This window comes from Methylobacterium fujisawaense (assembly GCF_014138435.1).
GTDB lineage: Bacteria > Pseudomonadota > Alphaproteobacteria > Rhizobiales > Beijerinckiaceae > Methylobacterium > Methylobacterium fujisawaense.
Genome location: NZ_JACJIM010000002.1, coordinates 676,945 through 792,287, shown reverse-complemented (window position 1 = coordinate 792,287; position 115,343 = coordinate 676,945). Strand labels below are relative to the sequence as shown.

Here is a 115,343-nt window from a genome sequence, read left to right as displayed (position 1 = left end):
CCCGCAACGGCGGCCGGATCCTGACGGTGCCGTACCCGCAGGAACTCAACGACATCCCCGCCATCGTCGCCCGCAAGGAGACGGGTCGCCAGTTCGCGGACGCCATCGTCGACGCCTTCGACGAGATGTTGGAGCAGTCCCGGCGTGCGCCCCTCGTCATGGGCATCGCGCTCCACCCCTACATCGTCGGACGACCGCACCGGCTGCGGCCCCTGCGGCGGGCGCTCCAGCACATCGCCGACCACCGCGGCGACATCTGGCTCACCACCGCCGGGGCGATCGCCGACCACATCGTCGCGCAGGAGGCCGGGCCGCGCTGACGCGGTCCCAGTCCGGACCGGAGGGCCTCAGAGCACCTGCGAAAGGAACCGGCGCGTGCGCTCGTCCTGGGCGGAGGCGAAGAAGGTCGCGGGCGGGCCGTGCTCGACGATGACGCCGCGGTCGGTGAAGTAGATGTGGTCGGCGACGTCGCGGGCGAAGTTCATCTCGTGCGTGACGAGCATGCAGGTCATGCCCTCCTCGGCGAGTTCCCGGATCGTCACCAGCACCTCTTTGACCGTCTCCGGATCGAGGGCGGCGGTGACCTCGTCGAACAGCATCACGTCCGGCCGCATCGCCAGCGAGCGGGCGATGGCCACGCGCTGCTGCTGGCCGCCGGACAGCTCGCCGGGATAGGCGTTCTCCTTGCCGGCCAGCCGGACCTTGGCGAGGAGCGCCCGCGCCCGCGCCTCGACCTCGCGCTTCTCCTGACCAAGGACGTGGATGGGAGCCATCATCACGTTCTGCAGCGCGGTCTTGTGCGGGAACAGGTTGTATTGCTGGAACACCATGCCGACCTTGCGGCGCAGCGCCAGCTTGTCGAGCCGCGGATCGGTGACGTCGATCCCCTCGACCTCGATCGAGCCCGCGGTGACCGGCACCAGCGCGTTGATGCAGCGGATCAGCGTCGACTTGCCCGAGCCCGAGGGGCCGATGATGCAGACGACCTCGCCCTTGCGGACGTCGAAGCTGATCCCCTTCAGCACCTCGAACGTCCCGAAGGACTTGTGCACGTCGGCGATGCGGACGATCGGCTGATCGGGCGTCCAATTCGGGGACGGGGTTTCGGCCAGGGGCGCGCGCGTCATGGTTTCAACGGGTCTCGAAGCGGCGTTCCAGGGCGGCGGTGAACCGGTCGATCGGGTAGCAGTAGAGGAAGAAGCAGAGCAGGGCGAAGCCGTAGAGCGGGGCGAACAGCTCGGGGCGGCCGCCCTCGGCGGCGTGCACCTGTGCGGTCAGCGTCAGCATCTCGGTGACGCCGACGATCGACGCCTGCACCGTCGCCATCGCGATCAGCGAATAGACGTTCATCCAGGGCGGCAGCATCCGCTTTGCGCACTGGGGCAGGATGATGCGCCACATCGTCTGCCGCCGGGTGAAGGCCAGGGATTCGGCGGCCTCCCACTGGGTGTTCGGCACCGAGCGCACCGCGCCGCGGACGATCTCGGCGACGTTGGCCATGACCGGCAGGCTGAAGCCGAAGGTCGCCTTCACCCAGTCGGGCAGCGGCACGCGGAGGCCGAACACCGTGATCTGGAACGGCACGAGGAACATCACGAAGAACAGCAGCACCAGCCAGGGCACGTTGCGGAACACCTGCGTGGCGCACCACGCGAGGCGGGGCAGGATCCGCCCCTCCGCCAGCATGGCCAGCCCGAGCCCGATGCCCGCCACCGTGCCGATCGCCATCGCCATCAGCGAGATCGCCACGTTAAAGGCGAAGCCCGTGAGCAGGAGCGGCGCCCACTTGATCACGACCTCCAGCGGCGACAGCGCGGCGGCCCCGCCCTGCGCCCAGGCCGGGACGGCGACGACGGCGAGCCCGGCGAGCAGCCGGAGATGGGCCGGGCGCAGGCGCGACGCTGCGCGGTCCTTTGGGAGCGCGAACGGCAGGAGGACCGGCAGGTCCCCCGGTCGCCGGCCCTGCGAATCTGGGGCGCTCATCGGCCGTATCCCGGGATGCGCAGGGCGCGCTCCCAGCGGTGCATGATCCAGACGAGCACGCCGACGAGGACCGCGTAGGTCGCCAGCAGCACCAGCATCATCTCCAGGACGTTCTGCGACTCGGACCAGATCTGCTTGACCGCGTACAGGGTCTCCGGGACCGCGATGGCGTAGGCCAACGTGGTGGTCTTCAGGAGGTTGATGAGGTTGTTGTTCAGGGCCGGCAGGCACACGCGCAGGGCCAGCGGCAGGACGACGTACCGGTAGGCCTTGAAGCGGGTATAGCCCAGGGCCTCGGCGGCCTCGACCGTGGTCCGGGGCACGGCCTCGATGCCGGAGCGGAAGATCTCAACGTTGAACGCGCCCGCGAACAGCGACAGCGAGATGATCGCCCACTGGACGTTGTTGAGGATCGGCGCGCGCAGGCCGTCGGCCGAGCGGATGTCCGGGAGCAGCGTCCCGAGGCCGAAGTAGAAGAAGAAGATCTGCACGAGCGGCGGCGTGTTGCGGAACACCACCACGAAGCCGTTGACCAGCGCCCGCAGGACGCGCGACGGCCCGCTCTGCAGGAGCGCCCCGACGGCGCCGATGACGAGGCTCGCCAGGATGGTGCTGATCCCGAGGATTAGCGTCATCCGCAGGCCGGCCACGTACCGGTCCCAGTCGTAGGGATCGTAGAAGATTGTGAAGTTGAAGCCCGTGGTCTCGTAGAGCTGCTGGAACCACGCCTGGATCGTGGCGATCATCGCGGGTGAACGCCCGGCTTCGTCGTGCAGGCGCGCATCAGTTGGTCGCGTTCTTGTACTTCTCGTACATCGCCTTCGAGTAAGCGGTCGGCTCGATGCCCCACTTCTTCTCCTCGTTGACGATGAAGCCGGTCTTCATCCAGTCCTTGGTGGCGTCCTCGACCGCGGCCTGGAGCGTGGTGTTGCCCTGCGCCACCGCCATCATCCACGGGGCGTCGAGGATGCCCTTGAGCGGCAGCGCGTAGTTAGCCTTCCAGTCGTCGTCGAGCAGCTTACCCTGCAGCATGCTCTGGTCGTAAACGTAGCCGATGCAGTTGCCCTGCTTGAGCGCGAAGAGCGGCTTCTCGGATCCGTCGAAGGCGACGATCTCCGCCCCGTAGGTCCGCGCGACGTCCTTGTTGTACCAAGCCCCCGAGGTGGCGCAGACCGGCTTACCCTTGAGCTGCGCCCAGTCGGTGATGCCGGACGACTTGGGCAGCAGGACGTTGACGAAGTCGGAATAGTAGTTCGGGTCGATCGCCTGGACGACGCGGCGGCGCTCCGGCTTGTCCGAGAGGGTGGCGATCAGCAGATCGACCTTGCCCTGCTGCAGGAACTCGATCCGGTTGGCCGAGACGACCGGCACGAGTTCGAGCTTCACGCCCAGGCGCTTGGCGAGGTCGGCGGCAAGGTCGGGCTCGAGGCCGATAATCGTCCCACTCGGGTCGCGGAAGCCGAACGGCTTGTAATCCGCCTTCACGCCGACGATCAGCGTCCCGCGCTTCTTGATCGCGTCGACGCCGTCGGCGGCCGTGGCCCGGCCGGGCAGCGCGACGGCCGAGAACGCCGCGAGCGCGGCCAGCGCACCGGTCGTCAGAAGGGTGCGGATCGTGAGGCGCATCGGATCTTTCCTGCTCGGGTCAACCGATCTTGGCATGGTTTCTAGCAATCCACGAGCCATTAGCCGGCGCATCAACTGAAACGTGCCAAGGCGAAGGGCGTGAGATCGACTGTGCCGCCGGTCCCGGCCAGTTCTGCCGCGACGGCCTCGCCGATGCCGGCCGAGTGCTTGAAGCCGTGCCCCGAACAGGCGGAGACCACCGTGACCCGGTCCATCGCGGGATGCCGGTCGATGATGAAGCCGCGGTCGGGGGTCACCGTGTAGACGCAGGCCGCGGCCTGGACGACCTCCGGGGTCGCGCCGGCCAGACGGTTCGCGACGCGCAGCCGGTACATCTCGGCGGATTCGGACAAGTCGACGCGGCGCTCCACCCCGTCTGCACTGGTAGTGGTGTCGTACTGCTCCGTTGCGACTTTGATGGACCCGTCGAGCGGCGGGAAGCCGTAGAGGTATTCGGTGTCGCCCGTCCCGTACATCCAGATGAAGACCGGCGAATGCGGCCCGTAGGCGGTCTCGTCCGCCAGCGCGTACCAGTGCAGGAGCTGACGGCGGACGGTCAGGAGCCGGTCGAATGGGCTCCCGAGCAGCGGGGCCGTCCAGGCGCCCGCAGCCACGACGGCGCGGTCGGCCAGGATGGTCCCCTCCGCGGTGTCGATACGGACGCCGTTCCCGTCCTGCTGCAGCCCGACCACCGCGCAGTTCGTGCGGATCTCGGCCCCCGCGGCCCCCGCGCGGCCGAGCTGCGCCGCGAGGCAGCGCTCCGGGAACACGTAGCCACCGCCCGGCTCGTAATAAGCCTTCTCGTCGCCCGCGAGGTTGAGGAATTGCGGGAATCGGCGCGCCACCGCCGCACCGTCGAGCACCTCGTGGGCGATGCCGGCCCCCTGTGCCGCGCTGATCGAGCGTCCGACGAAATCCGGCTTCCCGTGATGGGACGAAGTGCCGTGGCCGGGTGCCATGACGAGGGCGCCGCAGGCGTTCAGCAGGGTCTCGCCGGTCTCGGCCTCCAGCTCGCGCCAGATGCGGTGCGAGGCGGTGACGAAGGGAACGTAGTCGGCGCCCTCACCGACCGCCTGCCGGGTGATCCGCGTCTCGCCGTGGCTGGACCCGAGCGCGTGGGGCGGCGCGAAGCGGTCGAGCCCGATGACCGCGGCGCCCCGCTTCGCCAGCTGGTAGAGCGCGGCGCTGCCCATCGCGCCGAGTCCCAGAACGGCGACGTCGTAGCGGCGGCTCACGGCCGGCACTCCTGGAGGCTGCCGGGACGGGACGCCGCCGCAGCGCGGAACGGGGGCAAGTCGGCAGGTCGAGGCATCCGGAGGCGGTCTCGCGCGGCACGGGAAGACGACACACAGGATGATGGATGCCAAGCATCGCGTTTGACCAGGACGGACGGTTTCTTGCACGGCTGAGCCGTGTGAGGCCGGAGAGCGCTGGCGGAATGGCTGCAGAGACCGCGGATTCACCGCAGGAGATCGGCTTCATCCTCGTGCCCGGCTTCGCGCTGATGTCCTTCGCCTCGGGCTGCGAGCCGTTCCGCGCGGCCAACGATCTCGCCGGGCGGCCGCTCTACCGGCTGCGCTACTTCGGCGAGGCGGAGGGCCGGGTCGCCGCCTCGTCGGGCGCGGAGGTCCCCACCGAGGCGCTGCCGCGCCAGCGCGGCCATCTCCACACCCTCTTCGTCTGCGCGGGCGGCGAGCCGACCGGGTGGGACAGGCCCGAGATCCACGCGACCCTGCGGCGGATGGCTCGGCTCGGCGTGCGCATCGGCGGCATCTCGGGCGGTCCCTACCTGATGGCCGCGGCGGGCCTGCTGGCCGATCGCGCGTTCACGCTGCACTGGGAATATGCCGGCGCCACGGTCGAGACCTTCCCGGACGCGCGCCTGAACCGGGCACGCTACGTCGCCGACGGCGATCGCCTGACCTGCGGCGGCGGCGTCGCGCCCCTGGAGATGGCCCACGCCCTGATCGCCGAGCGCATGGGTGAGGCCTTCGCCCGCCGCGTCTCCGACTGGTTCCTCCACACCGCCATCGGCGCCGCCGACGACCCGCAGCGGGCCTCCGCGGTCGAGCGCTATGGAATTCACCATCCGGCCCTGCTGACGGTGCTGGAGACGATGGAGAAAACGGTGGAGGCGCCGCTCGGCCGCCTCGCCATGGCGCGCCTCGCGTCCATCAGCCCACGCCACCTCGACCGGCTGTTCCTCGAGAAGCTCGGGTTGAGCTTCTCGGCCCAGTACAGGGCCATCCGCCTCGCCCATGGACGGCGTCTGCTGCGCCAGAGCCCGCTCCGGATCGGTGAGATCGCGACCGCCTGCGGCTTCGCGAGCGCGGCCCATTTCGCCCGCTGCTACCGGTCCCAGTTCGGCTGCAGCCCGTCCGCGGAGCGAGCGTGACGACCGTTCGGGCAATCCGAGCGGTCAGTCCCGCGCGTCCGGGAGAGCCTTCGGCTCGGCGGGATCCCCCCGGCGCAGCGCGACGCCGCTGGTGCCCTGGGCCAGCATCGCCCGCAGCAGCGCCTCCATCTGCCCGGCGGCCGCCTCGACCGAAAGGCCGCCCTCCCGGATGTTCGAGATGCAGTTGCGCCGGGAATCGGGCAGCCCCGGCTCCGGGCCGAACGTCACGTAGCAGCCGAGGCTGTCCGAGGCCGACAGGCCCGGCCGCTCCCCGATCAGCACCACGACGCAGCGCGCCCCCAGCCGCGCCCCGATGGGATCGCCGATCGCCACCCGCCCCTGGCTCGCGACGACCACCGGGGCGAGGCTCCAGCCCGCCCGGCGCACCCGCGCCGCGAGCGCCGCGGCGGCGGGGACCGCGTTCAGCGCGACCGCCGTCGCCGAGAGCCCGTCCGCGATCACGATGGCGACGTCGAAGCCCGGCCCGTGACCGTCGAGCACCGTGGCGGATTCCGGAGCGAGGCTGCGGCCCCGGTCTGGCCGGCGCAGGTACTCCGTCCGGTCGGACACGGTGGAGCGGACCTCCACCGATTCCAGGCCCTGGGCCCGCAGCGCTGCGCGGATCGCGGCCGCGTCGAGGGGCGTCCAGACCGCCTCGCGGGCGCGGGCATGGTCGAGGCCGAAGGCGAGCGCCGCGCCGGTGGGAAGGCCGGCGCCGTGCGCGCCCAGGGCGATGCGGGCCTGGGTCAGCCCGCGCAGATCGCGCAGCGTCGGGGTGCCCGCGTGGGCCGGCTTGGCCGGCTCGGTCGGGTCGCTCACGCGGCCCTCCCAGGCAGGAGCCGGGTGGCCGCGGCGAGGGCCGGGGGCAACTCACCCGTGGCGCTGGTGAGCCGGCCCTGCGCGTCCGTGATGCGCACGTCGCGCAGCCACGCCTCGAATTCCGGGGCTGGCGGACGGCCCAGGGTCTCGCGGGCGAAGACCGCGTCGTGGTGGGACAGCGACTGGTAGTTCAGCATCACGTCGTCCGCCCCCGGCACGGTGATGACGAAGTTGACGCCGGCCGCGCAGAGCAGGGTCAGGAGCGCGTCCATGTCCTCGCCGTCGGCATCGGCATGGTTGGTGTAGCAGACGTCCACGCCCATCGGCAGGCCGAGCAGCTTGCCGCAGAAGTGGTCCTCTAGCCCGGCCCGGATGATCTGCTTGCCGTTGTACAGGTATTCGGGGCCGATGAAGCCCACGACCGTGTTGACGAGGAGCGGGTCGAACTCGCGCGCCACCGCGTAGGCGCGCGCCTCCATGGTCTGCTGGTCGACGCCCCAATGGGCGTCGGCCGAAAGGGCCGAGCCCTGCCCGGTCTCGAAATACATGACCTGGCCGCCCGCCGGGCAGCGGCCCAGCGCCCGCGCCGCCTCCGAGGCCTCGCGCAGGACGGCGAGGTCGACGCCGAAGCCGGCATTGGCCTTCTGCGAGCCCGCCACCGACTGGAACACGAGATCGACGGGCGCGCCTTTCGCCATGGCCTCGATCGCCACGGTGACGTGGCCGAGGCAGCAATGCTGGGTCGGCACGTCGAGGCGCAGCCGCAGGGTCTCCAGAAGCTCGACGATGCGGATGTAGTCCGGCAGGGAATCGGTGGCCGGGTTCACCCCGATGACCGCGTCGCCCGAGCCCATCAGCAGGCCGTCGAGGGCCGAGATCAGGATGCCCTCGGACGAATCGGTCGGATGGTTCGGCTGGTTGCGGGTGGCGAGGCGTCCGGGCAGGCCGATCGTGGAGCGGAAGCGCGTCACCACCGGCCGCTTGGCGGCCACCGCGACGAGATCCTGCAGCCGGCAGATCTTGGAGACCGCCGCGACCATCTCGGGGGTGAGGCCGGGCGAGAGGGTGGCGAGCGCCCGCGCGTCGGCGGCGGGGGAGAGCAGCCACTCGCGGAAGGCGCCGACCGTGAGGGACGAGACCGGCGCGAAGGCCGCCGCGTCGTGCCGGCGGGCGATCAGGTCGGAGACCTCGTCCTCCTCCGAGGGGATCAGCTCCTCGGCCAGGAAGGTCTTCAGCGGCAGGTCCGCCAGCGCGATCTGCGCGGCCAGGCGCTCGACCGGCCCGTCGGCGCAGAGGCCGGCGAGCTGGTCGCCGGACCGCTCCGGCGTCGCCTTGGCGAGCAGGCGGCGCAGGTCGGGGAAGGTGAAGCGTGTGCCTTCGATCGTCGTCGCGTAGGCCATGGCGGGCGCTCCCGGCGCGCTGTCGGACGTCAGGGAACCCGATCCTGCAGGATGTCGAGGCCGCCGGGGAGCGGGAACGGCACCGCCATCGGCGAAACTGACGCGTTCCGTCCGGGATCGCGCGCGGCGGATGCCCGCCCTCAGGCCGGGAGCACGACCACCTTCGTCTTGACGGGCGTCTGCGCGTAGAGATGGATCATGTCCTGGCTGAGCAGGCCGACGCAGCCGCTGGTGATGCCCGTGCCGATCGATTCGGCGTCGCTGCTGGCGTAGATCGTGTAGAGCGTATAGGCGCCGTTCTGGTAGAGGTGGAGCGTGCGGGCGCCGAGCGGGTTGTCGAGTCCGCCGGGCATGCCGCGGGCGTATTTCGCCGCCTCGGGCTGTCGCCGGATCATCTCCTTGGGCGGGGTCCAGGTCGCCCATTCGGACTTGCGACCGACATACGCGTTGCCGTTCCACAGGAAGCCCTGACGGCCGACATTGGCGCCGTAGCGCGTGGCAGCGCCGTCGCCCTCGATGCGGTAGACGTAATAGTTGGCGGGATCGACGACGATCGTGCCGGGCGCTTCCGACGAGGCGTACTGGACGGTCCGCCGATAGTATTTCGGGTTGACCTTGCTGATGTCGACCGCCGGGATCGGGAATTTCTCGTTCGGCATCGGCCCGTAGGTCTTCGCCGCCTCGGCCATGAGCAGGGTGTCGGTCGTCCCGCACCCGCCGAGCGAGAGGGCGCCGATTCCGAGAGCCGAGCCGGCCAGGAACGACCGGCGGCTGAGAAGCCCCGCGTCGGGTCCGGGGCGCCCGCGCTCGTCGAGCCCGCCGGCCATGCGATCGTCCGTCATCATCGCCCTGGACTTCCCTGTCCTGCAGCCCGGCGCGACCGCGCAACGTGCCTCCGTCGCGCGAAAGGCCAAGCTTGAGAGTGCCGCGTGCCAGCGCGCCTGGCAAGCTTGTCTCTACAGAGCCGAGAGCAGGCGAATTGCGTCGCAAGTGTGGTCGATATCCGCGATCTCCAGACTTCGTCGCCGAACATCCGATGCGCATGGGCCGGCCGCGCGTGTCCTTCGGGACGGTGTCCCGATCCCGCCTGCCGACGCGCGGTAGGCCGGTCCCGTCGCCGGTTCAGGCGTCCGGATGTCGCCCGCGGGCGTTCGAAAGCCTCAGAACTGCACGCCGCGGGTCAGGCTTCCATCCACAACGAGATTGGTGCCGGTGATGAAGCTCGCGGCAGGGCTCGCCAGGAAGACGGCCGCGCGGGCCACCTCCTCCGGACGCGCCATCCGGCCGGTCGGGTTCAGCCGGAGCGCCTCGGCGAACAGCGCCGGGTTGCCGGTCTCGATCTGGTGCCAGACGCCGCCCGCGAAATAGGTGTTGCCGGGCGAGACCGAGTTGGCGCGGATGTTTCGGGGCGCGAGCTGGAAAGCGAGGCCCTGCGCATAGTGGATCAGCGCCGCCTTGAAGGCGCCGTAGGGTCCGGCCGCGAAGTCGATCTCGCGCCCGGAGACGCTGGAGATGACGACGATCGCGCCGGCCTCGGAGCGTTCGAGGAACGGCATCGCCGCCTCGACCGCCGTGACGGTGCCCATCATGTCGACCGTGAAGCCGCTGCGCCACGCCGCCTCGTCGCTTCCGACGGCCAGCGCGCTCACGTTCGGCACCACGATGTCGAGGCCGCCGAGCTCCCCTGCGGCCTCGGCGACCCAGCCGCGCAGGGCGGCGGGATCGGCGACGTCGAGGGCGCGCCCGGTCGCCGCCACGCCCTTGGCGCGCAGGGCGTCGACCTTGGCGGCGACCTCCGCGGCGTTGCGGGCGCAGAGGGCGACCGCCGCCCCCTCGTCGGCAAGCAGGTCGACGATCGCCGCGCCGATGCCCTTGGTGCCGCCGGTCACCAGCGCCCGGCGGCCTCTGAGCCCGAGATCCATGCCATCCTCCTCCGTCGCCGATCAGGCGTGGGCGATCGCCTTCGTGATCGAGGCGCCGAGCGTGTACTTCGGATCGACCATGTTGCCGAGCCGCACGCGCCCGCACTGCGTGAGCAGCATGTAGGCATCGATCTCGTCGAAGCCGAAATCGGCCGCGAGCCAGCGGACCAGCTCCCGGTAGGCGATGCGCGCGGCGTCCTCCATCGGCCGGGCCGAGCCGATCGTCATGTAGAAGTCGGCGGTCTCCAGCCGCGGCCAGCGGAAGGTCCAGCCCTTGATCAGGTCGATCTGCACCGTCGTGTGGGTCGGGTGCTCCACCGCGACGCCGCAGAGCTCGCCGTCGCCCTGCGCGGCGTGGCAGTCGCCCAGATAGAGCAGCGCGCCCTTGGCATTCACCGGCAGGTAGATCACCGCGCCGACGCCGACGTCGGGCAGGTCCATGTTGCCGCCGTAATAGTCCGGCTGCAGCGAGGAGATCGCCTCGATCTCCGGCGAGGTGCCGATCGTGCCGATGAACGGCTGGTAGGGCAGCGTGATCCGGTCGTTCCAGCGCACGCCGTTCTCGGCCGTCACCTCGAGCTTGCGCACCCGCTCGGGCAGGGACGGGTTGAGGAGCGCGGTGTCGCCGGTGGCGACGAGGCCGCCGAATTCCGGCATGATCAGCGTCGTGCCGCAGGGCTGCGGGCCGCGCGGCCGGATCGAGCGGATCGCCACCGCGAGGCAGTCGCCCTTCTCGGCGCCGTTGACGTAGATCGGTCCGTTCTGCGGGTTGAGATAGGGGAAGTTCAGGATCTGCGTCGGGCTGTCGGTCTCGTGGCGGATCTTGCCCTCGAAGGCGTCGTGGGTCTCGACGGTGACCACGGCGCCCGGATCGACGGTGAGGACCGGCTCGGCGAAGGGCCCGTAGACGTAGTGGTAGCGGCCCTGCTCGGCCTCCGTGATCGTGTGCTCCTGGCCGGACTTGCCGCCGGCGACACCCTTGCGGGCCATGATGGACTGATCGAGCCACTGCATGGTCGTCTCTCCCTTGGTTGACGGATTGAGGTGTCAGACGGCGAGGTGGCGCCGGACGAGGTCGCGGTCGTCGAGGTCCCGGGCCGTCAGCTCCGCGACGATCCGGCCCTTGTCCATGACGTAGCTGCGCTGGGCCATGGCGCGGATCAGGTCGAGGTTCTGCTCCACGAACACGATCGTGACCCCGGTACGGCGGTTGAGATCGACCAGGGTGCGGCCGATCTGCTGCACCACCGAGGGCTGGATGCCCTCGGACGGCTCGTCGAGGAGGATCAGGGCGGGTCCGCCGACGAGGACGCGGCCGATGGCGAGCTGCTGCTGCTGGCCGCCGGAGAGGGTTCCGGCCCGCTGCCCGCGCCGCTCCCGCAGGATCGGGAACGGCCCGAAGGCGCGCTCGTAATCCGGCCGCTCGCCCTTCGGCAGCAGGGACGCGCCGACCGTCAGGTTGTCGGCGACGCTCATGCGCGGGAAGACGTCGCGGCCCTGGGGCACGTAACCGATGCCGAGGCGGGCGCGCCGGTGGGCGGCGAGGCCCTCGACCGCGGCGCCCCGGAAGGCGATGCCGCCCCCGGAGGCGGGCAGCAGCCCGACGAGGCTGCGCATCAGCGTCGACTTGCCGACGCCGTTGCGGCCGATCACCGCCACGATCTCACCGGGCCGGACCGCGAGGTCGACCCCCTGCAGCACGGGCTTGCCGCCGTAGCCGGCCCGCAGGCCGGTGGTCGCGAGAAGCGGCTCAGGCATCGGCGACACTCCGCAGGGGCGGCGCATCCGTCTCGCCGAGGTAGATCGCCGCCACCCGCTCGTCCGCGATGATCGCGTCGGTGGTGCCCTGGGCGAAGATGCGCCCGACATGGAGCACGGTCACCCGCTGGGCGATCTGCCGGACGAAGGCCATGTCGTGCTCGATGGCCAGCACCGCGACGCCGTCGCGGTTGAGGGCCTGTACCATCGCGCCGGTGGCGAAGGTCTCGTCCGGCGACATCCCGGCGGTGGGTTCGTCGAGGAGGAGCAGGCGCGGCTTGAGGCTGATCGCCATGCCGATCTCCAGCCACTGCTTCTGCCCGTGGCTGAGATTGCCGGCCCGCTCGGAGGCCGCCGCGCTGAGGTTGAGGAAGGCGAGCAGCCGGCGGATCTCGGCGCCGAGCGAGGCCCCCTCGAGATGATGCTGGAGCGCAATCTCCAGGTTGTGGGCGACCGACAGGCTCGGGAAGATGCCCGGCACCTGGAACTTGACGCTCATGCCCCGGCGGATCCGCGCGAAGGGCTTGAGCGCGGTGATGTCCTCGCCGGCGTAGAGGATCTGCCCCCGCTCCGGCGTGTATTCGCCCAGCAGCAGGCGGAAGAAGGTGCTCTTGCCGGCGCCGTTCGGCCCGATCAGGCAGTGGATCTCCCCCGCCGCGAGGGCGAAGTTCACGTCGTTGGTGACGTGGAGGCCGCCGAAATGCTTGCTGAGAGCGCGGGTCTCGAGGAGCGGAGTCATCGGCCGGCCTCCCGGCGGCGCAGGCGGCCGAGCCCGCGCATGGCTGCCACCACCAGGCCGTCGGGCGCCGCCAGCACCACCACGACGAGGAGCAGGCCCATCACCACGAGGGCGTACTGGCTGCCGTAGATCGTCAGCGCCTGGAAGCCGCCGAGGACCACGAGCGTGCCGAGCAGCGTGGCCGTCAGGTCGCCGCGGCCGCCGACCGCGACCCAGATCACCGGCAGCGCGGCGGCGGTGAGGCCCATGCTGGAGGGCGTGATGTACTGGCCCCAGGCGGTGTAGAGGGTGCCGCTCAGCCCCGCGAGGGCCGAGCCGATCACGAAGGCGGCGAGCTGGTAGCGCCGAACGTCGTAGCCCAGCATCTCGGCCCGTTCCGGGTTCTCGCGGATCGCCACCAGAACGTTGCCGAACCGGGCGTTCACCAGGATGCGCAGCGCGAGGTAGACGACGATCAGCAGACCCAGGAGGCCGTAATAGAGGGCGACGTCGGGAAACAGCACGATTTCGCCGTCGAACCACGGCACGGTCAGGGGCGGCATGCCGCTCATGCCGTTGTAGCCATTGAGGCGCGCCGCCCCGATCTTCCATTCCGGGCCGGCGGTCTGCGCCATGAAGCGCTCCAGGGCGAGCGTCACCGACAGGGTGATGATGCCGAGAAACACGCCGCCGATCCGGCCGAAGAACAGGAAATAGCCGAGGAGGGCCGCCATGACGGCCGAGAGGGCCACCGCCAGCACCAGGGCCGCCAGGGTGAAACCGTAGGCGGCGCCGACATTGAGGGTGAGCACCCCGTAGGCGTAGCCGGAGAGGCCGAAGAAGGCGGTCTGGCCGAAGCTCAGCGCGCCGCCATAGCCCCAGATCAGGCACAGGCCGAGCGCCATGAACACCCAGCAGAAGAAGTAGGCGGTGTTGCCGACCGTGTAGCCGTCCGCGAACCACGGATAGGCGATGGCGGCGGCGATCACGATCGCGAACGCGGTCCAGAAGGCCGGCCCGCGTCCCAGGGTCTGCGGGCCTTCGAGGCGCCGGAGCAGGGTCATCGCCAGACTCATCACCATGGCCTCACGCCCGCTCGCGCAGGATCAGGCCCGAAATGCCCCGCGGCAGCACCCGGATCACCAGGATCACCGCGACGAGGAGCCCGATCTGCCCGAAGAGCTGGCCCTGCCACGTGGTGAGCAGTGCCCGCACCGTGCCGAGTACGAGCGCCGCCGGCGCCGTGCCGAGGAAGATGTCGGCGCCGCCGACCACCACGGTGACGAAGGCCTCCATGATGAAGGTCGTGCCCATGGTCGGCACGATGGTCATGGTCGGCGCGTAGAGCCCGCCCGCGAGGCCCGCCAGCGCCGCGCCGAGGCCGAAGGTCAGGGCGTAGACGGTGCGCGTGTCGACGCCGAGGGCCTCGGCCATGTGCGGCACCTGGATGGTGGCCCGCGCCAGGGTGCCGAAGCGGGTGGCGTTGAAGGCGAGGTAGAGCCCGGCCAGCACCGCAACGGCGGCGACCATCAGGACCACGCGATAGGTCGAGTAGGAGTAGCCGCCGACCGCGAAGCTGCCGAGCGGCGTGCCGATCCCCGGCATGCTGGAGCCCAGCAGGATCAGCGTGCCCTGCGTCGCCGCGAGGCTGATGCCCCAGGTTGCCACGATCGTGTCCAGGGGCCGGCCGTAGAGGTGGCGGATGACGAGGCGCTCCATCACCATGCCGACGGCGCCGGCCGCGAGCGCCCCCGCGAGGATGCCGAGGGGCAGGGGCAGCCCGGCCCGCGTCGTCGCCGCGGTCACGTAGGCCCCGCACATGATGAGTTCGCCGTGCGCGAGATTGATGACGCCCATCATGCCGAACACCACCGCGAGGCCGCAGGCGGAGAGCACCAGGAACGAGAACGCGTCGCCGATCTGGTAGAGGAACGTGAAGGCGTGGGTCAGCAGATCCATCCAGGAGGCCCGATCATGACGGAGGGGGCCGGGGCGCACGGGCCCCGGCGGTATCGTGCGCCTCAGGGCTTGGGCGGGTTGCTCGGCGTGTACTGCGCCATCGGGTCCTTCTGCGTCAGGTCGCAGCCGGCCTTCCCGAGCCAGTAGGGCTGGATGTTGTCCCAGGTCTTCGGGAACGAGATCGCGTGCTTCTCGTCGACCTTGGCGAGGGAGATCGTGTGGGAGGCGTGCTGGCTCTTGGGGTCGATGCAGACCTTGCCCTCCGGCGCGTCCACGCAGACGTCGCCGGCCGCGATGACCTTGCGCAGGTCGGCCCGCTTGGTCGAGCCGTTCGCCCGCTCTACCATCTGCTTGTAGAGGTAGACCGCGAGGTAGGAGTTCTCGGCCTCCTGGTTGACGTAGGGCTCGTTCGGGAACTTCGCCTTCCACTTGGCGAGGAAGGCCTTGCTCGACGGGCTGTCGACCTCTTCGATGTAGTTCGTGGTCACGTACATGTTGGCGAGGCTCGGGGGCTGGAAGCGCTTGTGCTCGTAGCCCTGGCCGATATTGACCGAGGACCCCATCGGGATCTTCAGGTTCGCGGCCGCCGCCTGCTCGTAATAGGAGGCCTGCGCGGTGCCGACGAGCAGCGTCATCAGGATGTCGGGCTTGGCCTTCTGGATGTTCTGGATCGTCTGCGAGAACTGCGACACGCCGAGGGGGATGAATTCCTCCCCGACCATCTCGCCGCCGTTCTCCTTGACGATGTTGCGCACCCACTCGGCCGAGATCTGACCGAAATTGTAGTCGGCCGCGATCGTGTAGACCCGCTTGCCGAACTTCTCCATCATCCACGGGATCAGCGTCGAGAATTGCTGCTCCGGCACCGCGCCCGTGATGACCATGTGGCCGTCGCAGACGCCGCCCTCGTACTGGTTGTTGTAGAAGGCGAAGCCGTCGAGCTGGTCGACGATCGGCCTGTAGGCTTCGCGGGACGCGCTGGAGAAGCCCGCGAAGACGGCGTTGACCTTGTCGCGCTGGAGCACGCGGCGCATGAATTCCTGATAGCGCGTGTTGTCCGACTGCGTGTCGTAGATCACGAGTTCCAGCTTGCGCCCGGCGATGCCGCCGGCGGCGTTGATCTCGTCCGCGGCGAGTTGGATTCCGTGGACCTTGCCGATCGTGGCGAGGGCGAAGTCGCCGGACTGGTCCTCGAGGACGCCGAGCTTGATTGGGTCGGCGGCGCGGGCCGCGGGGGCGGCCAAAGGTGTGCTCAGGAGCAGGGCGGCCGCGAGGGCGGACAGGCGGGATCCGCGGGGCGTTCTCGGCATCAGGGCATCCTCGTCTTCGGGGGGGCGAAAGAACTTCAGGATCGGGCCAGTCGCGGCGCCACGGTGGGCGCCACGGGAGACGGCCGGGCGCGGATCAGCGTTTCGCAGTACGCTTCGAGGGGTTGGCGGGCGCGCATCGCTTCGCGGCGCAGGGCCTCGTAGGCCGCGTCGTCGTCGAGGCCGTGCTCCTGCATCAGCCGCAGGATCGCCTTGACGACGTGGCGCCGGCCGCGCCGCCGCTCCTCATGGCGGGCCAGCCGTTCCTCGAGCACGCGCCGCCGGTTGTGCTCGTTCACCGCGAGGAACAGAGCGGCGTAGACCGAGGCACCGTGGATCGGCTTGCGCAGCAGCCCGGTGGCGCCGAGCTGGAGCAGCCCCTTGAGCCGGCTGGGCGCCTCGGCGCCGACGAGCCCGACCACGGGCACCGGTGGCAGATCGGAGACGGCGCTCGCCGCGATGCCCGGCAGCGGCAGGTCGCCGTCCACGATGACGATGTGGCGCTCGGGGTCGAGGCTCTCGAAATCGAGCCAGGGCGCTTCGCCGGCCGGGACGACCGAGGCGACCGTGAGCCCCAGCTTCAACAGGGTGCCGGCGAGAACGTCGGTGGCGGTGCCCGGCGGCGCGATCAGCAGAGCCTGCGCGCCACTGAAGTTCTGGATCAGGCGGGGATTCGTCATGGCACCACCCGCAGGCGCGGACGCCGGCTCACCGGCACGACGCGCGGGTCGCTGCGCACGAGATAGGGATCCGGCGCCACCGGCTCGTCCGCCTGCGCCACGATGCTGAAGCGGGCCGCCGCCGTCGACAGGCCGATCCGGGGCGTCAGACAGGCATGGAGCGTGGTCTCGTCGAGACGGACCGGCCCCTGCGGCGCGTCGAACGCGTCCATGCAGGCGGTCCTGCGCACCGTCGCGGCGTCCTCCGTCCCGGCCCGCGCCAGCGCCCGCGCCAGGAGATGGACCGCGATGTAGGAGGATTCGGTATCGGCCGACGCGGTCGGCCCATCCGGAAAGCGCGCCGCATAGGCGGCCGTGAAGGCCCGGTTTCGGGGAGAGTCGATCGACGTGAAGTAGACGCTCGACGACAGGTGACCGTCGACCGCCTCCGGCCCGATCGCCTCCAATTCCGGCTCGGCAAGGCTGCAGCTCGCCACCGGCAATGTCCGCGGCTGGTCGATGCCGCGCGCGCGGCAGGCGTTCCGGAAATCGCGGAAGAAGCGATACGCCGACGTCCCGATCAGGGTGTTGAAGACGAAGTCCGGCTTCGCGTCCAGAATCGCCTCGATCACCTGCCCGAGGGCGGTCTCGCCCACTGCGAGATAGCGTTCACCCGTGACCTGGCCGCCCGCGATCGCCAGCGTCTCGCGCAGGATCCGGTTGTTCTCCCATGCCCAGATGTAGTTGGACCCGACGCAGAAGGCGGTACGGCCGCCCCGGGCGAGCAGGTATCGGACCAGGGGGACGATGTGCTGATTCGGTGCGGCGCCGGTGTAGATCACATTCGCCGACGTCTCGAACCCTTCGTAATGCGATGGATACCAGAGCAATCCATCCCGTTTCTCGAAGATCGGGATGATCTCCTTGCGGCTCGACGAGGTGTAGCAACCGACGACGTGGCGGATGCCCGCGCCGAGGAGCTGTTCGGCGCCGGCCACGTACCCGGCGAGGGCGCCTTGCGGGTCGCAGATCACCGGCTCGAGGGTGATGTCGCCCTGCGCGTTCACCTCCTCGACCGCCAGCCGTGCGCCGTTCAGCATGGCCCGCCCCACGAGGCCGTAGGGACCGTCCGTGGAGAACAGGATGCCGATGCTGTGATGGCTGAGGCCCATGCAATCCTTCAGAACGCAAAAAGCCCGCCAGTGCGTGAGCACTGCGGGCGGCATCGCCGGGAAAGGTCGAGACATTGTGGCGCGAAACTGGGCAGCTTTGCCCCGCGCCTGAAAACTAGGCTCTTCGGTTATGAAGCCCGTGTCAAGGCCCGCGCGGTCCTTTCGGAGGTTGCGTCCCGCCCCTCTCTGCGCGGCCTTCGACGCGGCTCTTCAGCCCTGCCACCCGTTCCTTCCGGCGCGGGACCACGTCAGCTTCCGCGATAGGTCGCGTAGCTCCACGGCGTGACGAGCAAGGGGACGTGATAGCGCCCGTCCGGGTCGCAGACCCCGAATCGGACGGGGATGACATCGAGAAAGGGTGGCGATCCGTCCAGGCCCGTCCGGGCGAAATACGCGCCGACGTGGAAGAGCAATTCGTAGGTGCCGGCCGACAGGGTCGCCTCGTCCAGCAGGGGACCGTCGGTCCGCCCGTCGGCATTGGTGACAGCCGAGGCGATAGGCTCCGCCGTCCCGTCGGCGGCGAGGCGGCGCAGTTCGATGACCACGCCGGCAGCCGGCCTGCCCGAGGTGGTGTCCAGCACGTGCGTCGAGAGATGGCCCATGGCGAGAATCCTATCGACGACCCGTCCGCGGGCCCGGCGGAGGCGAAGGCGGGTGAGACGAGCACGCGGATCCCGCAGGTGCAACCCGAAAAGAGGACGTCATCTCTCCAATCGCTCCTCACGTCCCCGAACCTTCGCGCGCGGCATCGGCGCGCCGGCACGGATCCGAGGACTGGTCGCGATCCCGGCTCTCGTGCGAGGCCGGCGACAGGCGCCGATGATTATTCCGATTTATGGAATGATGTGCTGCGCAGAACGCGCATTCCGCCGAAGCCGCGACGGCAGCATTCTACCGTCGCGGCGCGGGGCAATCCCGGGCCCCGACGGAGAACCGCCACCATGAAGCTCTACCATCATCCCCTCTCGGGCCATGCGCACCGGGCTCGCCTGTTCCTGTCCCTGGTCGGCGCGCCGCATGAGCTGGTCGAGGTCGACCTGAAGGCGGGCGAGCACAGGACGCCGGCCTTTCGCGCGATGAACCCGTTCGGTCAGGTACCGGTGCTGGACGACGACGGCGTGATCGTCTCCGATTCCAACGCCATCCTGGTCTACGTCGCGAAACGGCTCGGCCGGTCGGATTGGCTGCCCGAGGATCCGCAGGGTGCGGCGGCGGTCCAGCGCTGGCTGTCGGTCGCGGCGGGTGAACTCGCCTACGGACCGGCCGCGGCCCGGCTGATCACGGTCTTCGGCGCCACGTTCAATCCGGAGGAGGTGATCGCCCGGGCGCACACGCTTCTGGCGCGGCTCGAGGCGCATCTCGACGGGCGGGACTGGCTCGCGGCCGAGCGGCCGACCATCGCGGATGTGGCACTCTACAGCTACCTGGCCCGGGCCCCGGAGGGCAACGTGGATCTGTCGAGCTATGCGAACGTCGAGGCGTTCCTGCGCCGGGTCGAAAGCCTGCCGGGCTTCGTCCCTCTCGCGAAGACACCCGCCGGCCTCACGGCCGCGGGGTGACCGGCAGGCCTGGATGCAACCGCATCCGGGAGCGGAATCGAGCGGAGGGCGCCATGATGGATGACGGTCAGACCTTTGCGAAGCTGCCGACATGGCATGTCGGCGAAAAGTCCATTCAGGAGACGGTCGGCGCCGCCGAACGGATGGAAATGATCGGACAGAGGGTGGTGCGGGACTTCATGCCCGATCAGCACCGCGCCTTCTATGCGCAGATTCCCTTCGTCGTTCTCGGCAGCGTCGACCGGCGCGGCGATGCCTGGGCCACGCTTCTCGCCGGCGGCCCGGGCTTCATCACCTCACCGACACCGACGGCCCTCGACATCGCCGTGCGGCCCGACCCGGGCGATCCCGCGGCTGAGGGTACGGGGGAGGGCGACGCGATCGGTCTCCTCGGGATCGAGCTGCACAGCCGTCGACGGAACCGCGTCAACGGGATCGTCCGGTCCACGGCCGGCGGGATCCTGCACTTCGACGTCGATCAGAGCTTCGGAAACTGTCCGCAGTACATCCAGCTCCGCGACATGACCGTCCTCGGGGATCTTCGCGCGCCCGTCGCGGCCCCGGTCGAGGAGCGCGCGGATCTCGACGAGGCGGCGCGGTCCCTGATCGCGGCGGCCGACACGTTCTTCGTGGCGTCGTATGCCGACCGCGAGGGCCGGCGCCAGGTCGACGTCTCGCATCGCGGCGGCAAGGCGGGCTTCGTCCGTGTCGCTGCGGACGGTACGCTCACGATCCCCGACTTCGCCGGAAACCTGTTCTTCGCCACCCTCGGCAACATCCACCTCAACGGCAGGGCAGGGCTGGTCTTCACCGATTTCGCGACGGGTGATCTTCTCCACCTGACCGGCGACGCCGCCGTGATCCTGGATTCGCCCGAGCTCGCCGCCTTCCAGGGCGCCGAGCGTCTCTGGAGCTTCCGGCCGCGCCGGGTCATCCGTCGGCGGGGCGCCCTCCCGCTGCGGTGGTCGTTCCAGGCGGATGGATGGTCGCCGAACGCGCTGATGACCGGCGACTGGGTGGAGGCGGCCGATCGCGTCCGGGCGACCGAGCGTGCCGCGCATTGGCGGCCCTTCCGGGTGACGAAGATCACCGACGAGAGCCGCTCCATCCGGTCCTTCCATCTGGCTCCGGACGACGGAGCCGGACGGCTCCCGCACCGTGCGGGCCAGCATCTCCCGATCCGCGTGACGCTGCCCGGAGCGGACGCGCCGGTGATCCGCACCTACACGCTCTCGGTCGCGCCCTCCGACCCGACCTACCGCATCAGCGTGAAGCGCGACGGCATCGTCTCGCAGCACCTGCACGACCGCCTTCAGGTTGGGGACATCATCGAGGCGCGGGCGCCCGGCGGCGATTTCTCCCTCGAGGCCCACGCGGCGCGCCCCGCGGTGCTGCTGGCCGGCGGCGTCGGGATAACGCCGCTCCTGGCGATGCTCCGGCACGTGGTCTACGAGGGCCTGCGCACCCGCAACATCCGACCGACCACGCTCATCTACGCCGCACGTGCGCGGTCCGATCGCGCCTTCGACGCGGAATTGTCCGAGCTGGCCGCAGCGGCACAGGGCTCCGTCCGGATCGTGCGCGTCCTGAGCGACGTCTCCGATGCCCGGGCCGGCGTCGATTACGAGGCCGCGGGCCGGATCGACATGGCGCTGCTCACGCGCTTCCTGGCTTTCGCCGATTACGACTTCTACCTGTGCGGGCCGCCGACCTTCACGCAGGCGCTCTATGACGGGTTGCGCGGCTACACCGTGTCGGACGACAGGATCCACGCGGAGGCGTTCGGCCCCTCCGCGCTGGTCCGGACGGCGGGGTCGGAGGGCGCCACGCCGCCCCGCCCGCCACCCTCAACGAAACCGGTGCCCGTCGCCTTCCTCGACACCGGCAAGGAGGCGCGCTGGACCCCCGAGTCCGGTAGCCTCCTCGACCTCGCCGAAGCCCGCGGCCTCGCACCCGCCTTCAGTTGCAGGGAAGGCAGTTGCGGGACCTGCCGCACAAAGCTGCTCGCCGGCGCCGTGACCTATCGCAAGGAACCGAGCGCCGCCGTAACTGAGGACGAAGTGCTGATCTGCTCGGCCGTGCCCGCCGAAGGCACGGACCGGGTGCAGCTCGCGCTGTGACGCCCGGCACGCTTCACCCGACTCCGTTTTCCACCTTCCGGGATCGTCGGCGGCCGATCATTGTGCGCGGCGTCGATATCGGGCCCGGGTCCCGCAACCTCGCGCACCCCAGGAGTACACCATGTCCCGTCCCCCGCTGCCGTCCTTCGATGAGCAGAGCGCGATCGCGAAGGTCCGCCTCGCCGAGGATGGCTGGAACGGCCGCGACCCGGCCAAGGTCGCCCTGGCCTACACGACCGATACCCGCTGGCGGAATCGCGCCGAGTTCCTGAACGGACGCGCGGAGGTGGAGGCTTTCCTGACCCGCAAGTGGAACCGGGAGCTCGACTACCGCCTCATCAAGGAGCTCTGGGCCTTCACCGGTAACCGGATCGCCGTGCGCTACGCCTATGAGTACCACGACGACAGCGGCCACTGGTTCCGGGCCTACGGCAACGAGAACTGGGAATTCGCCGATGACGGGCTGATGCGCTACCGGCACAGCAGCATCAACGAGCTGCCCATCGCGGAAGCGGACCGCAAGTTTCACTGGCCCCTCGGACGCCGGCCGGACGATCATCCGGGCCTGAGCCATTTCGGGTTCTGATCACCGGCCCGGCGGGTGAGGGGAGCCTGGACCGGGCGTCGGCGGCGCGGTCCGTTTCGCGAAGCCCAGGAGCGAGGCCTTGGATCGTTGGCAAACCATGCGCGTCTTCGCCAAGGTCGCCGAGACGGGGAGCTTCGCGCAGACCGCCCGCCTCCTGCACATGAGCCCGCCGGCCGTCACGCGTGCTGTGGCGGCCCTCGAGGAGACCATCGGCGCCCGGCTCCTGATCCGGACGACCCGCTCCGTGAAGCTCACGGAGGCGGGCAGCCGCTACTACGAGGATTGCCGGCGGATCCTGGCCGACATCGCCGAGGCGGAGTCGGCGGCGGCCGGCTCCAATGCGACGCCCTCGGGGACGCTCGCGGTCACGGCCTCCGTGCTGTTCGGGAAGATGCACGTCCTCCCGATCGTGACCCACTACCTCGACACCTACCCGACCATGTCGGCGCGGACCCTGTTCGTCGATCGGCCCGTCAACATCGTCGAGGAAGGGATCGATGTCGCGATCCGGATCGGCCGCTTGACCGATTCCGGGTTGACGGCGGCTCGGGTCGGATCGGTCCGCCATGTCATCTGCGGCGCCCCGGCCTATTTCGCGCGGCACGGCGTGCCGACGACGCCGGCGGATCTGAAGCGGCACCGGATCGCAGTCTCCACCGGCGCCTGGGCGTCGCCGGAATGGCGGTTCGCGGGGAACGAGCGGGTGGTCGTCCATCCCACCCTTCAGAGCAACACCAACGAGGTTCCGATCGCCGCCGCCCGGTCAGGCTGGGGGCTGACGCGGGTCCTGCACTACCAGATTGGCCCGGATCTGCTCGAAGGCCGCCTCAGGATCGTGCTCGACGAGTACGAGGAGGCACCGATACCCGTCCACGTGCTGTATCCCGAAGGCCGGCGCGCACCCGCGAAGGTGCGGACCTTCGTCGACCTCGCGGTGTCGCAGCTGCGCGCCAACCGGACTTTGAACTGAACCATCGCGGCGCAGCCGCCGACCCGGCCGAGTGCGGTCGCATTGGTCGCAGCCCCGGATGAGGAAAGGGTGGTTCACTCTCAGGTTAGCTTTCTATGATCTTCCGCATCCAGTGCGGGTAGGAGGCGAGACGTGACGACATCCGAGCGCTCGACCCTGCGCAGCTGCGCTCCTGTAACGGGCCGCGCGGATCGCGATGCTAGGCGCTCAGCGTGCACGGATCGGCGGTGCGGTCTGCGCACTCCGCCGCGCCCGGCCGCGACCTGAAGGGGAAAGACGCATGGACCAGTGGACCCGTCTGGACCCGATCTACGATTCCGAGGCGGCCGCCCGAACCATTGCCGCCGCCGCCGCGGCGCGCGCGGATGCCCAGGACCATGACGGCGGCTTCCCGCAGGACGATGTTGCCGATCTCGCGCGGCTCGGGCTGCTCGCCGCCCCGGTCCCGGTGGAACAGGGCGGGGCCGGCCTGGGGACGGAGCCGGGAGCCGGCGCCCTGGCCGAGGTTCTGCGGTTGGTCGGCTACGGCAGCCTCGCCCTCGGCCGACTCTACGAGGGACACGTCAACGCCATCCAGCTCATTGCCCGGTACGGCACGCCCGACCAGCGAAGCCGCCTGTTCGCCGACGCGCGCGCCGGTCATCTGTTCGGAGTCTGGAATACGGAGCCGGCCGAGGGCGGCTTGCGGGTCGAGGCGCGCGATACCGACGGACAACTCCTCGGCGTGAAGACCTTCGCGTCGGGCGCCGGCTACGTCACCCGCGCCCTCGTGACCGCCCGGCATCCGGACCGGGCCGGCGTGGCGATGATGGTGGTGCCGCTCGAAGCCGGCACCCGGGCCGATCTCTCGGCCTGGCGCGCGCAGGGCATGCGCGCTTCGGCGACCGGCACGGTCGATTTCACCGGTCTCGCCGTCAATGCCGGCGACATCCTGGGCCAGCCCGACGATTATTTCCAGCAGCCGGCCTTCTCGGGCGGCGCGTGGCGCTTTGCTGCGGTCCAGCTTGGCGGCATCGAAGCCGTGTTCGATGCTTGGCGCGGCCACCTGAACCGGACCGGCCGGGGCGGCGACCCGCACCAATTGGCCCGCCTCGGCGAGGGAGCCATCGCGGTCGAGGGGGCGCGGCTCTGGATCGAGCGCGGCGCGCAGGTCGCATCGGACGCCGGGATGCCGCCCGCACGCGTGGTCGCCTACATCAACTTGGTCCGCCTCGCGGTCGAGCGCGCCGGCCTCGATGTCCTCCAGCTGGCCCAGCGCTCGGTCGGCTTGCAGGGATTCATGCGCGGCCATAGGCTGGAGCGGCTCGCGCGCGACCTCGCCACCTATCTGCGCCAGCCCGGACCGGATCATGCGCTCACCGCCGCGGCGTCCGAGATCCTGCAAGCCGACGCCATGGCCGGAGACCTGTGGACCGAGACCGCGGCATGACCAGGCCGATGAACCGCGAAGCCGCGCCGCAGAGTGTCTGGCTGGACACCCCGCACCGCTACGGCCGCATCAGCCGCGGCTTCCACTGGCTGATGGCCGCCCTCTTCGCGTGGCAATTCACGGGCGCGCTGCTCTACGTCGCGATCGGTGACACCGCGCTCACGCGCCTCGTCGGCGGGAGCCACTTCACCCTTGGCTTCACGCTGTTCGTGCTCGTGCTCCTGCGCGGAGCCTGGGGACTCGCGAATCTCCACCGGCGCCCGTCGCATCCGGGCGCTCCGGGGCGCGCCGCCTTGGCCGGTCATGGCCTGATCTATCTGCTGATGATCCTCGTCCCCGGCCTCGCGCTGCTGCGCCAGTACGGTTCGGGCAAGCCCTTCGCGCCCTACGGTCTCCCCCTGATGCCGGAGCGGGACACGAAGATCGCCTGGATGATGCTTCCCGCCGATCTGTTCCATTACTGGCTGGGCTTCACGCTCCTGGCGGTCGTCCTCGGCCATGCCGCGATGGCCTTCCTGCATCGCAGGTTCTGGAACGAGGCCGTCCTGACGCGCATGACGTGAACGGCGGCGCGCCGGCGCTCGAGGTCCTCAGGCCGTCGGGTCCTCCGCTGCGGCGGGTCTCCGGTCGGGCAACGGCGCGTCCAGGGTGAAGACGACGCCGCGGGGGCGGTACTCGATTTCCGCCGAGCCTCCCATCTCGGCGGCCAGCGCCCGCTCGATCAGGCGCGTGCCGAAGCCGCCGCGGGCCGGCGCCGTCACCGCAGGTCCGCCGATTTCCTCCCAACGGAACCAGAGGTGGGCTGGCCTCGCCCCATCCACCACGTCCCAGTTCAGGATCACCCGTCCCCTGTCGTTCGACAGGGCGCCGTACTTGACCGCGTTGGTCGCCAACTCGTGCAGAGCCATCGTGAAGGCGAGGGTCAGGCGCGGCGTCAGCCACACCTCCGGGCCGTTGATCAGGAACCTCTGCCCCGCGCCGCCGCGGAACGGCTGCAATGTGCCCTCCACGATCACGGTCAGCGTGGCGCCGATCCAGCTCTCGCGGGTCAGAACGTCGTGGGCGGCCGAGAGCGATTGCAGCCGTGCGTCGAGGGTCTTGTGCGCCTCCTCCACGGAGGATGCGTTGCGCAGAGTCTGGTGCGCGATGGACTGCATGGTTGCCATCGAGTTCTTCACCCGGTGGTTCAGCTCGTCGGCCAGGAGGGTGCGGTGCTCCTCCGCGCGCTTGCGCTCGGTCACGTCGATGGAGACGCCGGCCATGCTCAGCGGCTGGCCGACCGCGTCGTAGAAGGTCTGGCCGCGGATCTGCAGCCAGCGCAGCTCGCCACGCGGCGTGCGCGCCCGGTACTCGATGTCGTAGTCGCTATGCTCGCGGATCGAGGTCTGCACCGCCGCCTGCATGCGCGGGCGGTCCTCGGGATCGATCGCCGCGATCAGATCCTCGTAGCTGAACGGGTCGTCGGCCGCCCGTCCGAAATTCTCCTTGCAGGTTTCGGAGGCCACCAGGCGCATGTCGGCGAGATCGAGGGTCCAGGAGCCGAAGCGTCCGGCCTTCAGGATGAAGCGCAGCCGCTCTTCGCTGCGGGTGAGGTCGCTGGTGCGACGCTCCACCTCCAGCTCCAGCGCCAGCCGGTCGCGATGCATCCGCGCGAGCTTGTCCCGCTCCAGGGTCACGTCGAACTGCGACGCGAAGAAATAGGTCAGCTCACCGTCGCGATCGAAGACCGGCGAGATCAGGAGCCGATTCCAGAAGAGCTCACCGCTCTTCTTATGGTTCAACAGCTCGATCTCGATCGGCACCCGGCGCGCGATGGCCGCTCTGATCTTGGCGATATCGGCGCGGTTGGTCTCGGGCCCCTGCAGGAACCGACAGTTCCGCCCGATGATCTCGTCATGGGCGTAACCGGTCAGCGTGGAGAAGGCGGCATTGACGAAGACGATGGGATTGTCCGGCTGATTGGGATCGGTGATCAGCATCGGCATCCGCGTCGCCCGAACGGCGGATACGAACGGGTCGGAACTCGCGCCGATGCGCGCAAACTCCGCTTCGAAGCGGGTGCGTTCCTGCTGATCCGTCAATGCCCCGTCGCCCCTGCCACGACCTGCACATGGCGGCCTTCGACCGTGATGGCTCCTCGTATCACAGGGATTATCGCTTGTGCGCAATCATCTTAATGGCCAAGACGCCGCAGGCCGGTCGCTGCACGCGGCGACCGGCCGCCTACCCTAGGTCCTGGCTGGATGAGGCCCGAATCCTGCCGGCGGGCGCGAGCCGAGATGGTCCCGCAGGGTTCGGCCCTCGTACTCGGTGCGGAACAGGCCGCGCCGGCGAAGCTCCGGCAGGACCAGCGTGATGAAATCCTCGAGGCCGCCGGGCAGCGTCGGGGGCATGATGTTGAAGCCGTCCGCCCCGCCAGCCCGGAACCGCTCCTCCATCTCGTCCGCGATCTGGGCGGCCGTGCCGATGATCTGCGAGTGGCCGCGGGCGCCCGCGATGCGCAGGTAGAGCTGACGCAGGGTCAGACCTTCGCGACGGGCGAGATCGACCATCAGCTGCTGGCGGGACTTGATGCCGTCCGTCTCGGGCAATTCCGGGACGGGCCCGTCGGGATCGTAGCCCGACAGGTCGTGGCCGCCGATCATGCGTCCGAGCAGCGCGAGGCCGACGACGGGATCGATCAGGTCCTGCAGGGCTTCGAATTTCGCCCGCGCCTCGGCCTCGCTGCGGCCGACGACGGGAAACAGGCCCGGCATCACCTTCAGATCGTCCGGGGCGCGGCCGAACCGCGCCATCCGCTCCTTCAGGTCGCCGTAGAAGGCCACCGCCTCCTCCAGCGTCTGATTGGCCGTGAACACGATCTCGGCGGTGCGCGCTGCCAGATCCTTGCCGGGCCCGGAGGAGCCGGCCTGCACCAGCACGGGCTGTCCCTGCGGCGTGCGCGAGATGTTGAGCGGCCCGCGCACCTCGAAATGGCTGCCGCGGTGGTTCAACGGGCGGAAGCCATCCGGCTTCGAGAATTGCCCGCTGGCGCGGTCGATGATCACCGCGCCATCGTCCCAGGTGTTCCAGAGGCCGAGGACCACGTCCACGAACTCCTCCGCGCGCTCGTAGCGGTCGGCGTGGCGGGCGATCCGGTCGCCGCCGAAATTCGCCGCCTCGGCGTCGGTCGCGGAGGTGACGAGATTCCAGCCGGCCCGTCCGCCGCTGAGGTGGTCGAGGGACGCGAACCGGCGCGCGACGTTGTAGGGCTCGTTGAAGCTGGTGGAGGTGGTGGCGACGAGACCGATCCGACTCGTCACCGCCGCGAGTGCCGACAGGAGCGTCACCGGCTCGAAATGGGTGGAGCGCGCGGTGCGCTCGCTGGATCGGAGATCGAGGTCGCGGATGCCGGTGCCATCTTCGAGGAAGATGAGATCGAACTTGGCGGCTTCGGCCCGCTGCGCCCAGCCGACATAGCGCTCGAGGACCAGACCGCCGTCGGCTTCGCTGGAGGAATGGCGCCAGCCCGCAACATGGTGGCCGGTCGCGTAGAAGAATGCGCCGAGGCGCAGGGTGCCCTGTCTCATCGAACCGACCGTCATCGAGGCTGATCTGCTCCGTGCCGCGTGAGCGGGCCGGAGTCTAGCCGACCCACCCGTGCAAGCGAACCCAGCGTTGTACGCGCGACGCTCATCCCGCTTCCGCTGGGACGGTACCGGCCGGCACCGGGGCACGGCCCATGGCGCGCGTCAGCGGGACACGGACGTTTCCGGCGCATTCCCCGAGGGAAGGTCGTGCAGATCGGACGTGGCATGCCGCGCGTGCCGCGTCGCCAGGGAGCCGCGCGCCTCCTGCATCGGCATGAAGGCCGAGAAACCGACCGCGCCCGGGACGGCGTTGTAGATCGCCTCCATGCCGCCGCGCATGTGGTAGGTCTCGTGCCAGATGCCGACGCCGCGCGTGTCCCGCAGGAAATCCCGCCACCAGATCCGATGGGGCTCGGATTTCGCCCAGGCGACCATGCTGTCGATGTCGCGCCAGTACCAGCGCATGCCCAGATGCAGCGGGCGCAGGCTGAAGATGATGTTGTTCTCGTAGTGCAGCAGGCCGTCCGGGCGTTCCGCGCCGACCGTGGCGATCCGCGGTCCGAAGCCGAGGAGAGTCCTGACGCCGGCGAGCGTCCGGACTTTCATGCCGAGATAGATCACGACGAGATCCGGATAGCCCGAGAAGTCCGGGACCCGCTCGTGCCGGTTCGCGCCCATGCTCGTCCCCATGATCGCGCCTGTATCGCCGCGTGAATCGCCCGAACCCGTAAACCGATAATATTCACCGGCCTTTCTGCAAATCAATATTCGCGCATGAAGGGTCGGCACATCTCGTGATCGAGCGATGAATGACGAAGGCCGATCCCGACGCCATGTACCGGGCCCCCGGGGGGACGACGCAGCCGGCTCTGCAATCGACGATGCGGGAGGGTCGCATCCAATCCGACGTCGGTTCAGGCCGGGGCACGCCGGCTGCCGGACGTCCGCCCGGGATTCCGCGTGGCGCAGACCGGCCGCGATGAACCGGGATGCGCGACCGCCAAGCGGCTCGACACCCTTGCGCGCCGCACACGTCCCCGATCGCGCCGAACGGCCCCCGTCGTCGGACGCAGGGCGTGTCGCTGGCCTGAATGGGCGCCCAGAAGGGTCGGAGAACCGCAGTGGCATCGCCGCTCCGTTCAAGCGCAAAATATTCTCGTGTTGTCACAAAATGACGAACATTCTTGCTTTCATCCATCAAAGTAGAGAAAGCCGTTTCGTTGACTCCTTGGCCGACCGACAGGATCTTGTATTCACTGTCACGGTAAGGGCAGCGCAGGGAAGATGAAGACGCATGGGCGGTCCGGTCATGTCCCCGGGACGAACAGGGACGCCGTCCGGATCGGGTGGACGGTTCGCGCTCGAACCTCGCCGCGGTCCGAAAGACCCGTCCGGCTGATCTGCCGCCGCTGCTGACTCCCCGAACGCGGCCGCCTCGAAGGAACCGGCTCGGATCGCACCGCGAACCGGGACCTGTGCTACGGCGCCGCAGACCGAACGCCTCCCGCCGCACCCACTTCAGACGCCAGGCCCGATTCATGATCCCGAACCGCCGATCCCTCCTGGCCGCCGGCCTCGCCCTGGCGTGCCTGGGCAGCCTCTTGTCGCGCGAGGCCCGGGCCGAGGATCCGAAGGAGGTCCGCCTGGACTGGGCGACCTACAATCCGGTCGGCCTGCTCCTGAAGGAGAAGGGCTTCCTCGAGGAGGCGCTGGCGCCGCGGGGCATCAAGGTCCGCTGGGTCCAGTCGCTCGGCTCCAACAAGGCGCTCGAATTCCTGAACGCCGGCGCCATCGATTTCGGCTCGGCGGCCGGCGCCGCAGCCCTCGTGGCGCGGATCAACGGCAATCCGATCAAGGCGATCTACGCCTATTCGCGCCCGGAATGGACGGCGCTCGTCACCCGCAAGGACAGCGGCATCGCCAAGCCCGCCGATCTCAAGGGCAAGCGCGTCGCCGTCACCCGGGGCACCGATCCGCACATCTTCCTGATCCGCGCGCTCCAGAGCGCCGGCCTCACCGAGCGCGACGCCAAGCTCGTGCTGCTGCAGCATCCGGACGGCCGGACCGCCCTCGATCGCGGCGACGTCGATGCCTGGGCCGGCCTCGATCCGATGATGGCCGCCGCCGAGATCGAGAACGGCGACGTGCTGTTCTACCGGGATGCCGCCGCAAACACCTGGGGCCTGCTGGACGTCCGGGAGGAGTTCGCGACGGCCCATCCCGACCTCGTCCGGACGGTGATCGCCGCCTACGAGCGGGCCCGCGCCTACGCGCTTGCCAACCCCCAGGCCCTCGCCGCGTCCCTCGTTGCGGCCACGAAGCTGCCCGAGCCGGTGATCGCCCGTCAGCTCGAGCGGACCGACCTGTCCCAGCCGGCGATCGGCGCAGCCCAGGCCCAGTCGATCAAGGCGGCCGGAACAGCCCTGCAGCAGGCGGGCGTGATCCCGGCGGGTACCGACGTGGCCGCGGCCGTCGACGGCCTGCTCGACGCGCGCTTCAATCCCGTCGCCGGACAGTGAGCGGCAGCGTGCCGCTGCTGCGGCGGGGCGGCCGCGCGGGTTTGGGGCTTCTGTTGCCGCTCGTCGCGGCGATCGGTTGGGAGATCGCGGTGGCGACGGGCGCGGCCTCCGGACGGCTGCTCCCGCCGCCGAGCCGGATCGGCGCGACCCTCTGGGAGCTCGCGGTGTCGGGCGATCTCTGGCTTCACGTCGAGGCGACCCTCGTGCGGGTCGGCCTCGGCTTCCTGTGCGGAGCGGCGGCCGGGATCATCGCGGGTGCCCTCGTCGCGACGATCCCGCTGCTGCGCTGGCTCGTCGATCCGAGCCTGCAGGCCCTGCGCGCCGTCCCGTCTCTGGCCTGGGTGCCGCTCTTCATCCTGTGGTTCGGCATCCTGGAGACGCCGAAGGTGCTGTTGATCGCCGTGGGCGTGTTCTTCCCCGTCTATGTCGGCGTCTCGGGGGCGATCGCCTCGGTGGACCGCAAGCTGGTCGAGGTCGGGCGGATCTTCCGCCTGTCCCGCCTTGCCCTCGCCCGCCGGATCCTGTTGCCGGCCGTGCTGCCGGCGACCCTCGTCGGGCTGCGCACGGGGCTCGGTCTCGGCTTCCTGTTCGTCGTGGCGGCGGAACTGATGGGCGCCTCCGAGGGCCTCGGCTATCTGCTCGTGGACGGCCAGCAGTTCAGCAAGCCGGATCAGATCGTGGCGGCGATCATCGCCTTTGCCCTCGTGGGCAAGGCGGCCGACATGGCCCTGCTGACGCTGACACGGCCCCTGACCCGATGGCAGGATACCGTGCGGGACAGCCTGTGACCGCAGGATTGGGGCTGACGCGCGGCGCGGAACCGGGGACGGTCCCGCGCCGCGGTTCCAATCCGATCCCCATCCCGCGACCGCGCGAGAGACGCCCGTGCTGACCGTCGACGACCTCTCCAAGACCTATGCCGACGGCACGCGGGCCCTGTCGAGCATCGACCTGTCGGTCCAGCAGGGCGAGATCGTCGCGCTGATCGGCGGCTCGGGCTGCGGAAAGACGACGCTGCTCCGGCTGATCGCGGGGCTCGATCAGGCGAGCCAAGGCGCCGTGCAGGTCGACGGCGAGACGATCCGCGCGCCCCATCCGAGCGTCGGCGTCGTGTTCCAGGAGCCGCGGCTGCTGCCCTGGCTCGACGTGGCCGGCAATGTCGGCTTCGGCCTCGCCGACCTCCCGCGGTCCGAGCGCCGGGCGCGCGTGACCCATGCTCTGGAGCGGGTCGGCCTCGCCGAGCACGGTGGCCGCTGGCCCCGGGAACTGTCCGGAGGCCAGCAGCAGCGCGTGGCCATCGCCCGGGCCTTCGTGGCGCGGCCGCGGGTCCTGCTCCTCGACGAGCCGTTCTCCGCCCTCGACGCCTTCACCCGGAAGGGATTGCACGAGCAGCTCCTCGATCTCTGGGCCGAGTCGAAGCCGACGATCCTGATCGTCACGCACGATGTCGGAGAGGCCGTCACCCTGGCCGACCGGGTGGTGGTAATGCGGCCGCGGCCGGGACGCCTGGACGAGACGGTGCCGATCGGGCTCGCCCGGCCGCGCGAACCGGTGGCGGCGACCTACGAGGACGCCGTGCGCCGCGTGCTGGCCGCCCTCGATCACTCCCTGCGCCCGGCCTCGGCCAACCGGCCGGCCGCCCCCGAGACCCGCGCGAGCTGGTGGTAGGACCAGCGGCGACCTGCGGCGCGAGGCCGGATCGGCCCGCCGTCAGGACCCGATCGCGGTCAGCTCCAGATCCGCGGGATCCACGCGCCGGAACCGGGCGAAGCGGAGCGCCAGCACCGGCAGGATCAGCAGGTTCAGCACCGTCGAGGTGACGAGGCCGCCGAGGATCACGAGCGCCATCGGGCCCTCGATCTCACGGCCGGGCTCGCCGGCGCCGAGCGCCAGCGGCAGCAGGCCGAGACCCGTGACCAGGGAGGTCATCAGGATCGGCACCATCCGGTCCGCGGCGCCCTCCGCCGCCGTGGCCGCGTCCCAGGATCGCCCGTCCCGGGTTACCATCTGCTCGTAATGGGCGATCAGCATCACGCTGTTACGCAGCGAGATGCCCGACAGGGTCACGAACCCGACGATCGAGCCGAGCGACAAGACCCCGCCGGTCAGCGCCGCCGCGGCCACGCCGCCCACGAAGGCGAAGGGCAGGTTGACGAGCACCAGCAGCAAGTTCGCCGCCGAACCGGTCACGATGGCGAGGAGCACCACGATCCCGAAGCCGGCGAGCCCGGCATGGACGAGGAGGTCGCGGCGGGCGGCCGCCTGGGCCTCGGCGGCGCCCGAGAAGGTCACGTAGACCCCCTCGGGCAGCCGAACCTCGCGGGCGATCTTGCGCTTGGCCGCCGCCACGAATCCCGCCAGATCGCGGTCGGCGACGTTGGCGGTCACCGCCTGCACGCGCTGTGCTCCGAGATGCTGCACTTGGTATCGGCCGGCGCTCTCGTAGACGTCGGCGACCTGCGACAGGCGGACATAGCGCCCGCCGGGGGCCCGCAGGGGCAGGTCCCCCACCGCGCTGAGGCGATCCCGCACGCGTGCGTCGAGGATCACCAGCACGTTGAACACGGCGTTGCCGCGATAGGTCTGGCCCACCGTGTCGCCCTGGTAGGCGGTGCGCACCGCCTCCAGCACCTCCACGGGATCGAGGCCCCAATGCCGCAGATCCACCGGGCGCAGCGCCACCGTGACCTGCGGCAGCCCGGCGGGCGAGGCCTGCTGGACGTCCCGGGCACCCTTCACCTCCGAGAGTTCCTGCGCGACCGAGCGGGCCGCCGCTTCGATCCGGTCGAGATCGCTGCCGATCACGTTGACCACGACCGGTGCGGTGAAGCCCGAGACGGTCTCCTCGATGCGCTCGGTGAGGAAGGTCTTGAGCGAGAAGGCCGCCCCCGGGAAGCCGGCGATCAGCGTCCGGATACCGGCCTCGACGCGGCGCTGAGCAGCCCCGTCGAGGCCGGGCTCCAGATCGATGTGGATCTCGCTGTAATGCGGCCCGGCGGTATCCTCGGCGGCCTCGGCGCGCCCGATCTGCGCCGCCACGGCGCGCACGCCGGGGATCTCCTTCAGATCGCCGGTGATCAGGGTCCCGAGCCGCTGCGATTCCTGCAGGGAGGTGCCGGGAATGGCCACCATGTGCAGGATCATGTGTCCCTCCTTCAGGTCGGGGAGGAACACCGCTCCGAGGGTCGGCAGGATGGCGGCCCCCGCAAGGGTCACCAGCAGCGCGCCGGCCATGGCGATCCGCGGCACCCGCCCGATGCCGGCGAGCAGCCGCAGATAGGCCGCCCGGCTCCAGCGCACCACCGGCGGGTCGGGCGGAGCGGCGCCCGCATGGCGCGTCAAACGACTGCCGAGGAGCAGGATCGCGAGGGCCGGCGTGACCGTGAGCGCGACCAGAAGCGAGGCGACGACCGCCGCGATGTAGGCCAGCGCCAGCGGACCGAACAGCCGGCCGGCGACGCCGGTCAACGCGAGGATGGGCAGGAACATCAGGATCACCGCGAGCGTCGCGTAGGCGACCGACGTCCGCACCTCGAGCATCGCGGCCAGAACCACGCGGGGGATGCTGCGCCGTCCGCCCCGCGCCTCCCGCAGGCGGCGGGAGACGTTCTCGACGCCGATCACCGCGTCGTCGACCACCTCCCCGATGGCGAGGGCCAGCCCGCCCAGCGTCATGGTGTTGAGGCTCTCGCCCCAGGCTTGGAGAACGAGCGCGGCGGTGATCAGCGACAGCGGGATCGCCGCTGCACTGATCACCGCCGCCCGCCAATCCGCCAGGAAGACGAGGAGTACGATCATCACCAGCACGCCGCCCAGCGCCAGCGCCTGGATCACGTTGCCCGTGGCGACATCCACGAAGTTCGCAGGCCGGAACAGGTCCGCCCGCAGGCTCACGCCCTCGCGCTTCAGAACCGGGCGCAGCTCGTCCAGGGCCGCCTCCAGGCGGGCCGTCACGGCGCGCGTGTCGACGCCCACCTGGGCGCCGACCATCAGCAGCACGCCGGGCTTGCCGTCCACGAGGGCCGCGCTGATCGCCGGCTCCGGGGCGGCCGTGACGGTGGCCACATCCGAGAGCACGACGCTCGCCCCGCCGTCGTTGTGCAGCACGATCTGTCCGAGCGCCTCCGGCGTGAGGGACTGTCCCTCCGTCCGGAGCAGGACACGCTGGTTCGGCGTGTCGACGAAGCCCGCCCCGCGCACGCCGGTCCCCTTTCGGGCGGCCGCCAGGACGTCGTTGAGGCCGATCTGGAAGCGGATCAGGTCGTCGGAGCGGACCTGAACCTGCAGAGCGCGCACGCCGCCGCCATAGAGCGAGACCTGGGCGATGCCGGGCACCGCCTGGAGCCGCCGGCGCACGGTCCATTCCGCGATCTGGCGCAGGTCCATGGCGTCGCGGGCCTCGGCGGTCAGCCCGACGAGGAGGACGGTGAGCGTCGAAGAGGTGAGCGGGGTCATGGCGGGGGCTGCCACGCCGTCGGGCATGCGGCCGGCCAGCGCCGCCAGACGCTCGTTGACCCGCTGGCGGATCCGGTCGACGTCGCTGCCGGGCCTGAACGCCGCGGTGATCACCGACAGGCCCTGGATCGAGGTGGAGCGCAGGGTCTCCAGGCCCGGCAGGCCGCCGACTGCCACCTCGACGGGCTGCGTGACCAGCACCTCGACCTGTTCGGAATCGAGGCCCGGTGCTTCGGTCTGGATCGTCACCGTCGGCGGCGCGAACTCGGGGAAGACATCGTACCGGGCCCCCGCGAGGACGTAGAGCCCGAAGACCAGGACCGCGCAGGCCAGCGCGAGGACCACCCGCGGCAGGCGGACGGCGAAGCCCACGAGGGCGGCCTGCAAACCGCCGCGACCGGCTGCAGGGGAGGGCTCAGTCATCGTCGTCGCCCACGACGCGGATGCGGTTCTTCATCTCCTCCGAGAGGAGCGCCTGCGCCCCCCGCAGCACGATTTCGCTGCCGTCCGGCAGGTCCTCGACGACGAAGGCATCGGCCGACATCGGGGCATCCGGCCGGACCGGATGGCGCACGTAGGCGCCGTCGCCGGTGCCGCGATACACCCAGGTGCCGCCCTCTCCGTGGACGACGGCATCCTCCGGCACGAGGACGCCCTTGACCGCGCGGGACGCCGGCAGGAACGCCATCGTGCTGGTGCCGGGCAGGAGGCCGCTGTCGCTGGAGACTAGGTAGAAGAAGCTCTGCCCCTGGATCCGCGGATCGGTCCGCGTCGCGGGCGAGACCGGCCGGAGGGCAACCCGCGCGCTCTGGGGCGGCACCTCGGCGAAGGCGGCCTGCGGCGCTTCGGGAAGCGTCTCCCCGGGCGGTAAGGTGACCTGCATGAGGAAATCGGTCCGCTCGATCAGGCGCGTCACCAGCGGAGACCGCTCGATGATCGCCTTGCCGAGCACCGAACCCCATTCCTGGCGCGCCGTGGCGGCGAGCGTCCGCAACTGCGACTCCGCCACCGTCATCGACGCCTGATCGGTCAGGAGCGTGCCCTCGGCGGTTTCGATCTGCGCCACCGCCACCACGCCGGCGCCCAGGTTACGGGCCCGGCGGGCAGCACTGGCCGAGACTTCGACACGGGCGCGCGCCGTCTGGAGCGCCGCGACGGCGCCCGCATAGCTGTTGGTGAGTTCGGTGATCCGGGCGAGGTCGAGGACGCTGCCGTAGGCGGTCAGCTCCTGCCGGTGAAGAACGGCCGGCCGCGACTCGGCCACGAGCCCGATCCGCGCGCGCTCGGCTGCCGTCAGCCGCACCACCGTCCGTCCATCCTCGACGGCGGTGCGCGGCGCCGGAAGCTGTGCCGCTGCAGGTGGACCATCGCGCCAATCGGGGACGAGCGCCGTTGCCCGCGCCCGCATCTCCGCGATGATGGGGCCCGCATCCGCCCGCAGCCTTTCGCCCGGTGGCGTGACGGCGAGACCGGCCGCGGCGAGCACCATCCCTCCGATGAGCAGCATCGCCCGGCGACCACCCACGTCGCACTCCTCCCCTAACCTCGATTGCCGAATCTACCCGGTTTCGATGCCAGATACACCCGAACTTGGCCGGTTCAAACCGGTTCGCTCAATCGGGAATCAGGGTTCGCCGCGGCCGGAGGACAGGAACGAAAAAGCCCGCCTCGACACTGCGAAGCGGGCTTTCATAGAGCGGGAAAGGGTACGATTCGGATCAGCAGCCGTCGTCGGAGACCGGAGCGGTCTGCCTGTCAGCAGCGGCCTTGTTCATGGCGCCCACTGTGCCGGGCGAGGCGGGCTGCTGGCCACCAGCCAGATTCGCGGCAGCCGGGTCCGTCGACTTCGACTTCGCACCCGCATCGGTCGGGGCCTGTCGATCCGCGGTCTGCGTCGCGCCGGCGTTGTTCATGGCGCCGACCGTGCCGGGCGAGGCGGGCTGCTGGCCGCCGGCCAGATTCTTGCTCGACTTGTCGACATCGGAGCTGTTCGGGTTGGAAGCCTGCTGATCAGGGGTCTTCGATTTTGTGGTTCCAGTGCTGCACGGGGCCGCGAAAGCGGGACCGGCAGCGACGGCCAGAAGCGCAACCGCGCCCGCCAGACGTGAGACCTTCATCAAACGCTCCTCCAAGATTCAACGAACGTCCAAGTGCCTAATCGTCCCATGAGTTCCGTGCCGATTGTCTAAGATCTTCGAAACGGTCGGGTCCGATCGGGACATCTGCGCGTTTGACGTGCCCCGAGCTGATGAAAACAGACCTTCGTCGCAGGGGGGCGCGCATGGGGCGCCCCGCCGGGCCTGGGTGCGGCATCGTAACTCGGGCGGTGCCGCCGGAGCGTGATCCGGCGTCGGTTCGGCCGATCAACGGCGTCCGCCGCGCGAGCCGCCCCTACCTCGTTTGGTCGAGTTCAGCGCCCGCATCGGTCGGGCTAGCGTCGGATCGCGAGGGGCCGAGTCCGCGGCTGCGTCGGGCCGTAGAGGTCTCGCGCGTCCGAGATGGCACTGCCTCATCCGGGGACCCGAGATCGAACGATGGCGTTTCCACGCGACTTGGCCACCCTCGAAACCGGACATGCGGCGGGCGTGGCGTGGTCACCGTTCGGCCCGTCCGGCGTCGGTCCTCGCTGGAACGGCGCGGCGCGCGACGAAGGCGCGACCGATGCCATGCCGAAGCTCGGCGTCGCCGCCATCCCGTGGATCGCCCTGTTCGTCTTCGCGCCCGTGATCGGCGAGCAGATCAAGCTGCCGGGTCTCGAAAGGCTGATCTGGGCCTGTGCCGATCTCGCCGCCCTGGTGTTCCTGGTCCTGCGCCGCGACCTTGCCGCGACCCTGTTCGGAAGTCGGTTGCTGCTGCTGACTTGGCCGCTCCTGGCGATCGTGTCGGCTCTGTGGTCCCTGACACCCGGCCTCTCGGCCTATTACGGATTGCAATTGCTCGCGACCATCGTGGCCGGCATTGCGCTGCGCACCACGATGGGTCTGTCGCGCATTATCCGGATTGTCTTCCTGGGTCTTCTGTTCGCTCAGATCCTGTCGGCCATCCTCACGGTCATGGCCCCGAGCCTCACACGCGGGATGAACGGCGACTGGGCCGGCATCTATTCACATAAGAACGTTCTGGGCTCCATGGCGAGCTTGCAGATCCTGTGCGCAGCCTGCCTGTTCCTCCAGGGTTGGAACCGACTCCTCACCGCTGTGGGGTTCGGCCTCGCGCTGGCGCTTCTCGTGGCAACCCACTCGGCCACGGCGCTGGTGGCGGCGATGGTGGGACTGGCGCCCCTTGCCGCGATCTTCGCGTGGCGGCAGGGCAAGCACGTGACGGGCTTCTGCCTCGGCCTCGTCATCGCACTCGCGGGCATTGGCATTGTCGTGCTCGCCGCGCGAGGCGCAGACATCTCGGCGAGCCTGCTCTCCGACCTCGGCAAGGACAGGACGCTGACGGGCCGTACGATCCTCTGGCAGTTCGGACTCGATCAATTCTGGCGCGAGCCGCTGATCGGTGTCGGATACAGAGCTTACTGGGACAGCCCGCTCACAACGGCCGCATATCTGCATTTCGTGACCAAGCAAAAGCTTTGGTTTTTCCACAACAACTTCATCGACGCCATCGTCGCGTTCGGCATCGTCGGTCTCATCGTCTTTACGGTGACATTCCTCGATATGGGGCGCCGGGTTATCGCGCACTTCGCGCGCTCGTCCGGATATGTGGAGGCTTGGCCGATCCTGTTCATGAGCCAGCTCTGCGTCCTCATCTGCCTGGAATGCCCGCTCTTCATCAATCACGGTCTGCACCAACTCCTGTTCGCGGCGCTCTTGCCGGTCATGGGGTCAGGGAACGTCGCGGGGCGGATGATTCATGGGCGTGCGGCCTTTCGGGCTTGAGCCGTGTCTGACTGAGGCGGCGGGGCCTGGACGCGGGCACGAACTCCGTCGGCCCCCCGTCTCGTGAGCCGGCACCACACAGAGGTGAACACGATGTATTGTTTTGGAATTTCCTTGCGTCGTTTTCCGGAACGGCACGCGTACATCTCCCGTCATCTCGCCGCAGCCTGGGGGCCGGATTTCGAGGTTGCCGGGTACGAGGGCGCGGTCCCGGATCCGCGCGTTCCGCCCCCGCCTCATCTGTCGCCTGGGCAGATCGGCTGTGCGATGTCCCACATGGCCGCCTACGAACGCCTGATCGCCCGCGATCTGCCCTATGCGCTCATCGTCGAGGATGACGTCGTCCTGCCGCCGCAGATCCACGGGATCGTGGCTGGCATCGAGGCCGCCCTTCGACCGGGCGATGTCGTCTTGATGTTCAACTGGCCGAAGAACATCGGGGTTTTCAGTACCGTCGATGCCGTGCCGATCGGCAATCACCGCTTGTGCTTGCCCATGCAGATGAGCGGTCTCGGCTCCACGGCAGCCTATGTGATCACGCGGGAGGCCGCCGAGGGAATCCTGCGCGTCAATCGACCCGTCGTGGTCACGTCAGACAACTGGAACTATTTCTTCGAGAACGGCGCACTCACACGCGGTCGCGTGGTTTCACCGAATGTTGTCGCCTTGAAGCCGTTCGAGTCCACGATTTTCGTGTCCGGCTCGAAGCTCGGCGCATTCTTGAAGAGCAATGCCCTATTCAAACCCCTGCTTGCTGCGCGGCGCAGGGTCCTGACGGAAAAGATGCCCGTCAATATGACCTTCACGAACGAGATTTCACCCTTCGCGTGACATGAGCCGTACCCGAGCCCGGATCGGGTCGAAGGAAAATTCTACGCTGTCTTTACGATTTTAAGACTGGCTGCGCAGGCTGCCCGTCCGTCAAAAATATTTAAACAAATTCGTTTTATGTGCATTAATACTGGATGACCATACGTTTCAATGAGGGTCTGTCCGGGTCTGTCCGGGTCTGTCCGGGTCTGTCGCTCCACCTGTCCGCCGTGATGCGCGGCGGAAGCGTCCGCTCGACGTTCGCAGCCGGAGGCCGCCATCCGCCGCGGCGAAGACCAGCATCCTGTCCCGTCGACGGCTTGCGCAGCGGCAGCCCCCCTGATCGCCCGGTGTGGTTCGGCCGAGCGGTTTGCCGGTCACATGGCGACCCGGAAGGCCGCGCGCCCGTTGCGGATGATCGACACCAACGCTCCGACGATACAGGCCAAGATGGCTCCATCGATCACGAGAAGGGTGATGGTCCGATTCCATAACCGGTCGAGACCGAGATTTGTGGTGACGATATCGGGCCGCGCCGGGTCGGCCATCACCACGAGGTCGAAATTGGCGGCCTGCGGGCCGGAGAAGACGTAGTTCACCCGCCGTGTCGTGCTGCCCCGAGGCGTGGATAGCGTCAGTGTCGCATTGCAGATGTGGATGACGAGCTTGGCGTTGCACTTGCCATCTGCCACCCGTGCGCGCGGGACAGGCTGCGCCGTCTCGCGGACCTGCCAGTCCGAAATCAAGACAGGCGCCGTGTAGAGCGCGCTGGCTGCCAGGATGCCGCTGAACAGGACGAAGCCGAACAGCACTCCGAAGATCACGGTCCAGCTGGTGCGCTCCGATGGCAGCCGCAGGGTTTCCTCGGCCTCTGTCTTCGCAGGGGGAGTCATGGCGATCCTCAAGCAGGATGGGTTTCGAGAGGGACGGCGGGGGTCGCGATCGGCGCACGTTCGGCCAGAAGGCGGCGAGCCTGATGGGCCGCTTGATAGCGGGCGATCAGATCGGCGAAATCCTGCGGCTTCATCTTGCGCGGCAGCCCGACCGTGAGGGTCACGATGCGGCGCTTGGGGTCGAGCTTCATCGCGTGCCGGCCTGGTGCCCGCTCCGGCCAGTCGGCGCCGGGCGGCAGCAACAGCCGCATTGCGATCCCGCCGCGGCTCAGCGTCATGTCGAGATCCGCGATGGCCGCCCAGGGTATCACGCGGTCGAGGCCCGGCGCCGTCAGCCCGGTCGGACTCAGGATCAATGTGATCGGCTCCCCCCGCGCCAGCACGAAGGTGCCGGCAACGCAGAAAACAGCGGCAAGGGCCAGCATCACGACCAGAAGTACGCGGGCCTCGTAAGACGACAGGCCGGGAATGCGGACCAGCGCGAGCGGCAGCGCGGCGGCGGCGAAGAAGCCGCCACTCACCGCGAACGCGAGGCCGCGGGCACGGTGGCTGGCGCGCAGCACCCGATCCTCGGGACCGACTTCCGCGGCGGTGGCCTCCAGATGGGCGCGCGCGGCTGCCTCGCGCGCCTGGACTGCGCCAAGGAAGTCCTGCGTTGCGGCCCGGCACAGGCCGGACGGATCGGTGAAATAGGCTGCGAGCTGTTCGCGGGCGCGAGCCGGAGGCGGGGCTCTAGCCGCCGTCAGTAGGTCCGCATCGACCGCCAGGCCGAGGGCCGCGATGCGCTCGCGGGTCGGCGGATGGGTGTCGGTCGGGTGGGCCTGTCCGTCTTCGAGACGCGCTGCCGGGTCGTCGAGGCCGCGCGCCATCGCCCGGTCGAGAGCCGCCGCCACGAGATCGGAAGAAGCCGCGGCCGGCGCAGCGGCAGCGGTCTCCAGAACGTCCACGATGCCCGGACGCACGGCGCCGGAGCGGAGGAGCGCCCGGGCAGAGGCGGCGGACGAGGTCGCAGCCGCGCCGGCTGCATCGGCGGCGAATTCGCGCTTCCGGCTCCAATGGCGCACGGCAAGGTGAAAGCGCTCCATCACGAACAGGCCCAGCCGCACCGACGGTCCGAGCAGGCCGAGACCGCCGCGCTCGCGCTTCAGGAGCGCATCGAGGGAACGCCCGACGCCCGTGTAGATCGGCAGGAAGCGCTGACTGTAGTCGGTGTCGCCGCCGGCATAGTGAGCGAGTTCGTGCCCGATGATCGCCGCCGTCTCGTCCACGCGCATTAGGGCGAGATAGGGAAGCGGTACGTAGAGGATCCGGCCCTCGAGACGCGTGCCGCCCGGTTCGAGTACAGCCGGACCCGCGCTGACGAAGAAGCCCTCGGTGAGGCCGACGACCAGGGCCTCGGGCTTAAGCGCGCCCATCCGATCGGCAATCGCTTCGACGAGGCGCCAGAGACCCGGAGCTTCGGCCGGCGCGATCTGGCGCCCGAGGATCGGCAGAGGCTCGGGCTCGAAGGCAACGAGCGCTTGGCGCAGGCCGATCAGTGCGCCCCCCGCGGCGATGATCGTGCCGCCGGCCGCAGCGGCCGCGAGGCCCAGGAGCTTTGCGCCCCCGCCGGTGAAGCCGCCCTGGATGAGCAAGCCTGCCTCGAAGAGAACGATGGCGACGAAGCCTGCGGTCGCCGCGACGATCTGAGCGGCGAGCACGACGGGGAGCAGCCGCCGCACCAGCGAAAAGCCATGAACCAGCGTCTGGCGGGAGGTGCGTCCGACCTGCCCGAGCACACCGCCGACGACCAGGACGAGCAGGGAGAGCGTTGCCGCGATGCCGCCACCGAGGACCGCCACCGGCGGCAGCGTGTGGCGCCAATCCATCACCGCAGCGAGGGTGCCGGCTTCGTCGCGGGCCTCGCGCGCCTTCACCACGGCGTAGGGGCCGCCATAGAGGTGGCCGTCGTGGCGGAACTGCAGGCGGAAATCGGGGCGCCCGTCCCGGGGAGCGCGGGCCTCCAGATCCGCCACAGCCGCGGCGAGCCGGTCATGCTCGGTCGCGAATTCCCTCCAATCGTCGGTTCCGCGCTGGCCCTGCCAGAGTCCGAGCAGCAGGATTGCGAGGGGCAGCAACACGGTGGCCGCGATGAGGCTCGCGAGGATGCGCATACGCGAGCGCTCTGGCAGGGACGTTTCCTCGGCGATGGCTCGCTCCTGAAGTGTCGTCGGCACGATGGCCGTGCGCCCAGCCAATAGGCTGGCCACGCGGATGATCAGTCAACGTGGAGACCGAGATTGGACCAGATATAACCATGATGAGAGGCAATAAAGATTGGGCGCAATCGATCTGATATCCGACATGGGTTCGGGATTTCTACCCAATCCATGAATCGCGTCAATAGAATGCTGCCGGGTTCAGTCGGATCTGCCGGCGCGTCCCGCCGGTGCGTGTCGGCGAACCTGGCTGCGGGCAAGGCCGTGATGAGCGCCGTCCAATCTCGCGCGTCTCGCGCTCCGGGCTCAGCTCCGGCTGTCGCAGATCCATTCGGCGCGGTCGGCCGGCGCGGTCATCGGAGACATCGGATGCATTCCGAGCGGTCGGTCGGCCTGTCGGTCGGCCGATGTCGCGGGGCTCAGGCTGCCGGCTCGTCTGAATCCGACGGGTGGGCGGCGGCGCAGTATATTGAGAGAGATCAATGCTCAGCTGTGGTATCATGATCAAGGATGCCGCGATTGCGAGTTGCGACCCGGCGCGGCTGTTCAAGCGATCTGCGTCGCAGGGCGCTCAGGCCAGCTTCTCGCACGAGACCCGTCTTCTTCCGCCGCGAGGAGAAACCTTGATCATGGCGCCGAGCCGACACAGGCCCCCTCCGGAGTATCTGCCCGCACCCAGCCATTCCGCCGCGGCAGCGCAAGGCGACGTGTCGATCCAGCGCAGCCCAGGGTGAGGCCGGGGCGGGGACGCGCGCGGCGACCGGCGCGTCTGTCCGTGGCGGGTGCGCGCGGGGTGCACGGGTGCGGCGCATGTGCGCCTCATCCCGCAGGCCCGGTTGCAGGAATCGCGGCGCTTCGCGCCGACGGCCTGCACGTCGGTCGTCGAGCAGAAAATTCTCCTGACGCGGGACAGAGCGGCCCGGCTTCGAACGGCTCTCGGCCGGTTCGTCCGAACCGTCGATGGCACGCGTGCAGACGGGTTCGGGATATGCAATCGATGCAGTCTCGACGAATAAAATTCGGTGCCGATCAGCGCGAGAATATTTGGATCGGTTGCATATACAATAATCGGAGGGGCCCGTGACAGGCAAAATTGCATCACCTTCAGCCGATATCGATCAGGCCGTCGTGCAGTCCAAAGCCGCCCGCGTCGGTGCCGACGTCTTGGCCCTGTATCGCCAACTTGCCGCGACGCTTCGACAGAAAGGCCGGTCCGAGGCAGCCGCCATGGCCCACCTCTCTGATCCCACCGCGCGTGCGGCGCACCGGTGCGCCTTTCAGCTCTACGGTACCGCAGCCTCCGAACTCGACGATGTCATCGCGGATCTCCTCGCCAGCCTCGAACGGCCGTTCACGGAGGTCTCGACGGGTCCGATCTTGACCGTTGTGGTTGGTGACGGGACGGGCCCGTAGATCGTGAGCGCAGTGGCGCAGAAATCAGGCCGCTGGCAGAGGCTGCGGTTTGGACACGCGTCAGGTCGGCCAGGGCTTGGGCAGACGCCGCAGACAGGCCGGTCTCAAGCCGCGGGCGCAGAATGGTCTGGGTCTCGATGCTCGTCTCTGCGATCTGCGGGCGCGTTGCACTGGACAGGACATCTTGCAGACGGTGTGGTGTCTCGAGATTTTCAGCGGAAAAGTCCCACTCCCGGTGGGATCTGTTCGTGAATTATCGGCATTCGTCGGTGCGCTTTCAATCGACCTGCATTGAAGAGGCAGCGTCTCAAGCAAACGGCATCCCTGCGCACGACCGCCCCGCCTGATCGCGACCCGTCGCGCGCTGGTTGCGGGCGTGCGGGCGATCACGGTGCGACCGACTTCAATACGAAGGCGGGCGTGGGAAAGCCGGCTCGTGCCAGGGCTCTGAAGGCTCTGCAGACGGGACATGATCGGCGCCGTTGCCGCCAAGGCTTGTGCGACGCTCAAGCGCAACCCCGAGGGGCACTCTCTCGATACAGGGTCGACGGGGCCGCTTCGGTCGCCCCTCTATAGCGGCGCGTCATCGCGGATTATGCCGAACGGCGTTGTGTCCGTGCTCGGCGATCGGGCTCAGCCGCTTCGGTACGATGGCCGGCTCTTGTTGTGCCGGTCCTGTGCGCGCCCGGCATCTGACGATGTTCGATGTGCGGCCAAGTCCGTGTCGGTACGGATCATCGCCCCGGGCGGTGCCCATTCTCCGCAGGGCTCAGGCGCAGACGTCGTGGAAAAGATAGAAGCCGAGGCGGCTATTCGCCTCCTGGGCCGCTTTGGACTGGAAACTGACCGGCCCATCCGACTTGCTGCGGACCGTGTAGCCGAATGCCCAGCTCTCCGCGTCGAGGAAGCTCGGAACCGGACGGTCCTCGCGCACGGCGCAGCACAGGCCTGGCTTATGCTTGCGGCAAAACACGTTGTAGGCGTCGCGCAGTTGCTCTCGCATCGGCAGGGCCCTCCCTCAGGATTGCCCTTTTGGCGGAACACCGGCGTCCCAGTCTTTGATCCAGCGCAACGATCGAACTTTCGCCTCCCGGGCCGCCGAGAGGATCCGCCGGATCCGCGTGCTTCGGCTCATGGGCCTCCCATACGGGCTACGCTTCCCTGTCGTCCGAAGTCGCGCCCTGCTTTCGCCGGACCGAAAATCGACTGCACGCGCTCGGTCGAGCGGGCCGCGCCGATGGGCATCGAGAACTGATCCATCCCCGTCTCACAACGGTGGAATGGCCCGAATGGTGTCGCGCGTACCCCGCATGGTCAGCACAGGGCCGACTTGGCTGAGAGTGGACACAGGAATGCCGATCTCTCCGCCTCCCAACAAGCGCCGGCGGGCGACGATCGCCAGGAGCGTGGTCCCGTCCTGCCCGACCCTGACTTCGCGGACGCGCCCGACGCGCACACCCTGATCGGCATAGAGATGCCGCCCGCGCAGCGTGGGCATCAGAGACGCGGCGTTTTCCTGGATCACGGAATTTCCGCGGTCCATAAGCGGCGAGCGAAGCTCCTGGGCGGTTGCCGTGCGCGCAAGCGCGATCAGAGCCAGCAGGCATATCCGGCCGGTATGATGTCGCGACATCTGACGCGCCTTCCTGGCTACGGGCAGATAGCGTTCCGACGCAGGCCCGGTGAGGCATCCGGATCGATCCGGGCTGCCCTCCCGCCATCTCGGCGGGGGCTGACCTCAGAGTGTCCGTCCTCCCGCCGTCGAAAACGCGGTCGATCCGAATTTTTCCGCACCGCGCTCGAAGCGGCACATTGCCAAATGAAACGATTCAAGCGGAGCCGGAATATCGATCGCGACTGGCTTATGAGGCTGATGAAAGAAACTTATTATCGTGTTTCACGCGAAATTTTTTAAGTCCAGCTCCTGCGCTGTCATTTCCAAATTGCGAAACAATTTTTCTCGCGCCTTGACCTAAATCAAATCATGTCCCCGATAAATACGCTTTCCGGAATGTCAAAACCGTAATCCGACAACGGTCACCGCCGCAAGACAACGGCGGCTCCATCGGTTTTGTTGATGTACCAGACCATCGCGGTCCTGTTCGCATTCGTCTTCGCCTACAGCCTCGTGGCGGTCCCGCTGGAGCGCAGTCCACTGGCCGGCGCCGTGATCTTCGCCGCCTTCGGCTTCGCTGCAGGGCCGGCCGGGTTGCGCATCATCACGGTGAACGCCGAGGCCCATCTTCTTCAACGGTTGGCCGAGTTCACGCTGGCCCTCGTACTGTTCACGGATGCCGCCAAAGCCGACCTCGGCGTGCTGCGACGCTCATACGCGATCCCCGGACGTCTCCTGCTCATCGGATTGCCGCTTACAATCCTGTTCGGCTTCCTGGTCGGTACCATTCTATTCCCGGAATTGGGCTTCCTCGAATGCGCCCTTCTCGCGACGATCCTGGCGCCGACGGATGCGGCCTTCGGAAAGGCAGTGGTCACGAATCCGGACCTCCCGGGCCCAGTGCGCGAAGGGCTGAATGTGGAGAGCGGCCTGAATGACGGCATCTGCGTCCCGGTCCTTCTGATCTTCCTGACGCTCGCCGCGGGATCCGATCCGGGGCGGCCCCCGCTGGATCTTACGGTCCACCATTTCGGCACGGAGATCGGTGTCGGCCTCGTCGTAGGCGGCGGGTTGGCCGTTCTGGGCGTCGGGGCCCTGCGCTATGCCGGCAATCGCGGCTGGATCGGCTCGGCTTGGCGGCAACTCCCCGCGGTGGCGCTCGCGCTTACGGCGTTCGCGGCCGCGCAGGCTCTGGGCGGCAGCGGCTTCATTGCATCCTTCGTCGGCGGCCTCGTCGCCGGTGGCATGGCGCGGCACCGCGTGGTCAAGCACGAGCTGCTCTGCGCGGCCGAGGGGGCCGGCGACGTCCTGGCCCTGTCGACCTGGGTGCTCTTCGGGGCCGTCGTGATCGCGCAGGTCCCGCAGCGGCTGACCTGGGCGGTCATCGTCTACGCGGTCTTGAGCCTCACCGTGATCCGCATGCTTCCGGTCTGGCTGGCTCTGACGGGCACGGGCCTGAAGACGGACGGCAAGCTGTTCGTCGGCTGGTTCGGTCCGAGAGGGCTCGCCAGCGTGGTCTTCGCCGTCATCGTGCTCGCGGCCGATCTTCCGGGACGTCAGGTCCTGACGACGACGGTCGCGGCCACCATCATCCTCAGCATCCTCGCGCACGGCTTGACCGCGAACGCGCTCTCCGCAGCCTTCGCGCGCCGCGCCGCGCCGCGCCGCGCCGCGCCGCGCCACCGCCGCCGATCCGGCGCAAGCCGGCAAGGCTCCTTCGGCCGGTCCTGAGACGGCCCCTGAACGGAGCGTCGCGCGCCGACAGGGGCCACATGCTGTCTCGGCCGATCAAGCGGGCGACCGGTGACGCCATACACTGCGGTGCGCTTCGGAGAGCGAGGGCGCCTGATCCTTGATCTCGCTCAAGGGGGCGCTGGCGAAGCGGCGTACTGTCTCTCCCGCCAGGAGAATTCACGATGCCGACTTTGGCTCCCGCACGGCCATCGTCTGACACGCGCCGCCACGAGAAGGACGATCGGCTGATCGCGGCCGCGCAGGCGCTGCCGGAGCTTCGGGTGGCGGTCGCCCATCCCTGCGCCGTGGCCTCCCTGTTCGTCGCCGGGCAGCGGGCGGCGCGTCTGATGCCCGAGGTCTAGCCGATGACCCCGGTCCTGCTCGTCCTGAATGCGGGCTCGTCGAGCCTCAAGTTCCAAGTCTTCATCCTCGGCGATGGCGAAGAGCCGCAGCGTATCTTCCGGGGCCTGTTCGAGGGGCTCCGTGAAGCGCCCCATCTGCGGATCCGTGATCGGACCGGCACGACGGTGGCCGACGAGGACTTCGGCAGCGACGGGGCGTTCGGCCACGAGGACGCGCTCCTGCACGTGGCCGCCTGGATGCGCGCGCACAGTGGCGGCTTCGAGCTGGTCGCCGTCGGGCACCGGATCGTCCATGGCGGGATGACCTATTGCGAGCCCGTGCGCGTGACTGCGGAGGTCCTGGAGGCCCTGGAGCGCCTCGTGCCGCTGGCTCCCCTCCACCAGCCGCACAATCTCGAGCCGATCCGCATCTTCCGGCGGCGCTTCCCCGATCTGCCCCAGGTCGCCTGCTTCGACACGGCCTTCCATGCCGGTCAACCGGAGATCGCCCGGCTTTTCGCCCTGCCGCACGCGATGATGGAGGGTGGCGTGCGCCGCTACGGCTTCCACGGCCTGTCCTACGCCTACATCGCTTCGGTGCTCCCGGCGTATGATCCCGCCCTGGCGGCCGGACGCGTGGTCGTGGCCCATCTCGGCAACGGCGCCAGCCTGTGTGCGCTGAACCGCGGCGCCAGCGTCGCCACCACGATGGGCTTCTCCGCCCTCGACGGGCTGCCCATGGGGACGCGCTGCGGCAGCCTCGATGCCGGCATCGTGTTCTACATGCTCCGCGAGATGAAGCTCGGCCCGGACGAGGCGGAGCGCATGCTCTACACGCAGTCGGGCCTGCTCGGCGTGTCGGGGATCTCGAACGACATGCGCACGCTGCGCCGCGTCGCGGCGCGCGAGCCCGATGCCCGCCGAGCCATCGACCTGTTCGTCTACCGGATCGGTCGTGAACTCGGCTCCCTCGTCGCCGCACTGGGCGGCATCGACGCCCTCATCTTCACGGCCGGCATCGGCGAGAACGACGCCGCCACCCGTGCGGAGGTCCTGCGGGGTGCCGCCTGGGCGGGATTCGAACTCGACGACGCGGCCAACGCCTCCGGCGGCCCCCGCGTGACCCGAGGTCCCGGGCCGACCGCCTGGGTCATTCCGACGGACGAGGAACTGATGATCGCGCGCGCCACGCGCGCCGTGTTGTCTCGGCCCAGGAGCAGCCGGCCGCAGCCGGCGCTTTGAACAACGGGAGCTTGCCATGGACGCCGTGAGAACCAGGTCGCCGGCCGATCTCGAACTCGCCGACGAGACCTTCATGTCGGCCGCCGAACTCGGTGCCTACACGGCCAAGTTGAAGGCCGCCAAAGCCATGAAGGCGCTGAAGGCCGAGGACCAAGCGAGCCAGGCGCGGGCCGAGCTGATCAAGACTCTGTCCAAGACCATCGAGCTTACGCCCGAGAAGGTCCAGGAGATCACGCGGCCTCTCCTGCACAAGCTCCGGGTCGCGGCCGAGCAGGGCAAGAACGAGTTGCTGGTCATGCGTTTTCCGAACGCGATGTGCACCGACAGCGGGCGAGCCATCAACAATGCCGAGGCGGACTGGCCCGACACCCTGACCGGGCGGCCCCGGCAGGCATACGAGTTCTGGCGCGAGCGACTGCGCCCCCTCGGCTATGGCTTGTCGGCGATGATCGTCGACTGGCCCGACGGCATGCCGGGCGATGTTGGTTTCTTCCTGACCTGGGAAAAACTCCACGTGTGATTCAGGACGCCCCGGGATGGCGATCATGACCGAGCAGCGGACACAGACCGCCACCTCAGCGGGTGAACGACCTGCGCTCCCGGATCTCTTCGCGTTGCTGAGCGCTGGCTGAGGTCACGGCGAAGCGGGTGACCATCCTGGCCGCGCGGGTTCTCTCCGTCGAGGAGCTGAACGGCGATTAGATCGACGCGGAGATCCTACAGCTCCAGACGCAGCGGGATGCGACGCGTGACGAGGCGACGCGGGCCCGTTTCGATGTCTCGATCGCCCGGCTCGAAGAGTTCAAGGCCGCGCCCGGCTTTGAAGGGTCGATGTCCGGGCGCGCGGCCTCACCTCAGTGCAGTTCCGGAACGAAATGCCCCTTGGTGAGAGTGTCGTCGTAGGCCTTGTCCTTGAGGCGCTTCGGCAAGATCACGGCCTCGCGCTTCACTTCCTTGTAGGGGATCAGGCTCAGCAGATGGGCGATGCAGTTGAGACGGGCGCGCCGCTTCTCATCTGAGCGGACGATATGCCAGGGCGCCTCATCGATATCGGTCGCCGCCAACATCTCGTCCCGGGCGATCGAGTAGTCGTACCAGCGACTGTAGGACTCGAGGTCCATGGGACTGAGCTTCCACTGCCGGAGAGGGTCATCGATCCGGGCCAGGAAGCGGCGCTTCTGCTCCTTCCGGCCGACTTCGAGCCAGAACTTGATCAGCTGCGTTCCGCCGCCCACGATGAAGCGCTCGATCCGCGGGCACAGATCGAGGAAGCGGCGATATTCAGCGTCGCTGCAGAACCCCATGACGCGCTCGACGCCCGCGCGGTTGTACCAGCTCCGGTCGAAGATCACGATCTCGCCGGCCGCCGGGAAGTGCTCGATGTAGCGCTGAATGAACATCTGGGTCTTCTGCCGGTCGGAGGGGGCCGGCAGCGCGGCCACGCGAAACACCCGCGGGCTCACCCGCTCGGTGAGCGCCTTGATCGTGCCGCCCTTGCCGGCAGCGTCACGTCCCTCGAAGACCACGACGATGCGCGCGCCGGATCTCCGGACCCAGTCCTGCAGATGGCAGAGCTGCACCTGCAGCGCGCGGAGTTCCCGCTCGTACGCCTTGCGCTTGAGCTTGGGCTGCGCCAGCCCCTCGTCGGTGGCTTCGTCGTCGGTCTCGGGCTCCTGTGCCCGCGTCGCATCGTCCGTCACCGCCCAGCCTCCTCATCCTGCCCGGCTCGACCGCGCACGGTCACTCGGCCGGCATGTGCTCCTGCGTTCCGGCCGGCTCCGCCGCCGCGTCGTGCCGCGTCCCGTTCCCGCCCAGAAGGCCCCAGGCCCGCTCACGCAGGCTCTGGAACAGCACGTAGAGGGGCGGGATCACGAAGATCCCGATGAAGGACGCGGCGATCATTCCGCCGAACACGGGCGTCCCCACGTTGCGCCGAGCGAGTTGCGAGGCGCCGGCGGCGATGACCAGCGGAAACAGGCCGAGGATGAAGGCGAAGGAGGTCATCATCACGGGCCGGAAACGCAGCCGCGCGCCCTCGGTCGCCGCCTCGTGGAGCGGCACGCCCCGATCGCGCTGCTCCTTGGCGAACTCGACGATCAGGATGCCGTTCTTGGCTGCGAGTCCGATCAGCACCACCATGCCGATCTGCGCGTAGAGGTCGAGGGTGAGCCCGCCCCACACCATCGCCGCGTAGGCGCCCAGGATCCCGACGGTGACCGACAGCAGCACCGGGACGGGGATCGTCCAGCTCTCGTAGAGGCCGACCAGGAACAGGAATGCGAACAGGACGGCGAAGCCGAGGATGATCTCGGTCTTGCCCTCGGCCCGCTTCTCCTGGAACGCCGTGTCGGTCCACTCGCCCGCGAACCCCGCCGGCAAGGTGCGGCCCGCGACCGCCTCCATGGCGGCGAGCGCCTGGCCCGACGAGATGCCCGGCGCCGGAGAGCCCTGCACGGTGACCGCCCGCAGGTTGTTGTAGCGGATCAGCGCCGGCGGTCCGACCACGATCCGCGCTTCCGCGAGGGAGCGCAGCGGCACCATCTCGCCGTCCTTGTTGCGCACGTTGATGCGGTAGATGTCGTCGATCCGCGTGCGATCGGCGGCCTCGGCCTGGACCTGCACCTGCCACGTGCGGCCGAACAGGTTGATGTCGTTGACGTAATAGCCGCCCAGCGAGGCCTGCAGCGCCTGGAAAACGTTCTCCAGCGGCACCCCGAGGATCTGGACCTTGTTGCGGTCGATGTCGAGAAACACCGAGGGGTTCGTGGCCGAGAACGTGCTGAAGACGCGGTTGAGCTTCGGCTCGTCGTTCGCCGCCACGATCAGCCCGCGCACGACCTGGGCGAGGTCCTTCGGATCGCCGCCGCGCAGGTCCTCCAGGACGTAGGCGAAGCCGCCGCCGGTGCCGAGGCCGATGACGGGAGGCGGCGCCAGGGGCACCACGGTCCCGCCCGGGATGTCTCGGAACTGACGGCCGAGCCGGGCGATCACGGCCGCCGCCCCGTCCGCGGCGCCGGTGCGTTCCTCGAACGGCTTGAGGGTCACGACCAGGAAGGCCGCGTTGCCCTGCGAATAGTTGTCGATGAAGTTGAGGCCGATCACCGATGTCGTGTCGGCGACCACGTGCTCCTGCCGCAGGATCGCCTCGGCATGCGCCACCACCTCGGCGGTGCGTCCCACCGCGGCGCCCTCGGGCAGCTGCACCACGACGAAGAAGGCGCCTTGATCGTCCTCGGGCAGAAAGCCGGTGGGCGTCATCTTGGCCAGCTGCAGCGCGCCGTAGGCGGCCGCGCCGGCGAGTACGAGCCCGATCACCGAGAAGCGCACGATCCGCGCCACCACGGCACCGTAGCCGTCGCGCACCCGGTCGATCGCCCGCATGACGACGCCCATGATCCCGCGGCGGGGACCCTGATGCGGCCGCAGAAGCACGCCGCACAAAGCCGGCGACAGGGTCAGCGCGTTGACGGCCGAGATCAGCATCGCGACCGCGACGGCGACCGCGAATTGTCGGAAGAGCTCGCCGGAGATGCCGGGGACGAAGGCGACCGGCACGAAGACCGAGAGCAGCACCAGGGTGATGGCGATGATCGGCGCCGTGATCTCGGCCATCGCCCGCTTGGTGGCCTCCCGCGGGGAGAGATCGGGATGCTCCTCCATCACGCGCTCGACGTTCTCGACGACCACGATGGCGTCGTCGACGACGATGCCGATGGCCAGCACCAGGGCGAGGAGCGAGACGGAGTTCGCCGAGTAGCCCACCGCCTTCAGGGCGATGAAGGTCCCGATCAGGCTCACCGGCACGGCGAGCGTCGGGATGAGCGTCGCGCGCAGGCTGCCGAGGAACAGGAACACCACCACGACGACGAGCACGAAGGCTTCGATCAGGGTCTTGCGGACCTCGCGCACCGTCTCGGTGATGAAGGTGGTCGGGTCGTAGGTGACCTTCCAGGCGAGCCCCTCGGGGAAGGACTTGGCCAGCGCGCCGACCCGGGCCTGGACTTCCTTCAGGGTCGCGAGGGCGTTCGCGCCGGGGGACTGGTAGATCGCCACCACCGTGGCGGGGCTCCCGTTCAGCCGTGTCTCGCGGTCGAGATTGGCGGCGCCGAGCTCGATGCGGGCGACGTCCCCGAGCCGCAGCACGGACCCGTCCGGATTCGTGCGCAGGATGACGTTGCGGAACTGCTCCGCGGAGTTCAGGCGCCCCTGCGTCTGGATGCTGAGCTGGAGCTGCTGCTCGTCCGAAATCGGGCGTGCGCCGATCCGGCCCACGGGAGCCTGCACGTTCTGCGTGCGGATCGCTGCGATGACATCGCCCGTGGTCAGGTTGAGACCGGTGAGCTGGTCGGTCCGCACCCAGGCCCGCATCGCATAATCCTGCGGCCCCCACAGGGTCGCGTCGCCGACGCCGGGCGTGCTCTTGATGCGGTCGAGCAGGTTGATCGTCACGTAATTCGAGATGAAGAGCGGGTCCTGCATGGCTTGGGGCGAGTAGACCGCCAGCACGCCCAGCAGCGCGGAAGATTTCTTCTTGACCGTGACGCCCTGCTTGCGGACGTCCTCGGGCAACTTGGCCAAGGCGATCTGAACCCGGTTGTTGACGTTGACGGCGTTGATGTCCGGATCGGTGCCGAGTTCAAAGGACCCGGTGAGCGTGTAGCTGCCGTCGTTGCCGCTGACGCTCTTCATGTAGATCATCTTGTCGACGCCCACGACCTGAGACTCGATGGGCTGTGCGACGGTCGATTCCACCACCTCGGCGGAGGCGCCGGGATAGGTCGTCGTCACCGAGACCTGGGGCGGCACGATGTCGGGGTACTGGGCCACCGGGATGGTGAACAGCGCCAGCGCTCCGGCGATCGACGTGACGATCGCGATCACCACCGAGAGGCGCGGCCGGTCGACGAAGATCGCCGAGACCATGGCGTCAGATCCTGCCGGCCGACTGGGCGATCGGGTTCGCCTGCACGGTGATTCCGGGCCGCACCCGCTGCAGGCCGTCGACGATGACGAGCTCCCCGGCCGACAGGCCCTCGTCGATGACGGCATCCGGGCCGGTACCGGCGGAACCGAGTTTGACGCGCCGGGTCACGGCCCGCCCGTCCTCGACGACGAAGACGTAGACCCCGCCCTGGTCGGCGATGAGCGCCGCTTGCGGGACGACGATCTTCTGCTCGGGCTCCCCAATCTGAAGGGCGACCTGGACCAGCTGCCCGTCCCGCAGCACGCCCGCCGGGTTCGGCATGACGGCGCGCACCAGGACCGTGTCGGTCGTCCGGTCGACGCTGATGTTGACGAAATCGACCCGTCCCACCTGGCCGTATTCCGATCCGTCCTGGAATCGGATCCGGATGCCGACCTTGCTGCGATCGGGGCTTTTCGCGCCCTGCTGGTAGCGCAGGAACTCGCGCTGGCTCACCGGGAAGGTGACGTAGATCGGGTCCTGGCTGACGATCGTGGTCAGCACGCCGCTGTCGGGCCCGACGACGTTGCCCTTCGTCACGCTCGTTCGGCCGATCTGGCCGGCGATGGGGGCGGTGATATCCGTGTAGCCGAGGTTGATGCGGGCGGTCTGGAGATTGGCCTCGTCGCCCGTGACGGCGCCCTTCGCCTGATCGAGGGCGGCCCGTGCTTGATCGCGGGCAACGACGGTCCCCGAATTCCGGTCGAGCAGCTCCTGTGCCCTCTGCAGTTGGATGGCGGCCAGAGCCTGCGCCGCCCTGCCGCGCTCCAGGGCGCCTTCGGCTTGCCTGACGGCGGCCACGAACAGATCGCGCTCGATCCGGTACAGAGGGGCCCCTGCCTTCACCGGATCGCCCTCCTTGAACAGGACCGCCTCGAGATAGCCGGTCACGCGGGCGCGCACCTCGACGCGCCCCACCGCCTCGACCCGGCCGACGAAGTCCAGCGCCCTGTCCAAGGCCTTGCGCTGCGCCGTCACCGTTCCGACCGCCAGCGCGGCAGGGGGCTCTCCCTCGCCACGCGCCGAGGGGCCGGGACTGGTGATCAGCAGGGCAACCAGCACGAGAAGGGGGACGCGGACCATCGCAAAGCCTTGCCGCACCGTCTCACGGCTGCGGGGTGGTATTCTGGCAGCTTTCCGCGGGATCGCTTGATCGAGCAGGACGCGTCCGAGCCGAAGCTGCGGCCTCCCCCAGCGCGTTTCGGTCCGTGACCGACGCTCCCGCATGAAACGCCCCGTGCCAGGGTGGGCGTGGTCGTGCGCGCTGGCCGCGTGACGGCTGCTGCGACATCCGGCGCTTTAGCCCCGTCCGGCCTTGTCCTGATCCGGCAGGTCCAGGTGACTCCCGTCGCGAAACAAGAGCGCTTGCAACCGCCCAGGGCCGAGCACGCGGCTAAGCTCTCGAAACGTGAAATACGGGATCAGGGCGACGGTCATGATCAGGACGACGGACGCCCAGCCGAGGACGCCCCCGCCGCCGATCATCGGCACGCTATCGACCAGCGTCTTTCCCCGCCAGAGCCCGATTGCCATATCCTCAAGCGCGTAGAAACAGACCATCAGCAACGCGAAGAGGCCGGACCGAGTCAGGATCGGATAGAGCAGTGGACCGCTCCGAACGGCTGTCCGGGTGTCGAAATGCTCGGCAATCAGCATGATCTTCGCCAAGATCCACGCATTGAGGAAGGTCAGCCCATAAAATCTATAGACGATGCCGTGACGCGACAGGACGGCATGCTCGTGCAGGATCAGAATGCCAAATATGACCCATAAATAAACAAATATACCGATAAAGCTCTTTAGTTCTGCTAAAATTCTTGTTCCGATGCCTTTCAGTCGATTGCGGCGGTTGGATTTCGGATGATTTGATCCGTCGGCATCGCCTTCCGAAATGCGAGGGTGTGAAGTAATCATGGTTCGATCCAGCGACCGAGCGTCAGGCTATTGTCGGCGCCTTCGGGCGATGTGTCGTGCTTTCAAGGCGTTTCACGGTGAAGCCCGTCCGATGGCTCGCGTCTCGATCTATGCCTGACGCGGAACGGACGCGCGGCTGGATGCGACACCCGCCGGACAATTTTCGACAGGGTTCCTGTCTGGCCGCTCCGCGGTATTGGCCAAGCCCCATGTTGGATTTGACGCAGTGCGAGCCTGTTCAGGATTGCAGACATTCGCGTGGGCGGCTTGATCGGGTGAGACGTCGTGAATTCGAGGGAGCACCCGATTCATGGCGTGTCTGCTTTGCGGCTCCGATCGCGATCGTATGCCGGCCGATGTGGTTCGACCGCGCCATCCCGGCGTTCGGCAGCGCCGCTCGGCAAGGCGTTGCCGGGGTCTGACGGGTGCGTTGAACCTGTCGGAACGGCGCCGCGGACCGGTCTTGCCCCCGCAACATCCGGGCGCTGCCTGGGGGTGCCGACACCAAAACATCAAGATTGCCCCAAATCATCAAGCATCAAATTCGGCTTGTCTCTATGTAAACCTTCGTACTGATCTTGGCTTTTGCTGCAAGGCTTCGGAGGGCGTCATGATTGCTCGTCGGTTACCTGCGCTGTCGGCCTTGTCCGGAGCCATGCTTACGGCCGTAAGCTGCTTCGCCTGCTTTCCGGCATCTGCCCAACCGCTCATCGTCAGGGTCAATCCGCGTCTGGCCCAGCAAGGTGTCCTCATGTTCGGCAACGAACCCGGCACGATCCAAACGCTTTTCGACACGGGACCGCGCTATAGCGATCCGAGCGGTGTGCGCGTCGGCCGGGGCAGTCAAATTCCGGGATGGCTGGAACTCGGATCGTTCCAGAACGTCGCGATGCCCGGCCTGAACCCGGTCGGCTACTACGGCTATTACATTTCTCCCGATGATCGCGCGGTCATCGTCGACCTGGATTCGCGTCAGGTCGTACAGGTCCTCCGTCGGTGAAAAGAGGGACCTGCCTAGATCTGCGGCGCCTGGAACTTCCCTGACGGGTCAAGTCGGGCGGCGCGCCGTCGAAACTCCCGGGGATGGGGCCACCAAGCCATTTCCAGCGCGACGAGGGCGCGAGCCGGAACAGGGGCCCGACCGACGGGATCGTTCGGCCGCCCGACCTCGCCGGATGCCCGGTCTTCGAGACGGGAAGCCGCTCTCCGCCCTGGGCCAAGGGTGGCCGATAGCGATCCCGGATCGGCGCGCCGGTTCGATCGCATTGTGACGCCCGCCCGTCGCGAGGCAAAGGTCAAGCTTCGTCCGGCGACCCGAATTCGGGGGTCTCTCACAGGATCAGTGCAAGCGCTGACTGTGACGATGATAGAGATTGAACAGCAGCAAACCACATATCGCCGCTGCATTCACGAAGAGGGCCCAGCCATAGCTGCTGATATGGGGCGCCACAGGATACTCGATCGCGCCGAGGCCCAGCAGCAGGCCGAAGCCTGCCATGGCTGAAAAAATACCAGCGAATACAATCATATCCGCCTCCAAAAGTATTTTTTCCTCACGCTTCATCGTTCGAAGCGATTTCATTAAACTATTATCAGGGCGGACGAGCATACTCAAGAGGTGTTTATCCGGTTCCACGAGGCGGTGCGCGCCCAGGGCTTGCAGACATGCGAGCAGGGCCAAGCTGTCGCGACGATTTTGAAGTCTTCAATCCACCTTTTCTCGGTCTCGACCGTCGCGATCGGGGCGCGTGCGACGTTCAACCTGCGCCAATGATCGCACTGGCCGATACGAGGATCCGCCACGCGTTGGCGCGTGACGGTCACATCCCGTGCCGGGCCAGCGCAAGGAAGTCATCGGATGGGACTGGATGCGGCCGGTCCGTCCCGCAGGGCCCGACTGCCAGGCGGATCCGAATGGCCCGGCAGGTCACCGCCGGCCGGCCGCTGCCAAGCTGGTTCGGTCGACGATCTCGACGGCACCCCGTCGCAACGCGATCAGACCGGCCTCGGCCCATTGGGCCAGGATGCGGCTCACCACCTCGCGCACGCTGCCGATGTCGTCCGCGAGCTTCTGGTGGGTTACCGCGGCCACGCCCTGCGGACCGGCTTCGGACAGCAGCCGCTGGGCCAGCCGCTGTTTGAGCGGCGAGAACGCGACCTCGTCGATCAGCGTGAACAGGCCGGTCATCAGCCGCGTGTAGTCGCCGAGAACAAAGCTTCGGAAGGCTGCGCTTTCACCCATCAGGTGTTGGAAGGTGCCAACCGGAAGGGCTGCGAGTTCGGTTCTCTCCTCGGCCACGCTCTGGGCCGGGAAAGTACCGCCGGACAGGAGGCACTGCGTCGTCAGCGCACAGGTGCCGCCCGGCCCGACCTTGTAGATCAGAACCTCACGCCCGCTCTCCGACATGCGAAAGATACGCGTCCGTCCTTCGAGACACATCAGGTAGTGGGCGCACTCGCCATGGAGTTCGTAGGCCGTCGCGCCGGCCTCGAGCACCGGGAATTGCACGGTGCCCCGCGCGATCTGAAGATGCGCGGAACTGAGCGCCTGAATCGGAGGAAAGCGTGCGATCCAGCGCTCGAGCTTCTGCGCGTCCGTCATGGCTGGCGTCGTTCTCCGGCCGTGACGACGGGCTGATCGTCCGGCACGTGGTGCGTGTTTCTCCCGCCACGTCGGACTTGTGTGACCGGGGTCACCGACCGGGCGCGGCGGCTCGGGATAGCATTGCGGCACACTGAACACGATATGGATGCCAGCGTTGCGTGGCGTCTGCCGGGAGTGAACCGATGCGCCGTCTCGCCTTCAGCTTCATGATCGCTGCCCTTGCCGCCGGCCCTGCAGCGGCCGAACAGGATCTGCTGCTCGGAGCCGACATGGCCTCCCCCGCGATGACGAAGGCCGAGATGGGCCGCGCCGACATCGAGGCGATGATCAGGGCCTCGGACGGCAAGCCCCTCGACCTGCACGACAAGGCGTTGTCGGGCCTCGACCTGTCCGGGCTGAACCTCCGGGGCGCCAACCTGCGGACGGCGCGCCTGAACGGCACCAATCTCCGCGGGGCAGATCTCAGCGGGGCGAACCTCGAACAGGCGTGGTTCCTGAAAGCCGATCTCTCCGGCGCGAAACTCGCCGACGCGAGGATGTTCGGCATCACCGCCCGGGATGCCAACCTGAGCGGCGCCGATCTCAGCCGATCCACGCCGATCGGCGACTTCAAAGGCGCCAATATGAGCGGTGCGATGCTGGTTGACCTCAAGGGCGGCGCCGACATCAGGAACCAGTCCATGGGACTGATGCGGGCGGTGTTCACTTCGGTGAACCTCTCGGGGGCGAACCTCAAAGGGGCCGACCTGGGCCGGTCGCGCCTGGAATATGCCGACCTCAAGGATGCCGACCTGACCGACGTGGTGCTGATGGGCTCGGACCTGTCCGGTGCGAACCTGACCGGTGCCACGGTCGCCGGCGCGGACTTCAAGAACGTCGATGTCAGCGGCGCCAAACTGCTCGACCTCAAGGGCGAGGCCAGCGCCAAAGGCTGGGCCCAACGCGTGAATGCCGACCGCGCCGTCATCCGGGTTTCTCCGTGAAGCTCCGATCGGCGGCCGCTCCGGCCGGCTCCGTGGATCGAGACATCGGAGGCCGTTGGCCGTCCGGGCTCACGAGCCCGACGCGCCCTTACAACCCGGCCTCGGCCCCGCCCTTCAGCTTGACCGGGATGGTCAGGTAGCGGACGCCGTTTGCCTCCGCCGGGGGGAACTTGCCGGCGCGGATGTTCACCTGGATCGACGGCAGCAGCAGGCGCGGCGCCGCAAGCGTGGCGTCGCGGGCGGTTCGCATCGCGGTGAACTCCGCCTCGGTCACGCCCTCCTTCACGTGGACATTGCGTGCGCGCTGCTCGCCCACCGTGGTCTCCCAGGCGTACACGTCGCGCCCGGGCGCCTTGTAGTCGTGGCACAGATGCAAGACCGTCTCTGGTGGCAGCGCGAGGAGCTTGCGGATCGAGCGGTAGAGGGCGTGTACGTCGCCGCCGGGGAAATCCGCACGCGCGGTGCCGAAATCGGGCATGAACAGCGTGTCGCCGACGAAGACATGGTTGCCGATGCGATAGCAGATATCGGCCGGCGTGTGGCCGGGCGTGTAGAGCACCTCGACGGCGAGATTGCCGATGTGGAAGGTTTCCCCGTCGGCAAAGAGGCAATCGAAATCGCTGCCATCGGTTTTCAGGTCCGTGGCATTGAAGACCGGACGGAAGATTTTCTGCACGTCCTTGATGTGCTCGCCGATGCCGATCCGCGCGCCGGTCTTCGCCTTCACGAAGGGTGAGCCGGACAGATGATCGGCATGGGCGTGGGTCTCCAGCGTCCAGACCACCGAGAAGCCCGCCTCCTCGGCCGCCTTCAGCATCGCCGTGACGGAGCGCGTGTCGACGCTGCCGCCATTGTGGTCGTAGTCGAGCACGGGATCGATGAAGGCGGCCTGTTTGGTCTCGGGATCGGCCACGATGTAGCTCACCGTATTGGTGGGCTCATCGAAGAAGGCGCGGATGACGGGTTCGGCCATGTGATCTCTCCTGTCGGTGTCGGGCGTTCCGGGATTGACGCGTGGCGGATCTGGCTGCGGCAGATGCGGATCTCAGCGGACGTGGCGGCCGGGCTGGCGCCGGCCAGCCCGGCCCCGCGCAAGTCCCGCGCCCGCAACGCTCACGGAGCTGCGGCGAAGGCACTGCCATTGCGGTAGAGCATGAAACCGGCGACGCCGAAGATCACGGTGGCAAAGACTGTATTCAGCGCGCCCTTGTAGCCGGCGAGTCGGTTGGCAAGGCGCATGCCGAGGACGCCGCCGGCAAGGCCACCGGCTATGAACTCGCCCGCGACGGCCCAATCGACCAGGCGCGACAGGGCGTAATTCAGCGCGGTCGCGAGGCCGAAGGCGCCGACCGCGAGCAGCGAGGTGCCGACCGCTGTGATGAGCGGCATGCCGGTCGCGAAGACGAGGCCCGGCACGATCAGAAACCCGCCTCCGATCCCAAAGAATCCCGATAGCATGCCGACGGCAAAGGCGACGGCCACCACTCTTCCGCTCGGTGTCGGGCCGCAGCCGACCGGCTCGGCCGAGCCCCCCTGTCGGGTCCGGCCCTGCAGCATGTGGATGCCGACGATCACCATCAGAAGCGCAAAGAGGAACAGCAGGTGCTGTCCGTCCACGGCCTTGCCCAGGGATGACCCGACGAGGGCGCCCAGGATGCCGACGAGGGCGAAGACAAGGGCGCAGCGCCAGCGCACGTTGCCGGTCCTGGTATGCCCGATGAGCGTCAGGAACGCGTTGGCTGCGACCGCGAGCGCTCCTGTCCCGATGGCGAGGTGCGGTTGGGCAATGCCCACCACGTAAAGCAGCAGCGGCGTTGCCAGGATCGAGCCGCCGCCGCCGATCAGCCCGAGCGTAAATCCGACCCCTGCGCCGGAAAGAACAGCAGGAAGAGCACTCATCTGCAGTGTCTCTCCGATCTTCCGCTAGACCGACATCTGACGGGTGGCAGGGCAGGACGCGCCCTGAGCCGTCGTTCATTTCATATAAGAATATATCGATAGGCCTGAGCCTGAGTCTCTCCGCGCATATGACGATCAGTTGCCGCGGCTGTCAATATGTTATCTTATCGATTCAGCTCATCATATACGTATAATATATAATGATGGATGCGACGATGGAATCAAAGCGCCTGACGCCGGATCTGTCGGTCGCGGGGCAGATCTTTCATGCCGATCTCGTGCATATCGCGCAGGCCGGCTTCCGGGCCGTAATCTGCAATCGCCCGGACGGAGAGGGCGTGGATCAGCCGAATTTCGCGGAGATCGAGGCCGCTGCTCACGCCGCGGGGCTCGAGGCCCACGATCTGCCCGTCGTGTCCGGCAAGGTCTCCGACGAGAACGCGGCGGCATTCGGCGTCGCGCGCGGCGCTGCCCAAGCCTCTCTTCGCCTATTGCCGCACGGGAATGCGTTCGGCGACGCTGTGGTCGTTCGACGAGGGGGCCCGCGGCCGTCCTCTGCGGGAGATCCTGTCAACGGCGAGGGCAGCCGGCTACGACCTGTCCGGCGTTGTCGGGCGCATCGCCGCGGTCAGCCGCAGCCGGAAGGCATCGGCCGATCTGTTCCACACCGTGGTCGTCATCGGCGGTGGGGCCGGCGGCATTGCCGTGGCGGCCAGTCTCAAGGCGCGCAAGCCCGATCTCGACATCGCGCTGATCGAGCCCGCCGATGTGCACTATTACCAGCCAGGCTGGACCATGGTCGGCGGCGGAATCTTTTCGCCCGCCGTCACAGCCAGGACCATGGCCTCGCTGATTCCCACAGGCGTATGCTGGATCAAGGACGCTGTGGCTGCCTTCGAGCCGGATCGGAACACCGTGATCTTGGAGGGGCACCAAACTGTGCGCTACGATCGACTCGTCGTCGCGCCCGGTCTGACGCTCGATTGGGCCGGTGTCGCGGGGTTGACCGAAACCCTCGGGCGGAACGGCGTCACCTCCAATTACCGCTACGATCTGGCGCCCGACACCTGGGAACTCGTACAGACCCTGCGCGCCGGCCGCGCCCTGTTCACGCAGCCGCCCATGCCGATCAAATGCGCCGGCGCCCCGCAGAAGGCGATGTATCTCTCGGCCGATCACTGGCTACGCCAGGGCCGGCTCAAAGATATCGACGTCGAATTATACACGGTCAGTCCGGCGCTGTTCGGCGTCGAGGATTATGTCCCCGCATTGATGACTTATGTGAATCGTTACGATGCGCGCCTGAACTTTCGCCATACGCTGACGCGGATCGACGGCCCCGCCAAGCGCGCGTGGTTCTCCCGCCAGACCGAGACCGGCATCTGCGAGACGATCGAGACCGATTTCGACATGATCCACGTCGTGCCGCCGCAGCAGGCGCCCGATTTCATCCGTGCGTCCCCGCTCGCCGACGTGGCCGGCTGGATCGCCGTTGATCCCGCGAGCCTGCGCCACGCGCGCTTTCCCGCGATCTACGCCTTGGGCGATGCGATCGGCGCTTCCAATGCCAAGACGGCCGCCGCCGCGCGCAAACAGGCCCCGGTCGTAGCCCACAATCTCCTCGTCGAGATGGGGCATCTGCGCGGGGCCGAGGTCGCCTACGACGGCTACGGGTCGTGCCCCCTGACGGTTGAGCGCGGAAAGATTCTGCTCGCGGAATTCGGATATGGCGGAACGCTGATGCCGAGCTTCCCGGCTTGGCTGATCGACGGCACGAAGCTGAGCCGCGTGGCGTGGCTGCTCAAGGAACGGATGCTGCCCCCGCTGTACTGGAAGGCTATGCTGAAGGGCCGAGAGTGGATGGCGAAACCGCAGCGAGCCGAACGGACCGCCTGATCGGGGAGGCCGGTGCCCGCCTACGGGCTGGCGCCTCCGCCCTCAGCGGCTCACCGTGATCGGTCCCGTCGAGCGCGGGGCGGTGAACCGAAAGAGCAGCATCCCGGCGAACATCGCCGCAACGAACAGCGCGACCTCCGGCAGGCCGAGTGTCAGACCGGCCAGGGCCGGGCCGGGGCAGAAGCCGGCGAGTCCCCAGCCGATTCCGAACAGGACGGCGCCCCCGAGCAGGCGGGCATCGACGCTCCGGTTCGCCGGTATCTCGAACTGGTCCGCGAGGGCAGGCCGGGGCATCCGGGCCTTGACCGCGTAGCCGAGGGCCGAGACGCCGACGGCCCCGGCCAGGACGAAGGCGAGGCTGGGATCCCAGGCCCCCGCGACATCGAGGAAGCCCAGCACGCGTGCGGGGTCCATCATGCCCGAAAGGGCGAGCCCCGCTCCGAAGAGCAGGCCGCTTGCGAAGGCTGCGAGGAGGCGCGGGGTGTTCATCGGACCAGGCCGTGCCGAACGAGGAAGACAGTGATGATCGCGGCGGCCATGAACGTCGCGACTGCTACGAGGGAACGCGGCGAGAGCCGCGCGAGGCCGCAGACCCCGTGACCGCTGGTGCACCCCGACCCCAGACGCGTCCCGAACCCGACCAGAAGCCCGGCCCCGACAAGCATCGGCCAGGAGGCATCGATGCGGATTTGCGGCCAATGGCCCGTCGTCGCTCTGAACAGGGCAGGGCCGGCGAAGAGCCCCACGAGAAAGGCCACCCGCCAAGCCCAGTCCCGAGAGGCCGGGCCGAGCAATCCGCCGACGATGCCGCTGATCCCCGCGATGCGGCCATTGGCGAGGAGCAGCAGGGCCGCCGAGGCGCCGATCAGGGCACCACCGGCGAGGGGGGCGAGAAAGGCATTCATGGCGCGTCTCCGATCTGGCCGAACATCGCGGCCTGCCCGAGGGCCCGTTCGCGCGCGTCGGGGCTGCGCGCCGCCAGGCGCCGCTGCGGGCGGTTGACGATCAAGATATCCTCGATCGCATCGAGGAGCGCACGCGTGCGGGCCTCCGTCAGGCTGTAGAATACGACCTTGTGCGCGCGCCGTGTGGTGACGATCCCGGCGTTGCGCAATTCGCCGAGCTGCTGCGACAGGGTCGGCTGACGGATGCCGAGGCGCTGCTCGATCTCCGAAACCGAGCGCTCGCCCTCCGTCAGCAGGTAGAGGATGCGCAGCCGGTTGGGGTTTGCGACGAGCTTGAGCAACTCGGCGGCCGCGCTCGCCTTGGTCTCGTCCGTGCCGGGTGCCATCAGACGCTTTCCAACCTGTAATACCAGTCGGTCCCGCAGTCGCCGATCTCTTCGCTCGTCATCGGTGGATTCGCGAGCACCGGCTCGCCCGGTTGCCATCCCTCGGGCGTCGAGACGTCGGCCGCGTCGGAGGCCTGAAGCGCCCTCACAAGCCGCAGGATCTCGGCGACGCTGCGCCCTACCGTCAGCGGGTAGGTCACGAGGGCGCGCACGATCCCCTCCGGATCGATGACGAACGTGGTGCGCACCGTGGCGCTCGACGCCGCTCCCGCCGGCAGCATGCCATAGGCACGGGCGATGCCCATGGCCGGATCCTCGACGATCGGGAACGGCATTCGCACACCGAAACGCTGCTCGATGCTCTGTTGCCACGCCAAGTGCGACGACAGGCTGTCGACGGAGAGGGCGAGGAGGTCGCAATCCAGAGCCTGGAAAGCCTCGTGGGCCCGGGCGAAAGCCACGAACTCGCTGGTGCAGACCGGCGTGAAGTCCGCGGGATGCGAGAAGAACACCAGCCAGCGGCCCCGATAGGACGAGAGCGTGCGCGGGCCCATCGTGGTGCGGGCCCGGAAGTTCGGTGCGCCGTCCCCGATAATGGGCGGGCCGGCGGGGTGAGGCGCAGCGGTGACGCCACTGTCGATATCGATAGCCATGAAGCGACCTGAGGGAAGCGCGACTCTGACCGCTAACGGGTCGAACCGGTCAATATCGATTTTATATGGATCACTGCTCCAGACAACGCGAAATATGGATTGACGCACGGGCGATGCCGGGAGGGCCATGGCTCAGTGTCCCGCGCCGCGTCTGGGACGATTCGAGGCTTACGCGAATTTGCGCCGCGAACCGGCCTTCAGCGAAGATCGATCTCTCTCCCCCTCTGGTTGGCCATTCCGGCAGCGGGCGAACAAGCACGCCGACGCCCTGTGACCTGGACCGGCGGCCGGATCGTCCGTCTGTGGCGCCCCCTCCGGCCGCATGCGAGGGGGGATCGTCAGAGTCCCGAGGCTTGGTCTAAGAGCATCATCCGGGAGGGCGTCCGATGGCAGGCGCCTCGAACTATGCGGGGGCCCATGTTGGCCGACGACGCCACGCTGCGCCGGCTGCTTGCAGGAATCGCTCGAGGTGAGGCGGACCGGCTCGCTGAACTCTACGATGTCTCAAGCCCGAAACTTTACGGGCTGATCCTGCGTATCCAACGCGACCGCGGCTTGGCCGAGGACGTACTCCAGGACGTCTACATGCGGATCTGGCAGGCAGCGGGCAGCTATCGGCCGGAAGCCGGTCCGCCGCTGCCCTGGCTTATTACCATCGCACGGAACCGCGCCATCGATAGCGTACGCCGGAAGGCGGAGGTGCAGGGGCCGGAATTGGACAGCGGCGAGGATTGGGTGGACCTGCTGATCGATCCGCACGACGAGGCGGGCGCGTTTCAAGACCGCAATGCCCTCGTGGCATGTCTCGGCCGACTCGAACCGTCGCACCGGGATTGCGTCGTGCTGGCCTATTGTGAGGGGCGCTCGCGTGAGGAACTGGCCGCACGGTTCGATCGTCCCGTGAACACGATCAAGACCTGGCTCCACCGGGCGCTCGGCGCCTTGAAGACCTGCCTGGAGACGGTGTCGTGAGCGGTACGAGGGCGCCAGACCCCGACGATCCCGATCTGCGTGCGGCCGAGTACGTCCTCGGAACGCTCGACGCGCAGGAGCGTGCGGCCATGGAGGGCGAGGCCGCGCGCGATCCGGTCGCACGGGCACGGATCCAGGCTTGGGAACGCCGCCTCGGCCCGCTCGCGATGGTGATCCCCGTCGAGACACCGCCGCCGCATGTCCGCGCTGCACTCTTGCGGAGGCTTCCGGCGGCGGGACGCGCGGAGTTGCATCAAATCGAAGCCCTGCGCTCCCAGCTTCGGCGATGGCGAGTTGCCGCAGGCGGGGCCGGGCTGCTGGCGGCTGGCCTCGCTCTGGTCCTGACGCTCGGACCCTGGCAGAGGCCGTCGGATGGCCGCTATCTGGCCGTGGTGCAGGGCGGGGGTACGCTCCCGGCGCTGATCGTGCGCGTCGACACGCGCACCGGCGTCGCAATGGTGAGGCCCGTCAGCGCCGAGGCACCCGCGGATCGAAGCCTGGAAGTGTGGTATGTCGGTGCCCAGGGGCCGCGGCCGCTCGGCCTTGTCGGTACGGCGGCGAGCCAGATGAGGCTGCCGGCGGGGGCCGCTCCGGATGGCGTGATCGCGGTCTCGGTGGAGCCGCCCGGCGGCTCGCCCACCGGCCAGCCGACCGGTCCGGTGGTCTACACCGGCAAGCTCATCGCGGACTGACGCGATCTCGGCAGCCGCAGCGGTCAACGTTTGCGAGAAATCGGCGTCGGCAGCCAGATCAGGGCCGCCGACGCCGGACCGTCCGGGTGGATCAGGGCATCAGCACCGCATTGACGACGTGGATGACGCCGTTCGATTGCATGACGTTTGGAATGGTCACCGTGGCGGTGTTGCCCTTCACGTCGGTCACATAGACCTTCTTGCCCTGCACTTCGACGGCGAGAGGCTCACCCGCCACCGTGGTGAGCGTGCCCTGTCCGCCGCCCTTCTTGGCGAGCGCCATCAGATCCTTGGCGGTGTAGACACCCGGGACCACGTGGTAGGTCAGGATCTTCGTCAGCGTCGCCTTGTTCTGCGGCTGGACGAGGTTCTCCACCGTGCCCGGCGGCAGCTTGGCGAAGGCCGCGTTCGTGGGGGCGAACACCGTGAACGGACCCGGACCGTTCAGCGTGTCGACCAGGCCGGCGGCCTTCACGGCGGCGACCAGCGTGGTGTGATCCTTCGAGTTGACCGCGTTCTCGACGATGGTCTTCTGGGCGTACATCGGCGCGCCGCCGACCATCGGGTTCTTGGCGTAGGCTGCGCTGCTCGCTCCGAGACCGAGCGCGAGGGCCAGAGCAAGCGCCTTCATGCGGTGGCTGTTCGCTGTGGGCATCGTTTTTCCTTCCATCCGACCCCGACGCAGGGGTAGCACCCGCCCTTACGGGGGCGCCGGACGGAAAGTTTCGTAGCGGTCGCAGACCGGCGCCGGTCGGCTCGGCGGCGCTCCCCCTTAATGGGAGCATGGCCATCGTCGTGTCGGCGATGGGCCCCCGGAGCCGCCGGCCTTCACGCGGATCTCGATGTCGCCACCGCGACCCAAGCGGCGGGCACCTGCACCGCCACGGCTCATTCTTCGGACGGTCTCGCGGATCCTCCGGTGGCGCCTCCCGCGATGGCCGGGTGCGGATGAGGGGGGCGCACCCGCAGGGACGGCTACTGATCGAGCAGACCGGCGAGCTTCAGCGCCACGCCCTGCGAGCCCTGCACCTTCAGGCGGCCGGTCGAGAAGGCCATCATCGGGCTGAGCCGGCCCTCCACTAGCTTGAGCAGATTGTCGGAACTCAAGCGCATCACGGCATCGGCCTCGCCCTCTTCGGCAATCGACACGGCGACCGTGCCGCCGGTCGCATCGAGCAGGATGCCGCCGCCATCGGTGAGGTCGAACCGCACCCGGTATCCGAGCGCGCTCAAGGCCCCCGACCGTTCCTCGATCGAGTCGACCAGCAAGCCGAGATCCGCCATCCGTTCCACTCCATCAGTCGCATGAGGATTCCCCGGAGGTCCGGGGCGGTCAGAACATCGCCTCGTCGAGGGCCATCATCGCGCCCTTGCCGGACTTGATCGCCGCCAGCAGGCCGGCAACCTGGGGCAGGATGCGCTCGATGAAGAAGCGGGCGGTGGCGAGCTTGGCCTCGTAGAAGTCCCGCTCCGGCGTTCCGTCGGCCAGCGCCGCCTGCGCCACCTTGGCGGCGCGCACCCACATGAAGCCGAGCGCCACCAGGCCGAACAGCCGCAGATAATCGGTCGCGGCGGCGCCGGCCTCGTCCGGATCCTTGAGGCCCCGTTGCGCGATGTGGGCGGTGGCGAGCTGGAGCGCACCGAACGCCTTGGACACGGGCAGGGCGAGGGGCGCCAGGGCATCGTCCTCCAGCGCCGCGTCGAGGAAGGCGAGGACCGGGTGGAAGAAGCCGCGCAGCAGCCGGCCGGCATGGGCCGGGAGCTTGCGGCCGACGAGGTCGAGGGCCTGCACGCCGTTGGTGCCCTCGTAGATCATCGAGATCCGGGCATCGCGGACATACTGCTCCATGCCGTGGTCTCGGATGAAGCCGTGGCCGCCGTAGACCTGCAGGCCGATGCTGGCCGCCTCGAAGCCGAGATCGGTGAACAGCGCCTTCACCACCGGCGTCATCAGGGCCGAGAAATCCTCCGCCCGCCGCCGTTCGGCCGGATCGGGATGGCGCTCCATCACGTCGAGGCTCCGGGCGACCCAGCCGCCGAGCGCCCGGGCGCCCTCGTTGTAGGCGCGGATCGTCATCAGCATGCGCCGCACGTCCGGATGTACGATGATCGGGTCTGCGGCCAGGTCCGGCCGCTTGGCACCCGAGAGCGCGCGCCCCTGCAGGCGCTCGCGGGCATAGGCGACGGCGCCCTGGTAGGCCGCCTCGCCGGCGCCCAGCCCCTGGATTCCCACCGACAGGCGCTCGCTGTTCATCATCGTGAACATCGCGCGCATGCCCTTGTGCGGCTCGCCGACGAGCCAGCCGACGGCGTCGTCGAAGGAGAGCTGGCAGGTGGCCGAGGCCTTGATGCCCATCTTGTGCTCGAGGGCGCTGCAGGTGACGCCGTTGCGCGCCCCCGGCGTCCCGTCCGGCGCGGGCAGGAATTTCGGCACCAGGAACAGGCTTATGCCCTTCACACCCTTGGGGGCATCGGGCAGCCGCGCGAGGACGAGATGCACGATGTTCTCGGTGAGGTCGTGATCGCCCGCCGAGATGAAGATCTTCGAGCCGGTGATCCGGTAGGAGCCGTCGTCCTGCGGCACCGCGCGGGTCCGCAGCAGGCCGAGATCCGTGCCGCAATGGGCCTCGGTCAGGCACATGGTGCCCGACCACGTGCCGTCGACGATCTTGGGCAAGTAGGCCGCCTTCAGCGCCTCCGACGCATGACCGGCGATCGCCTTGTAGGCACCGTGGCTCAAGCCCGGATAGAGCCCGAAGGACAGGTTGGTCGAGCAGATCATCTCCTCGACGAGCTTGTTGATCGTCTCCGGCAGGCCCTGGCCCCCATAGGCGGGGTCGGAGCCCATCGCGGTCCAACCGCCCGCGCGGAACGCCGCGTAGGCCTCGGGAAAACCCTTCGGCGTCCGGACGACGCCGTTCTCCAGGCGGCAGCCCTCCGCGTCACCGGAGGCGTTGAGCGGCAGGAGCCGCTCGGTGCAGAACTTCGCCGCCTCCTCAAGGATGGCGTCGGCGACGTCGGGCGTGATCTCCTCCAGGCCGGGCAGCGGCTCGGAACCCGGATCGGCGTGCAGTTCGTGGAGCACGAAGCGCATGTCGCGCAGCGGGGCCTTGTAGGTCTGCATGATCGTCAGTTCCTCACCGGCCGGCCGGTCTCGAGCACGCTCTCGAACCGGTCGAGGGTTGCCTCGGTGCGGACGAGGCGCATGAAGCTGTCGCGCTCGAGTTCGAGGATGGCATCCTCATCCAGGGTATCGAGGATGTCGGCCTCTCCTCCGGACAGGACGGAGGCGAGTTCGCCCGACACCACGAGATCGTGCTTCGTGGCGATGCCGCGCCGCGCGAAGCCCTCGGCGGCCATGCGCAGGGCGAGGCCGCCCGCGGAACCCGGCAGGGTCAGAGGTACGGGCTTCGGCGGCGCATAGCCTGCGACCAGGGACAGCGCTCTGGCCTTGGCATCGGCGAGCAGCCGGTCGCGATTCATGGTGATGCCGTCATCTGGGCGCAGGAACAGGAGGTCCCGCGCCTCCTCGGCCGACTTCGCCACGGTTGCGGTCGAGACCGTCTCGAACACCCTGGCGACGGCCGGCATCGGCCCCTTCGGCAGTGTGCCGGAAGCCTGCCAGCGGCCCAGCATCTCCGTGCAGCCGCCCCAGGCCGGCACGAGGCCGACGCCGCACTCCACGAGGCCGATATAGCTCTCCGCATGGGCCTGGACGGCATCGCTGTGCAGCAGGATCTCGCAGCCGCCGCCGAGCGCCATGCCGGAGGGTGCGCTCACCACCGGAAACGGCGCGTATTTGAGCTGCCGATAGGTCTGCTGGCCGAGATGGACCAGCTTCTCGATCTCCCCCCACGCCGCGATATTGGCGGCGAACAGGGCCAGCCCGAGATTGGCGCCAACCGAGAAGTTCGTGCCCTCGTTGTAGACGACCAGCGCCTTGTAGCGGTCCTTCACGAGCTTGATCGTCTTGCCGAGCAGGACCATGACCTGCTCGTCCAGGGCGTTGCTCTGCGACGTGAACTCGAAGCACACCACGCCGTCGCCGATGTCCCACAGGGCCGCCGAGCCGTTCGTCAGGAGCGGCTCTCGGCCGAGCTTGATGTCTGCGAGCCGCAGCACGCCGTCGGGCCGGACGATGTCGCGGTAGCCGCCCCCGGGCTGGAGCACCTGCCGGCGGCCGTTCTCGACCCGGTAGAAGCTGCGGCCGTCGAGACCCGCGAGGAGCGGCGGGACCGGCCGACCGTCGCGGGCGAGGCGATCGGCCAAGTAGGCGCCGCCGATCCGGTCGATCAGCTCGAACGGTCCCCATGTCCAATTGTAGCCGAGGCGCATCGCCTCATCGATCGCCGCGACGTCGTCGCTCGCCTCGCCGACGAGCCCGGCGGCGTACGACAGGGTCGCGCCGATGACGCGCCACGCGTAGGCGCCCGCCCGGCCGGGCAGGTCGAGTACCGCGCGGGGGCCTTTCGCGTCCTTCAGCTCCGGCAGGTCCGCCTTCCGGGCGGGCCGGTAGGCGCCGCTCGCGAGATCGATGGCCTCCTTGGTCTTCTGCCCGCCCGTGCGGTTCAAGCGGTAGAATCCGCCCTTGCCCTTACGCCCGGTGAAGCCCGCGGCGATCAGCCGGCTGACGAGCGGCATCTCGCGGTAGGAGTCGTGGAAGGCGTCGTCCGGCGGCAACGCCGCGCGCAGGCTCGCGGTGGTGTGCGGGATCAGGTCGAGGCCGACGAGATCGACGAGGCCGAACACGCCGGTCTTCGGGATGCCGAAGGGGCGTCCCATGATGGCGTCGGCCTCCTCGACCGGGACGCCGAGGTCGTCGGCGGCCGCGATGGCGTTCTGGATCCACGTGATGCCCAGGCGGTTGGCGATGAAGCCCGGCCGATCCTTGCAGCGCACGACGCTCTTGCCGAGCCGGCGGTCGGCGAAGTCGGCGACCGTCTCGGCGAGGGCCGGATCGGTCTGCGGGCCGGTCACCAGTTCGAGCAGCCGCATGTAGCGCGGCGGGTTGAAGAAGTGGGTGATCAGGAAGTCGCGCCGGAAGGATTCGGGCATGCCGTCGACCAGCGCATCGAGCGGGATCGTCGAGGTGTTCGACGAGACCGCCGTGCCGGGCCGGCGCACGGCGTCGATCCGCCGATAGAGCGCCCGCTTCGCGTCGAGGCGCTCGATGACCACCTCGATGATCCAGTCGACTTCGGCGAGGCGGCCGAGATGGTCCTCGACGTTGCAGGCCTCGACGCGCTTGGCAGCCCGCGGGGTCATGAACGCCGCCGGCTCGGTCTTGAGCATCCGGGCGATGGCGGCCGCCGCAAGACCGTTCCGGTCGGTTGCGCCCTCCGGCACGATGTCCATGAGCAGGACCGGCACGCCGGCATTGGCCACATGGGCGGCGATGCCGGAGCCCATCACTCCGGCGCCGATGACGGCGACTTTGCGGATCCCGCTCATCAGACACGCTCCAGAAGGGTGGCGATGCCCTGGCCGCCGCCGATGCACTGGGTCGCCAGCGCGAAGCGGGCGCCCTCGCGGTCGAGCAGCGCCGCTGCCTTGCCGACGATGCGCGCGCCCGTCGCACCGAGCGGATGGCCGAGCGCGATCGCGCCGCCGTCGATATTGACCGTCTCCGCGCGCAGGCCGAGTTCCCGGATGCAGGCGAGCGCTTGGCTGGCGAAGGCCTCGTTCAGCTCGACGACGCCCACCGCGTCGACGGCGATGCCGGCGCGGGCCAGCGCCTTCCGGGACGCGGCCACCGGACCGATGCCCATGATCTCCGGCTCGCAGCCCGAGACGCCGATCGCGGCGATCCGGGCGAGCGGCCTCAGCCCGTGGCGGTGGGCATAGGCCTCGCTGCAGACGAGGACCGCCGAGGCACCGTCCGTCAGCGGCGACGAGGTGCCGGCCGTGACGCTGCCGTCCTGCTGGAAGGCGGGCTTGAGGGCGGCGAGCCCCTCGGCGCTGGCCTCCGGCCGGATGCAGCCGTCCGTCTCGACCGTGCCGGCCTTCGTGGCGATCGGGACGATCTCGGCGGCGAGCCGTCCGGCGGCCTGGGCCGCGGCGGCCTTGCGGTGGCTCGTCACCGCGAAGGCCTCCTGGTCGGCCCGGCTGATCTGCCAGCGGCGCGCCACGTTCTCGGCGGTGTCGCCCATGCCCATGTAGGCACCAGGGTGCGCTGCATGGAGCGCGGGGTTGGGCATCGGGTTGAAGCCCATCATCGGCACGCGGCTCATGCTCTCCACGCCCGCGCAGATGAAGGCCTCGCCGGCGCCGAGCTGGATCTGCCCGGCGGCGATGTGCACCGACTGCATCGAGGAGCCGCAGAAGCGGTTCACCGTGACGCCGCCGACGCTGAGATCGAGATCGGCCAGCATGCCGATCAGGCGGGCCACGTTGAACCCCTGCTCGCCCTCCGGGAAGGCACAGCCGACGATCAGGTCCTCGATGATGTTCGACGAGATGCCGGCCTCGGCGACGAGCCGGCGCACGACCTGCGCGGCGAGGTCGTCGGGGCGGACCCGGGCCAGGGCGCCTTTCTTGGCGAGGGTGAAGGGCGAGCGGGCGTAGCCCACGATAACCGCGTTGGTCATGCTGTCCTCTCGGAACGATCACGAAGGATCTGCGACACGGGCGGCCCGCCGACCCGGACGTGCCTGGTCCCGGCGCGCACAAGTCCGGCGCGAGTGTCCGCGCGAGAACGGGGAAGGCGATTGTGAGACGCGCGCGCCGATTCCGGCCGCGCGGCCTCGGCCCGCGGAACCGGTCGCCCTGACGACGCGGTATGCCCTAGCGGGCGCGTCGTGATTTCGCCGGCGCCTCGGATGGGGCCAGAGCCGCGAGGGCGTCCTGGGCCTGCTGCTCGATGGCGCGCAGCTCGGCCAGCGTCTCGACGAGGGCCCGCTCCTGATCGACGAGGCTGCCGATCCGGGTCTGGATCCGCTTCAGCAGGGCGCGCAGCTGTTCCTGCTGGGTCGGATCGGCGTCGTAGAGGTCGAGATATTCCTTGATCTCGCGCAGGGAGAACCCGAGCCGCTTGCCGCGCAGGATCAGGATCAGTCGCGCCCGGTCGCGATGCGTATAGACCCGCGTGTTCCCGGCCCGCTGAGGCGTCAGGAGACCCTTGTCCTCGTAGAAGCGGACCGTTCTCGCCGTCACCCCCAGGTCCTTGGCGAGCTGGGTCACGGTGTACAGCGTATCGGACACAGGTGACCTTCTCTTCGGAGAATTCACCGTATTCCCGGTGCGCGCGAGCGGTCAACGTCGTGCCGATACTCGGATGTTGATGGGCCCCGCATCGGCCCGCCGGCGCTCGTCCGCCACGCGCTCCGTCTCCGACAGCCTGCCGACCCAGGTCTTGGGCAGGGTCGTGCGGATCTCGATCGCCCATCGCCGGAAGCGTCTCCGGAGCGTCGTCGCAACGCGTCCGTCGATGGCGCGGACCCTGAGCGTGGGCTTCGCCGGCCCATTTCCTTATGCCCTGCTGGGTTCCCACCTTCCCCTCCCTTCACCGGCCTCGCTCTCTCGCGGAGCGTGCGTGATTGGCCGGGCCAGGATTGACGTATAGGTTAGCTTCTATCCCAAAGCGTCAGCCGGTCGCAAGCGGGTCAGACGATGTCGCGAGGGCCGCTGTGACACTCGGCGAAGCTTTGTATTCGCGCCGCCGCACCCGAAGCCCTGTGCCGTACAAGGCGGCCCATCGGCGTCCTCGACGCGGTCCGCCGCCCGCCATCCAGCGCCTCCGCCTCGCGGCGTGAAACCGATTTGTCACACCAGCGCCTTCCCTGCGCCGGCCGGACGCCGGAGTTCATCAGCGCACCGCTTCGCGCTTGCATTTTCTTGCCGCTTTCGGCAGCGTCCTGACCTATTGGGAAGGGGTAATGCCTGCGCGTACCGGCAGTATCGTGACAGTGGCGGCCGCGCAAAGTGTCGGTGTCGCCGATGGTTCTGGCGGCACAAAACTCAGAAAACATGACATCCGCCCGAAACCGGAAGTGGATGCGCGGTAAACCTTGGGGAGGATCGTGATGAGATTTCGGTTTCTGGTGGCCGCCGGAACGGCGTCACTCTGTGCGTCTGTCGCCACGATTGCCGAGGTTCAGGCCGGGGCGTTCGGTCTGCGGGAGCAGAGCACGCAGGCGCAGGGGCTGGCGTTTGCGGGTGCGGCCTCGGGATCGGGCGGCGTGTCGTCGATGTTCTGGAACCCCGCGACCATCACGATGAACCCGGGCTTCGTCGCGGAGCAGAACTTCACCTATATCGGCCTGTCCTCGGAGATCCGCCCGGCGCCGGGCACCAATCCGGGCTTCGCGCGGCTGGGCGGCTCGGGCGAGCTCGGTCAGGGCGCCCTCGTGCCGGCGGGCGCGACCTCGTACCAGATGAACGACCGCCTGTGGCTCGGCCTCTCGACCGGCGCGCCCTTCGGGCTCGTGACCAAGCCCAACCAGGTCTGGGCCGGGGAGGTCTACGGACGCTCGTCGCGGATCTTCTCCCTGGCGATCAACCCGGTGATCGGCTTCAAGGTCAACGAATGGTTGTCGATCGCGGCCGGGCCGAACATCGAGTATTTCCGCCTGACCCTGCGGCAGGCGCTGCCGGTCCCGGGCCTCCTGCCGACCGCCTATCCGAGCTCCTTCCTCAAGGGGGAATCCTGGGGGGTGGGCTTCACCGCGGGCGCCACGCTGACGCCCCGCGACGGGACCGTGCTGGGCATCGGCTACCGCTCCTCGGTGCACCACGACATCGACGGCTCGATCGGCGTGCCGCTGCTCGCCCTGGCCCCGCTCGCCGGCCAGGTCCGGGCGAGGCTGAACACCCCCGACAAGCTGAGCGTCGGCCTCACCCAGGCGGTCTCGCCGGTGGCGCGGGTGAACCTCGGCTTCGAGTGGGACAACTGGTCGAGGCTCGGGACCATCGGGATCGTCTCGAAGACCCTCGGCCTGCCGGTGAACACCCTGCCGCTCAACTACAAGGACGGGTTCACCTACGCGATCGGCGCCGAGTACGACGCCTCGCCGAACCTGACGCTGCGCACGGGCTTCGCCTACGAGACCTCGCCGATCGACTTCCGCAACCGTTCGGTGCGGCTGCCGGACGGGGACCGCTACATCGCCTCGGTGGGCGCCAGCTACCGCTGGAGCCGGCAGCTGACGCTGAACCTCGCCTATTCGCACTTCTTCCTGGACCGGTCGCGGATCCTGGCGGGCCTCGGCCGCGACTACAACGTCGGCAACATCGCCTTCGCGGGGGTGGTGGATTCCAGCGCCGACATCGTCTCGGTGGGCTTCCGCTACGTGTTCGGCGCGCAGCCCGCCCCCGCCCCCGCGCCCCTCGTGCGGAAATGGTGATGCGTCTGCGCGGGGCGCCCGGGCGACGCTCGCACTCGAGGACGGCCGCGATCCGCGCTTCGACCTCACGGTCGACCGGCACATCCTGAAGCGGTCAGGCGGCGACGGCGAGTCTGCCGCCTGACCGCCTTCCACGACGAGTAGATCCCCGACGACGCGGCGAACCGCGGGCTGCTCGGACCCTGGTCCTGATAGGGTCTGGTCGCGATGGGCCCAGAAGGCGGCGTCGGCCGCTAGGGCGACGGCCGAGGCGTCCTTGTGGGCGAGCTTGTCGTTGCGGGCTGCGAAGCGGCGTCGGTCCTTGCTTTGGTTGAAAGGGACCTCACGCATTCGCGGGAGCGGGGCCCACCGTGCCGGATCTTCCGCTTGTGGCCGCGCGTGCCCCGGATGACCCGCGTGATCCTGCCCTTGCGTCGGTTCGCGCACAACCAGACGGCATCGCAGCCTGAGCTGGGGGCCAAGCGCCGTGTCCGGCTTGGCGCCCCGGCCAGTGCCGCCGGGACGATTGTCACGTCCCGGCGTTGCCGGGCGTCAGCGAGCGGATGCGAGGGCAGCCGCGGAGATCGGTGAGCGTATGGGTCTCGGTGATCCGGTTACGATCGCCGCCATGCTGGCTATCCGGGGTGCCGTCCGGGACATCATCAAACGGACCCTGACGTCGCTCTTCGCCGTGCCGCAGCCCGTCGGCGTCGACAACAAGCTCGCCTTCGAGGTCCTCGCCTCTCCGCTCGCCAAGCCCGTGGCTCCGTCAGACCCGCCGAGCTTTCGGCGCCGAAGTCGCAGATTCCACGCCGGCCACGGACGCGGTCGCGGCGCTCGACCTGGTCCACGCAAAGGAGCGCATCGCGTATGACGATGCATGCTCGCCCGACGGCCCGGACGACGAGCTTTTCGCCGAGGGGGCAGATGAGACCGTGGACGCGGCGCCTCACCGCCTCGCAGAGAGCCCAATTGACGCCTCTGCGCGGTCATCGCCTGGGCCGTGACAGTCTCGAACCAAGCGGCGGCGACTTCCTTCCGAAGCCGGGCAACCTCCGCGCAAAGCGCGACGGATCCATTGATCGCGTTCCGAGGGGAGGCGTTGGCAGGTGACAGACGCCATCGCGCGAGAGGCGGCCGATGGGTCGCGCTGGGCCTACTCGAAGCCGAGATCGGCTTGAACGATGCGCCGCTCCGCAACCCTCGTCGCGTTGGTGCGCGCGTGTCAGGCGAGCACCGTTGAGGGTCGAGGCGATGGCGTCGCCGCTGCGCGCGGGGCTCTCGGTCGTTTGTGGTGTGATCCCGCCGTTCAGCTGGTGAGAGCGCGATCATTGCTCCCCATCAATCCGTGGATATACTGGTTGCAAGCGCGTGATGGAACCAGCTATGGCCGCCTACGGCAAATTCTCAATGCTGATTTGGGCGCAAATGATTTATCTCGTCCCAGTATCGGTGGCGACGGCCGATATCGGTGTGGCGGACGCCAAGGTCACTGGTGGTGAACTATGGATTATAGGATATTCAGACGAGAAAGATACGGATATTAGTCTGGATGGCCGCTTTTCACGTCAGATCGACCATCGGGGCTACTTCGAATTCCGCGTCATCTATCACCCGGCCACGTGTATCGCGACGCTGCGCACAGCGCGTCAAGAGCGCAAGATCGTGGTTGCCAATTGCGGCGAGCAAGGACCAGCCGGACCTCCGGGACCGCCGGGCGCTGCGGCCGCGACTGGACACAGCAGCAGGGTCGAACAGGGAGACAGGATGGACGGTACCAAGCCGTCCGAGCTCAGCGGATCAGGGGCATCCAGAACGGCCATTGCCGGCCCCCCCTGGCCACCAGGACCGAGCGGGCCGCCAGGGTCCGTTGGCCCACCGGGGCCCGCCGGCCCACCGGGACCCGCTGGCCCGCCGGGGCCTGCTGGCCCGCGAGGGCCTGCCGGGCCAGCAGGCCCCGCCGGCAAGGCTGGTCCACCAGGCCGACCTGCAACAGTGCGGCCCACAGTAGCCCGGACATTGCCCCTTCGTCCGGCGCCAAAGGCCGCTCCCAACCGGCAAGGCGCGAGCACCCCCAATCTTGGTGAAGAACCCGAAGCGAGTGATGGTGTGAGCCCGGAAGACAGGTACTGATCTCTGCACAATCAGGATCCGTCCGTGCCGCCACCGAAGCGGATCGTCTAGCCCTGTTCCACCGAGGCCGTCGAAACCTTCCTGCTCGGAACAAGCGGCCGAACTCTCTTCCTTACAGAACGCGCGGAGATGCCCGGCCGGCCCGAAAGGGATGACGGGCTTAGCGGCTCTATTCATCGTGCAGCCTTACCGGTTGCGCACTCCGCTTTCCGTGCCTTGCACTCAAAGCGATCCGAGAGGGCAGCCGTTCAGTAGCACCTGAGGCGGCCGGCCAAAACTGGCGCTCATTCGCGCCCGCTCGATTCATGTGGGCCCCTGCCTGTAGGAGGCAGCACTGTCTGCAGGATCAAGCCCAGCACCAGTTTTGTCGACCGACCAAACGACATCCGTCTCGGAAACGAAAATCGGTCGGCCAATTTCCTTCTCCCTGAGCCAGCGCGTAAATCCTGAAAAGCCGCTAGTATGGAAAATCATCGGCCGGCTAAGCGCGCGAAACGCTTTTATCAACGTCTCCGCTTCGGCATCGCTGACCTCCTTTTTGAGCGCTAGGCTCAGAAGCTCCATTCTGTCAGCCACCCTCTTTGGAGAGTAGCCCTTCACAGACGTGAGTTCCCGGGTGCAACTCATGGAGTACCCGGCTCGAGATGTCGGAACCGGAACATCGCCACACACGTATAGGGCACGCCTGGCAAATACCGCGATCGGCCGCTCGTCAGGCGCAGTAAAAAGCACGGCATCGGGCGGCGCTTTCTCGCGAACGACCCGAAGCCAGGATGGCATCGCCTTCGCGTCAGGCGCGATATCCAATGCATAAATGTCCAAGGGGGTCGCGTAGCGCAAATCGGGATTGGTCCAGCGAGGAAACTCGTAGACCACGCACGACAGAAACAAAACGATCAATACGCCCGCCACGACTGAGGATCTCGATCCCCTGTCCGCCCATCGGGTAATTTCAGCCGCGACCACGGGGGCCGCGAACAGCAGCGCCGTGAAGAGGAATTTATATCCGACGCCGTCGCGAACCGCGATCACGACGTAGGCCAACTGAAGTCCGAATGTCACGCCGATGAAAAATAACGTCGGCCAGGATATGATTTTCCATCGAAATATGAGAACTGAAAGTAATATCGCGTCTATTGCACAATAGATCCATCCCCACCTGATGAATTGGAGAGGAAAGTCACGAAGCTTGACAAGCCCGAAGGGCGGAACTTCCGAATCTCGTCCGAGGAAGAGCCCATAGAGAACCACTATGCCGAAGCTCGCGATCCAAAGGGCAAAAATCAGGCCGGTCTTGATTAGAGTCCGACGACCGGACGATCCCACTCCACGGACTTGTTGCAGGATTTCAAAGGCAATCAGTGCCGCGGCGACCGCCATACATGATGGTAAGAAAAGCGGATAGACCAAAGAACTCACAAAGGACGCTATGATCGCAAGTATGAGGAATGAAGACCGCTTGAAATTAAGGTAGCCCAGTACTGCAAAGACCATTAAGGCAAACGAAGACAACCCAAAAACCATCGTGTCCATATTCTGAATTTTTTCCATCATTGGCGTTATGCGTGCGTCTCCCAATGCATGGTATTCATTTTTGGCTATGCCGAGTATGATATCGGGTAGACCGACGGCGAGGAGTGCAATTGCGGTACTTGCGGCTACCTTCGTAGGGTTATGGCGCTGACCAAGGAAAAAGATCGAACACTCTACGATGATGATGAACATCGAAATAAAGTGCAAAATATTTAGCGGTAAGAAAAGTCTCGTTGGCGAAATCGCGACAAGGTTTGAAATAAGAGACAGCTGTGTCCACCCGAGCCAACCATAATTCAGCCGAAGCCCAGCCATCTCAAACTCTTCCGGCAATCGCGGCAGCAAATTGATCTGCTGTATAGCTGCGATTTGCATCATGTTGTGCCAACCGTAATCCGTTCGGAATGTTTCCTTTAGAACCGTAAAGATGATCGGGGCCGCCAAAGCGCAAGCCAGAAGCGCGGAATACCCGCAGCCACGAAAAGTAAATCTTGGGCGGAAGTAAAGAATAAGAGCGCCCGCTACGAGAGCATTTAGCGCGCTTGCTAAGTATGTAAACTGACTGAATTCTAAACCGAATGCTATTGCGACCAAGACCTCAAGAGACAAAAGTCCCGGCGACAGCACGAAAGCTGCCAAGACTCTCACTCGTATTGGAATCACGTCGGCTAGCAAGGCGACCAATAGGAATCCCGGCGCTATCACCAAGGACCCGGCGAGAAGGAGATTCACAGCCTGTGACGCAATCGCCGACATGGTGCCCATGGGAGAACTGCTGCTTATAAGGCAACGATATAATTAAAAACACGCAAGCGCAACTTGGTAGGAATGGTATAGGGAACCAAAAATCCAGTCGAAAAGCGATATACGAAACTAATGCAGCTGATGTGGTTTATGTCTTGGCTGGATATTGCTCGCTAAAATAGAAGCTATATAAGATAAAATGACGCTCGGCTGTGCGCCGTCAGAGCTCTCTCGCTTCGTAGAATTTGGCGGATGATGCCAACAAACTTGGAGGCTCGCAAACATTTCTGATAGCGAGAGAGTGAAAGCGATCGATTGGGCCTCGGATCTTCGGACGTTGAAAGCAGATCGTGCGATCACGTCATCAGGTGATCAGGAGACCGAATTACGCTCCACGAATCGATCGTGCCGGTAGGGTTCTTTGCCCTGGCGGCTTCACAAGCCGGGCGACCTCGGCCTTGTCGATCCCCCTCATGGCTTGAACGCTCCAACGTGGCGCGACGGCTCCTGGCACGTCCAAACGGATGGAGGCGTACCCCCCGGTGATTCCGATGTTTGAGGCGCCGAACTCTGGACAGGTCAGACGCGAGGGAAGCGCCTGGTCCCGTGGTGCCTGCGATGCATTCGACAGCGGACTTGCGTCTTGGGTTGGGTCCGGTCAGGGAAGATCGGGCCAGAACTAACCGATGCGGGCCATCTTGTCGGCAAATGCTACCAGACGAGCTTGGCTACGCAATCCCATATATGAGCTTCGTGGTCGCAGCCCGGTCGTAAATCGTTTAGTGCAGATAAGATCAAGATCGCGACAGAAACAATCATTAGCGTATTTTCCGCCATTTGAACAAATATCAAAATTGATGGTGCCGATAATTTCGATTTATTGTGTGCATCATGCAGATAACGACGATAATCATAAATTGAAGAACATGGTCGCGAGAAAGGAGCGTGGACTCTGTTAAATTGTGACCCACACAAAATACAAATATAGCCATAAAAAGAGCACCAGTTTTGTTGTCGAAGGCGGGATGGCTCAACAATGTCGCGATAGGCCTGACAATAAGAAAGTATAATGCGATTGCGAGGCCAGGCAAACCGATCTGCGACGCGATATCTAAGTATCCGTTATGGCCCTGAGAGGCAATTTCGAACCAGCTTCCTCCTTTCGCATAATCATAGACCGGGCTAACACCTCCGATGTACCAAAAAGAACCATATCCGGCACCAAGATGCCAGTGATCGGAAATATAAGCTATTAATACGCGCCAGATTTGTGAACGACCTGTCAATGTATCATCGCGATCCAAGGGTTCCATCAGCCATTCACCGTACCACAGCAGAATGACACCGAAACAGAAGGCGCTCGTCATTGCCGCTGCGAAGGCAAGCGGCCAATCGCGATGATTGTTGGCACGAAATGCATGCCCCGATAGCAGGGCCAATAAGGCAAGTGCGGTCGAAGTTTTGGATCCGGTCTTCACCAAAAATAGAAACGCCGCAATGATAACGATCCATCTTAGAAAGGACAGGTGCTTTTGCTCCATGAAGTAAAAACACAGCACGGTTATCGCACAGAGTGCGCCCATAAAGTTCTTCTCGGGATAAATTCCCCGCCAATCACCAATGAGAGCGACATCTCGGCCCGCCTCCGGCTGGTGTATACCGACGCTCGGGAAGAAAAGGACGGTTGCGTAGCTTGCGAAGAGCGCCAAAGTCAGAGCGATACGGATATGCGCAATGCTCTTCGCGACACCGAGCGATTGTATGGCAATAGCAACGGACAGAGCAACGATCGTCGTCAAGGCCAAGCGACGGGTCGCAATTGATGGATCTATTGCCCAAACGATACTCAGCCAACAATAAGCCAAAATTACACGAACGTTTCCCGGAAGCGCGGACAAGCCTCGAAAGTCGCGATGGATGCCCGTTCCAGCCAGTATAATTAATAAAATCAGTACATATCCAAGCTGTCGGAACGGATTTCCTTCGGTCATGGAAGCGGTCCCGCCGCTCAACCCATCCTGGGTGATTGGCGCAGTGACGACCATAATACAAAGTGCAAAAAAAGCGATTGATACGACGCTCTCATGAGCGGACGATCGCAAATTTTTCTCAACGGCACTGAGTGAAGCTGTCCTCATAGATCTGTTTTCGTCCTCTCTGAGAAAACAAATAAGTTTTAGCTCAGCGCAATCAACGAAAATCCCATTCCAAAAGCCTTGCGAGCGCCGCCTTGCTGCAGCTGCGGATAAACGAGGCGACAAAAGGCTAAGCCAAATTCACTAATTTCGACTTTATTTCGTAAGCGTCGACCTGTCTAGATCGATATAGTCGGTGGCGCACACAATCATTGTCATCATCGCCAGGACCTTTCCTGGGTCTGAAATGCGCGTTTATCCATGGCTCATTCCCGGCTGAGATTTGCAAGCGGACCTTGAAGGCGAACTAGACGAGGGTTCAATTCTCTCACGCGATGCAGAGATAGCTGAAATCCATCTTGGATCGAGCGACGCCGGCGCCGCCGGTCGACGCTTCGAACTGATCAAGCACCGGTGGAAAGGCTGGCGCCGGTTAACCCGCACTTGAGTCGCGTCTCTCTTTAAAGCCGTTTGATACCGGAACGCCTGCAAGCTTTGTTATCTACTCGACCCATCGAAAGCAGTAAGGACGCAAAAATTGCACAATTCGATCAGCGTTCTGCAATCCGATTCGGTAAGCGTATCGCCGGAGGACTACCTATACCGACGATCCGTCGTCGGCCCAATTTGTCCTAGCTAAATCTCGTTCATGAGGGCCCGAAATGGCTTCGAAGCAATGGCGAATCGCCTCCTTCAGTCTTTCAATCTGTCTGAGCGGAGGTTTGGGTGGATGTTTGAGCTTGACGGTTTTGGAATCGAGCCCCTCCATGACGACCGTGGATCCCGCACCGGTGGCCGATCTCGATGACAGTGGGGTTCTCGAAGCGCCCCGCCGACGTCAGACCGGCAATGGCGTCGACCCGATAGCCGTGCTCGCTCATCGCACCCACGATCGAATGGGTGCTGCAGCCGTCACAACGGTCGAACGCCTGCCGGCCTTTGCGGCTGCGCCCTCGACGAACGAGCCGAAGTCGGCAGGCTCGCAGCGGCGTATTCAGGCACCGCGCCGTCAGGTCAGCAACGCCGAGATTGCAAAGCGGGATCGTCAGGCGGAGGTCCTCATTCGGCAGTCTGTTCGATCCATCTGCGAAGGATGCCAGAATTGAATGTTCGGCGTTCCGGCACTGAGAGCGGGACTCAGTCGTGACATCAGAGCCGAGCGCGATTTTCAGTGAGCGTAGGCAACCTGAGAGGTGCCTAGAACGATGACACAAACGACGCAGCCCGCGCCCGGACAATGATGGATCAGAGGGCGGGTTGGGTTGTCGCCGGCTCACGGCACCATTGCGATCGAAGGCGACCCCACGTGGGGCCGAGGCCCTCTGGCCCACCAGATGCCGGTGAACTCTTCATCCTTAAGGCGCCGCTGGAATCAATCCGCCACCCGGTCTAGCATGGCGACCGACAAGTGGCTTCTGTCGAACTGGCTTGCAATCGAACAACACGATTCATCCGCGCACCAGCCAGCTTATCCAGTGACCCTGAAGGGTTTGGAGCCGGGCAATTGGGACCCATTCCCACGCCGTCCGGAGGGGCAGTATGCCTTCTGTATTGGCAATCGAGCGGGTCGGTCGAAGCGGCTTCAGCATCGTGTCACGCCGCAGGATATACCGAGTGACGGGAGCTCGATTGTTCGCCGGCGAGCGATATTTTCGTCGGCTCGGTATCGACATGGAGCGACTGATATGCGTAGTTTATCACCTGCTGAATAATAGAGTGTCCGGATTTGCGCCAAGCTCAGCCCGCACTTGAAGTTCAGAACAGCACCCACGGATCCCGATCTCGATCGGCTCGGGCTGTTGACGGTTTGATCATTGCGATTTTATGTATTGCGTCGACGCTGCTGCTCTGCGCGACCGTAATATATCTGACGATACATCGCATCTTTCCGGCTATTGCCCCGCTGCATGCATACAGATCTCTCGCTGTGTGGCATCGCTTTAGCTCGCTTGTGATTCAAGAGATTCGATCTTGGCGTTGATTGATTTGAGCGAGCGGGGCCACTGTGATTGGCCTTTTTGACTGTTACTTGCGATTGCTAGATTTCGTTATGAAGTCGATGCGAACGGTTGAAATCTGACGAAATCAGCTTTGTGCGCCCATCCGAATCACGGGCTCTGAGCCCGGTGCCGTGCGAACAGATGACAGCTTCGGTATCCGATCTGTGCTCACAAGGCCAAAATTATTCGGTGGCAATCTTGCCGTGATATGGACTGTAATCTGCGAGACGTCCGGCCGCGCGTTGACACCAGCGCGGGTCGGTGCAGTTCGCCGCGCGCTGGGAACAGTTTATATTTACCAATATCGATTGACGCACATAAGCAAGGACACAAAAGCCTCCGATATATCGCCATAGACATCGGAGAGGCGACCAAAAGCCCAAGCCTCATCTTTCGAATCTTTGCGGTAGCGACCGCCGGTCACCCGCGGCCTTTATCGAGAAAACGGTGTTCCATCTATGAAAGTTCGGCTCGGTAAAGTCGCTTCTGGGCACCTGAAGCCAGATTGCCTCGGATTTCGTCGGCGCTCCACAACTCGCTTTTAGCTTGGACCCGTTCACCGGCTCGCACTCATATTGCCGCTCACATGCCGGGGCCCGAAACCGAGACCGGTGCCCTTCGTCGCTAAGAGGGAGCGATACCATTCGACCGTATGACAGCAAGGCGCATTACCGGCCAGCCCATCTCGGAGCGCCTTTTGGACGTCCGAGACGGCGCACCCAATCGACCGATGCGCCCGAAACGCGAGTCCTTTCTCAGCCTTGGCAAAGCTGACGCGATAGTTTCGACGATCTTCACCGACACCCACATAGGAGATCGCTGGTGCAGCTTCACTCGCTAACCAGACTTGGTATGCAATTTCCGAGATCTGGCAATTTTCACGCCCTATGTTGAACACTTGGCCGGCAATGGACCGATCGGGCGCATCGAGGGTAAGCAAAAACGCTCGCGCGACGTCCTCAACGTGAATGAGCGGGCGCCATTGTGCGCCATCTCCGACGACACTGATGCAGCCGAGTTCATAAGCATCGAGCGCCATTTTATTGACAACTAAGTCGAACCGCATCCGTGGCGAAAGGCCAAAAACGGTACCATTCCGTAAGGATACAGTGGTGAAATCCGATCTGTTTCGGCTCAATACGACCTCTTCGGCTTTTGCACACGTCTCTGCATATAAGGTGAGCGGCCGAAGCGTTGAATCCTCACTCACGTCGCTGCCAATATGCTCACCATAGACGGCACAGGAACTTGCAAAGAGATAGCGTTTGACCCCAGCCCGCTCAGCGAGCATCACCGAGGCGATCCGCCCCCGCTCATTGATCGAACGCGTTAGTTCAGCATCGAGGTCTCCGGACGGGTCATTCGACAATGCGGCTAAATCAACAACGAAGTCGCAATCATCGAAAACCCCTGGCGGATAATTGCGGATGTCACACCGCAGAATCCCCATCGCGGGATGGTCTTGAAGGTTACGCAATGACTGATGCCCGAAAAAAAAAGCATCGATTGCTCGAACGCGGTAACCGACATTCAGAAGCTGTGCGACGAGAACAGAACCGATATATCCTGCGGCGCCAGTAACAGCAATTGTCTTCTGCATCGCGAAAACCTCGTTTGGAGCTACCGGATTTCGGGACGCCGAGGCGCCAATATGTGCAGCCCGTCCCGGGGAACCCAGCATCCGATCTAATCTCGGGCGCGAACAAAAATCCGTTGCATTCATTTTAGATCGCGATTCAGTAAGCATCCAGCTTGAATGCGAGGCACATCAAAACGGTTTTCACGATAATCTTGAAATCAAGCATAAGGCTGGCGTTTGATACATACCAAAGATCGAGCGCAACGCGCTTTTCCATATCGGCAGAGCAAGGCGTTGCGCCCCGTGACCCACTAATCTGTGCCCATCCGGTGATACCGGGGCGCACATTGAACCGAGCATTGTAATTGGGGATTATTTTTCCATAGTAAATGTCGTGGGAAACAGCGTGGGGACGAGGTCCCACAATCGCCATCTCACACTTGATTACGTTCAGTAGTTGTGGAAGTTCGTCGAGACTGCTGCGTCTTAGAAATCTTCCGATCCGAGTTACGCGCACATCGCTGCGACTCGCCTGTTGCACGATGGGTCCGTTTTCTTGGACATGCATCGTACGAAATTTATATATATTGAATTTGCGACCCTTCAGTCCAGTACGTTCCTGCCGGAACAAAATAGGTCCAGGACTGTCGAGCGAGACCAAAATGGCGATCAAAACGAAAAGCGGCATAAGAAGGAGGATGGCAGCTGCCGCAACAGTTATATCGATTGCGACATGCGCGCTGTGCCGAATATTGGATGTGTGGTCAGCCCCCGTTCGAGCTTCAGGACCTGAGGTCACAAGCAACCCGTGTTCAGCAGAACTCATCGCTTAAGTCTCCTCGATCTATTTCACATAATCGATTGAGTCAAAGCGGCGTATTTAAAATATCCTCCCGGATTTATTTCATTTTACCCGAAAATAAATATAAATGATGGCTTTTCGACGCGTGGTTGTATGTCGCCAATGACTAAGAGTATAATTTATTCTTCAATATTTTTCACATAGGCTTCAATTGTCCGTTTATTGTATTAAGCTCTTTTGAAGAAAACGGCTTCGCGCGAGATTGCACCATACGAACGCTGCGAGATACTATCGCCGAAGACTGCTGTTTGGCGTTTTCGCAGTTTCGGTATATATTAGGAATGACTTCGCAGCTCGACGTGTCCCCAGAACTCGCAAAAGCACTGGTGCGCGGCGCGCGCTAATAGACAGCCCACTCTAGACATCCGGGCCGCATCTCGGACTTGGTGTGCTGCCTTGATAACGAGGCCGAATTCTCTATATCGGCTATCACGCCGTCTGGCAATAGGGTTAATTTTCATACATTGCTTGCATTTACTGGCGCTAAAAATCGGGTTTAGTAGATAAATGATTGATGTTCAGATTAGGTGTGCGGCCCATGAGGGATGGTCCATAGAAACGGTCAAAGTCATGTCAATGATGGCAGGATGACCAGTGCATACGCACCATTTTCCGCTGCTGTGATAATACGAGTCTGGAGTAAATCGGCTCGCGGATGCACCATCAGATTATTATACTGTCACAAAGAATATGAAAACCGATATCGCGTGTTGAGCTCGGCGGAACCGAAGGGCCTCTTTCTTCGCAGCTTTTGCTAGAAGGTTGCCCAAATCTGACAAATGGATGGCACCGCGTCACGCCGTTCGTGTCGCTCTGCCGACGAAAGCAAAAGCGCACTTCACTGCAGGCTACGAGACGGATAAATAACGCAGCCAGAAACGTTCAATCGCTCTGTCTTTCGCGTCGAATAGCCGAACTCTGTCGCGCGAATGCTGCTCGCGATCGGCGGTGACGTTAAAACGGGTTGTCGGTTGAGGGCCCTGGGATGTTTTTCGTGAGCCGAGTGATCGGAAGATGGTAATCAAGCCGTTTGATGCCGGCTAGATGTCCTCAGATTGCCGATTTTATGAGCGGAGCGGCAATTTTTTAACCAGGGATTTGAGGCGCGTTTGATCAATCCGGTTTCCGCTCTCGATGAGGGCGGAGACTCGACTCAAAGTGCCTTTTTAGGTCCATCGAATTCGGTATTGCGTTCCGGTGATCGCCTGGATATAGGTTAACGAACTGTTAAGATGCCGTTTAGGCCCTACTCCCGAGCGCTATAGGAGGGATGTAGAGATGTCGCATTTTGGCCGGTTGTCGACATACTTCAGATGGTCAGGTGCGGTGCAGCGCTGGCTCCGTGCAGACGGGGCCGTGCGACTGAACGACAGTTGTTCCGGTTCTCGTGACGACAACACTTTTCAGCGGCAGCTGGTTCACGGTGCGCTACTCAATGAATCGAGTGGTCGAACATCCCTGATCCGTGTTGGTGGGATTCCCACCGCAGTGCTATCGCGCAAACAACTGGCACGCCGCATGGATGAGGATTGCCGTTTGGTATCTCTGGGGCATCTTGCTGAGCCCCGAATAATCGTCGCGTCAAATGGATCGGTAATTGCGAGATTTCATCTGAATAGAAACTTTCGACGACTGATTTCCAAGGCTTCAATCGTCGATGCTGACGGTGCATCGCTCGTCTTTGCGTCGCGCCTGTTCTGTCGAAGTCCCTTGCCCGAGCGGGTGGCGACGACTGATCTCATTCATGATTGCGCCGATCTAGCATCCCAGAAGTGCATACGTTTTTATTTTCTGGGCGGAAAGCCTGAGGTGGCTTTGCGTGCATCGCAAAAGTTGAAGCTGATTTTTCCGAATCTACAGGTGGTTGGGTGCCGCGACGGGTATTTCAATCGCGCCGACGAGGATGAGATCTGTTCTGAGATACTCCGCACAGGAGCGCAGGTCTTATGGCTCGGTCTAGGCAGTCCGATGCAGGAAGAGATCGCTTGTTCATGGCAGAAGAAACTGGGCGGTTTGGCCTGGATCAGAACCTGCGGCGGGCTCTTCGATCACATCGCTGAGGACGTTCCGCGAGCGCCGCGATGGATGCAAGATATCGGTCTTGAGTGGATTTACAGGATCTATCAGGAACCGAGACGATTATTGTTTCGCTATTTATGGTCTAACCCCGTCGCATTATTTTATCTTTTGACCAAAACGTCCGACGATCCGATCTATCGTGGACCAGTTGCACTAAAATGATATTATATCTCATCTCTATTCGAATATTGATTGTGGACTAATTACAGAAAACCTAATCCATGCTCAGGTGCTGGGCTAGGTGACAATCAATGAGGCGGATTGGGATGTGCGCTGCGGTATCGTTGACGGAGCCGATCCAGCGTTCCGTACCGAAAACCTCGATACGGTCGCAGTCGACCGTTTACTTCTTTGCCAACCATTCCTCATCCGGTGGTGTCGGCGAGCTGTGGAGCGATCTGGCTGCTGGATTGGCGGCTAAGGGATTTCGAACACGTCTCATCGCGCTTTGGCCGAGCGCCGACACATCGATGGCTGGCGATGAACACATCGCTTGGCACCACGTGGTCTCTGAGAAGCCACGATCAACACTCCGTCTTCTCTGTTTGATCAGAGATCTTGTGCTGCTCTTCAGGAAGGATACGCCAGATTGTGTCGTGACGGCGATGCCTGCCACAAACCTATTGGTACCCGTGGCGGCTTTGCTTTCCTACAGGCCCATTCGAGCTATCACATCACATCATACACCTGCGAATACGTTGAAATGGCCTATGAACTGGCTTGATCGATATGCATCTGTGCCGCCGAACGTCTCGGCGTCGGTCAGTGTCTCGAAGACGGTCGCGACGTCGTATCATTTGAAGCGGGGGTGGTTGCGATCAAAGCAGCGGGTCATCAGCAACGCGCTTTCTCCCGCGATCGAGCAGCATCTTTCGGAATTGTCCGGGATGAGGCAACCGCGCATCGGGGGTGATGCCCCTTTTCGCGTTATAAGCCTCGGCCGCCTCTCAGCGCAAAAGAATTACGACGTCTTGATCAAAGCGGCGTTGTACATGCCAAACGTGATTGTGAGCATCATAGGGCATGGACCTGAGGAGACGAGACTGCGGTCACTGGCTGACTGCCTCGGTGTAACGGATCGGGTAAAATTTCTCGGACTAATGGGCCGCAAAGATGCACTTCGCATGCTCGCGGCGGCCGATGTCTTCGTGCAGATGAGTCGCTTCGAAGGCCATAGCCTCGCACTCATCGAAGCGGCCAAACTTGGGTTGCCGCTTGTCGTTTCGAATATCCCAGTTCAATTGGAATTTATAACTGACGAAATCGGCCGACACTGCGGGATTTCAGTTGATATCGACGATGCGCGTAGTTTGGCCCGATCGATTGACCGATTGTATTTCGATCATGAATATTATGAGGACATGGCTTTGCGATCAAGACATATCGCAGCAGCACTTTCATTCGATAAAACCATGTCACTCTATGAGGATCTTGTGTCTTAACGTCGGTTTTCGGCCGAGGAATGGGTGACGTTCGTCCAAAAGAGTCCTTCGATACGGAACTGGCAATGAAGCTTACAATCGGGATTAAGGTTTTCAATGAGGCCGCCCGGATCGGGCGGGCGATCGAAACTGCGCTTGAGGCCGCCGCTCCGTACGGTGGTGAAATCTTGATCGCTGATAGCGGATCCACGGACGGTACGCTGGAGATTGCGTTGCGGTACGATGTAAAGATCGTCCAATTGGCGAATCCATCCGAACGCTCGTGCGGCGCTGGTGCCCAACTCGCGTATATGTTCGCCCGCGGAGAGTTCTTCTACCTTCTCGACGGTGATATGGAGATCGATCCTTCATTCCTGCCGTGCGCGATACCATTTTTGGAGACGCATCTGGATTTCGCCGGGGTCGGGGGCCGTGTCGAAGAGGCGAATGTCGAGAACCATGAATTCCGCACACGGAAAATCAATGCGGAAAGGAGATGCGCTTATTACCCTCGTCTGATCGACCGTCTCGATTGTGGGGGGCTTTATCGCGTCTCGGCGGTAAAGCAGAGCGGGTATTTCGCAGACCGAAATTTGAAATCATTTGAAGAATTTGAGCTCGCTTCGCGATTGATTGCGGATGGCTGGAAACTCACCCGGCTCGATGTTCCTGCCGTCGTGCATTATGGGCATACGTCAGAAAGCTATAAGCTCCTGCGGGCTCGATTTCTATCTGGCTACGCGAACGGCGTGGGCCAAGTTTCTCGGGCGATCCTCGCCCGGCCTCGCGGTCGGCAAGCGCTTTCTAAACTTACGCAGTTTTGGACATGCGCTGTCGTCGTGATCTGGTGGGCCGCAATCCTCGCATTGACGGTCTTGGCGGTCTCAGACTGGCATTACCTCGCATACCTGCTCGTGGCGATTGTCCTACCCGTGCTGTTTCTCATGCTGCGGCGCGGCTCAGTGCAAGCCGGGCTATATTCGTTCGTGGCGTGGAACACGGTTGCAATCGGCTTTTTTGCGGGGTTCGCCGCATCGCGCCGATCGCCGACGGAACGATTGGAGGCGGTGATCATCAGGGGTTGAATAAATGGCAAGTCACGGTTGCTGATCTTGGGGAAATTCGGGCTTGATGTCTCATTCGCTCAAGACGTGAATTTAAAACCTCGGCCTTTGTCTCGATGGCTGTGTTCAAGTAATTAAGGTCGTAGTTCGGAGATCGAGAAAAAGGGAAGGCGAGGCTGATTGTGGGCGTCCTGACCATAACTGAATCAGGGGTAGGCCAATTGTTCGCTTCGGTTCAATTCGCGATGCGGCCGAACACCGCGATGCTCTGCGGAAGAAGCGGGTGCGGATCGACCGGCGACCGACAGGTCTGGCAAATCCCCGTGTGGTGCCGGGATTGGGTCAATTGGCGGTCCGTTGCTGCACGAGGGTTCATGGTTGCAGCCAATGTTGGTTGAGTTGATGCTGGCTGAACTCGGTCTTGCGGACCCGAAGATGACCGGGCGATCTGCGGTCGCGCATTGCATGTGGAGGCTTCGTCGGCCGTTCGATCAGCGACGCTCGTCGATGATGCGCCTGTCGCTGTCCGTGTCTTTACGCGGTCTCGCCCTGTTGCTTTGGGGGCTCGTGCTGCTGCCCGTCGCTCGTGCGGAGACCTATCTCTGGCGGCCGGTGAAGATCGGCGGCGGTGGATTCATAACCGGATACTCATCCGATGCCAGCGGGTCGACGCGCGTCGTCAGAGCGGATGTGTACGGAGCTTATATCTGGAGCGACACGGCCAATCGGTGGATCCAATTGGTGACCGCCGCGTCGATGCCGTCGACGTTTCACGTTCAGAACGGACTCAACGAGGGGGTGTACGAGGTCGTCGTTGCCCCGTCCGACGCGCGCCGGATCTATCTGGCTCTGAAGGGAAGGGTCCTTACCTCGCGGGATGGAGGGCGGTCATTCGCCGCCTCATCGACAGCTCCGTTCGAGCATGGCTTCGATCCGAATAGCGAGTTCCGCAATTACGGGCCGTTCATTTCGGTCGACCCTGTGCGTCCGGACGTTGCGCTCGTCGGAACTCCGGCCGATGGTCTCTGGCGTACCGATGACGGCGGCGTGACGTGGTCACGCATCCCGACCGTGCCTCCGGCGATGGATCTACGCCCGGCGCAGGACGGCCATCAGAGCCCCGGCATCATCACGTGGTTCGAGAAACCGGGCGGCCAAGTCGCAGGGCGCGTCTGGGCGATGTCGGCCGGAAACGGCCTTTTCGCCTCGTCCGACGGCGGCCGAAGCTTTTCCCGCCTGGCATCCGACGGGCAGGGCGGGCCGTCGCTTCTCACGCAGGGCGCCTTCGCGCGCGACGGGACCTTCTTCGGTGTCGATCGCGAGACACGAATGGCTTGGCGTTATCGCGGGGGTGCATGGCAGAGCCTTACATCCAACGGAGGCCTGCCAAGCCTGCCCTTCGCAGCCGTGGCGATCGACCCGGACGATTCACGCATCCTCGTCATCGATGAAAGCGGGACGGTGTTCCGATCGAATGACGGAGGACGGTTGTGGACACGACTGGCGCATGAGTCCCGGGTCGGGTCCGGCGACCCGCCATGGCTTCGCGTCAGCAATGCGTCCTACTTCGCCATGAGCCGTATCATGTTCGATCCTGTGAAGAAGGATCGGCTCTGGGCTGGCGCAGGCATGGGCGTGTTCTACGCCGACCTCTCCGACTCTTCGCGGACAGTGACGTGGGTCAGCCAGACCCGGGGGATTGAGGAGCTCGTCGCGAACGACGTCAACCAAGCCCCAGGGCAGGCCCCCCTGTTTGCGGTCTGGGATTTCGGTATTCACGTCAAGCGGGACTTGACGGCGTACTCAACGACATATGGTCCGAAAGAGCGTGTGCTGATCGCAGCACAGCAAGTGGCGCTGACACCCGCCAATCCGCGATTCGTTGTGACGAATGCGTCCGATACCCGAACGTCCTGCTGCTCGGAAGACGGCGATGCCGTGCTAGCCGGGTACAGCTTGGATGGCGGCGACAGCTGGACCAAATTCGCCGCGCTTCCGACCCCGCCGGGGACCCGTCCCGAGGACCCCTGGCGCATGGCGTTCGGTACGATCGCGGTCTCGGCCGGCGACACCAACAACATCGTCTGGGAGCCGACCTATAACCGCGCTCCGTTCTACACGAAAGATCTCGGCCGAAGCTGGCGACGGGTGGTACTGAGCGGCGAGTCCCTTCCGTTCACGGGCTCACATCCGCACATATACCTGTCGCGGAAGACACTCACGGCGGACGGCACGCGGCCCGGCGTCTTCTATCTCGTTCACAGCGGGGAGGGGGCGAATCAGCGGCTCCAAGGGCTTTGGCGGACGGGCGACGGTGGCGAGACTTGGCGCCAAGTCTTCAAGGGTGAGATCGCGCCGAACACCGGGTACGCCGCGAAGCTCCGCGCCGTGCCAGGTCGACCGGGCGAGCTCTTCTTCACGTCGGGCATCCCGTACGCAACGGGGACGCCCCTGAGGCGCAGCCGCGACGGCGGGGAAACCTGGACCTCGATCCGCGGTATCAGCCAAGTGGATGATATCGCTTTTGGTCGACCTAATCAGGCAGGTTATCCTACAATTTTCTTATCCGGTCGGCTGAATGGCGAATATGGATTCTGGCGATCGATTGATGAAGGTGAGAATTGGACGAAGATAGGGGCTTTCCCCGTCGGCAGGTTGGATCAGGTCACTGTTCTCGGCGCCGACACCGATCATTTCGGCCGTGTCTACGTGGGTTACATGGGGTCCGGTTTCCTGGTCGGGGAACCGGCCGACTGCAAAGCGAAGCCCTACGCATTCGGAGAGGACGCAGAATGCTTTTCGCTGCGCTGAGACCCGCGATGGCGGCCTCTCCGGTCGCCGCGGGGCCCCGAAGAACGGCGCTGTGGCGACTCCGGCAGTGAGTCTTCGGCTGGGAAATTGTCATCTCGGTCGTGACCTGACCAGCCGGATATGGATCACGGCAATTCAGCAGTCGTGATTGAGGTGGCCCTGTTTAAATCGGTAGCGGAGCTTTCGGTCTGTGATGATGCGATCTGTTCTGCACGATATCACCCGCCGCATTCAGTATGGCCGGTCTCCGAGCTTGGGAGCCGGATCCGTGCTGTCAGGGCACATCGCTTCGGGGGTCGAGGCCGTTCGGCACCCGGCTTGGCCGAAACTCGGGTCTCGCGAGGTTCCCCTCATCCTCGATCTCGACGGAACGCTCCTGCGGACGGATGTCCTCTACGAGAAGGCGCTTGCGTTGGTGCGGGCCGATCCGCTGAACGTCCTGCGCATGCTCTACTGGGCCATGGGCGGCCGCGCCCACCTGAAGCGGCGCATGGCTCAGGCTGTCACGCTCGACATCGAGGCGCTGCCGGAAAACCCCGAGCTGGTCGCCTTCGCAGAGGCCGAGGCCAAGGGAGGCCGGCCGATCCACATGTCGACCGCCACCGACAATGTGACGGCCTCACAGATCGCCCGCCGCTTCCCCTTCATCAGCAGCGTCATCGCCAGCGACGGGCAGACGAATCTGAAAGGGTCCGCCAAAGCGGCTGAGCTCGCCCGCCGTTTCCCGCTCGGCTTCGACTATGCGGGCGACAGCCGCGCCGATCTGCCGGTGTGGCATGCCGCCCGGCAGGCGATCGTGGTCGGCGCCTCCCCGGGGGTGGAGCGCGCGGCCGGCAGAGCAGCCGACGTCGCCGGCGTCTTCCGGCGCCCGCCCTACGGTCGCCTGCTCCTCAAGAGCATGCGGTCCCATCAATGGGCCAAGAATGCGCTTGTTCTCGTGCCCGCAGTCCTGGCCAACCGCTTCCTCGACCCGTCCGCCCTCGGGTCGCTCGCGATCAGCTTCGTGGCGCTCTGCCTGATCGCCTCGGCGACCTACATCCTCAACGACATCTGGGACGTGGCGGACGATCGTCGGCATTGGTCGAAGAAGAACCGTCCTCTCGCCAGCGGCCAGTTTCCGATCGTCTACGGCCTCGCCGCCGTGCCGGCCGGCCTGGGAGCTGGATTCCTGCTCGGCGCGCTGGCTGGCCCGAAGGTGGTTCTCACGCTGGCAGCCTATACCGGGCTGACGCTCGCCTACTCGTTCTATCTCAAGCGGGTGGTCCTGCTCGACGCCTTGACGCTCGCCAGCCTCTTCACGATTCGGTTGGCGGTGGGCACCGCCGCTGTGGAGGCCATCGCCTCGCCGTGGCTGTTCGTGTTCTCGATGTTCCTGTTCACCTCACTGGCCTTGGCGAAGCGCCACACAGAGATCGCCCGTGCCACGGCGCGCGGCGCGGCTCAGATCAACGGACGCGGCTACGTGGCTGTGGATTTGCCCCTCGTGCTGGCCGCCGGTGTCGCCGCAGGCACGTCCGCGCTCCTGATCTTGGTGTTCTACGTGATCGACGACGCGTTCAAGCAGACCTTCTATGGCGATGTGGCATGGCTCTGGGGCTTCCCCCTGGCGCTGTCGATCATCCTGGGGCGAATCTGGGTCGCGTGCCAGCGCGGCACGCTGCAGGATGATCCGGTTGTCTTCGCGCTGACGGACCGGCTGGCGTTGACGGCCGGCAGTGCGCTCGCGATGTGCTTCGTGCTGGCTTGGGCGGGCTTTTCGGTCTGAGATGATGCGGCTCTACCTGCAGGACCTCATCCGCCTCGACCAGCGCGTCCGATTTCTGCTCGCGGGCGGCTTCGCCTCGGGCGTGAGTTGGGCATCACGTTTCCTGTTCAACACCGTAATGCCGTTCGCGCTTGCGGTCGCCACAGCGACCGCGCTCGGCATGGTGATTGGCTTCCTGATCTACCGCAGCTTCGTCTTCCCGGGCTCGTCGCGATCCCTTGCCGCGCAACTCGGGGGGTTCCTCCTGGTCAATCTGATCGGGGGACTCGTCACCGTGGCGGTGGCGATTGTTGCACGCGATGGGCTGTTGATGCCGCTCGGCCTTACAGAGATCGCGGCGCCTGCCGCGCACGCGATCGGTATCATGGCTGGTGCCGTCGCCAACTATGTTGGACACAAGTCGGTCACCTTCAGGACGGCCTGAATGCTCCTTCGAGAGCGCTGACCATACCCATGTGCTGCTTTCCCGCGCGCGGCGTCAAAATGGACTGTCGCGCATCCGCGGATCATCCCCTCGCGCCTTGCCGCGCACGTCCGTCGGCAGGAGCGGCGCGATACCCGCCGAAGCCGCGCCGGTTAGGCCGAATCGCGCCGCCTGGAGCCCTCCGTTCCGGAAGGCCGGGGATGCTGCGCCTCACCCGAGCCAGACGCCGCGATTTCGCGATCGCTGAGGTGTCGGCAACGTCGTGTCGAACGGTGGTCCGAGCGGCTTCGGCTGGTGCGGTCGTCTTGATCCTGGAACCGCGCGCTTATCCCCGGAACCGGCGGTCGATTCGTTGCCGCGCAGCCAGGTTGGATTGAGCGTCACGAGCGATCAGGAGGTCGAGCGGTCGGTTCGCTAGCAACCGATCCCGTTAAGCCGCGCCCCGCTGGCGCATGAGCCAGCATCCAGCGAGCAGAGCGGCACAATTGCCAGAGATGAAGACCGCGAGGATCGAGAAAACCAAGCCGCTGCCGATCGTGGAGATGAACGCAACGAGAGCCGCTGCGAAAGCCGAGGCGATGATAAAGACCATGTCTGGGCATCCTCGCTTGGAGCAATCGCCAGCTCACGCCGATCGCGAACTCTCCTCGTCAATCGTTACAGAAGCGTAAACAGTAATTTGCCAGCGCAGCACCTCGGTAAGGCCGACCACCGGACCCCTATCGCGACGACGCTCATGAGCGGTGAACTGGACCGCGTCGCGCCTCAGCCGATGCAACCGAGGACGGCGCCGAGCTCGGCCCCCGGTCCCAACGACGTCCCCGCCGGCACGGCGATCGGGATCTGCTGTCCGCAGCTTGGACTTGAGCAAGGCAGCAGCGATCGCGTCGCGCGAGAAACCCGATGGCATCTGCGGGGAACCGCTCAGGCAACGGGGGCCTTCATTGAGTCGGCGCGTGTTTGGGCCCTGCGCCGCGGGTGCGCCGTATGCTCAGGGGGCCGCGACCCTTGGCGACCGGACCAAAGGCGTAAAGCGGCCTCGGCCGTGTCGGCCCGCGGGAGCCTGACGCGCGTCGCGTCGACAGACATCAGAGCAGATCAGACGATCGGACGGCCGTCTCGTGGGCGGCTTGATCTGTTATACCGCGCGGTATTCCGACTGCCCGGACGGTGTATACTGATACCGAACAACCCTCCTTCAGCGAGGTCAGCTGAATGGCTGTCCCATTTTATCGACACGCCCTCCCGGCTTGCTACGCTGAACGTGTCGCGTCGGTTCTCGCGAGTCCCTTTCTCACGAGCGGTCCGCGGTGCCAGGAGGTCGAAACGACGCTGCGCCGCTTCTTCGGGGTCGGGAGCGCCAAGCTGACGTCAAGCTGGACGCAGGGCGCGGTCGCAACTTTGCTCGCCCTCGATATCGGACCGGGCGACGAGGTCATCGTTCCTGCCATGACATTCGCCGCGACAGCCAATGTCGTCCGGCAAGTTGGAGCGACACCGATTTTCGTGGACGTTGATGCGCGAACGTTGCTCATGGACCTGACCCAGGCAGGGCAGGCGGTGACCACGAGGACCAGAGCCGTCATCCCGGTTCATCTGTATGGCCAGATGGTGGATATACCGTCGCTCAGGGCCGTGATCCCCGAGTCGGTCAAAATCATCGAAGACGCGGCGCACTGCTTCGAAGGCACGCGAGACGGCCGGCGTCCGGGCCAGCTCGGCGATGCGGCGATCTTCTCGTTCTACGCGACCAAGAATGTGACCTGCGGCGAAGGCGGCGCCGTCGTCACAAACGATTTGGCTCTGGCGGATGCCTTGGCTCAGACCGTTCAACACGGCATGTCGGCGAGCGCGGCCCGGCGTTTCGAGGGGCACACCTACCGCCATTGGGACATCGCCCGCTTGGGGACGAAGGCCAACCTCCCGGATTTGCTCGCGGTCCTTCTGGAGCCGCAGATCGCTGAGATCGACCTGCAACTGCAGATCCGGGAACGTCTCTGCAGACGGTATGAGGCTGCACTCGCGGGCACGCCCTTCAAATGGCCGACCATCGACGCCGACGCTGTCTCGGCGCGGCATCTGTTCCCGATCCACGTTCCGGGCGGGGCGCGGGATGCCGTCTTGAATGCTCTCGGCAAGGCCGGGATCGGTGCGACCGTGAACTATCGCTGTGTTCCCTCGCTGAGCCTGTACCGCACCGCGCAAGCGCAGCTTCGTTTTCCCATTTCCTGGCACTGGGGCGAAGGTACGCTCTCGCTTCCGCTATACCCGAGCCTGCGTGAGGATGAGCAGGACGAAGTCATCGCGGCCCTGCGGCGTTCCATTGCGACAACGGGCTTATCGGGCGCCGAGCCTGCACCGATCGCGTTCTGATCACACTTCGGTTTCTCGCATGCCTCGGATGTGCTCCAGCTGTTCGGCAACGGTGTCGGATGGCCAGGACAAGTCGGGCGTTCACGCCCGATGGCCAATGCGAAGCCGCATCGTACCTCGCTGAACGGGCGCTCGCCCCGCGTTTTCGGTCGTCAGGATCGATGCGGGCTTCTTCCTCCGGCCCGGTTGCGTCCCTGTCCGATCAGGCTGCCGAGATCGCGCGGTCGCGGCGTATGCGCGACCGAATGCCCGCGGAGCGCGACGTGCAAGAATGGCCATCGGCATCTTCGCGGAGAGGCCCGAGTGAGCGTCGCCGTCACGGCAACGGCATCACCCAGGCTTGAGCAGCGCTCTAAGATCCTGACTGCGTCCGTGCGCGGCGCTTGAGGTCGGCCATCGCGAAATAGGCCGACGCCTTCCGGAGAAGCTCATTGGCCTGCGCGCCGGGTGTCGAGGCGTGTGCTGCGGTGAAGCGACCTGGAGCGGCCGGCGCGTCCGGGGCCGTCGCGTCGGACACCGGTCGCGGGCCGTACATTTCGAGCATCAGGGACGCCGATGCACCCAGGATCAGACCGAACACGACGCCGAGCCCGAGGAATTGAGCCCCGTTGGGAAAAACGGCTCGGAGCGGAGTCGTCGCCGACTGAATCACACGGATGTTCGTCAGCTTTGCCGATCTGAGATCGGCATTGATTTGCTCCTCGGTGGTCCGCTTCGCGTAGAGTTCCGCATTCAAGGTCGCCTGAGCGACATCGCGTTTCAGCCTCTCGAATTCGGTCTGTTTGCTCACAAGCGTCGTCAGGTCTCGGTTGACGGTGCTGATCTCCTGCTCCTGCTGCTTGACGAGATCGAGAAGGCCGGCGATCTCGGAATTGACCTTCAGTAGCGCCACCATCGAGTCCTGATAGACGCGCACCATCAACAAAGGCGGGTCGCCCGCGCCGGCCGTGTTCTCTGAAGGGCCGCGTGACGGCGACCGACCTTTCTCGTCACCGCCGAGATTTTCGACCAGATTCGACACGAACGGAGATTGTGTCACCGGCTTGAGAAGTCGCAGCTGTGCGACGAGCGCCCCTTTTTGCCCCTGTTTATCGACCAGCGAGCTGCGCGTCGCCGTCAGAGCCGCCGCAATGTCGCTCGCCCGATGCAAAAGCAGGCTTCGCTCATCCTCCACGGAGTACATTCGTTCCCGGCGGGAGAAATGCTCCAACAGTCGGGAGCGCATCTCCACTTCTTCGTTGAATCGCTTCTTCTGCTCGCGAAAGAAATCGATGGCGCCCGGCGTATCGGCGAGACGGATCTGGCGCTCGATGAACGATTCGGCGACGGCGTTCACGAACGCCGCCGTCAGACGTGGATCCGTGTATTGAAACGAGATTTTCAGGACCTCGGAATTGGGTTCAGTCCGCACCGTGAGGCGTCGGCTCAGGACGGAAGCGACCAGATCGATATCGGAGATGCCGGGGTCCTTACCCCCAGCGTTCTCCGGGACTGCCCCTTCTGTGTCACGCCGGCCATGGACGATCTGCCTCAGCCATCCTCCCAATCCGGGAAGGCGGGATTGGCCGACGCCTTTGAATTTATCGAGCCCCACGCGATTGATTGCGCCGCGAACGACATCCTCGCTTTCCGCGATTCGAGCTTGAGAGGTGATCAACTCAAGCTGCTTCCGGCTGCCATCGGAAATATTCTCCGAAGCTTGACTGACAAGAAGCGATGTCGATGCTTCATAGACCGGTGCGATCAACAAATAAGCAGATAAAAACAGGGCAATACCGGCGCCCACCGCCAGGACCATCAATGCCTTATGTTTCCACATGCATCGCAACACCGTGCCTATCGAAGGCTTCATGTCTTGATCGTGCAGCATAAACGACATCCTGCTGGCGTGCGCTCTATTTATATTCGAGCTGCGGATTCAACGGCTCAACTAAAAAACGCACAAATTACTGCGAGCGTTACTCCATTTTAAGGACTTGATATTTTCTGCGATTAGGCGTTCATTCAAAAGTCGGCGCTTAATCGCTAGTTCTCAAGGATATCGTGACCTTAGCAGGATTCATGCCTGAATTGCAACAACGCTCTTTATTCGCCCTTCGAGGCGAGACGTATTATATTTGAATTGGTGCTGGAATGCTCGTTTGGAAACGAAATCTTTCCATGAAGATCGCCGTTGCACAGGCCGTGCAAATCATCGCGCCCTACATGCTTGCCGTATCCGGCCCATTGGTGCTGTCAGCGACACAATTCGTTCTGTCAGTCGTTCTTGTCCATCTGATGAGCCCGAAGGACTTTGGCACTTTTTCGTTCCTTATGGTGACATCACAATTTCTGATGAGCTTTTCCGGCGCCTTTCTGTGTGCTCCCCTTCCCGTCGTGATGGCGAGAGCCAGCAACACACGCGATGCCGCTACCGTCGAGTGTTTGTTTGGTGTGAATATTATTATCGGACTATTAGTTTTTGTGGTGATTACCGCGCTCAGTGCTGCTCTCGGGATTAAAATTCTACCTGCAGCCCTATTCGGAGGATTTGCAAGCCTGACAATGCTGCGCTGGTTCGGTCGCGCCTATGTGTATGCGATCGGCCTGCCGCAACGTGCCACACTGTCCGATATCGTATCCGGCGTCGTCCTCGGCGTCGGCATCGGGTTGATCGCGTGGCAGGGCAGCGCTTCCCCCCTCTTCGCTTACGGATTTCTGATGCTCAGTGCAGCCGGCGGTCTGCTGGCGTTCGGGCCTCGTCATCTCGCGGAACAGCTTCGATTGCCCCGCCTCGAAGAATTGTCGCGCTATGGTGCCGTCTGGAAAGAGCATTCGAGCTGGTCGCTGCTCGGACTGGTCACGACGGAGGCCACCGGCAACGCACATGCTTATTTCGTGACCCTGATCTCGGGTGCCGTCGCCTTTGCGGCGCTCGCGGCGAGCGCACTCCTGATCCGGCCGGCCATCATCCTGATGAACGCCCTCGGAGAATTCGAGAGACCGCGTCTCGCACGGCTCGTCGCCCAACAGCGATGGAGCGACGTCGATCGCACGCTGTCCCTGTTTCGATTCATTCTCATGAGCGGCTGGTTCGCAACCTTGGGCCTCGGCGTCATCGTTGCCTACTTCGCGCCCTCGCTTCTGTTTTCGAAAGACTACGATTTGCTTTATGTTCAGAAGGCATTTGTCCTCTGGTTGGCGATCATGGGCCTCCGCCTTGTCCGCACCCCGGAAAGTATCTTGCTGCAAGCCGCAGGGCAGTTCCGGGTGCTGGCTTTCTCAAGCGTCTACTCGTCGGTGATCTCAGTCATCCTCGTCGTTGTCATGGTCTGGGTGGTGGGGCCGCTGTACTCGATGGTCGGCGTTCTCGCAGGCGAGGCGATCTTCACGCTGGCTGTATGGCGCGTCGCGCGCGCCTGGCGCTGGAAGGGCAGGCAGGCGTCTCCGCACGTGCAGTTGCCGTGAACGCGTGCAGTCTTCGCGATCACCGCCGCAGACGGCTCATCGTGGCCAGCTGGACGCGCCCGGGCGGCACGGGGCGCGCCGGTCTGCGCCGCTGACGGTCGCCGCGCCCGGCACGACGCCTGCCCCGACCCCGGTTCACCATTCCGAGGGCGGTCTGCAACTGAACTGTGGACTCACCTCGAAGACACGGAGAGCGCTTTCCGTGAACGCGGAGGCCGTCCACACTTGGGTCTGGTGCCGCGGCGGTGCGTCTTGCTCAGACGAGTAGGCGGTCTCGCCGCGCGGCGGCCGCCGATCTCGGCGTCAGGCTCCCGACCGTGCGCAACGGGATCGACGGCCGGCGTGATCGCGAGATGGACGCGGCACCCGCAGACCGGCTGGAGGGCATGGCTGCCGCGCTGAGGCGCCTGCACCGCGGGAACGCCGTGCAGCGTCAGGACGGCCCGAGACACATCATTTCATCCTGAGCCATAGCCCGTCCGAAGCCGACTCGATCTCGAACAGGCGAAGGGCACGAAACGACCAGCCCGGTGAGACGGAGCCATCTCGGAGATCGAAAGAGGCGAGATGCCTGGGGCAGAGCAGCCGTCCACCGACGCACTGGCCGAGAGACAAGTCTGCCCCCCAGTGCGGGCAGGCCCGCTCGGCGGCTACGATCCGCTCGCCATCGCGCACGAGAAGCAGATGGTATCCTCGGACGGTGATCGCCACCGAGTTCCGCCCGGCGAGAAGGTCGTGCGGGCCGAGGCAAATCCGCTCTGGCCCGTCCGTCTCAGCCACCGAGATAGGTGTCCCGCACGTGGGGATCGGCGATGAGGTCCCGGCCGGCGCGCGCCGACCTCGCCCTTGCCAAAAGCGAAGCATGCTTCGTAGTCCGGCGTTGCACGCGGCGTTCCAAGACTGGAACCGTTCTGCGGAGTCGGACGATGGATGAGGGCCTGGACGCCGGATTCGCGGCGGGGTCGGCAAAGGCGAACGGGACGGCGGACACGCGGCACTGGCCCCTGGGCGAGCGCCCGGGCTTCCTCGCCCGCCGCATGCACCAGATCCACGTCAGCCTTTTTGCGGAAAGCTGTGTCGCGTTTCGCGTCACTCCGCTGCAGTACAGCTTGCTGTCGCTGCTGCGGGACCTGGAGGAGGCCGATCAAACGACCCTCGCGAGCGCGGTCGCCCTCGACCGGACGACGACGACCGGCGCCCTGAAACGCCTCGCGGCGCGCGGCTTGGTGAGCCGCTCGACCTCGCCCCTCGACCGCCGCGCGCAGGTCTGTCGGCTGACCGAAGCGGGGGCCGCGCTCCACAGCGCGATGGAGCCGGCGGCGCGGGCCGCGCACGCCCTGACCGTCGAGGCCCTCACCCCGGCGGAGCAGGGCACCCTGACCCGGCTCCTGCGCCGCGTCATCGCGGGGTACGAGCACCGGCGCGGCCAGCCCGCCATCGTGTAGGGCGCGGCCTTTGCCCAAAGAAGACACAGATTGTTCTGCGTCGAAGAATTTCGAAAGGTCCCTTATCCCAATACCTTCGGAAAAATTGGACGGGTATTTCATTTGCAGAGCGCACGCCGGTTGCGCATAAATACGGCATGACATGCCCACAGGGCGTGCTGAGCTGATCACCCAGCGCATCTGAGCTTCCCTGCCCGGGGCGAATGCCGGTGATCCGCCCGGATCGGCCAGGGCGATGTTCTCGCGGATGGTGCGGGCGAACAGCACGTTCTCCTGCAGCATCACCCCGATCTGCCGGCGTAGCCCGGACGGGTCGAGCAGCCCGACATCGATGCCGTCGACCAGAACCCGCCCGCGCTCGGGCAGGTACGGGCGCTGCAGCAGCTTGGTCAGCGTCGACTTGCCCGAGCCCGAGCGGCCGACGATGCCCACCACCTCGCCGGGTTGGATTTCGACGTCGAGCCCGCGCAGGATCTCCGGTCCGCCCGGCCGGTAGCGGAAGCCCACGCCCTCGAAGCGGATGTGGCCCCGCAGCGGAGGCGGGCACTGCTTGACGCCGTCAAAGCCGGGTTCGACCGGCGTGTTGAGGATGTCGCCGAGCCGGTCGACGGACAGCCGGAACTGCTGGAAGTCCTGCCAAAGCTGGGCGAGGCGCAGCACCGGCCCGCTGATCTACCCGGCCCGCATGTTGAAGGCCACGAACTCGCCGATGGTCAGCGTCCCGCCGATCACCGCCTGTGCGCCGAACCACAGCAGTGCCGCGCTCGTCACCTTGCCGGTCAGCCCGACGAGCTGGCAGCCCGCGGCGCCCAGGGTCACGCAGCGCAGGGCCGCACCGATATAGCCGGCGAGTTGCTCCTCGTAGCGGGTACGGACCTGCGGCTCGACCGCCATGGCCTTGAGGGTCTGGATGCCGCCCAGGCTCTCCACCAGCATGGACTGGTTGGCCGCCCCGCGCTGGAACTTCTCCTGCACCCGCGCCTTCAGGACGGGCGTCAGGGCGAGGGAGATCGTCGCGTAGATCGGGATCGAGGCTGCGACCACGAGGGTGAGCGTGGCCGAGTACCACGCCATCACCGCCAGGAAGGCCAGCCCGAACACCACGTCGATGACCAGGGTGAGCGCCGACGAGGTGACGAAGTTGCGCACGTTCTCCAGCTCGCGCACGCGCGCCACCGTCTGCCCGGTCGGGCGGCTCTCGAAGTAGCCGATGGGCAGCGCCACGAGGTGCCGAAACAGCTGCGCGCCGAGGATCGCGTCCATGCGGCTGGTGGTGTGGGCGAAGACGTAGGTGCGCAGCCAACTGAGCGCGGCCTCGGCAAGGTTCACCGCGAGCAGACCGACTACGAGGACCTGCAACGTCGTCAGGCCACGATGAACCAGGACCTTGTCGATCACCACCTGGGTGAACAGGGGGGCGACCAGCGCCAGCAGCTGGATGACACCGAGACGACGAGCACCTCGGCCAGAACGTTCCTGAAGCGGCGCATGGCCGGCAGGAACCACGCCAGCCCGAACGGAGTGGGGCCTGCACTCGCGGGCGCGCGGCGGACCGCAAACAGGACCTCACCGGTCCAGTTGGACGCTAGCTGTGCGAGCGTCCATGGGGTGGGGCCGCCGCCAGCCTCGCCGACGAACACGCCGGTGTCAGTGCGGCGTCCGATGACGAAGAACCGCCCGTCAGGTCCGCGTGCGATGACCGGCAGGGCGAGGGCCGAGAGGCGTTTGATGGACGATCGCCCCCGGCGTGCCTTGTACCCGCTCGCGCGGGCAATGCGGATGAGATCGTCGAAACCGCTCAGCTGGTCTGGCGAAAGATACTCGCGTGCCGCCCGATCGACGTCGAGCGCGTCTCCGGCCAATCCGAAGATGAGCGCGAGGCTGAAGAGACCGGTATCTTTGGCATATGTGGCAACAAAGTCTGTTGTCACCTGCCAAGACCCCGAAAAACAGTCCTCTTATCATCCTAAAACGGCAGATATGCTGAGATTATCATTTACGGAAGGGGCAGATGCCTTGAAGTTTTATGGGATATACAAGAAATAATGTCTTACTTTTCGCAGCACAAGGTAATTTCCACGAGAAATATGTTGAGTTTTATGTGGCATCGACTAGCTGTATTATAGTGAGTATTGGGCAATAATGTTAACAAAGTCAGACATAAACTGCCTGCGGATGGTATAATGTTGTTCGATATCTGATGTATGCGGTATCGGATGGCCGGATAGGCAGCCAGAACGTCCGGCGGCACGCACCGTGACACTGGCACGGCCTATAGGCTGTTACGGACCTGCGGCTGCGCCAGTTTCTGGGGGATGCAGTCCCGCCGCGCCTACCCGTCCGATGTCAGCGATGAAGAATGGGCCTTGGTCGCTCCTTATCTGCCGCTGCTCCCCGAGACCGCCACCCAGCGCGAGCACAGCCTGCGGGAAGTGTTCAACGGGCTGCGCTACGTCGTGCGCTATGGCGTGCACGGCACGCCCGCCAATGCCGATGACCGCGCTGATGTAGCGGCGCTGGCCGACGCCGTGCAGGAGGCGACCGGTGACAGCGTGGATCTCGCCTACGTCGATCAGGGCTATATCGGCGAGCGTGCGGCGAGGGCGGCAGCCGATCACCGCATCGCCCTGGAGGTCGTGAAGCTATCCGAGTCCAAGCGCGGCTTCGTCCTGCTGCCACGCAGATGGGTCGTCGAGCGCGCCTTCGCCTGGATGGCCCGCTTCCGCCGCTTGGCCAGCGACTACGAGCGTCTACCTGCCACCTTGGCCGGATTGCACCTCGTCGCCTTCAGCGTCCTGCTTCTATCCAGGGCCGCCGACTTCGCAACAGTCCGTAACAGCTCTAACCCCGCTTACCAGCGGTACGAGAAGCTGCCCTTGACGGCGTGATCGCACGTCCGCGCCCCGATCTGACCGTCATAGCTCAATCCCATCACTGTTCCCGGCGCCACCGCCCAGTCGAGGCCTGCGGTCACCATGGCTGCGTCCGGGGCCAGCGGCGCGCCGGCCGTCCGGAAGGCCGAGCTGCCCCGGAACGCCAGGAGAGCGGCCGGCGCCACGTGCCCGAACGCACGCCGGTAGCCGATCAGACCCTGCGCCAGCAGCGGGCCGGCGCCCCCGAACAGGTCCGCCACAACCGCCCGCGCCTGGAGGCCCGCTGTGGCCGTCTCGATGAGGTCGGTCCGCCCGAACGCCGCCAGTGCCGCCGAGCCCCCCGTCTCGGTGAAGCCGTCCCGGCGCAGGCGCAGCGCGGCCACCCCCACGAATGGCTCGATAGAGCGCTCCACCCCGCCGATCCGGTAGCCGACCTCGCCGAAGCCCTGCAGTGTGCTGCCGCCCGCCCGGCCGCTGATCGCCTGCGAGAAGCCCGGGAACAGCACGGTCCGGCGGGTGTCGAGGGCGTCCCGGCCATACAGCGCGCCGAGGCGAACCTGCACGGGTCCGAGCACTCCGCTGGCATAGGCGCCGCCAAAGCTGCCCTCGATCCGACCCGACGACTGGCGCGCGCTTATGTCGAACTGCGTGACGCCCGAGCCGCCCGCCACGCCGACGCGCCAGCCGTCGAGGTCGGCGCCCAGCCCGTCGCCGAGCACGCCCGGGCCGGCCTCGGCGCCGAGTAGGAAGCCGCCAGTCTCCCGGGTGAGGCGAGCGGTGTTGCGGGTGGCGTCGCTCGAACCGAACACCCCGAAGGCTTGCCCCCAGACGCCGTAGCGCGGCGCGAGCGGCCGCACCGGCACGAGGCCGGTGGCAGGCTCGTCCGGGGTAAGGGCGGCGTAGCCGGCCGGCAGGGTGGTGCCGGGGGCGAAGCGCTGGCCGGCGGCGCCAGTCAGGCCGGAACTGCCGGCCGGACCAGCGCCGAAGCGCAGGTGCTCGAGCAGGGTGCCCTGCGCGGCGAGGGCGGTCTGCGCCTGCACGGAGACGGCGGAGCCCTGGATTTCGCCCGACAGGCTGTTGAGCGCCTGCACGGCGCCGGAGGCTGTCTGGTTCAGGAGCGCGGTGGTCACCTGCGCGGCTGGGGTCGAGACCACCGTGGTCGTGCCGGCGCCGGCGCTCACCGCGGTGGTGACCGTACCCGTGGCTGAGACGCTCGTCGTCACGGCGGGGGGTGCGCTGCCGCCCGTGACCGGCGTGCTGGTGACGGTCGGCCCGGTGCCGTTGAGGGCAACCGCGATTGTGGCCTGGTTCGGAGTGGTTGCCGCGCTGGTGAATGGCGCCGTCTGAGCGAAGCCGAGGGTGATGCCGTGGGCCTCGTAGGTCAGCGACGGCGTCAGGAAGGCGAGGTTGCTCGTGGTCTGCAGGCTGGTGAACGTGCCAGTGATGCCGCCGCTCGCGGTGAGCAGCGTGTAGCGCAGGATCGGTGTATAGGTGCCCGAACCCGCCAGCACCTGCACATTGCCGCCCTGGATCGTCACCGGCCCGGTCACGTCGGTGCGGTCGTTGGACGTGGGCGTGATCCGAACCGTGTAGAACGCGCCCGGCGCGAAGGTCAGCGGGCCGTGGATCGTCAGGGTGCCGATCGCCGCGGCACTGCCCGGGGCGAGCCGGCCGCCGGCCTCGATCAGAGGGTCGCCGATCTTACCCGTGCCCGACAGCGTGCCCCCGCGCCGGACCGTCACCTCGGAGGCGCTGAGCACGCCGTCAATCTCCAGCGTGGCGTCCGCCACTGTGGTGGTACCCGTGTAGGTGCTGTGCCCAGTCAGGATCTGCCGGCCGCCGGTCAGGCTCAGGCCGCCGGTGCCGGTGATCGTACCGCTGAAGCTGCCACCGGCATCTGCCACGGACAGCGTCTTGGTGCCGAGCGTGACGGTGCCGGCCTGGCCGACAGCCGTGTCGGCCAGGCCGGCGATCATGGTGCCCGTCCCGGTCAGGCCAGAGATGTCGAAGCTGGCGCCGGTGGCCAGCGCCACGCCGCTGGAGGCGGCGATCGAGCCAGCCCCGGCCAGCGACAGCATACCGCCGGTGATCGTGGTACGGCCGGTGTAGATGCTGGTCCCGGTCAGCGTCTGGGTGCCTGCCGTAAGGGTCAGGCCGCCGATGCCGGTGATGCTGCCGCCGAAGCCGGTGCTGGCGTTGGCGATCGTGAGCGTGCTGGCGCCGAGGGTGACGGTGCCGGCTTGGCCGGGGGCTGTGTCGAGGAGGCCGGCGATGGTGGCGCTGGTCCCGGTCAGGCCGGCGATGTCGAAGGTGCCGCCCGTGGCGAGCGCCACGCCGCTGGAGGCGCTGATCGAACCGGCCCCGGCCAGGGCTAGCCTGCCGCCAGAAATCGTGGTGGTGCCCGTATAGGTGTTGGCGGCCGTGAGGATCGCGGTGCCGGTGCCGACCTTCGACAGACCGTAGCCGTTGCCGCCGTTGTCGATGGTGCCGGAGAGAGTCAGGGTGCCGCGGCCACCGAGCGTGCCATTGCCGGCTAGCGTGATCGCCCCCGAGACGCCGGCCGTGCCGGTGCCGGTGAGTGCGCCGACGCCGCCCACACCGGTGCCCGTCAGCGTCAGGGTGTTGGCGAGGGTGACGTCGTTCACGTCGAGGGTCCCGGCCGCCGCGACCGTCGCCGCTCCGGTGCCCAGCGCCGCGGCGTTAATCGCGCTGAGGGTGCCGGCCGCGATGGTGGTGCCGCCGGTGTAGGTGCTGGCGCCGGTCAGCGTGAGGGTTCCGGCGCCGGCCTTGGTCAGGCCGCCGGTTCCGTGGAGGGTGCCGGCGAAGGTGGTGGAGGTGCCGTCCCCGCCGGCGGTGAGGCGGGCGGTGCCGAGCGCGACGCGCCCCTGTCCGGCGAGGGATCCAACGGTCTCGCTGTCGGCGAGCGCCAGGGTCGCGCCGGGCGCGATGGTGACGCGGCTGAGGTCGCCGATGGCCTGCCCGCTGCGGGCGAGCAGGGTGCCGGCCGCGATGCTGGTGGCGCCCGTGTAGGTGTTGGTGCCCGCCAGGGTGAGGGTTCCGGGGCCGGCCTTGGTGAGCCCGCCGGGTCCGGAGAGGGCCTGTGCGAGGGTGACGGTGTTGGCGGGATCGGCGATGTCGAGGCCGCCGCCGTTCCGGCCCCAGGTGATCGGGCGGGTGGTGGAGGTGAAGGCGGTTCCGGTGATCTGGAGGGTTCCGCCGTCGAAGGCGAGGGCACCGGTGGCGGCGCCGAGGTTGACGTCGCGCGAGACCGAGAGGGTGCCGCCCGCCAGGACGACGCCGCCCGAGAAGGTGTTCGTGCCGCTCAGCGTCAGCGTCCCATCCCCGAGCTTGATCAGGCTGCCCTGGGTGGGGATTTCGGCGAAAGAGGCGATCCGTATGGGCTCGAACCGAGACTCGTTCTGCCAATCGCGGACGATCTGAGCGATGGTGCTGTCGTAATCGGCGCTCGTCAGCCCCGAGAGATAGCCGCTCAGGAGGTTGCCCATGTCGTTGCGGGCAGAGGCGTAGGCCGGGTTCGTGAGGGGCCAGACGTTGTCATACCCGTTGGACCGGACGAACGTCGCCAGGACCTGGTTAGCGACGGGATCGTTGTTGGCGGCCTTGATAGCGTTCAGGATCCCGGATTCGCTGCCGTTGCGCAGTGCGCTGACGACGCCGTCCAGCGCAGTCAGGCTTGCCGGCAGGCCGGCCGTCAGGACCGGGGGCTGAAGGCGGGAAGCGAGGGTGGCCTTGCGGGTCGTCCATGTGGCCGCCTCGGCGTCGTTCTCCCGTTTGCGCTGGATCAGCGCGTCCTCGGAGATGTCGTTGGACCACGTGTCCTTCACGCCCGCGGGGAGGTTCGCGGCGACGGGCCCCAGGAACTGGCCGGGCCCCCGCATGGCCTTGTCGAGGTCGATCAGGCCCCAGCCCCAGACTGCGTTGGGCGCATTGGGGTTGGCGTCGGGAACGCCATCGACGGCATTGCGGTGATAGGCGGTGGTGAGCAGGACGTCGCGGGTCTGCGTGTTGGACATGTACGGATAGCGCTGCATGATGACCGCCAGCGCACCGGTGGCGTGTGGCGCCGCCATCGAGGTCCCGCCGATCGTGGTGTAGCCGGTCTGATTGTTTGGATCGATACTCCATTCATTGGCATTCCAGACGGCGCTCCGCGTGTATGTCGGTGCCGTACTGTTGATTTCGTCGCCAGGAGCGACGACGTACCAATATTTGGCGGCGCCGGCGCGGTTAGAATATGAGACGAGGATGACGTCCTCGGGCGCTGTGCTTCCGTTTGCGCCGCGTCCGGCCGTGCCGATTGCAAGCCAGTTCTTCTCGATGTCCGGCCGGAAGTACGGCAGGGACGAGCGCACGTTCGGATTGTCCCAGCCGGTGTTTCCCGCAGCGAAGACTTGGATGATGCCGTACTGCTTGGCGACATCCGACAAGGCATCGACATAGCCGAGCTGGCCGTCGAATTTCGTGTAGGCTTGGCGTAAGCCAGGGAGCGTGTTGTAGTTGTCCGTTGGCGGGGGGCTGCCCCAGGACGAGTTGATCGCCCGGGCGCCGGCGGCCGCGAGACTGCCATAGGCGTTCTTGAAGTACGCGTAGTCGGCGTTCGCCCCGTAGATGCCTTCATCCGTCGTGTGCGTGTTCGCAACGTAGAGTGTGGCGTCGGACGCCACGCCGTGCATGCCGACGCCGTTGCGGGAGGCCGCGATCGACCCGCTCACGTGGGTGCCGTGCGGATCGTTGACGGCCGGATCGTAGGTGCCGGGAACGGTGTAGGGCTCGCCCTTGTCGAAGAAACTCGGCTGCGGAGACCGGTCGTCCGGCACCCCGGACCCAATCGTGAAGTAATAGCCGTCCGATCCGAAGGTGCCGGTGATCGTGAGCGGCTTCACGCGGCCGTCGGCGAATTCCGGGTGGGCGGTGTAGATGCCCGAATCGACCACGCCGACCGTGACGCCCAAACCCGTGTAGCCGGCCGCATAGGCATCGGCGGCGCGCATCGCCCCCAGGCCCCAGTCGGCCTGATATTCCGGCGTGCGCCACGACGCCGGATCGGTGCTGACGGCGCTCTGCGCTAGGGAAAGGTTCGGCCCGGACCATCCCAGAGCCACGAGGCCCAGGCTCGCGCCCCATGAGACCGATAAAACCGAATCCCGAAGACGCCTCATTTCGATGACGAACGCTGGAAATTCGATTTTCTTGTACATTTAATCCGCCCGCGATTCAAAATATCGCATCAACGGAAGATGTTCGATCAGACGTCAGGTGTCATCTGATCTCGATCTCGTTATCATGCGCGGGGAAAATCTAAATCTACCTTCGTTTGGGTCGCAACTGGCGGTAATGTATTTCAAAAAATTCATATTGATGAGATAAACAGCGACCGAGTAATGTTGATTTCCTAGCGAATTCAATGCTGATCGAGTGCCGGTTAATCGATTACATCGACCATTCTTCATATTGGCACAGAAATTGCGTCGAGGGCGAAATCGAAGTGTCACATCAACAGGTCGGTACGCTGTATTTCTGCCACACCTTCGACGCCCGGCGATCCTATGTCGGAGCGACTCTGGCCGAGCGGTTTGACCGGACGTGCCGTGGGAAGGTGGGTATTCTCGGCCCGCCGTCGGAGGCCGCGCTCGTCGCGCTCGACGACCGGCCGAGCTCTAGCCTGCGGCGCCTGCTGCCAAGATGGGCGGCAGTTCGACGCGACGGCAGCGTTCCCGGAAGGGGCTCCGGTCAGTTTGCGCGGATGGGGCCGACGCCTCGTCTGACCCCATCGTGGGTTGGTCGCCGCTGAAGCCGGCCGCCGTCCGCGGAGGCCTCGCGGCGTGTGCCCCCTCCTTGCCGGCAGCAGCGGACGCTCACGCACGCGGGATGTGCCGGCCGAATTGTGGCAATTCGGTTACATGCCCGTCTAAACGATCGTGATCGACGCGATTTGCGCCCCCGTCCACACGATGGCTCGACAATGGTAGCAAGCAATTATCATGCCAAAATCAGGAAATGCTGGGATCTGCCGCAATCGACCGGCGGCAGAACTCCGGGACGACGAATTACACATCCTTCAATAGAGGGGAAATGTACAGATAATACAGTATATAATGACGGCACTTGAAAGATCGGAAAGTTATTTTCTATCTTATCGGCATGAGCGCCGCAGATTTTATCGCCGACTCGCCGTGTCGCGACTTCGATGATCCACGGACCTGTTTCGCCTGCGTGAGACGAACGTCGACGACCGCGCTTCAAATCTCTGGGGCGGCCGGTTCGAACGGAGAAGCCAAGTGACCGGCCATGGGCCGATCCGTCGCACGGCGCTCGCGCACCGGACGCCCGGTCGCGGGTCCCGCTGTGCCTACTGGCAAAGCTCGGTCGCGGTCCGGCCGTCCGCCTCATCGCAGTCCGTCCGATCGACACCGTGCCGGCGCCGGTCTCGCGATCCCGCCCGCCGAATGGCCATTCTCGCCCGTCGAAGGCGGCACGGTCGATGGAATCGCGGCCCTGCGTGTCCGGGGCTTTCCGGCGACTCCATCGCGGCACGCCCGCCGGCGCGCCGTGCCGGTCGGCGCGCGGGTGCCGTCACTGAGGGCAGAGGCCCGGGTGAGTCCGTCCGCGGCCCGGATGCCGCGCCCCGGCCCGTCGAAGTCCCTTGTCCAGATCACAGCTCCGGAGATCGACCATGTTCCTTGGCCTGCCCGCGTCACGGGGGCGACTGCGCGTTTCCGGAACCCTCCTGGGCGCCCTGTGGCTGACCGTGCCGGCCTCCGCACAGGCGAGCGATCCCCAGAATCAGCTCGCCCTGCGTGACGTCGTCCGCGCTGCCTATATCCGCGCCGGCCAGCCCAAGACCGACGCAGAGATCGCCACCTTGTCGGTCTCCGCCCGGCCGCTGGTGACCTTCGACCCGCGCGCCGCGACGGAAGCCGACATCGTCGGTCTCGTGGGGCGGCTCGGGCTCACGGACGCCTCGCTGCCGAAGCCGCCGGACCCCGTCTCCCTGACGCGAACCCTCTCGAGCAATCCGCTGCCCGATTACGGCGGCGTCGACCTCACCGGGCGAACAGCCTTGGACCTCGGCGGCATGCTGCAACGGGGCGAGACGACGTCGCGCGAGATCGTGTTGCAGTACCTGTACAAGATCCAGCAACTCGACCATGCAGGCCCGGCCCTGCGCTCCGTCGAGCAGATCAATCCGGATATCCTGACGCTCGCCGACCAAGCGGATGCGCAGCGGATGGAGGCGCAGCGCCAGGGCCGGACGCTGCCGCCGCTCTTCGGCGTACCGGTTCTGCTCAAGATGAATATCGGCACCGCCGACGATCTGCGCACCACTGCGGGCTCGGCCGCCCTGATCGGATCCCGTCCGGCCGCCGAGGCGACGCTGGTGACCGGGATGCGGGAGCAGGGCCTGCTTATCCTGGGCAAGGCCAATATGGGCCAGTGGGCCGGGCTGACGAGCAACAATCAAAGCAGCACGGGCGGTCAGACGATCAGCCCGGTCGATCCGTCGATCGCGGTGGCCGGATCCAGCAGCGGGCCGAGCATCGCGGCTGCCATGCGCTTCGCGCCGCTTACCGTCGGATCGCAAACCTCCGACTCGATCATCTATCCAGCGCAGCAGCAAGGTCTCTACGCACTCAAGCCGACGGCGGGCCTGATCAGCACGACCGGCATCGCGCCCTATTCCCGGCAAATCGACACCGCCGGCCCGATGGGCAACAGCGTCCACGACCTCGCCGCCGCCCTCAACGGGATGGTCAAGCTCGACACGACCGACACGCGCAGCAAGGACTTCGTCCGGCCTGCCGACTACAATGCCGGCCTGACCGGTGACCTGACCGGCCTGAAGGTCGGCGTCTACAGCGCGACGCCCACCGAGGATCCTCAGCGGCCCGCGCAGTTCAATTCCCTCGTCGGCGGGATGCTGACGGCCGCGCACGCCGCCGTCGTGTCGCTCGATCGCGCCAGCGTCGACGCGGCGGTGAAGACGGCGGTCCTGGCGATGTCGGACGACGATCTCGTCCAGTTCGTGAAGCTTGCCGATTCATCCGTGCAGATTCCGACCGATCCGGCCGCCAGGGCCGCAGTTCTGAGCGATTTTCGGCAATCCTTCGACAACGGGGCCAGGTGGGTCGAAGCCGCGACCACCGGGGCCTCACCATTCTACTTCTATGATGCCTACGTTTCGATTTCGAGCTACCTTGCCTCTCGTGTCTCATCGCCCGACGATTACAAGAGCGCTCTCGTCCGGCTGCTCGGAGACAAGTTCTCGCGGCTGAACGTGGATCCGAAGGTATTCGCCCGCACGATCGACGACCTCGTGGCCTTCGCCAAGAAGAACCCGGACCTCGATAGCGGCGAGATGGCCCTGGCTGGTCTGGCCGTGGATAAGGTCGG

Annotated in this window: 91 protein-coding genes and 4 pseudogenes (2 of these 95 only partly in view); 37 read left to right on the top strand and 58 right to left on the bottom strand. The window is 66.2% G+C overall.

The genetic code is table 11. The features are described 5' to 3' along the window. Positions 1-320, top strand: partial view of a polysaccharide deacetylase family protein gene (locus GGQ91_RS08520; protein ID WP_182591758.1) — the end only. Its footprint begins 571 nt before the window's first position; the window shows 320 of its 891 coding nt (coding positions 572-891); the start codon falls outside the window, past its left edge; its stop codon occupies positions 318-320. 27 nt (positions 321-347) lie between these two features. Here GGQ91_RS08520 and GGQ91_RS08515 read toward each other — a convergent pair whose 3' ends face one another. The 5 genes from GGQ91_RS08515 to solA all read right to left on the bottom strand — a co-directional run bounded on the left by GGQ91_RS08515 (position 348) and on the right by solA (position 4,844). Then, complete coding sequence (locus GGQ91_RS08515; RefSeq protein ID WP_210281166.1) at positions 348-1,127, bottom strand: amino acid ABC transporter ATP-binding protein; 780 nt, start codon at positions 1,125-1,127, stop codon at positions 348-350. Positions 1,128-1,131: 4 nt separating this feature from the next. Then, positions 1,132-1,983, bottom strand: coding sequence for an amino acid ABC transporter permease (locus GGQ91_RS08510; protein WP_043348801.1), 852 nt, complete (start codon positions 1,981-1,983; stop codon positions 1,132-1,134). Beyond that, positions 1,980-2,729, bottom strand: a complete 750-nt coding sequence (locus tag GGQ91_RS08505) for an amino acid ABC transporter permease (protein WP_179696997.1) — start codon at positions 2,727-2,729, stop codon at positions 1,980-1,982. The genes GGQ91_RS08510 and GGQ91_RS08505 overlap by 4 nt, the downstream gene beginning before the upstream one ends. A gap of 37 nt (positions 2,730-2,766) precedes the next feature. Next, a complete protein-coding gene (locus tag GGQ91_RS08500; RefSeq protein WP_043348808.1) occupies positions 2,767-3,609 on the bottom strand; it encodes a transporter substrate-binding domain-containing protein in 843 nt (280 codons plus the stop codon). A 71-nt stretch (positions 3,610-3,680) separates the two neighbouring features. Beyond that, complete coding sequence (gene solA / locus GGQ91_RS08495) at positions 3,681-4,844, bottom strand: N-methyl-L-tryptophan oxidase (protein ID WP_043348811.1); 1,164 nt, start codon at positions 4,842-4,844, stop codon at positions 3,681-3,683. Positions 4,845-5,047: 203 nt separating this feature from the next. Here solA and GGQ91_RS08490 point away from each other — a divergent pair, with 203 nt between their 5' ends. Next, entirely contained in the window at positions 5,048-6,004 is a 957-nt protein-coding gene (locus GGQ91_RS08490) for a GlxA family transcriptional regulator (protein ID WP_043348814.1), read from the top strand. A gap of 24 nt (positions 6,005-6,028) precedes the next feature. Here GGQ91_RS08490 and eutC read toward each other — a convergent pair whose 3' ends face one another. From eutC to uraH, 13 genes are all read right to left on the bottom strand, one after another. After that, a complete protein-coding gene (gene eutC / locus GGQ91_RS08485; RefSeq protein WP_182591757.1) occupies positions 6,029-6,823 on the bottom strand; it encodes an ethanolamine ammonia-lyase subunit EutC in 795 nt (264 codons plus the stop codon). Then, entirely contained in the window at positions 6,820-8,223 is a 1,404-nt protein-coding gene (locus GGQ91_RS08480; RefSeq protein ID WP_182591756.1) for an ethanolamine ammonia-lyase subunit EutB, read from the bottom strand. The genes eutC and GGQ91_RS08480 overlap by 4 nt, the downstream gene beginning before the upstream one ends. Positions 8,224-8,363: 140 nt before the next feature. Then, on the bottom strand, positions 8,364-9,068 hold the full coding sequence (locus tag GGQ91_RS08475) for a L,D-transpeptidase (protein WP_043385757.1): 705 nt from the start codon (positions 9,066-9,068) through the stop codon (positions 8,364-8,366). 315 nt (positions 9,069-9,383) lie between these two features. Further along, positions 9,384-10,145, bottom strand: coding sequence for an SDR family NAD(P)-dependent oxidoreductase (locus GGQ91_RS08470; RefSeq protein ID WP_043352173.1), 762 nt, complete (start codon positions 10,143-10,145; stop codon positions 9,384-9,386). 21 nt (positions 10,146-10,166) lie between these two features. Beyond that, entirely contained in the window at positions 10,167-11,159 is a 993-nt protein-coding gene (locus GGQ91_RS08465; protein ID WP_111473690.1) for an acetamidase/formamidase family protein, read from the bottom strand. A gap of 33 nt (positions 11,160-11,192) precedes the next feature. Further along, entirely contained in the window at positions 11,193-11,903 is a 711-nt protein-coding gene (locus GGQ91_RS08460) for an ABC transporter ATP-binding protein (RefSeq protein WP_043356375.1), read from the bottom strand. Beyond that, positions 11,896-12,642 carry an ABC transporter ATP-binding protein gene (locus GGQ91_RS08455; RefSeq protein ID WP_075380671.1) on the bottom strand — a complete coding sequence of 249 codons (747 nt, stop codon included), beginning with the start codon at positions 12,640-12,642 and terminating at the stop codon, positions 11,896-11,898. The genes GGQ91_RS08460 and GGQ91_RS08455 overlap by 8 nt, the downstream gene beginning before the upstream one ends. Further along, entirely contained in the window at positions 12,639-13,703 is a 1,065-nt protein-coding gene (locus tag GGQ91_RS08450) for a branched-chain amino acid ABC transporter permease (protein ID WP_374701374.1), read from the bottom strand. Before GGQ91_RS08450 ends, GGQ91_RS08455 begins: the two co-directional genes overlap by 4 nt. A 4-nt stretch (positions 13,704-13,707) precedes the next feature. Continuing rightward, entirely contained in the window at positions 13,708-14,580 is an 873-nt protein-coding gene (locus GGQ91_RS08445; RefSeq protein WP_043356373.1) for an ABC transporter permease subunit, read from the bottom strand. 62 nt (positions 14,581-14,642) lie between these two features. Further along, the gene (locus GGQ91_RS08440; RefSeq protein WP_043385770.1) at positions 14,643-15,890 is read right to left on the bottom strand and encodes an urea ABC transporter substrate-binding protein; all 1,248 of its coding nucleotides are present in this window, start codon (positions 15,888-15,890) and stop codon (positions 14,643-14,645) included. 35 nt (positions 15,891-15,925) lie between these two features. After that, positions 15,926-16,567, bottom strand: coding sequence for an ANTAR domain-containing response regulator (locus GGQ91_RS08435; protein ID WP_043385772.1), 642 nt, complete (start codon positions 16,565-16,567; stop codon positions 15,926-15,928). Beyond that, positions 16,564-17,718 carry a transporter substrate-binding domain-containing protein gene (locus GGQ91_RS08430; protein WP_043385775.1) on the bottom strand — a complete coding sequence of 385 codons (1,155 nt, stop codon included), beginning with the start codon at positions 17,716-17,718 and terminating at the stop codon, positions 16,564-16,566. The genes GGQ91_RS08435 and GGQ91_RS08430 overlap by 4 nt, the downstream gene beginning before the upstream one ends. Positions 17,719-17,966: 248 nt before the next feature. Next, a complete protein-coding gene (gene uraH, locus GGQ91_RS08425; RefSeq protein WP_053610606.1) occupies positions 17,967-18,320 on the bottom strand; it encodes a hydroxyisourate hydrolase in 354 nt (117 codons plus the stop codon). 339 nt (positions 18,321-18,659) lie between these two features. On the opposite strand from uraH, the gene GGQ91_RS08420 reads away from it, so the two are divergent. From GGQ91_RS08420 to GGQ91_RS08395, 6 genes are all read left to right on the top strand, one after another. Next, positions 18,660-19,277 carry a glutathione S-transferase family protein gene (locus GGQ91_RS08420; RefSeq protein ID WP_043356393.1) on the top strand — a complete coding sequence of 206 codons (618 nt, stop codon included), beginning with the start codon at positions 18,660-18,662 and terminating at the stop codon, positions 19,275-19,277. 56 nt (positions 19,278-19,333) lie between these two features. Beyond that, on the top strand, positions 19,334-21,397 hold the full coding sequence (locus GGQ91_RS08415; protein WP_182591834.1) for a 2Fe-2S iron-sulfur cluster-binding protein: 2,064 nt from the start codon (positions 19,334-19,336) through the stop codon (positions 21,395-21,397). A 121-nt stretch (positions 21,398-21,518) separates the two neighbouring features. Further along, positions 21,519-21,983 carry a nuclear transport factor 2 family protein gene (locus GGQ91_RS08410; protein WP_182591755.1) on the top strand — a complete coding sequence of 155 codons (465 nt, stop codon included), beginning with the start codon at positions 21,519-21,521 and terminating at the stop codon, positions 21,981-21,983. 79 nt (positions 21,984-22,062) lie between these two features. Next, positions 22,063-22,953, top strand: a complete 891-nt coding sequence (locus tag GGQ91_RS08405; protein ID WP_043356396.1) for a LysR family transcriptional regulator — start codon at positions 22,063-22,065, stop codon at positions 22,951-22,953. A gap of 280 nt (positions 22,954-23,233) precedes the next feature. Next, complete coding sequence (locus tag GGQ91_RS08400; protein WP_043758693.1) at positions 23,234-24,382, top strand: acyl-CoA dehydrogenase family protein; 1,149 nt, start codon at positions 23,234-23,236, stop codon at positions 24,380-24,382. Continuing rightward, complete coding sequence (locus GGQ91_RS08395) at positions 24,379-24,945, top strand: cytochrome b (RefSeq protein WP_403091032.1); 567 nt, start codon at positions 24,379-24,381, stop codon at positions 24,943-24,945. The genes GGQ91_RS08400 and GGQ91_RS08395 overlap by 4 nt, the downstream gene beginning before the upstream one ends. A 27-nt stretch (positions 24,946-24,972) precedes the next feature. Here GGQ91_RS08395 and GGQ91_RS08390 read toward each other — a convergent pair whose 3' ends face one another. From GGQ91_RS08390 to GGQ91_RS08380, 3 genes are all read right to left on the bottom strand, one after another. Further along, positions 24,973-26,463, bottom strand: coding sequence for an HWE histidine kinase domain-containing protein (locus tag GGQ91_RS08390; protein ID WP_043356402.1), 1,491 nt, complete (start codon positions 26,461-26,463; stop codon positions 24,973-24,975). Positions 26,464-26,610: 147 nt separating this feature from the next. Beyond that, positions 26,611-27,951, bottom strand: a complete 1,341-nt coding sequence (locus GGQ91_RS08385) for an LLM class flavin-dependent oxidoreductase (protein WP_075381964.1) — start codon at positions 27,949-27,951, stop codon at positions 26,611-26,613. A 162-nt stretch (positions 27,952-28,113) separates the two neighbouring features. Next, entirely contained in the window at positions 28,114-28,641 is a 528-nt protein-coding gene (locus GGQ91_RS08380; RefSeq protein ID WP_236952971.1) for a DUF4188 domain-containing protein, read from the bottom strand. Between the two features lie 848 nt (positions 28,642-29,489). On the opposite strand from GGQ91_RS08380, the gene GGQ91_RS08375 reads away from it, so the two are divergent. From GGQ91_RS08375 to GGQ91_RS08365, 3 genes are all read left to right on the top strand, one after another. Further along, positions 29,490-30,470: an aliphatic sulfonate ABC transporter substrate-binding protein gene (locus tag GGQ91_RS08375; protein ID WP_182591754.1), complete on the top strand. Its 981-nt coding sequence runs from the start codon at positions 29,490-29,492 to the stop codon at positions 30,468-30,470. An 8-nt stretch (positions 30,471-30,478) separates the two neighbouring features. After that, positions 30,479-31,258 (top strand): ABC transporter permease, encoded by a 780-nt coding sequence (locus tag GGQ91_RS08370; protein ID WP_236952970.1) that lies wholly within the window; start codon positions 30,479-30,481, stop codon positions 31,256-31,258. A gap of 97 nt (positions 31,259-31,355) precedes the next feature. Further along, entirely contained in the window at positions 31,356-32,138 is a 783-nt protein-coding gene (locus GGQ91_RS08365) for an ATP-binding cassette domain-containing protein (RefSeq protein WP_182591753.1), read from the top strand. 42 nt (positions 32,139-32,180) lie between these two features. Here the strand turns inward: GGQ91_RS08365 and GGQ91_RS08360 are convergent, their stop codons facing one another. The 3 genes from GGQ91_RS08360 to GGQ91_RS08350 all read right to left on the bottom strand — a co-directional run bounded on the left by GGQ91_RS08360 (position 32,181) and on the right by GGQ91_RS08350 (position 37,042). Then, entirely contained in the window at positions 32,181-35,348 is a 3,168-nt protein-coding gene (locus GGQ91_RS08360; RefSeq protein ID WP_053610601.1) for an efflux RND transporter permease subunit, read from the bottom strand. Beyond that, the gene (locus GGQ91_RS08355) at positions 35,341-36,450 is read right to left on the bottom strand and encodes an efflux RND transporter periplasmic adaptor subunit (RefSeq protein WP_182591752.1); all 1,110 of its coding nucleotides are present in this window, start codon (positions 36,448-36,450) and stop codon (positions 35,341-35,343) included. The genes GGQ91_RS08360 and GGQ91_RS08355 overlap by 8 nt, the downstream gene beginning before the upstream one ends. A 193-nt stretch (positions 36,451-36,643) precedes the next feature. Continuing rightward, a complete protein-coding gene (locus GGQ91_RS08350) occupies positions 36,644-37,042 on the bottom strand; it encodes a hypothetical protein (protein WP_043351879.1) in 399 nt (132 codons plus the stop codon). Between the two features lie 417 nt (positions 37,043-37,459). Here GGQ91_RS08350 and GGQ91_RS08345 point away from each other — a divergent pair, with 417 nt between their 5' ends. Together GGQ91_RS08345 and GGQ91_RS08340 are read left to right on the top strand one after the other, a co-directional pair. After that, positions 37,460-38,809 (top strand): O-antigen ligase family protein, encoded by a 1,350-nt coding sequence (locus GGQ91_RS08345; protein WP_246410602.1) that lies wholly within the window; start codon positions 37,460-37,462, stop codon positions 38,807-38,809. Positions 38,810-38,953: 144 nt separating this feature from the next. Next, positions 38,954-39,640 carry a glycosyltransferase family 25 protein gene (locus GGQ91_RS08340; protein ID WP_374701326.1) on the top strand — a complete coding sequence of 229 codons (687 nt, stop codon included), beginning with the start codon at positions 38,954-38,956 and terminating at the stop codon, positions 39,638-39,640. Positions 39,641-39,996: 356 nt separating this feature from the next. Here the strand turns inward: GGQ91_RS08340 and GGQ91_RS08335 are convergent, their stop codons facing one another. Together GGQ91_RS08335 and GGQ91_RS08330 are read right to left on the bottom strand one after the other, a co-directional pair. After that, positions 39,997-40,524 carry a hypothetical protein gene (locus GGQ91_RS08335; protein ID WP_236952967.1) on the bottom strand — a complete coding sequence of 176 codons (528 nt, stop codon included), beginning with the start codon at positions 40,522-40,524 and terminating at the stop codon, positions 39,997-39,999. Continuing rightward, positions 40,521-42,665, bottom strand: coding sequence for a M48 family metallopeptidase (locus GGQ91_RS08330; protein WP_210281165.1), 2,145 nt, complete (start codon positions 42,663-42,665; stop codon positions 40,521-40,523). The genes GGQ91_RS08335 and GGQ91_RS08330 overlap by 4 nt, the downstream gene beginning before the upstream one ends. Before the next feature lie 1,125 nt (positions 42,666-43,790). Here GGQ91_RS08330 and GGQ91_RS08325 point away from each other — a divergent pair. Continuing rightward, a complete protein-coding gene (locus tag GGQ91_RS08325) occupies positions 43,791-44,123 on the top strand; it encodes a hypothetical protein (RefSeq protein WP_124262975.1) in 333 nt (110 codons plus the stop codon). Between the two features lie 769 nt (positions 44,124-44,892). On the opposite strand, the gene GGQ91_RS08320 is transcribed toward GGQ91_RS08325, so the two are convergent. Then, complete coding sequence (locus tag GGQ91_RS08320; RefSeq protein ID WP_043385796.1) at positions 44,893-45,126, bottom strand: hypothetical protein; 234 nt, start codon at positions 45,124-45,126, stop codon at positions 44,893-44,895. A 264-nt stretch (positions 45,127-45,390) separates the two neighbouring features. After that, positions 45,391-45,756, bottom strand: a complete 366-nt coding sequence (locus GGQ91_RS08315; protein ID WP_043758683.1) for a hypothetical protein — start codon at positions 45,754-45,756, stop codon at positions 45,391-45,393. Positions 45,757-46,200: 444 nt separating this feature from the next. Between GGQ91_RS08315 and GGQ91_RS08310 the strand changes: the two genes are divergently transcribed. From GGQ91_RS08310 to GGQ91_RS08295, 4 genes are all read left to right on the top strand, one after another. Beyond that, positions 46,201-47,469 (top strand): cation:proton antiporter domain-containing protein, encoded by a 1,269-nt coding sequence (locus tag GGQ91_RS08310; protein ID WP_182591751.1) that lies wholly within the window; start codon positions 46,201-46,203, stop codon positions 47,467-47,469. 185 nt (positions 47,470-47,654) lie between these two features. Beyond that, a complete protein-coding gene (locus tag GGQ91_RS08305; RefSeq protein WP_043758682.1) occupies positions 47,655-47,834 on the top strand; it encodes a hypothetical protein in 180 nt (59 codons plus the stop codon). 3 nt (positions 47,835-47,837) lie between these two features. Further along, positions 47,838-49,055 (top strand): acetate/propionate family kinase, encoded by a 1,218-nt coding sequence (locus GGQ91_RS08300; RefSeq protein ID WP_043758679.1) that lies wholly within the window; start codon positions 47,838-47,840, stop codon positions 49,053-49,055. 16 nt (positions 49,056-49,071) lie between these two features. Further along, a complete protein-coding gene (locus tag GGQ91_RS08295; RefSeq protein ID WP_075380660.1) occupies positions 49,072-49,575 on the top strand; it encodes a hypothetical protein in 504 nt (167 codons plus the stop codon). Positions 49,576-49,909: 334 nt separating this feature from the next. Here the strand turns inward: GGQ91_RS08295 and ppk2 are convergent, their stop codons facing one another. From ppk2 to GGQ91_RS08275, 4 genes are all read right to left on the bottom strand, one after another. Then, positions 49,910-50,755, bottom strand: a complete 846-nt coding sequence (gene ppk2 / locus GGQ91_RS08290) for a polyphosphate kinase 2 (RefSeq protein ID WP_182591750.1) — start codon at positions 50,753-50,755, stop codon at positions 49,910-49,912. 40 nt (positions 50,756-50,795) lie between these two features. Continuing rightward, complete coding sequence (locus GGQ91_RS08285; RefSeq protein WP_182591749.1) at positions 50,796-53,978, bottom strand: efflux RND transporter permease subunit; 3,183 nt, start codon at positions 53,976-53,978, stop codon at positions 50,796-50,798. Positions 53,979-53,982: 4 nt separating this feature from the next. Then, positions 53,983-55,101 (bottom strand): efflux RND transporter periplasmic adaptor subunit, encoded by a 1,119-nt coding sequence (locus tag GGQ91_RS08280; protein WP_182591748.1) that lies wholly within the window; start codon positions 55,099-55,101, stop codon positions 53,983-53,985. Between the two features lie 216 nt (positions 55,102-55,317). Beyond that, positions 55,318-55,932, bottom strand: coding sequence for a hypothetical protein (locus tag GGQ91_RS08275; protein WP_246410601.1), 615 nt, complete (start codon positions 55,930-55,932; stop codon positions 55,318-55,320). A gap of 610 nt (positions 55,933-56,542) precedes the next feature. Here GGQ91_RS08275 and GGQ91_RS08270 point away from each other — a divergent pair. Then, positions 56,543-56,932 carry a hypothetical protein gene (locus tag GGQ91_RS08270; protein WP_182591747.1) on the top strand — a complete coding sequence of 130 codons (390 nt, stop codon included), beginning with the start codon at positions 56,543-56,545 and terminating at the stop codon, positions 56,930-56,932. 339 nt (positions 56,933-57,271) lie between these two features. On the opposite strand, the gene GGQ91_RS08265 is transcribed toward GGQ91_RS08270, so the two are convergent. Both GGQ91_RS08265 and GGQ91_RS08260 read right to left on the bottom strand, forming a co-directional pair. After that, on the bottom strand, positions 57,272-57,547 hold the full coding sequence (locus GGQ91_RS08265; protein WP_182591746.1) for a hypothetical protein: 276 nt from the start codon (positions 57,545-57,547) through the stop codon (positions 57,272-57,274). A 312-nt stretch (positions 57,548-57,859) separates the two neighbouring features. Further along, the gene (locus GGQ91_RS08260; protein WP_043350376.1) at positions 57,860-58,534 is read right to left on the bottom strand and encodes a Crp/Fnr family transcriptional regulator; all 675 of its coding nucleotides are present in this window, start codon (positions 58,532-58,534) and stop codon (positions 57,860-57,862) included. A 185-nt stretch (positions 58,535-58,719) separates the two neighbouring features. On the opposite strand from GGQ91_RS08260, the gene GGQ91_RS08255 reads away from it, so the two are divergent. Further along, positions 58,720-59,520: a pentapeptide repeat-containing protein gene (locus GGQ91_RS08255; RefSeq protein WP_182591745.1), complete on the top strand. Its 801-nt coding sequence runs from the start codon at positions 58,720-58,722 to the stop codon at positions 59,518-59,520. Positions 59,521-59,608: 88 nt separating this feature from the next. Here the strand turns inward: GGQ91_RS08255 and GGQ91_RS08250 are convergent, their stop codons facing one another. Together GGQ91_RS08250 and GGQ91_RS08245 are read right to left on the bottom strand one after the other, a co-directional pair. Next, complete coding sequence (locus GGQ91_RS08250) at positions 59,609-60,493, bottom strand: MBL fold metallo-hydrolase (protein WP_043350380.1); 885 nt, start codon at positions 60,491-60,493, stop codon at positions 59,609-59,611. A gap of 140 nt (positions 60,494-60,633) precedes the next feature. Next, positions 60,634-61,419, bottom strand: a complete 786-nt coding sequence (locus GGQ91_RS08245) for a sulfite exporter TauE/SafE family protein (protein WP_182591744.1) — start codon at positions 61,417-61,419, stop codon at positions 60,634-60,636. Between the two features lie 215 nt (positions 61,420-61,634). Here GGQ91_RS08245 and GGQ91_RS08240 point away from each other — a divergent pair. Beyond that, positions 61,635-63,315 (top strand): annotated as a pseudogene (locus GGQ91_RS08240) (bifunctional protein tyrosine phosphatase family protein/NAD(P)/FAD-dependent oxidoreductase). Between the two features lie 42 nt (positions 63,316-63,357). Here the strand turns inward: GGQ91_RS08240 and GGQ91_RS08235 are convergent. The 4 genes and pseudogenes from GGQ91_RS08235 to GGQ91_RS08220 all read right to left on the bottom strand — a co-directional run bounded on the left by GGQ91_RS08235 (position 63,358) and on the right by GGQ91_RS08220 (position 65,259). Continuing rightward, a complete protein-coding gene (locus GGQ91_RS08235) occupies positions 63,358-63,804 on the bottom strand; it encodes a YeeE/YedE family protein (protein WP_182591743.1) in 447 nt (148 codons plus the stop codon). Beyond that, complete coding sequence (locus GGQ91_RS08230) at positions 63,801-64,220, bottom strand: YeeE/YedE family protein (RefSeq protein WP_182591742.1); 420 nt, start codon at positions 64,218-64,220, stop codon at positions 63,801-63,803. Before GGQ91_RS08230 ends, GGQ91_RS08235 begins: the two co-directional genes overlap by 4 nt. A gap of 104 nt (positions 64,221-64,324) precedes the next feature. After that, positions 64,325-64,606 (bottom strand): annotated as a pseudogene (locus GGQ91_RS08225) (ArsR/SmtB family transcription factor); the annotation flags it as partial. After that, complete coding sequence (locus GGQ91_RS08220) at positions 64,606-65,259, bottom strand: peroxiredoxin (RefSeq protein WP_075380649.1); 654 nt, start codon at positions 65,257-65,259, stop codon at positions 64,606-64,608. The pseudogene GGQ91_RS08225 and the gene GGQ91_RS08220, both read right to left, overlap by 1 nt. A gap of 417 nt (positions 65,260-65,676) precedes the next feature. Between GGQ91_RS08220 and GGQ91_RS08215 the strand changes: the two genes are divergently transcribed. Continuing rightward, positions 65,677-66,231 (top strand): sigma-70 family RNA polymerase sigma factor, encoded by a 555-nt coding sequence (locus GGQ91_RS08215; protein WP_053611021.1) that lies wholly within the window; start codon positions 65,677-65,679, stop codon positions 66,229-66,231. Further along, positions 66,228-66,923: an anti-sigma factor gene (locus GGQ91_RS08210; RefSeq protein ID WP_182591740.1), complete on the top strand. Its 696-nt coding sequence runs from the start codon at positions 66,228-66,230 to the stop codon at positions 66,921-66,923. The genes GGQ91_RS08215 and GGQ91_RS08210 overlap by 4 nt, the downstream gene beginning before the upstream one ends. A gap of 91 nt (positions 66,924-67,014) precedes the next feature. Here GGQ91_RS08210 and GGQ91_RS08205 read toward each other — a convergent pair whose 3' ends face one another. The 6 genes from GGQ91_RS08205 to GGQ91_RS08180 form a co-directional block, all read right to left on the bottom strand. Further along, entirely contained in the window at positions 67,015-67,578 is a 564-nt protein-coding gene (locus GGQ91_RS08205) for a fasciclin domain-containing protein (protein ID WP_043350407.1), read from the bottom strand. Positions 67,579-67,898: 320 nt separating this feature from the next. Then, complete coding sequence (locus GGQ91_RS08200; RefSeq protein WP_051044774.1) at positions 67,899-68,207, bottom strand: SCP2 sterol-binding domain-containing protein; 309 nt, start codon at positions 68,205-68,207, stop codon at positions 67,899-67,901. A 49-nt stretch (positions 68,208-68,256) separates the two neighbouring features. Then, the gene (locus GGQ91_RS08195) at positions 68,257-70,047 is read right to left on the bottom strand and encodes an acyl-CoA dehydrogenase C-terminal domain-containing protein (protein ID WP_043350411.1); all 1,791 of its coding nucleotides are present in this window, start codon (positions 70,045-70,047) and stop codon (positions 68,257-68,259) included. 5 nt (positions 70,048-70,052) lie between these two features. After that, positions 70,053-72,374, bottom strand: a complete 2,322-nt coding sequence (locus tag GGQ91_RS08190; RefSeq protein ID WP_179696970.1) for a 3-hydroxyacyl-CoA dehydrogenase/enoyl-CoA hydratase family protein — start codon at positions 72,372-72,374, stop codon at positions 70,053-70,055. Next, the gene (locus GGQ91_RS08185) at positions 72,374-73,510 is read right to left on the bottom strand and encodes a thiolase family protein (protein ID WP_043758652.1); all 1,137 of its coding nucleotides are present in this window, start codon (positions 73,508-73,510) and stop codon (positions 72,374-72,376) included. The genes GGQ91_RS08190 and GGQ91_RS08185 overlap by 1 nt, the downstream gene beginning before the upstream one ends. 196 nt (positions 73,511-73,706) lie before the next feature. After that, positions 73,707-74,123, bottom strand: coding sequence for a MerR family transcriptional regulator (locus GGQ91_RS08180; RefSeq protein ID WP_179696969.1), 417 nt, complete (start codon positions 74,121-74,123; stop codon positions 73,707-73,709). Positions 74,124-74,944: 821 nt separating this feature from the next. On the opposite strand from GGQ91_RS08180, the gene GGQ91_RS08175 reads away from it, so the two are divergent. Continuing rightward, positions 74,945-76,264 (top strand): OmpP1/FadL family transporter, encoded by a 1,320-nt coding sequence (locus GGQ91_RS08175; protein ID WP_075380645.1) that lies wholly within the window; start codon positions 74,945-74,947, stop codon positions 76,262-76,264. 1,771 nt (positions 76,265-78,035) lie between these two features. Here the strand turns inward: GGQ91_RS08175 and GGQ91_RS28095 are convergent. The 3 genes from GGQ91_RS28095 to GGQ91_RS08160 form a co-directional block, all read right to left on the bottom strand. Next, a complete protein-coding gene (locus tag GGQ91_RS28095; RefSeq protein WP_043758650.1) occupies positions 78,036-78,263 on the bottom strand; it encodes a hypothetical protein in 228 nt (75 codons plus the stop codon). A 416-nt stretch (positions 78,264-78,679) separates the two neighbouring features. Beyond that, positions 78,680-80,548 (bottom strand): hypothetical protein, encoded by a 1,869-nt coding sequence (locus GGQ91_RS08165; protein ID WP_210281164.1) that lies wholly within the window; start codon positions 80,546-80,548, stop codon positions 78,680-78,682. A gap of 953 nt (positions 80,549-81,501) precedes the next feature. After that, entirely contained in the window at positions 81,502-82,791 is a 1,290-nt protein-coding gene (locus GGQ91_RS08160) for an O-antigen ligase family protein (RefSeq protein WP_182591738.1), read from the bottom strand. A gap of 764 nt (positions 82,792-83,555) precedes the next feature. Here GGQ91_RS08160 and GGQ91_RS08155 point away from each other — a divergent pair. Further along, positions 83,556-83,894 (top strand): hypothetical protein, encoded by a 339-nt coding sequence (locus tag GGQ91_RS08155; protein ID WP_182591737.1) that lies wholly within the window; start codon positions 83,556-83,558, stop codon positions 83,892-83,894. Positions 83,895-85,344: 1,450 nt separating this feature from the next. On the opposite strand, the gene GGQ91_RS08150 is transcribed toward GGQ91_RS08155, so the two are convergent. After that, a complete protein-coding gene (locus tag GGQ91_RS08150) occupies positions 85,345-86,388 on the bottom strand; it encodes an NAD-dependent epimerase/dehydratase family protein (RefSeq protein WP_182591736.1) in 1,044 nt (347 codons plus the stop codon). Between the two features lie 136 nt (positions 86,389-86,524). Then, a complete protein-coding gene (locus tag GGQ91_RS08145; protein ID WP_210281163.1) occupies positions 86,525-87,193 on the bottom strand; it encodes a sugar transferase in 669 nt (222 codons plus the stop codon). 1,392 nt (positions 87,194-88,585) lie between these two features. Here GGQ91_RS08145 and GGQ91_RS08140 point away from each other — a divergent pair. The 6 genes from GGQ91_RS08140 to GGQ91_RS08115 all read left to right on the top strand — a co-directional run bounded on the left by GGQ91_RS08140 (position 88,586) and on the right by GGQ91_RS08115 (position 96,793). Then, positions 88,586-89,470 carry a WecB/TagA/CpsF family glycosyltransferase gene (locus tag GGQ91_RS08140; protein WP_210281162.1) on the top strand — a complete coding sequence of 295 codons (885 nt, stop codon included), beginning with the start codon at positions 88,586-88,588 and terminating at the stop codon, positions 89,468-89,470. A gap of 104 nt (positions 89,471-89,574) precedes the next feature. Further along, complete coding sequence (locus GGQ91_RS08135) at positions 89,575-90,750, top strand: glycosyltransferase family 4 protein (protein ID WP_182591735.1); 1,176 nt, start codon at positions 89,575-89,577, stop codon at positions 90,748-90,750. Positions 90,751-90,770: 20 nt separating this feature from the next. Continuing rightward, positions 90,771-91,814 (top strand): glycosyltransferase family 2 protein, encoded by a 1,044-nt coding sequence (locus tag GGQ91_RS08130; RefSeq protein ID WP_246410600.1) that lies wholly within the window; start codon positions 90,771-90,773, stop codon positions 91,812-91,814. 381 nt (positions 91,815-92,195) lie between these two features. Then, positions 92,196-94,604 carry a WD40/YVTN/BNR-like repeat-containing protein gene (locus GGQ91_RS08125; RefSeq protein WP_210281161.1) on the top strand — a complete coding sequence of 803 codons (2,409 nt, stop codon included), beginning with the start codon at positions 92,196-92,198 and terminating at the stop codon, positions 94,602-94,604. A gap of 268 nt (positions 94,605-94,872) precedes the next feature. Continuing rightward, a complete protein-coding gene (locus GGQ91_RS08120) occupies positions 94,873-96,369 on the top strand; it encodes a UbiA family prenyltransferase (RefSeq protein ID WP_403091010.1) in 1,497 nt (498 codons plus the stop codon). A gap of 1 nt (position 96,370) precedes the next feature. Next, positions 96,371-96,793 (top strand): GtrA family protein, encoded by a 423-nt coding sequence (locus tag GGQ91_RS08115; RefSeq protein ID WP_179696963.1) that lies wholly within the window; start codon positions 96,371-96,373, stop codon positions 96,791-96,793. A 430-nt stretch (positions 96,794-97,223) separates the two neighbouring features. Here GGQ91_RS08115 and GGQ91_RS08110 read toward each other — a convergent pair whose 3' ends face one another. Continuing rightward, complete coding sequence (locus GGQ91_RS08110) at positions 97,224-97,385, bottom strand: hypothetical protein (protein WP_159020337.1); 162 nt, start codon at positions 97,383-97,385, stop codon at positions 97,224-97,226. A 623-nt stretch (positions 97,386-98,008) separates the two neighbouring features. On the opposite strand from GGQ91_RS08110, the gene GGQ91_RS08105 reads away from it, so the two are divergent. Continuing rightward, positions 98,009-99,166: a DegT/DnrJ/EryC1/StrS family aminotransferase gene (locus GGQ91_RS08105; protein ID WP_182591734.1), complete on the top strand. Its 1,158-nt coding sequence runs from the start codon at positions 98,009-98,011 to the stop codon at positions 99,164-99,166. 352 nt (positions 99,167-99,518) lie between these two features. Here the strand turns inward: GGQ91_RS08105 and GGQ91_RS08100 are convergent, their stop codons facing one another. Next, complete coding sequence (locus GGQ91_RS08100) at positions 99,519-101,036, bottom strand: GumC family protein (protein ID WP_182591733.1); 1,518 nt, start codon at positions 101,034-101,036, stop codon at positions 99,519-99,521. 290 nt (positions 101,037-101,326) lie between these two features. Between GGQ91_RS08100 and GGQ91_RS08095 the strand changes: the two genes are divergently transcribed. Together GGQ91_RS08095 and GGQ91_RS08090 are read left to right on the top strand one after the other, a co-directional pair. Further along, complete coding sequence (locus GGQ91_RS08095; RefSeq protein ID WP_182591732.1) at positions 101,327-102,613, top strand: MATE family efflux transporter; 1,287 nt, start codon at positions 101,327-101,329, stop codon at positions 102,611-102,613. A 245-nt stretch (positions 102,614-102,858) separates the two neighbouring features. Next, positions 102,859-103,053, top strand: a pseudogene (locus tag GGQ91_RS08090) (IS3 family transposase); the annotation flags it as partial. A 13-nt stretch (positions 103,054-103,066) separates the two neighbouring features. Here GGQ91_RS08090 and GGQ91_RS08085 read toward each other — a convergent pair. Beyond that, a complete protein-coding gene (locus GGQ91_RS08085) occupies positions 103,067-103,477 on the bottom strand; it encodes a Rieske (2Fe-2S) protein (RefSeq protein ID WP_182591731.1) in 411 nt (136 codons plus the stop codon). Here GGQ91_RS08085 and GGQ91_RS08080 point away from each other — a divergent pair. After that, positions 103,426-104,058 (top strand): MarR family winged helix-turn-helix transcriptional regulator, encoded by a 633-nt coding sequence (locus tag GGQ91_RS08080; protein ID WP_343066772.1) that lies wholly within the window; start codon positions 103,426-103,428, stop codon positions 104,056-104,058. The genes GGQ91_RS08085 and GGQ91_RS08080 overlap by 52 nt on opposite strands. A 222-nt stretch (positions 104,059-104,280) precedes the next feature. Here the strand turns inward: GGQ91_RS08080 and GGQ91_RS28085 are convergent. The 3 genes and pseudogenes from GGQ91_RS28085 to GGQ91_RS28075 all read right to left on the bottom strand — a co-directional run. Further along, positions 104,281-104,490: pseudogene (locus GGQ91_RS28085) on the bottom strand (ATP-binding cassette domain-containing protein); the annotation flags it as partial. Positions 104,491-104,730: 240 nt separating this feature from the next. Continuing rightward, positions 104,731-105,459 (bottom strand): ABC transporter transmembrane domain-containing protein, encoded by a 729-nt coding sequence (locus GGQ91_RS28080; RefSeq protein WP_343066771.1) that lies wholly within the window; start codon positions 105,457-105,459, stop codon positions 104,731-104,733. Next, positions 105,453-105,989 carry a cysteine peptidase family C39 domain-containing protein gene (locus GGQ91_RS28075; protein ID WP_279899162.1) on the bottom strand — a complete coding sequence of 179 codons (537 nt, stop codon included), beginning with the start codon at positions 105,987-105,989 and terminating at the stop codon, positions 105,453-105,455. Before GGQ91_RS28075 ends, GGQ91_RS28080 begins: the two co-directional genes overlap by 7 nt. Before the next feature lie 384 nt (positions 105,990-106,373). On the opposite strand from GGQ91_RS28075, the gene GGQ91_RS08070 reads away from it, so the two are divergent. Then, complete coding sequence (locus tag GGQ91_RS08070; protein WP_182591730.1) at positions 106,374-106,946, top strand: transposase; 573 nt, start codon at positions 106,374-106,376, stop codon at positions 106,944-106,946. Here the strand turns inward: GGQ91_RS08070 and GGQ91_RS08065 are convergent. Further along, positions 106,910-112,054 (bottom strand): S8 family serine peptidase, encoded by a 5,145-nt coding sequence (locus GGQ91_RS08065; protein ID WP_182591729.1) that lies wholly within the window; start codon positions 112,052-112,054, stop codon positions 106,910-106,912. The genes GGQ91_RS08070 and GGQ91_RS08065 overlap by 37 nt on opposite strands. 1,571 nt (positions 112,055-113,625) lie before the next feature. On the opposite strand from GGQ91_RS08065, the gene GGQ91_RS08060 reads away from it, so the two are divergent. Then, positions 113,626-115,343 carry the beginning of an amidase family protein gene (locus GGQ91_RS08060; protein ID WP_182591728.1) on the top strand. The gene runs 5,191 nt beyond the window's last position, so the window shows 1,718 of its 6,909 coding nt (coding positions 1-1,718); its start codon is at positions 113,626-113,628; its stop codon lies off the right edge, out of view.

Excerpts from the sequence above, each read along its gene's own strand:
- GGQ91_RS08515 (WP_210281166.1), bottom strand. The coding sequence starts at position 1,127 with ATGACGCGCGCGCCCCTGGCCGAAACCCCGTCCCCGAATTGGACGCCC.
- GGQ91_RS08510 (WP_043348801.1), bottom strand. The coding sequence starts at position 1,983 with ATGAGCGCCCCAGATTCGCAGGGCCGGCGACCGGGGGACCTGCCGGTC.
- GGQ91_RS08505 (WP_179696997.1), bottom strand. The coding sequence starts at position 2,729 with ATGATCGCCACGATCCAGGCGTGGTTCCAGCAGCTCTACGAGACCACG.
- GGQ91_RS08500 (WP_043348808.1), bottom strand. The coding sequence starts at position 3,609 with ATGCGCCTCACGATCCGCACCCTTCTGACGACCGGTGCGCTGGCCGCG.
- GGQ91_RS08490 (WP_043348814.1), top strand. The coding sequence starts at position 5,048 with ATGGCTGCAGAGACCGCGGATTCACCGCAGGAGATCGGCTTCATCCTC.
- GGQ91_RS08480 (WP_182591756.1), bottom strand. The coding sequence starts at position 8,223 with ATGGCCTACGCGACGACGATCGAAGGCACACGCTTCACCTTCCCCGAC.
- GGQ91_RS08475 (WP_043385757.1), bottom strand. The coding sequence starts at position 9,068 with ATGATGACGGACGATCGCATGGCCGGCGGGCTCGACGAGCGCGGGCGC.
- GGQ91_RS08470 (WP_043352173.1), bottom strand. The coding sequence starts at position 10,145 with ATGGATCTCGGGCTCAGAGGCCGCCGGGCGCTGGTGACCGGCGGCACC.
- GGQ91_RS08465 (WP_111473690.1), bottom strand. The coding sequence starts at position 11,159 with ATGCAGTGGCTCGATCAGTCCATCATGGCCCGCAAGGGTGTCGCCGGC.
- GGQ91_RS08460 (WP_043356375.1), bottom strand. The coding sequence starts at position 11,903 with ATGCCTGAGCCGCTTCTCGCGACCACCGGCCTGCGGGCCGGCTACGGC.
- GGQ91_RS08455 (WP_075380671.1), bottom strand. The coding sequence starts at position 12,642 with ATGACTCCGCTCCTCGAGACCCGCGCTCTCAGCAAGCATTTCGGCGGC.
- GGQ91_RS08450 (WP_374701374.1), bottom strand. The coding sequence starts at position 13,703 with ATGGTGATGAGTCTGGCGATGACCCTGCTCCGGCGCCTCGAAGGCCCG.
- GGQ91_RS08445 (WP_043356373.1), bottom strand. The coding sequence starts at position 14,580 with ATGGATCTGCTGACCCACGCCTTCACGTTCCTCTACCAGATCGGCGAC.
- GGQ91_RS08440 (WP_043385770.1), bottom strand. The coding sequence starts at position 15,890 with ATGCCGAGAACGCCCCGCGGATCCCGCCTGTCCGCCCTCGCGGCCGCC.
- GGQ91_RS08435 (WP_043385772.1), bottom strand. The coding sequence starts at position 16,567 with ATGACGAATCCCCGCCTGATCCAGAACTTCAGTGGCGCGCAGGCTCTG.
- GGQ91_RS08430 (WP_043385775.1), bottom strand. The coding sequence starts at position 17,718 with ATGGGCCTCAGCCATCACAGCATCGGCATCCTGTTCTCCACGGACGGT.
- uraH (WP_053610606.1), bottom strand. The coding sequence starts at position 18,320 with ATGGGCCATCTCTCGACGCACGTGCTGGACACCACCTCGGGCAGGCCG.
- GGQ91_RS08420 (WP_043356393.1), top strand. The coding sequence starts at position 18,660 with ATGAAGCTCTACCATCATCCCCTCTCGGGCCATGCGCACCGGGCTCGC.
- GGQ91_RS08415 (WP_182591834.1), top strand. The coding sequence starts at position 19,334 with ATGGATGACGGTCAGACCTTTGCGAAGCTGCCGACATGGCATGTCGGC.
- GGQ91_RS08410 (WP_182591755.1), top strand. The coding sequence starts at position 21,519 with ATGTCCCGTCCCCCGCTGCCGTCCTTCGATGAGCAGAGCGCGATCGCG.
- GGQ91_RS08400 (WP_043758693.1), top strand. The coding sequence starts at position 23,234 with ATGGACCAGTGGACCCGTCTGGACCCGATCTACGATTCCGAGGCGGCC.
- GGQ91_RS08395 (WP_403091032.1), top strand. The coding sequence starts at position 24,379 with ATGACCAGGCCGATGAACCGCGAAGCCGCGCCGCAGAGTGTCTGGCTG.
- GGQ91_RS08385 (WP_075381964.1), bottom strand. The coding sequence starts at position 27,951 with ATGAGACAGGGCACCCTGCGCCTCGGCGCATTCTTCTACGCGACCGGC.
- GGQ91_RS08380 (WP_236952971.1), bottom strand. The coding sequence starts at position 28,641 with ATGGGGACGAGCATGGGCGCGAACCGGCACGAGCGGGTCCCGGACTTC.
- GGQ91_RS08375 (WP_182591754.1), top strand. The coding sequence starts at position 29,490 with ATGATCCCGAACCGCCGATCCCTCCTGGCCGCCGGCCTCGCCCTGGCG.
- GGQ91_RS08360 (WP_053610601.1), bottom strand. The coding sequence starts at position 35,348 with ATGACTGAGCCCTCCCCTGCAGCCGGTCGCGGCGGTTTGCAGGCCGCC.
- GGQ91_RS08350 (WP_043351879.1), bottom strand. The coding sequence starts at position 37,042 with ATGAAGGTCTCACGTCTGGCGGGCGCGGTTGCGCTTCTGGCCGTCGCT.
- GGQ91_RS08345 (WP_246410602.1), top strand. The coding sequence starts at position 37,460 with ATGGCGTTTCCACGCGACTTGGCCACCCTCGAAACCGGACATGCGGCG.
- GGQ91_RS08330 (WP_210281165.1), bottom strand. The coding sequence starts at position 42,665 with ATGCGCATCCTCGCGAGCCTCATCGCGGCCACCGTGTTGCTGCCCCTC.
- GGQ91_RS08320 (WP_043385796.1), bottom strand. The coding sequence starts at position 45,126 with ATGCGAGAGCAACTGCGCGACGCCTACAACGTGTTTTGCCGCAAGCAT.
- GGQ91_RS08315 (WP_043758683.1), bottom strand. The coding sequence starts at position 45,756 with ATGTCGCGACATCATACCGGCCGGATATGCCTGCTGGCTCTGATCGCG.
- GGQ91_RS08310 (WP_182591751.1), top strand. The coding sequence starts at position 46,201 with ATGTACCAGACCATCGCGGTCCTGTTCGCATTCGTCTTCGCCTACAGC.
- GGQ91_RS08305 (WP_043758682.1), top strand. The coding sequence starts at position 47,655 with ATGCCGACTTTGGCTCCCGCACGGCCATCGTCTGACACGCGCCGCCAC.
- GGQ91_RS08300 (WP_043758679.1), top strand. The coding sequence starts at position 47,838 with ATGACCCCGGTCCTGCTCGTCCTGAATGCGGGCTCGTCGAGCCTCAAG.
- GGQ91_RS08295 (WP_075380660.1), top strand. The coding sequence starts at position 49,072 with ATGGACGCCGTGAGAACCAGGTCGCCGGCCGATCTCGAACTCGCCGAC.
- GGQ91_RS08285 (WP_182591749.1), bottom strand. The coding sequence starts at position 53,978 with ATGGTCTCGGCGATCTTCGTCGACCGGCCGCGCCTCTCGGTGGTGATC.
- GGQ91_RS08280 (WP_182591748.1), bottom strand. The coding sequence starts at position 55,101 with ATGGTCCGCGTCCCCCTTCTCGTGCTGGTTGCCCTGCTGATCACCAGT.
- GGQ91_RS08275 (WP_246410601.1), bottom strand. The coding sequence starts at position 55,932 with ATGATTACTTCACACCCTCGCATTTCGGAAGGCGATGCCGACGGATCA.
- GGQ91_RS08270 (WP_182591747.1), top strand. The coding sequence starts at position 56,543 with ATGATTGCTCGTCGGTTACCTGCGCTGTCGGCCTTGTCCGGAGCCATG.
- GGQ91_RS08260 (WP_043350376.1), bottom strand. The coding sequence starts at position 58,534 with ATGACGGACGCGCAGAAGCTCGAGCGCTGGATCGCACGCTTTCCTCCG.
- GGQ91_RS08255 (WP_182591745.1), top strand. The coding sequence starts at position 58,720 with ATGCGCCGTCTCGCCTTCAGCTTCATGATCGCTGCCCTTGCCGCCGGC.
- GGQ91_RS08250 (WP_043350380.1), bottom strand. The coding sequence starts at position 60,493 with ATGGCCGAACCCGTCATCCGCGCCTTCTTCGATGAGCCCACCAATACG.
- GGQ91_RS08245 (WP_182591744.1), bottom strand. The coding sequence starts at position 61,419 with ATGAGTGCTCTTCCTGCTGTTCTTTCCGGCGCAGGGGTCGGATTTACG.
- GGQ91_RS08235 (WP_182591743.1), bottom strand. The coding sequence starts at position 63,804 with ATGAACACCCCGCGCCTCCTCGCAGCCTTCGCAAGCGGCCTGCTCTTC.
- GGQ91_RS08230 (WP_182591742.1), bottom strand. The coding sequence starts at position 64,220 with ATGAATGCCTTTCTCGCCCCCCTCGCCGGTGGTGCCCTGATCGGCGCC.
- GGQ91_RS08220 (WP_075380649.1), bottom strand. The coding sequence starts at position 65,259 with ATGGCTATCGATATCGACAGTGGCGTCACCGCTGCGCCTCACCCCGCC.
- GGQ91_RS08215 (WP_053611021.1), top strand. The coding sequence starts at position 65,677 with ATGTTGGCCGACGACGCCACGCTGCGCCGGCTGCTTGCAGGAATCGCT.
- GGQ91_RS08205 (WP_043350407.1), bottom strand. The coding sequence starts at position 67,578 with ATGCCCACAGCGAACAGCCACCGCATGAAGGCGCTTGCTCTGGCCCTC.
- GGQ91_RS08200 (WP_051044774.1), bottom strand. The coding sequence starts at position 68,207 with ATGGCGGATCTCGGCTTGCTGGTCGACTCGATCGAGGAACGGTCGGGG.
- GGQ91_RS08195 (WP_043350411.1), bottom strand. The coding sequence starts at position 70,047 with ATGCAGACCTACAAGGCCCCGCTGCGCGACATGCGCTTCGTGCTCCAC.
- GGQ91_RS08190 (WP_179696970.1), bottom strand. The coding sequence starts at position 72,374 with ATGAGCGGGATCCGCAAAGTCGCCGTCATCGGCGCCGGAGTGATGGGC.
- GGQ91_RS08185 (WP_043758652.1), bottom strand. The coding sequence starts at position 73,510 with ATGACCAACGCGGTTATCGTGGGCTACGCCCGCTCGCCCTTCACCCTC.
- GGQ91_RS08175 (WP_075380645.1), top strand. The coding sequence starts at position 74,945 with ATGAGATTTCGGTTTCTGGTGGCCGCCGGAACGGCGTCACTCTGTGCG.
- GGQ91_RS28095 (WP_043758650.1), bottom strand. The coding sequence starts at position 78,263 with ATGTCCGGGCTACTGTGGGCCGCACTGTTGCAGGTCGGCCTGGTGGAC.
- GGQ91_RS08160 (WP_182591738.1), bottom strand. The coding sequence starts at position 82,791 with ATGAGGACAGCTTCACTCAGTGCCGTTGAGAAAAATTTGCGATCGTCC.
- GGQ91_RS08155 (WP_182591737.1), top strand. The coding sequence starts at position 83,556 with ATGACGACCGTGGATCCCGCACCGGTGGCCGATCTCGATGACAGTGGG.
- GGQ91_RS08150 (WP_182591736.1), bottom strand. The coding sequence starts at position 86,388 with ATGCAGAAGACAATTGCTGTTACTGGCGCCGCAGGATATATCGGTTCT.
- GGQ91_RS08145 (WP_210281163.1), bottom strand. The coding sequence starts at position 87,193 with ATGAGTTCTGCTGAACACGGGTTGCTTGTGACCTCAGGTCCTGAAGCT.
- GGQ91_RS08135 (WP_182591735.1), top strand. The coding sequence starts at position 89,575 with ATGTGCGCTGCGGTATCGTTGACGGAGCCGATCCAGCGTTCCGTACCG.
- GGQ91_RS08130 (WP_246410600.1), top strand. The coding sequence starts at position 90,771 with ATGGGTGACGTTCGTCCAAAAGAGTCCTTCGATACGGAACTGGCAATG.
- GGQ91_RS08125 (WP_210281161.1), top strand. The coding sequence starts at position 92,196 with ATGCTGGCTGAACTCGGTCTTGCGGACCCGAAGATGACCGGGCGATCT.
- GGQ91_RS08115 (WP_179696963.1), top strand. The coding sequence starts at position 96,371 with ATGATGCGGCTCTACCTGCAGGACCTCATCCGCCTCGACCAGCGCGTC.
- GGQ91_RS08110 (WP_159020337.1), bottom strand. The coding sequence starts at position 97,385 with ATGGTCTTTATCATCGCCTCGGCTTTCGCAGCGGCTCTCGTTGCGTTC.
- GGQ91_RS08105 (WP_182591734.1), top strand. The coding sequence starts at position 98,009 with ATGGCTGTCCCATTTTATCGACACGCCCTCCCGGCTTGCTACGCTGAA.
- GGQ91_RS08100 (WP_182591733.1), bottom strand. The coding sequence starts at position 101,036 with ATGCTGCACGATCAAGACATGAAGCCTTCGATAGGCACGGTGTTGCGA.
- GGQ91_RS08095 (WP_182591732.1), top strand. The coding sequence starts at position 101,327 with ATGAAGATCGCCGTTGCACAGGCCGTGCAAATCATCGCGCCCTACATG.
- GGQ91_RS08080 (WP_343066772.1), top strand. The coding sequence starts at position 103,426 with ATGAGGTCCCGGCCGGCGCGCGCCGACCTCGCCCTTGCCAAAAGCGAA.
- GGQ91_RS08085 (WP_182591731.1), bottom strand. The coding sequence starts at position 103,477 with ATGCTTCGCTTTTGGCAAGGGCGAGGTCGGCGCGCGCCGGCCGGGACC.
- GGQ91_RS08070 (WP_182591730.1), top strand. The coding sequence starts at position 106,374 with ATGCAGTCCCGCCGCGCCTACCCGTCCGATGTCAGCGATGAAGAATGG.